Below are 113,705 nucleotides of genomic sequence, written 5' to 3'. Positions count from 1 at the left end.
CCCCTGCGCCCACCACGAGGAAGTCGGCCTTGGGAGCCGCGTCGTCGTAGTAGCCGCCGTAGGTGAGGTATAGGTAGTTAGTCTCGGCAGGCCACTCCCCCGCCAGCGTGTCTATCTTCTTCACCACGGGCCTCCTCCGCATCTTCCTAACCTCCTCCACGCCTATGCGGAGGGCCTTCGCGATCTGCTCGTCGGAGAAGCCCAGCACCTTCGCCTCCTCAAGATCCGCCTCGCCTCTCTCCATCCTCTTGTAGAACTCCACCACGCGCTGAATGGCCCTTAGGAAGAACTTGTCCACTTTGACGTATTGATAGACCCGCTCCAGGGGGACGCCGAGGTACATGGCCTTGGCGGCGCATATGGGCCAGTATGGCCTATACTCGGCGAGACACCTCTCCGCTTCCTCCAGCGTAAGCTCGTCGAACATTCTCCCGCCCACAAGCCCCGGCTCCCCAATGTCGATCATTCTCACGGCCTTTTGCCAAGCCTCCTCAAGAGTTCTCCCAATTCCCATGGCCTCGCCGATGGACATCATCTCGGGGCCAAGCCCCTCCACGACGCCGAAGCGGTCGTTCTCCCACCTGGGGTGCTTAACCACTATGTAGTCCAGCGCGGGCTCAAAGGCAGCCACTGTGCGCCTGGTCACTTGGTTTAACACTTCGTCTAGGCGGTAGCCCAGGGCCAGCTTAGCCGCTATGTAGGCCAGGGGGTAGCCAGAGGCCTTGGAGGCCAAGGCGCTTGAGCGAGACATACGCGGGTTAGTCTCAATGGCGTACTGCTCTGGCCCAGCGTAGTTGACGGCCACTTGTACGTTCCCCTCGCCCACTAGCTCAATCGCCCTCGCCACCCCAATGGAGATGTCCCTGGCCTTCTGGTACTCCTCGTCGGTCAGAGTGAGGCAGGGCGCCACCACGATGGAGTCGCCCGTGTGCACCCCCATGGGGTCCACGTTCTCCATGCAGACCACCGCCGCGACGTTGTCGTATGAGTCGCGCACCACTTCAAACTCCACCTCCTTCCACCCCTCTAAGTACTTCTCCACCAACACCTCGCCTATGGCCGACTGGGCAAAGGCCTTGTACACCCTGGCCCTAAGCGCCTCCTCGGTCTTTGCCACAAAGGCCCCCGCGCCGCCGAGGTTGAAGCTCACTCTCACCACCACGGGGTACCCGATCTCAGCCGCCACCGCGAGAGCCTCCTCGGGCGACCGCGCCGGCTTGCTGGGAGGGGTGGGGATCCCCGCCTCCCTCATCGCCCTTTGGAACAAGTCCCGCGACAAGGCCCTCCTTATCCCCCTCACAGGCGTGCCGATCACTCTCACGCCGTATTTGGCCAAGGCGCCTGATTCGTCTAACTCTACACATGCTGACAGCGCGGTCTGGCCCCCGAAGCCGCAGGCAACTGCGTCAGGCCTCTCCTTCTCTAAAACCCCCTCTAAAAACGGCCTTTGGATGGGGATGAAGTAGACCCTGTCCGCCAAAATCTTGGAGGTCTGTATCGTGGCTATGTTGGGGTTCACTAGCACTGTCTCAATCCCCTCCTCCTTAAACGCCTTAAGCGCCTGTGAGCCAGAGTAGTCGAACTCCGCCGCCTCGGCCACCTTAATGGCCCCCGAGCCTATTACCAAGACCTTTCTAATGTCCGGCATGGCGCTCGACGAGTTTTACAAACTTGTCGAAGACCCACTTAGTGTCGTTGGCCCCCGGCGAGGCCTCTGGGTGCCACTGTGTCGTTAAAATGGGCAGAGACTCGTGGTAGAGCCCTTCCACAGTCCCGTCGTCCGGCTGAATTGCCCACACCTTTAGCTCTGTGCCCCGTGGGTCCACGGCGTATCCATGGTTGTGCGTAGTGATGTAGGTCTTCCCCGTGAAGGCTAAGTCCCGCACAGGCTTATTAGAGGCGCGGTGGCCGAACTTCAACTTGTAAATCTCGGCACCCATCGCCATGGCCACCACTTGGTGTCCCAGGCATATGCCCATTAGAGGCTTCCTGTACTCCACATACTGCCTAATCTCCTCGGCGAGGAAGGTCAACAGCTTGGGGTTGCCGGGGCCGTTGCTGACGAATAGGCCGTCGCAGTCGTAGGCGAGCTCGGGGCGGCGGCACGGCACAATCCTCAGCCTAACCCCCCTCTTCAACAGCTCTCTCACAATAGACCTCTTCACTCCGCAGTCCACAAGCCCAATGCAGAGCTTGCCGTCGCCCAGCTCCACCGGCTCTTTCACAGAGACGAGGTCCACGTATGATGCCTCCTCGTACTTGGGAGAGCGGCGGAGCGCCTTGGCGAGCTCGTGCGGCTTGGCGGGGCCCATGGCGCCCATCATGACGCCGTGCTCCCGGAGCAACTGGGCCAAAGCCCGCGTGTCCACCCGCGCAAGGCCGGGGACGTTGGAGGCGGCCAGCCACTCCTCAAGAGACATGGCGGACTTGTAGTGGCTGGGCTCCGTGGCCTCGAAGACCACCACGCCCTCCACCTTTATCCCATCCGACTCCATCTGGTCCTCCGACACGCCGTAGTTGCCGATGAGGGGCATGGTGAACGCCAATATCTGGCCCTTGTAGCTGGGGTCTGTCAATGCTTGTGGATATCCAACCACGGCGGTGGTAAAAACCACCTCGCCTACCGCGACTCTCTCTGCCCCAATGTGCCTGCCTATAAACACCGTGCCGTCCTCAAGGACGAGGTAGGCCTTACTCGCCCCTTAGACATCAACGCCCACATTTACGGAGTATAAAAGCTTTTCCTACACGCAGGCCTCAGCCGCGCCTCTGTAAAACTCGTACTTCACAACGCACAAGTCTCTACACTTCACCTGGGCGCCCAGCCTTTTCGCAATAGCCAGCACCCTATAATTATCTGGAGAAACATATGCAAACGCGTATCTAAACCCCATACGCCTAAGCCTATCCGCAAAGTCGAAAACAACGGCTGTCCCAATCCCCTTGCCTTGGTGCCTATCGGCGATTACAATAGCCACCTCAGCTCCGTCGCCACACGGAGTGACGTCGACAACGCCGACGCTCTCGTTGTCTCTGTAAACTAGAAAGGTCTGACATCCCCTACTCCACAAGTACTTGTACACGTACGAGACGTCTGATACCAAGTGGAGAAACCTAAGTCGCATGCTTTCCTGAGACACTTGTTTATAGAACTCGCCTACTACTGAGTAAACTCCTGTGATTTCGACATAGTCGAGGTACACGACTTCTACTAAAACGCTTTTAAATAACACTGAACTAATGCCCCATGAAGGTAACTGTATCAATAATAAAGGCCGACGTAGGCGGCTTCCCAGGCCACGCGCATGTGCATCCAAAGATGCTCGAATACGCCGCGGCTAAGCTCAGGGAGGCCCAGAGGCGGGGGGTCATAATTGACTACTTCGTGTACAATGTAGGCGACGACATTTCGCTACTAATGACTCACACCAAGGGCGAAGATAACCCAGAGATACACGGCCTGGCGTGGGAGACGTTTAAAGAGGTGACAGAGCAGGTGGCCAAGAAGTACAAACTCTACGGCGCTGGGCAAGACTTGTTGAAAGACGCCTTCTCTGGCAACATAAGAGGCTTGGGGCCCCAGGTGGCCGAGATGGAGTTCGACGAGAGGCCCAGCGAGCCCTTGATAGCGTTTGCCGCAGACAAGACTGAGCCAGGCGCCTTTAACCTCCCACTGTACAAGATGTTCGCAGACCCGTTCAACACGGCGGGGCTGGTGATAGACCCGTCTATGCACGAGGGCTTCCTATTCGAGGTGTTAGACGTAGTGGAGCACAAAGTCTACTTGCTCAAGACCCCTGAGGATGCGTACTCCCTACTAGGGCTGATAGGGACCACGGGCAGGTACATCGTGAGGAAGGTATTTAGGCGGGCGGACGGCGCGCCGGCAGCCGCCAACAGCGTAGAGAGACTGTCGTTAATAGCCGGGAGGTACGTGGGCAAAGACGACCCAGTGATGATGGTCAGGGCCCAGTCGGGCCTCCCCGCCGTGGGCGAGATACTGGAGGCGTTTGCCCACCCACACCTAGTCCACGGCTGGATGCGCGGCAGCCACGCAGGGCCCCTAATGCCGGCCAAGTTCTACCACATAGACCCCGAGAAGAGGATAGCCATAGGCCCCAAGATGACCAGGTTCGACGGGCCTCCCAAGGTGGGCGCCCTGGGCTTCCAGCTACACGAGGGCTATCTAGAGGGCGCAGTGGACATGTTCGACGACCCAGCCTTCGACTACGTGAGACAGGTAGCCGCGCAAATCGCCGACTACATAAGGCGCATGGGCCCGTTCCAGCCCCACCGCCTGCCGCCTGAGGAGATGGAGTACACAGCCCTCCCCAAGATATTGGCCAAGATAAAGTCTTACCCAGCCGACCAGTACGAGAAGCAGCGGAGGAAGTACGTGGAAGAGGCCATCAAGGGGACCCCCGTCGAGCACTCTCAACACGACTAATTTTTAACCCACGCCCCATCTCCCACTGGGTGAAGTGGCGCGTGAGGGCTGAGCTGTGACGAAAACTCGCGTTGCAGATATTTAACCCCCCATTGCCTGAGGCGCGTGACGCCCCTGGAATTCCTAGGCCTCGTGGCTCAGCTGTACGCAATAATGAACCCCATTGGGAAATTGGCCATAGTGGGCCCTCTCGCAGTAGAGCGCCCGGCGCAGATTAGGAAAGTGACCGCTGTCGTAATTGTCGTTGTGTACCTCCTGACGGCGTTGTTTGCGCTAAGCGGCAGCTACATACTCGCCGCCTTTGGAGTGAGCCTAGACAGCTTTAGAATTGCGGGAGGCCTAATACTGATGGTAATCTCCGTCACCACTCTGACCTCAGGCTCGTACGTGGGCAAGCTGGAGATCGGCGAGGAGCAGGCGGTGGTGCCGCTGGCCACTCCGCTCATCGTCGGGCCCGGCACTATAACCGCCTTAATCATCATGTCGTCGCAGTACGGCGCTGCACTCGCGCTAGCGGCCGCCATGGCTGCGTCAACGGCCGTAGCCGCCACGTTGATTGTTGGAATTAGAGTTGTGAAATATGTAGGCGCCACGCCGCTTAGGCTACTGGGCAGATTTATGTCGCTTATCATAGCCTCCGTGGCCGTGGAAATGATGCTGGCCGGGCTGAGGAATGTGGCATGCAAATCTTGACCCACTGGGAGGCGTTAGACGCGTTGAAGAGCCTCGACGGGCCTGTCCTCTACTTGGCATGGAAGTGCGGCTTGTACAAGGCGTTGAACGCCCGCGCCGTGGTAGTGGTAAGGCAGGGGGTTGGGCTAGGTGAACTCATATCGTCGATAAAATACGGCCTCTCCTTTGCCCCCGAGCTTGTGGGATTTAAGTACACCGTCGTAGAAGGCGAAGACTTAGAAGAGGCAAGGCTTCTAGAGGCCTTGGAGTTTAGCCAGCTCGGCAAAATTATCTACATTGACTGTAGAAAATAAAATTTATAAATTCATGTATAAGAGATTTTCAGATTATGACCCGAGGCATTAGAAGATTAATCAAAGGTTAACAAGACAAAAAATATAAATATTCCATTCAATGTTGAAGTTAATGAAAATAAGATTTTTAATAGGCGGGCCGCAAGGCAGAGGAGTTGAAACCGCGTCTTTTATGTTTATATACGGCGTGGGCGCCGCTGGATACTACATATACGCGCGGCGCGAGTTCTGGAGCAACATAGCTGGGGGACGCCACAGCTATGTGGTAGGCACAATCTCCGAGAGTTGGCCAGCCCCCGCGCCCGGCAACACAGTGGACATGGCCCTCACCTTCGACGGCCACGCCGTCTTGGAACACGTGTTCCACCTGAGGCGGGGGAGCTACCTCGTGTATAACACCGAAGAGGAGACCAAGACGCCGGACAGCTACAACATGATGTCTAAGGCCCTTGCCGAACGGCTTAAGAAATTTGCAAAAGAGAGGGGCTTCGAGCCCACCGTAGGCAACTTTGTAAAATACTTGAGGGAAAACGGCGTAGAAGCCGTGGGAGTGCCCTACAACAAGTCAATTACCGAAATCGGGAGAAAGATAGGCGTCACTTCGCCCGTCATGTTGGCACGCTTCGTCAACACCTTCGTCGTGGCCCTCGGCATGAGCCTCCTGGGGCTGGGGGAGGAGTATGTGGCCAGAGGCGTGGAGTTCGCCCTAGGCAAAAAGGCCGAGGTAATTGAACAGAACAGGAGAGTCGCCGTAGAGGCCATGAGACTTGTGGACAAGAGAATTGCGACACTCCAGCCCAGGAGAGTCGAAGTGAAGAGGGTATTTTGGAACGGCAACGAGGCCGCTGCCTACGGCAAAATTGCGGGAGGCGTCAGATTTGTCTCATACTACCCCATTACCCCAGCCACCGACGACGCAATGACCTTTGAGCGACTTATCCCATTCCCAGTGAGAAAAGACGCAGGCGAGCTAGCCGCCTTGGAAAGAGTGGGCGCCGTTGCCTTCCAAGCAGAAGACGAGCTGAGCGCAATCGCGGTGACAACGGGGGCCGCCATCGCCGGCGCTAGGGCGGCCACGGCCACCTCCGGCCCCGGCTTCAGCCTCATGGCCGAGGCCCTCTCCATGGCAGGCATGATGGAAGTAGGCGTGGTGGTGACGCTCTGGATGCGGGCAGGGCCTAGCACAGGCCAGGCGACGAGGCAAGCCCAGGAGGAGTTGCTACCGGCGACTTTTATAGGCCACGGCGAGTATCCCAAGATTGTCTACGCCAGCGGGGACTTGGAGGAGGTCTTCTACGACAGCGTCAAGGTCTTTAACTGGGCCGAGAAGTACAGAGTGCCAGTGATACACCTAGTAGACAAAAACCTCTCAAACACCTTCACTGTGATGCCTCTTCCCGACTTCTCCAAAGTGCGCATAGACGCCGTTAAGCCTGTCGTATTTCCTCAAACAAAGGAGGCAGAGGCCTATCCCCTGGACTCGCTTGTGCCCCCCAGGCTTCTCCCCGGCGTCTCAAACGCGGTGTTCCACTTAAACAGCCTCGAACACGACCCCGAAGGAGACCCAGAGGAGGACCCCGTGATTGTTGCCAGAATGTTTGAGAGAAGGATGGCAAAGATGAAGTTGATAGATGAGGAGATACCCCCAGAGGATAAGCTGGCCTACTTTGGGCCCCCCGACGCAGAGGTAGTAATCGTGGGGTGGGGGTCCGTCAAGCCCGCGGTGCTCTCCGCATTGGAGGAGCTGAGAGACGCCGCCTTCCTCTACGTGAAGATGCTTTACCCCTTCCCAGCCCCCCTGGTCAAGAAGCACCTGGAGGGGAAGAAGACCCTCTTCATTGAGAACAACTACCTCGCCCAGCTTGCTTTGGCGAGCCGCATGTTTGCAGGCATAGAGCCCACAGCAGTTGCTGTTAAGTTCAACGGGAGGCCCGTAACGACAGACGACGTAGTGGATGCCTACAAGAGGTTTAAGGCTGGGGAAAAGATTATTAAAATAGAAACGGACTTGTGAACATGGCCACTGTGGTTCAAACAAGGCGTACGCCCGCCGACTACCGCTGGGTGAGGCCCCCCGAGTGGTGCCCCGGCTGTGGACACTTCGGCGTTTTACAAGCCGTCTACAACGCGTTCGCCGAGCTGGACCTAGACCCCTCCAGAGTCGTCCTAGTCTCTGGCATTGGGTGCTCCTCGAGACTCCCTCACTTTGTAAAAACCACCAGCGTCCACGCCATCCACGGCCGCGCCATCCCCTACGCCATGGGGATAAAGCTGGCCAACCCGTCGCTGGAGGTGGTGGTGGTAGGCGGCGACGGCGACTTAATGGCCATAGGCGGAAACCACCTACTCCACATGGGCAGACGCAACATAGACATGACCGTCATATTGATGGACAACTCGGTCTACGGACTCACGAGGGGTCAAGCAGGGCCGACACTGCCCGCGGGGATAAAGGTAAAGGCGATACCCAAGGCAAACCCCCAGTCGGAGATAAACCCGCTCCTCCTCGCCTTAACCGCCGGCTTCACGTTCATAGCCAGGGGCTACTCCTACGACATAAAATACACCACCAAGCTGATAGTAGAAGCCATAAGGCACAAGGGGTCAGCCTTTGTCCAAATATACAGCCCCTGCGTCACCTACAACAACGTCATGACAAGAGAGTGGTACGAGAAGAGGATATACAAGCTGGAGGAGGCCGACCCCACCTGGGACCCCGTGGTACACGACGAAAAAGAGGTAGACATAAAGATACGCAAGGCGCTGGACAAAATCGTGGAGAGAGACAGACTCCCACTCGGCATATTCTACAAAAACGAGCTCGTCCCAACCTTCGAAGAGCGGTACGAGGCCATATACGACCCACACTATAGGAAGCTACCCCCCGCCATACAGCCCATCGAAGTAGACGGACGGCCAGTAGTAGACCTAGAGAAGCTACTGGCCGACAGAATTCTATAACAGTTTTTCCAAGGTGAGCTGAGGGTAAAACCTACGTATAAAGGCGAAGCCGTTTACCACTGGGAGGAAGGGGTACTTATCCTCGTCGAGCTCCACAAGCCCCCTACGCCAAAGCTCCGACAAGACTCTCGCATAAAGCATACGCTTCTCCAAGGTGGACACAGCCACATCCACCTCCCTCGGCGCATACTTCACAGCCACTCTCACGTCGGCCATCTTAACCACATCAGAGGGGGAGAGGTCCCTCTTAACCACTGGACACAGAGTAGAAATAACAAACCGCACGTCCACCCTCACCTCCTTGGCAACTGGGTCAAGCTCGTACTTCACCACCTTCGGCAGATAGGGAAACGAGCGGCAAGTCAACGGCTTATATATGTCGTGAACCCTACACCTAGTCCCCTCGAGGAAGGGGCACTTACCCTCCTCGTCGAGGTGCATCAAGTAGCTCAACGCCACGCGCACCCCCGACCTCAAGTCAGCCACCTTGTAAGCCGGGGTAAAGACCACAGACACCCCCAGCTCCCCAGCAGCCTTCTGAAGCACATACACCTCATGCGGCAAGACAGTCACGGGGCTAGCTCTACAACAGAGTGCGCAGTCAGGCACGCACCGAAACTCCACGCCACCGCCCCCCGCATGCCATTTTTATACTTTAAGCGAAAAAGATAAAAGGCAGAAAGGGTGGAGAAACGTGCTAGAGCAAGCCGCCGCGTTGGCAGGCCCCTTCATAATAGGCCTGCTAGTGGGCATACTAGCCAAGCGCCTACTCTCAGCCGCCCTAGTCCTACTGGCCCTCTTCATCGCCCTAGCCGCCCTCGGCTACACGTCCCCCAACCAAGTGGCGGCCGTGCTACAGCAGATAGGCTACGCCGCCAAAGACGCCATAGCCCAAGCCCAGTGGCTAAAAGATGCAGTGCCATACTCCTCAGCCGCCTTCCTAATAGGCCTCGCCATAGGCCTCTGGAAAGGTTAAAAACCCACACCCACAGAGAGGCGGGGCGCCGAGGGGAACGGGGCAAGCCCGGAGACGGGCCGCCCCTGGAACCTCCCGCCCGCCCGCGGAGGTCCCCGGCGGGCCGCCGAAAGGCGGGGGTAAAAACCAGCCGGGGACGCGGCCCCCAAACAGGGCCAATGAGACCGCGGCGAGGCCCGGGTAGGGGGCAAGATCAATACCCCAACAGAAGCGGGGGTACGCGGCGCCCCCCTCTACCTCGCCAGGCGACAGCACCCTCAGCCTCCCTACCCTGAGCTCTCTACTACTGAGAAGCGCCTTGGTGAGAGGATATGAGCACAGCCGATCCGCCAGCGCATATGAGACTATCACAATACCATTAGGATCAAACTCGGCTAATTTACTAAAGCCTGTTGTAGTAATTAGATACAACACCATCTCTTCCATCGTAGGGAGGTAAACCTCGACCCCGTTCGACATAAGCGCCTCGACAGGGCGCCAGTTGCTCGTCGGCGGCTTCTCAAGCGCGTATATCTCTGCACTGCTGACAGATCCAGAGTTTAACAAAGACGCTTTGAACAAACCTCTGGCAATTGCGTTAAAGGCCTCTATCTACAACGGCACCGCCATCCAAATGCGCTCTGGGCCTCTGCATACAGCCCAAGTCTCTTCAGAAGAGAAACAGCTCTGTCCACATGCCAGTCAGAGACACAAGGCTTAATCCACTTAAGGTGACCCACCGCTCCCTCCGCATCGCCCCCATAAACTCTCAACAACTTCGAGCACGGCATATCTTTCCCCAGCCACAGCAGAAAGCGCACTGTCTATCACCGCCGCCTTATCTGGCCCCACTTGCGAAGTCAACAGGTCCAACTCCTCCTCACCAAGCCTAGAGACAACATAAGGTCACCCCAAGCTTAGGCTATTAAGGTCCCCGATTATACAACGGGGAATCTAACGTTAAATTCGCAACGCCGCCGCGGCGCCTACACCCCCGTGTAAATCTCGACTCCAAACCTCTCTGCGGCCTTCTTCGCGTCTTCTTCGGCGTAGGGGGTGATTATTATCAGCCTGTCTGGCCTTCTGCCCTCTTTTTCGGCGTATAGGTCGGCCTTCCTCCTGAAGATAGTCACGTCGGGCGCCCTGGCGTGGGACGTAATCTCGATAAGAATAACTTTGCCATCTTTAACGGCGAGATCCACCTCCACCTCGCTGGGGAAGCCGAACACCCTCCCCTCCCCGTCGTACGCCGTCCAACGCTCCACTCTGAGACCGAGCTCTCTCTCTCGTCAACGCCCCGAAGGCCCTCCCGAAACGCCGCCTCGCTCATCACCCCCCACCTAGCGCCAAGCGCGTCAAGACGGCGAAACACCCTCTCTGTCTCAGCCCTAAGCTTGGCCAACTCCTCCTCGTGTTGCGCGAACCCCTTGTTCATGTCTTCTCTCAGCCTTGCCAGCTCTTCCCAAATTTTCACCAACTCCTCCCCGTGGCGGTCCAGCCTCCTCAGAATCTCCTCCAACCCAATTAGCCCACCCACTGCGTACCTAAACTCCTCATCCTCCCTCAGCAACTTCAAAATAGCGGCCTTAAGCTGGGCAAACTCCACGACAAAATGCCCTCCGCACTATTTATGCCTTACGGCCCCCGAACTCCTCAGCCTCAAACCGGTCCCCGGGGACGTACAGCCGCCAGCAAGGCGCGCTTGTGCGAGGACAATTATAAAAAGTGGAGAGCGGGCATGGCCGTGATTCTCCGCGGCGAGGTAGACGGGGTGCCTAAGAGGGTAGTGTCGCTGAACCCCTCGGTAAACGAGTTCCTGGCCCTGCTGGGCGTCGAGCTGGCGGGCCGCGACGCCTTCACCTACCGCCCCCGGGAGCTCATGAAGGCCCCCATAGTAGGCACCTTCGTAGACATGAACTTCGACGCCGTCAAGAGGATGGGGCCCGACCTCGTCATACTCTACCACCCAGTCCAGACTCACCTCTTGGACAAAGCCGCCACGGCCGCCAATGCGGTGGTGGCAGTGCCGACCCCCACCAGCGTCGACCACGTGGCCGCAATCTTCCGATTCTTCGCCCGCCTCTTCGACAAAGACGAGCAGGGAGACTGGATAGCGGGGGTGTACAAAGACCTCCTAAGAGGCCCCCCAATCCTCGAAGGAGTAGTCGCCGTGATAAACCTCGGCGTGTACGACCTCGCCTGCAGAAACTCCTACCTCGCAGACGCCCTCACAGCCGCCGGCCTAAAATACGCGAAGACCCCACCCTGCGTCTTCAAACACAGCCAAGACCCACCCAAAGAGCTCCACGAGGCCAACTTCGTCATATACGAGGCGCGGGGCAAAGCCCTCGCCCCCGCGGAGCACCAACTCCTAAAAAGCCGCCCACACGTAGCCACGCCAAACGACACCCTAGCCCACTACGGCCCATCCCTACCCCTAGACATAAGAAATGTGGCACAAGCCGCCGTAAAAGGCCAGACCTGGGTAGGCGAAACCTCCTCCACCCAGCGCCCCTCCCTAAGAGACCCATGGTACAGGCCCTATCTGTAGAGCGGCCTTATACACGTCGCACAAGGCGGAGAGAGCTACGTCTTAGCCAAGGGGACATACTGGATAGACAAGCCCCCACACCACTCCTGTGCGGAGGAGCCACAAGACGGGACCATAGACAAATTCCTCGCACTAGGCCCCCTATCCTAAAGAACGCTTCCCAGACCCTCCAAACCCCCCACCGAGATGATACTAAGGCTAAGGAGGCTGGAATTAGCGCACAGCCGCCGCCAAGGCGACTGTAAACTAACGCTCAAAGTCGAATACTGCGTTAGCGGAGAAAAGGAGAAAATTTTTCTAAATCCGCAAATAGTATATATGGAGAGGGGGGGTCAGCTGGCCTGGTTTCGGGCAGGAACTCCTTGCCAAGTCCTTCATCGTCCCCTCCCCCGATGAGTCTTTCCGAAATGCAAGGACGTCCCCCTTTTGCAGTCAAGTTTCTTCCCCCTCCATGGCCAACTCCTCGGAGCGCAGATACGTGCCACTGCGTAGTACACGGTTTAAAACAAGTGTAGACAGGGTAGAAGTGAGGGGGTCACTGAAATACGCATCTCTTCAGACTTAACAGCCGCGTTCACTTTACCTCGTGTTCACTATTTGTACCACCTTAGAACCCCGCTTTTCAACTACGGCGCGCCGATGGGTTAAAGGCGCCGCCGCTTCGGCGGGAGAACGGCGAGAGAATCTGACCTAAAGGCGGGCCCCGCCATGTGTAGGCTAAAGAGGCCAGAGGAGAGGCACTTGCGAAGCCCACGGCACGGCGTTCACAGAAACCGTCAAGTACCAGTGGGGACGGCTCTTCTCAAGGCAGAGCTAAAGAGGGCAAGGACCGCTGTGGAGAGGGGCGACGCTATATACCACGCCACAGAAATCCAGTGGACATCCGACACGACCCCAACGGATATTCCCCGCCCAGGTAAACGGGCCGTTTCTCCAGATTGCCTAGGGCAGAGGGAGATAAACAATGTATAGGTTTGCTGATTTACTGTAAGACATCACTGGCATTAAGTTTGGCGTATATCCCGCTCCACCGCAGCCAGCCACACTTTCCTAGTAATTGCACACGTTATACAGGCCACACAGGATCAATTTTGGGCGATGATGTAGGAATCTGGACGCGTGCGGACCTGTGACCGGCCTGGCCGGACTGAGCCCTTCATCCGCTTTCAGCAAGTAAATCAGATGCACGGATTCTTAAACAATCTCTCGCCGAAGGAACAACAGTAGCGTCTTCTGAACAGCATATCTGCGTTTAGAGAGGTAGAGAAGCTTCTAAACAATGTTGGCAACTGTGGAGTAGAGGCGGGGCGACGGGCCAAGGCCGCCGCGAGGGGCGGCTGTAGGCACTTAAACCCCCCGCCCCTTGTCTACGTGCGCGTCTTCTTGGGAATCGACGACACAGACAGCCACGGCGGGGGCTGCACCACCTACGTGGCCTACGTCCTCGCAAAAGAGGTGCTGAAGAGGTGGGGCCCCCAGGCCTTCCTCGACTTCCCCCGCCTGGTTCGGCTAAACCCCAACATCCCCTTCAAGACCAGGGGCAACGCCGCGGTGGCCCTGGCGCTGGACGTGCCAGACCCCGACGAGCTCTGGAGACTCGCCGTGGAGGTAGTCACGGCGCTGGCCAGGCGGGAGGGGAAGACAGACCCCGGCATCGCCATGGCCGTTGGGGAGGTCCCCGAGAGGGCCAAAGTCCTCTACCGCATGGCCCTAACCCAGGTGGTCAGCCTAAGCGCCGCGGAGCGGGCCGGGGCAACCACGTGGGGCGGCAGGGGGAAAATAGGCGCAGTGGCCGCCATCGGCGCCGACTTACGCGAGTCCACCTTCGAGCTGTTGGCCTACCGCGAGGGAGACCGAGCCGAGATACCGCCGAGCCTAGTGAAGGCAATGGAGGCCCTCACCTACCCCTTCACCTTCCACAACCTAGACCGCCGCAGAGTCCTGATACAGCCGAGGGGCCCCGACCCAGTCTACTACGGCATCAGAGGCCTCACCCCACACCATCTCCTCTACGCCAAGGCCCTCCTAGAGGGGCAGGGGTACCGGCCGGCGGGGTGGGCCATCTTCCGCACAAACCAAGCCACAGACGCCCACCTGCGCCACGGCGTAATATACGACGAGCCCCACCCCTACTCCTACTACATCGCCAAGGGCATAATCGCCGAGGCCAGGCGCACCAAGGCCCGCCACGTCGTCGGCCGGCTAGACACCGGCCTCCCCTTCGCCGCCTACCGCCACCTAGGCCCACTAGCCACGGCGTTGGAGAAGTGCGTCGGGTGCTACGTCGAGCTCTACGGCGGCCTAAAGCCCAGACACGGGTCGCTATACCTATACGTCGAACGCGCCCACATCCACGGCCGCTACGTCAAGATCAGGCAGAGGTGCCCCCACTGCGGAGGCTCCCTAGAAAGCCTCGGCAGAGGAAAAGGCTGGAAGTGCCGCAAATGCGGAACTATATACTACGTCGCGGAGACCCTGTGGGTGCTCGACGTGACCCCCAGCGAGTATATACTCCCCCGCCCAGCCGAGTGGCGTCACCTACTAAAACCACCCAACCTAGACACCACACTACCCAACCACTACACACCCCAAAACGTCCAATGGATAGAGTAGGCGTAGTTACACATAAGTTTTAACGTACTCAGAAACGGCAAGCATTACGTAGACTTCCAGAACTTTCACCTGTAAGCACTACGAACGGAATAATCACCATTAAGGAAGACCCTCAGAAGAAAAAGATATGAAAAAATGAGTGGACTTAGCCGGGTCTAACCTTAGCTACAGACGATTTGATTGCTACCCGTATACGTGCCAGCTACTACAGTTGCTGTAAATGGCGCCACAGCGCCAGATTGCAGTACCACTCTGCCCGACAACACTTGGCCGACAGACAACGTTATACCACTTAGCGTAACATAATACTCTCCAGGACTCTGTATAATATTCCCGCTGGTGCATTTCATTTGTTTTCCCGCTATCTCTATTCTGTCTATTGCAACTTGAGCTGCTCCTTGGGGTGTTAGTCTCATGACAAGTGTGTATGTAGTTGTACTACCACTGGTTGAGGCATAGATAGTTGCTTCGGTCACTGTAATTCCGCTTTGTTGTGAGGCTGAGGAGAATGTGGTGTATAGGTACCAGCCAACCGCTATCGCGATTACTAGCACTATTGCGACTATTATTGCCACCTCTAGGGATGTCATACCTTTTGCCTTTGGCATGTGCGTTTGAAACGTGGTTTAATAAATATTTTGTGGTGTGCCTCGCTTACTCCACCGTAGGCATGGCTCGGCGGGCGGTGTGTGCGGCCTGCGCTGTGGTGTGCTTTAGCGGCGTGAGGCATCTAACGCACATTGCACTCCTCGTCTGTGGGGGTGGGGTTATTGGGGCCTTGGGCGACGATGACTAAGTCGGCTTTACACTTGTAGCACATGACGTCATCGCTGGACTGCGCCAGCGTAACGTCCATGCATATGGACTTGCCGTGGCACTCAACGGTGAAGCCGCCCTTCCCCACGGCCTCTTTGGCGACTGTGGGCAACCTACCGTCGAAGGACGCTCGGCACCCGCCGCCGTCCACATAGACCTATATATAGTCATGTGGAGCGGCCCTCTTGACGACGACTATGTACCCCTTAGTCGCGGCCTTGAGCCCCACTTTGCGCATGAGCTCATTTCTCAGCTTAGCGAGGAGGGCCTTCGCCTCCTCTCGGCCTATTTCCGCAACCTCTTTCACGGCGGTGACTGTGTCCACTCGGCCCCATGGCAGGGCGTGCTCCCCTTCTTCCTCTAACACAATTACGTCATCGTTGCATGCGGTACTACGCCGCTGTGCCTCTCGCCGTCTGCCGTCAAAGTAACGCACAGGAGGGAGCCGCGCGCCCGTTGGCAGAGCTCTCTCCTGGCCGCGAGCTCTGCGTTGAGGGCGAAGGGGACGAGGAGGAGTAGCGTCCTCAGCCTAAAGAAGGGCAACAACGCGGCTGGGAGCAGAAATGTGGCGACGACGAGTAGAAACGTCGAGGCGGCGTAGGCGATGCTGGCCAGCATATACGCTAACTCCCAGTTTGCCGCCACTACGTTCGTGAGGGGGTCAAACGCCCAGTGGACTACCCAGAACACTAGGAAGAGATCGGCGGTGTGCAAGACGCCGACCTTGTCCGCAAGGCTGAGCCTCTTGGACAAGACGTAGGCCTTGAAGAGAGCGTGTAAGAGAGGGTAGACGAGCTTTAGCCCCACGACGAGGAGGTACGCCCCCAGCGATGGACGCATTGCTTGGTAGAGGGCGAGAGCGATGGGGATTGCTGGCCCTGCCGCAAGTAGCGAGGGGAACAGCAGGTGTCTCCACGGGGCTGTGTAAAGCTCGTGGTACATTTTCGCAAGGGGCTTTTTGGCAAAGTGGCTTGAGGCGAGCGCTGATGCGATTACACCAGCCAACAGCGAGAGGGTCGCCACGGCCATGTTTGCGTCTAAGATCTGCAACGTCTCTACGTTGGCGCTCGCTGACTTGTCCGCTATTATGTACCGGGGCTTTGCAACCACGAGGGGGTGCGTGGGGTAGGGTGTTACTACTAGCGTGTTGTTGAACTCTATTGAAATAGCGGGAGCGCCGTAGGCCACTACTGCGACTGTGGCGTTGCCGCGTGTCTCTCGCGCCAGTAGCACAAGGGGGTACACGGAGGGGTTGTCCACCGCAATGTTTAGGACGTGAGGGCCCCCCATTGCGACATTGCATGAGGTCAAGCAGGAGTGTATTGAAGATGGGCGGTGTCCATCAATGGCGCTCAATACCTCAGTGATGTACTTGGTCGTGTTGTACGTCGAGGCATAGGTTGAAAACACGGTTATGGCAAACCAGAGCGAGAGCGAAAAATACAGCACTGCGACAATGGCGACAGCGACTAAGCTCTTCCCCATGGGTAACGTTGCCACGAGATTTTATAACTATGTGACGGTGGCGACATCCCGGGCATTTCCCATGGGCTACAGCTCTTTAGATCTTTTAGCGGCGCTGGGCATCGACAGGGTGGGGCGTCCGCCGTAATTATGCGAAAAACACTTAAGTAGGGTACGTTGAACGGTATATGACATCTCTTGAAGTCGCGGTAATACTGGCATTAGTGTTGGTGGTGGCAATCGCCGTAGGCGGCTACATCTATACCGCATTTGCAACAGCTAGGCAACCAAGCGGGGTATTGGTAGTGCAAGAGGCAAAGGTGTACGAGGACGGGTCGTTTGAGCTGAAGGTGGTGCCGCAGGTCGTGGGCCGAGTAGAGGTTCTCAGCGTGGAAATCGCCGGCATCCAGAAACCTTTGACAAAAGTCGTTACAGGGCCCGACACTATTAAGGGCAAGATAGACGTGGAGCTTACCCCAGGCCAAGTGGTTTCTGGCCGCGTGATCCTTGGCAACGGCGCAGTCGCCCTATTCACAGCCACTGTACAACCTAAATAATCCTGACACTATAGAGTAGTGGCTTATACCACGAGGGGGCTCATAAGCTTTAACGGTATATCGACTCCTCTGCCGCTCTACGCCTTTTCTATGACGTAGGGCGACTCCTCTGCTGGCCAGCACCCTCTTGGCTCTACGCGGGTGGGGCCAAGGGCCACCACGGCGACTTTGAATCTCGTGGGGCATGTGTAGTGGGCTGTGCCCTCCGCCGCGTCGCCTGGCGCCGCGTCTAGGCGCACCTTCTTGCCGCCGCACTTCACCACGGCGCTTCCCCGCCCCACGGCCTCTCCGCCGGCAACGGGAAGTCTCCCCTCGAAGGCTATTTCGCAGTCCCTCCCCTCGGCGCATATGTAGAGGTATGGCGCGGCGCCTCCCCTATGCACAACCACGACGCTTCCCCTCCCAGCCCTCTTCAGCAGGGCCTTGGCCTCGCCCCTCCCGAGGTCTGCCACCTCCCTGGCCTCCAGCACGTGGTCCACCTTGCTCCACGGCACCACGTACTCCCCCTCCTTGCCCTCTACGACTACCACGTCCCCGTCGCAGGCCGTCACCACGCCCCTGTAGACCCTCCCCTCTGCCTCAAGCGCCACGGCGACGAGACGGCTCCGTGTCCGCCTGCAGAACTCCTCCCTCGCCGCCAGCTCGTAGTTGAGAGCGAAGGGCATGAAGAGGAGTAGCGTCCTGAGCCTAAATAGGGGGAGCATTAATGGTAAGACAAATGGAGTGGCAGAGATTAATACTGTGAGTAATGATAAGAAATGCGAGACTTGCAGCTGGCTGTATTATTCTGTCCCATGAAGGAGAGGGCGGTTAGGGGGTCAAAGGCCCAGTGAACAATCCAGAGCACCCAAGATATATCTACAATATGGAAGACGCTAGCTTTTGCGTGTAGGGAGAGCCCACTTTTTAGTACAAAGAGCTTGCCGTATATAAACATGAGCGGGTAGAGCATTTTAATTAATAGATATGCCAGAAGTAGTCTCACGTCATGTGCTCTCGTAAAATATACTACAATGTAACCAGTGATAAAGAACAGTAGTGGCGTCATTATCAATATAATACCCCACCTTATCGGTCCCCCGTTGTAGATCTTTGCGAGAGGTTTTTTGGCTATGTGGTTGTATACAAGCGATGAAGTTAAAACGCCTATAACGGTAGAGGTCACAAGTAAGAAGGTGTTAACGCTTAAGAGGGGCACCACCTCCACTTCTGCAGTCGTGGATTCGTTTACCCCTATTTCCGTGGGATTGACGATGGTCAACGCATTTGTTGGATAAAACTCTGCCTCAAGAGACTTTGTGAAACGTATTATCAGTTTGAACCGTGCACAGCGGCGGTTGCAACGGCTCCGCCTTCCCCTCTTAGTAGTACAACCAGTGGCGACGAGGTGGGGTTCTCTACGGTGAAGTTCAGCACCTTGTCACCTGGGCCTAGGTCGATTCTACAGGGGCTTGCACTGCATGTGTAATTAAGGGCGAGGCCTTGGCCGACGAGGCGATCAAGGAAGTTGACTACATACTGCGTCACATTAAGCGTGTAGTAGTAATTGAAGAAGGCCGTTACAATAAACCAGGTAAACGCGGCGAAGAAGATAGTAACGAAGAACCACACTATGCCCCGCCTCACGTCGCCCCACGTTATCCGTCCGCTTCCTCGCCGTGCCACGTCGCTACATGGGGTAGTAATTTATGCCCTGCGTTATATGTCGCTACGAGCACCTGGCGGCTTCGCCGTAATCGGGCTTGATCTCCAGTGGCTATAAAGTTATTTTTATACCTCTCGTAAGTGTTGTGGAGGAGTTTAAGAGACTTCTCAAGCGGCTGGCGGAGGAGGATAGGGAGTTTCTCAGAGGGGTTCTGCTAGAGGCTATTGGCGATAGTGGGGCTGAGGAGCTTGTGGAGACCCTGCTGAGGAGCCCGAGGGCTAGGGCTAGGCTTGCCGCCGAGCTGGCGGCTATGATCACAATACCGCTAAACGTGGCCACGAAAGAGGACATCAAGATGTTGGAGACAAAAATGGCGACTAAAGAAGACTTAAGGGCCTTGGAAGCCCGCATGGCGACAAAAGACGACATCAAGGCCCTAGAGGCCAGAATGGCCACAAAGGAGGACTTGGAGCGTTTCGCCACTAAAGAGGATCTACAGCGATTTGCCACAAGGGAAGACGTGGCGGTGGTGAGGGAAGAGGTAAGGCGCCTGGAGGAGAGTATGGCTACTAAGGAGGATTTAAAAGCCTTAGAGGCTAGAATGGCGACGAAGGAAGACTTGCAAAAATTTGCGACGAAGGAGGACTTGGAACGCTTTGCCACTAAGGAGGATATAAGGCGGCTGGAGAATAAGATGGCTACTAAGGAGCAGGTGGAGGACATTGCTTTGTCTTTGGAGGAGGTGGCTCGTGACTATGTGGTGTGGTTTTTGAAGCAGCGGGGTGTGTTGTGCAGGGCGTCTAGGCTCCGCTTGGATGGGGAGTACGAGTTTGACGTGTACTGCGCGGCGGGGGGCGTGACCGTGGTGGGCGAGGTGAAGCTTAGGGCTAGCGCCGGGGCTGTGGAGAGGCTTGTGGCTAGGGTGGAGGAGGCTGTGAGGATGTGGCCCGAGAAGTTCCAGGGGCGGGTGGTCAAGGTGTTCTACTGCATGGACGCGTCGCCGGAGGCGGTTGAGAAGGCGAGGGAGCTGGGGGTGTGGCTAATCGAGGCGTCTAGGGAGCTCACGCCCCTCCCCCTCTAGGCGACGCGGCTCAGCTCCTCCTCTAGCTTCTTCATCGCCTTTTCTACCTCCGCCGAGCGGGGGCGGGCCTCGCCTATGCGCGCAGCCACGCGCCTCAGCAAGACCTTGACGGCCGCGGCGGCCTCCTCCCTCGTCCTGTACTTGCTCAACGCCATGTCGGGGTCGGGCCCGTGGCATTGATAGTCGTGGAGGTCTAGCGCGAGGCTTGTGTCCGACAAGACGCCTTCGTGCCCCGCCTCTTCCAACAGCTGGGAGAGGGGCACCATCTTAGTAGTGGGGACAAGGAAGACTGCCCTCTCTTCTAGCCAACGCAGCTCTTCCTCCGTCTTGGCCAGGGTCTTGAGCTTGTCCAGCTACAGCCTAAGCAAAGCGGCTAGGGCGGCTCTCCACGCTTGGAGGGCCTTACCAGCCGTGTTGCGTGTTAAGTCTCGGCGTAGGAACTCCAACGCCCGCTTGGCCTCCGCCAACCGCCTCAAGAAGGCGGGCAGAAGCATAATCTGCAGAGGAGGGCTTAGGGGATTGGGCGCCCAATTGCCAGTTCCATTGGCGTTTTTACAACTTACATTCTTAATTTGTCTTTGTCATTGGAAAAATGGGTTGAGGCCGAGAAAGAGGCTAGAAAGCGGTACGCGGATTGGGCGTTTATTGAGAGTCTGCCTCCCCGGCTTAAGGCGGCCCTCCTTTACTATATTGAGACGGGGGATATTAGGCGGGCGGCTTTTTCGCCGGGCTTGACCTCGAGGATTTTAGGGAGCTTATGAGGAGGGCTAACGTGTCTTTAGTGGTCTAGGCGGCGTTGTCCCTGGCGTTGCACACCGTAGCGTATATAAATTTGTGAGTTGGGGCTCCTATGAGACTTCTTCTTGTGGTTCTGGTCTTGGCGGCTGTGGGCCTTGCCTACGTCTTGCCCACGGAGGCGCTGGACACCTTCTACTGGGCGTCCCCCGGCGCGGTCAGAGTTCTCGGCGCAGATGGGGCTTCGCTGTTTTCTCTAGACGCGGTTTTCCCGCTCGTGGCCACCGACGCGGTGGGCAAGTGCTTCGCTGTGGCGAATAGGCCGTACGTCTACTACACGCAGACGCAGGGGGTTGCCGTCACGATATCGATACCCACAACAGCCACGCTATCAGACGACTTGATAAATGCGTTGAGGCAGTACGGCGTCTCGCTTACGTCGAAGACTGTTCCTATTATACTCAACCTCACGCTTCCGTTGCCCCCGGTGGCCTTGGCGGGGGTGTACAAGTCGACTCTTGTCTCTCTGCACACGCCCTATGGCTACCCTCTGTGGGCCACCTCCCTCGGGCCGCAGGTAAACGCCACCGCAGTGGCCACAAACTGTGTGGACGTGGCTGTGGGCACTATGGGGGGTGAGGTGTACGTGCTGAGGAATGGGAAAGTTGTCTCTAAGGCCTCTCTCCCGTCGCCGGTGACTGCGCTGGCCTATTCGCGGGACGGCGGCGCGCTGTATGCGGGCACCATGGGGGGCGAGGTGTACAAAGTGGAGGGCTCCTCCGTGTCCAAGGTCTTCTCTTGTCCGGGCTCTGTGCTTGGTCTGGCTGTGCTTTTGGACGGCTCGCCTGTGGCGGCGTGTTTTTCCAAGGTCGATGTGCCGAAGGTGTACGTGGCGCCGTATGGGCTAGAGTTTGCTCCCGCCGTCGCAGTGGAGTACGGCATTGACACGCCTCGGGTGCCCTTTGCCGTTAGTCAGAATGGGGAGTGGGTCTTCGTGGGGACCTTCGGCGAGCTTGTGGCCATTAGGAGGGGGTCCGTCGCGTGGAGGGCTCCCCTCCCCGCTCCCCCGCTCTCCGTCTACTCCTCGGGGGACGGGTCTATAGTCGCCGTGGGAACTCTCGGGGGACACGTAGTGGTGTTTAAAGAGGGGAGGGAGGTGGCGCGGATCTCCGCGGGCAGGCCGGTCACTTCTCTTGCCGCGTCGTTTAACGGGAGGGCCCTCGCCTACGAGACTTGGGACTCCGTCACGCCGGTTAGACTTGCCAGCGTTAGAATTGTCCCCGACGCGCCACAGCAATGCCTCCCGGTGGACGTTGTGGTGAGGGCAGGCGAGGCCGTCTACGCCTACTCGGTGTCTGGGGCGCAGGACGTGTTGGTGCCAGTAAGCAAGATATCGGTGGAGCCCCAGTTTAAGTACCTTGGAGACGTGAGGTGTAGGCCTCTGAGGAACGTCACGCTCGAGGTCACTGGCGACTTGGCGGAGCATGTGCCAGTGCGGTACGCCTTGGAGTACCGCATCTCTGTGGAGCCCGCGGGCCTTGTCAGAGGGCCGGCCTGGGCTAGCGGCCCTGCGGCGTTTTACGCCGAGCCTAGGGTGGAGATCCCCGTCTACAACTCGCCTGTGTCGACCGGCGTCTTGCGGCTGGTGGGCTGGGTGGTGGATGGGAGGAGGCTGGACGTGCCGACGCCCTCTCTGACGGTGAACGTGGATAAGCCGGTGTCCGTTAAGGCAGTTTACAGGGTGGAGCTACCGCCGTACGTCCAGATAAACGCCACTGCTAGGCTTAGGCTCGACCTAGTGGTGGTCTTCGACGGCTCTGGGAACGTGGTGGCCTCCGGCCCCGCGCCCGAGGTCTCCGCCTACCCGGTCTCCGCGCAGGGGGTGTACGTGCCGCAGGCCCTGGTCTCCACCTCCTGGCCTGCCTCTGTCAACGGCTCTACGCAGCTGTGGGCCGACGTGGGGTCTACCGTGGTGTTTAAGGCGCCTGAGTTCTACGACTTTAGGAATGGGACTAGGCTGGCCTTTGTGGGGTGGGCTGGGCTGGAGTTTACGCCTGAGGAGCGGGCGCTTGAGGTTGTGCGGACTGTGCAAGGCCCGCTCTCGCTTAGGCCGAAGTACGTGGTTCAGTACAGAGTGTGGACGGCGCCGCCGGCATACGTGGCCAATCCGCCTAACGCCACGTGGGTGGAGAGGGGGGCCAACGTCACTGTGTCTATCCCCACGCCCATAGAGTCCAGGGGCAACGTCCGCACAGTGCTCGCCCAGTGGGTCATAAACGGGCGACCCGCCGGCTCGCAGGTGCCGCTGGTAGTGCGGGTGGACAGACCGCTGAATATAACGTACACCACGAAGAGGCAGTACCTCGTCTACTTCACCTCGGCCTACGGCCAAGTGCCCCCACAGATGTGGGTAGACGAGGGCGGCGTGGCCGGCGTCGTGCCCACGCCCATGGACGTCTGGTCCCCGCCGCCTTTGCACTGGGTGTTCGCCGGCTGGCGGGACAAGGCCACTGGCACCGTCTACAACTATCCACAGATGCCCGTTGTCGTCGCGTCTACCACTTTTGAGGCTGTGTGGAGCCTAGACCCGGTCCCCCTGGTGGCTGTAGGGGGCGGGGCGGCCGGCGCCGCGTTTCTCGTCTGGTTTATTAGGCGGAGGAGGCTGGCTAAGCTGACGGCTGAGGTAGAGAAGCTTTAAGCACAGTCTTCAGCGTTCTGACGAGCTGGGCGTTTATCTCAGGCGTGCCCACTGTTATTCGCACGTGGCCGGGGCCCAGCCTCTGCTCCTCGTCTCTCACCCACACGCCGTACTCCCTCAGCACGGCGGCGAGGCCAGGGGGGCCCTTGACTAAGATGAAGTTGGCGTATGTGGGCCATGCCTTTATCCCCAGTCGGGCGAGCTCCTCCCGGAGGTAGGCGGCGCCCTCTTTCACAATCTTCACCACCTCCCCCACGTAGCCTCTGTTGTACAATGCGGCGCGGGCCGCGGCGAGGGAGGAGAGAGACACTCTGAACCTCACGGTGTTGTAGTGGAGCCTGTACCCCGCGCCTACGATGACTGGGCTCACCCTCATACCGGCGAGGAGGAAGGCCTTAGACATCGTCCTCACCACTGCAAGATTCGGCCACGCCTCGGCCAACTGCGCGACGGTGACGCCGGAGAACTCGAAGTATGCCTCGTCTACCACCGTGGGCTTCCCCAGGGCCAGGACCTCCTCCACTTCCTTCGGCCGTAGGAGGAGTTGCCCCGTGGGGTTGTTTGGGTTGTCTATATACACGGCGTCTGCCCTCTTGGCCGCGGAGAGAAACTCGGCGAGGTCTAGCTTGAACTCCTCCCCCCTGAGCGGGGTCTGGAGGAGCTCCACACCGTGGAACCTCGCCTGGTCTTCAAAAAGGAAGTATGTGGGCGACACAACCGCCACCTTCCTTGCCCTGTGGAGTATGTATTCGAAGAAGTCGTCTGCTCCTGGGAAGAGCCACACGTGGGCGGGGGCCACGCCGGCGTATTCGGCGTAGAGGGCTCTGACTTCGTCGTACAGCGCAGCTGGCTGATACCAGTTGGCCACTGCCAAGGCCTGCGCCGCCGCCTCTACCACATGCTGGGGCGGGGGTATTGGGACCTCGTTTTGGTCTAGCTTGATTACCCCTGCCGGGGGCGGCAGAGACACGCGTCGCCCATTTAGGGGATTTATAAGCCTCTACACCGTTATGAGCTCCTCGTCTGCATGCCCCAGCGGCTTCTCTAGGGGCTTGCACATGTAGGGCCCACACCTCTCGTAGCCAAGCTTTCTGTAGTACTCCCGCGCCCCCACGCCAGATATGACAGCCACCTTGCGCGCGCCGAATTCTCTGGCTACCTCCTCTGCCGCCGCCATGAGTCTCCGCCCAATGCCCATGTGTTGCCACCATATTCCCCTCTCCCCCACGGGCACCGCCGGGCCGTACACATGCAACTCTCTCACTAGGGCCGTCCTGCGGCTGAGCTCTGGGCGCCTGGGGGCGTGGGGCATCCTAAGCCTTAGTATGCCGTATAGAGTGTCGTCGGGCCCCACCGCTTCTAAAAACACCTCGACGCCGCCAGACGCCTCGTAGACCGCCCTCTTGATCTCAATTGGCCCGGGCTCCACCGGCGCCCCGTTGGCTAACTTGACCCCAACCTCGCGGCACCTAATCTCTACGCAGGGGAGGCCCACCTCGGCCATCTTTTTCAACACCACCTGCCGCATGTTGCCCCACCTTGGGCCATCTACCACGTGGTGTAGAGGTATGTCGCGGCCGAGTCTCATGACTCTGGCCCACCTGGGGACAGAGGCGTAGATCTTGGCCAAGAGCTCTAGCCAAGTCTCCTCGTCGTAGCTCTTGTACCCGCCGCGCCTCCACTGCTCGTAGAGCTCAGTCCCCGGCACGACGTATAGGGGGTATATCTTGACGCAGTCTGGCATGTAGGCCGGGTCGGAGAACACTGTCTTGAACATCTCGAGGTCCCGGTCTGGGTCGCTTCCGGGGAGGCCGGGCATTAGGTGGTAGCACACCTTATACGCCGCGTCCTTTAGAAGGGCAGTGGCCTCCGCGGCCTCCCTGGCCCCGTGGCCCCTCTTCACCTTAGCCAAGACGTCGTCGTAGATGGACTGCACCCCCAGCTCCACCCTGGTGACGCCCAGCTGGAGGAGGAAGTCCACCTCCCCCTCGTCGACGTAGTCCGGCCGAGTCTCCACGGCTAGCGCCACCATTCTCAGGAGGGCGGCCTCGTTGCGCAGTTGCTCAAACTCCAGCGAGGGGGACTCCGCGGCCTTGGCCGCCCAGTTGGGGTAGTCGTTGAGCGCCTTGTAGACGTTTGCCACAAACCACTCCCTGTACCCCCGGGGCAGGGCGGAGAAGGTGCCCCCCATCACCACCACCTCTACTTTGCTGGGCACGTGGCCGTTTTCAAGGTAGACTTTGACTCTGCCGGCGGTCTGGAGGTAGGGGTCGTAGCCGCTCCTCTTGGCCCTCAGCACCACTGGGCTGTCGGAGAGGTAGGACTTGGGGGCGTCTCTGGCAGTTGGGCAGAAGGTGCAACGGCCTGGGCAAGGCATGGGGTGCGTCATGACGGCCACGACGTGTACGCCGCTGGCGGCCCGAATAAATCGCAACGGCTTCTCCACGCCGGTGAGACTTTAGGGGTTTATACGCTTAAACCACCGGCGGTAGTGCGCCGCAAGCGCCACATACGCCAGGGCCGTTAACGCGAGGGAGTACGCCACGTATACCTCGGGGTCCAACAACTTTAGCGACACAGCGTCTAGCGCCGTTGCCACCGCCTCGTTGGGCTCTTTCACATGGACGCGGGCCCACCAGCTGACGGGGTAGAGGAAGGGCCAAAGGGCGACGGCCGCCAAGTGCGCCAGGGAAACCGCCTTCTCTGCTCTGCTGACGCCGGGCGCGGCTATGTGCAACGCGGCGAGGCCCGCCAGGAGGAGGAAGTATTGGTAGTTGACACGCCAGTAGGTGGCCGTGTAGGCTAAGTACGCCAAGTAGGCAGAGGCCAGCGGACCGGCCCGTCTCGCTACGAGGAGCAGGGGGGCGTAGGCCGCCGCGGCCGCGACCCACCACGCACGGATGGCCCATAAGTAGTCTCCGCCGGTCTTCTCATGCAGATACGTGGCCAGCGTAGTCACCCCATTGAAGCTGTACACCACAGGGGGGTTGTAGCCGGGCGACGCCACCGACAGCGCCGCGTGGACCCACGCCAAGAGGCTACCGGGGCACGCCGCCTCGAAGGGCATTACGGGGACGAGCGCCCCTGCCGCAAACCCCGCGGCGAGCCTCAGCGACGGCGACGCGAGTGCGGCGAAAAGCGCAGCCGGAGCCGCATTTAGCTTCGTGGCGGCGGCTAAGCCGAGAAGGGCCCCCGCCCAGAAGCCGCCCCTCAGCCTCAGAGCGGCGATGAGGAGCGCGGCTGGCAGTGGGTCCAACATGCCGTATATGGCCGAGGTGTAGATCACGGCGGGGTTTAAGTAGTAGAGGGCCATGGCGGCTGTCCTCCGCCAAGTGGGCCACCCCGCCCCGTTAGAGTAGATGAGGACTGCAACCGCGGTGTCGAAGGCTATGAACAACGCCTTGGAGGCGACTATCCAGTCCGGGGGCGCGTACACCCACTCGCCCACCTTCTCCACTGCGCCGGGCGCGAGGAGCCTGGCAACGGCTAAGAGGGCAACGGCCAGCGGGCCGTAGGGGAATGGCCACGGGTACGCCCACCCCTCTGCCTCCGCGTTTTCTCCCCCCGCGTATTTGTAGAAGCAGAGTCCGTGTCTGTGCACGCTGTCTGCAAATCCGGCGAACTGCACCACGTCGCTCCCCACGGTGAAGGGGGCAAAGTATGCCCTTATGAGGAGGCCGGCCGCGAGAACCGCCGCTGGGGGTAGGAGGCGGAGCACTCCTTGAAATGGATATAAATATATGGCTTTGCGCCACGTGTGGATTGTCCTACTGCTCGCGGCCGTCGTGGCGGCGGTGCTGTACCTAGCCTTTAGGCTCTTCAAGCCGGTGAAGGCCTCTCTGAGAGAGGAGACGGAGCTCGAGGCCAAGTTGCTCGCCGCCTTGGCCAAGGGCCCTCTGTCCGCGGAGGAGGCGGCGGCCGCGGTGGGCGCAGACGAGGGGGCTGTGGCCTATGCGCTTGGGAAACTGGCGAGAGAGGGATACGTGGAGGCGGTGGGGGAGGGGCGCTATGCGCTTAGACATGGAGTGTGCTAAGAGGGCTAAAGAAACTTGAGTCAACACATTGTAGCCAGGGGATCTATCAACTCTGGAACGGTCAGAACCGACATCAGTAGGGTGGCGGGTCAGCGGAGAAAAATTTTTCTAACAAATAGTTTATATGGAGAGGGGGAGGGGTCAGTGAGCCAGACCGCGGGCATCTGTCCCTTCAACACCCATTCATCATCCCCTCCCCCAATGAGTCCCCCGAGAAACGCAAAGACGCTTGCTTGCAATCAGTTTCATCACTTCCACTGAATAATTGACCAACTTCTTCGTGCTGAAGCACAGATACATGTCGCCGTACGGCAAACGACAGTTTAAAAACGAGTGTAGATAGTGTAGAAGTGAAGGAGAGTTCACTGAAACATATGTCTTCTTTATGCTCAACGGCCACCAGCGGGCAAGCGGCAAGCTTCAGCTGTGACGTGTTGTGTAAATTTGAACCATTCGGTGTCAGTTTGTGTACTGTCTTTGAACTCCCGCTTTTAACTAGGGCGCGCCGACAGAAAGGCGTCGCCAATTCGGCAGTATTTCGCTGTGGAGGACGGCAAGAGCCGCTACGCGTCTAGACATGGAGTGGGCCAGGAGGGCTAGAGAGGCCTACTTGGCCATTGGGGAAGAGTACGAGGCCACTAGGCGGCGCCCCCTCCCAGTGGCCGACTTTGGAGAACTTGGGCCACGGGCCCTCGACGTGGGGGCAGGCCGCGGCGCCCAGCCCTTGTACATAGAGCTCGCTCACGGCTTTGTGGTACACTGCGACTTGGATAGGAGGCTTCTGCCAGGGGGTGACTCCGTGGAGTGTGAGGCGACACGGCTCCCCTTCAGAGACGGCGCCTTTGACGTGGCCTACCTAGTGGCTGTCCTCCATCACATGCCCCGCGAGGCGGCTGGGGAGGCGCTTAAAGAGGCGAAGAGGGTCGCCCGGCGCGTCGTGGCCACTGTGTGGGCGCCGCCAAAGTGGCGGGGCCGCGAGGTGGGGCGGGGGGTGTGGGAAGTCCCCTGGGGGGATAGGGCCGTTAGAGTGTACTTCCAGTACGAGCTGGGCGACTTGGCGGAGGTGGCGCCGTCGCCGCCCCTCTCAATGGGCATCTTGAGGAGGGGAAGGCAGTACAACTTCTACATACTCCTGTAGCAGTTAAATAGTCACATCGAGTGGGGGCTATGGATCTTAAGAGGGCGAAGGAGTTGGGCGCAGAGCTGGCGGGGAAGCTACCCTGGCAAGAGATCGCCGACTCGCCCGCGGTTAGGTACTACACTGACTGGTCTAAGTTTGAGGGGTTTAAGCCGCTGGGGAGGCCCCCCGCCGTTTCGGCGCGGCTTGGGCCTTGCGAGGTAGTGGTGCAGAACGGGGTCTTCGCCGGGGCTGGCGAGTGCGAGGGAGTGGAGGTAGAGACGGCGGGGGAAGTGTTCAACCTGGCCCCCCTCGACAGCAAGATCCTTGCCCTGCACGCCGCGGCGCTTGAGGAGGCCGTGAAGGTGAGAGTCAAGAGGGCCGTCCCTCTGCTCGTGGTCAAGCTGGAGGCCCTCGGCGAGGGCCACGTGGCCAGCCACGTGGTGTTGGAGGTGGAGGGCGGCGGCTCGGTGGTGGTGTACGCGTCCAACGGGAGGGGGGCCATGCACACAGTTGTGGTGGAGGGGTGGGCCAGGGCCCCCACGGAGTACGTCCTCGTGTCTAAGGCGGAGGGTCCGCAGTACGTACATTCAGTATTCTACACGGCCTCCTCGGTGCAGGCCAGGCCGCTGGTCGTGGGGGGCGTCATGAATGCTGTGCGAGAGGAGTACCGCATTGGGGAAGAGGCGGTTGCAGAGGCCATAGGCCTCGAGCTAGGCCTTGGGGAGGCCAGGATAGACCACGTCGTATCGCTTATAAACGACGCGCCGAGGGGTGTCGGGCGGGCGAAGCTCTTCGCAGTAGCGGCTGACAAGTCCTTTGTCACTCAGAGGGCCGTGGGGAGGATCACTAAGCGAGGCGTCATGAGCGACAGCTCGGTGGAGGGTGTGGTCTTCATAGCGGGGGAAGGCGCCGTCGCCAACACCCAGCCCATCATACTCGTGGAGACGGGCGAGGTGGCTGGCGCGCGCCACTCCGCCGCCGATGCGTCGCTGGACGAGGAGAAGGAGTTCCTCCTACGCGCCCGCGGTATAAGGAGAGAGGACATCCCCAAGCTCCTCATAGCGAGCTTCGTCGACCAATACCTCGCCTCCCTCACCGACACAGCCGCCGAGTACTTGAGAAGGGCCGTCTTAGGCGAAGTGGCGGCACACCTCGCTCCCATAAGCGCCGCTTCTCAACACGCTGCACACTAGCCCCGTCACCGCTAGGCGGAGCTTAGTTTTTATCGCTAACTCTTGCCTCCGGCCGTGTTTGCTAGGCTACGCGCTTTATGTAGCCGGGCCTCGGGGTGTAGGCCTCGCCGTTGCGTATGAGCAAGTCGATTATGCGCTGCACCTCGGGGCCGGGTATGCCGAGCTTCTCTGCCTCCGCCTTTAAGAGGTCTACCTTGACTGGCCCCTTCTCGATCTCCTCCAGCTTCTTTAACAGCTCTACTACGCGTATGTAGGCCTCGCGGCGGGACGCGGGGACTCCCGTGAGTATGGCGTCTATGTCAATGGCGCCGGACTCCACGTCTATGCCCACAGACTTTAGGAAGGCTAGGTAGAGGCGTATGGCCCTCTCGGCGTCTTCGGCGGTGGCTATTGGGGAGAGACGCATCTTGGCCTCGGCGGTGGTCAAACGTATCAACGCCTCTAGCTGGCGCGCAGTTATGGCGATGGCCGTGCCCGGCCCCTGGTAGCGCCTCCTCATCTCCAGGTAGAATGCCTTTATCCTCTCCTTTGCCTCCTCGCTCAAGATGGGCCTCACGTACCTCCTGGCGTACATTATGTACTTGCGGAGGAAGTCAGGCCTGAGGACGTCTCTAAAGGCCTCGGGCGTCTTCCCCGAGTGGAGGTCTAAGATGTGGCCGGCCACTGCAGAGTCGAAGTCCTCCCGGGGCTCGTCCCTGATCACGAAGATGAGGTCGAAGCGGCTGAGGAGGGAGACGGGGAGGTCGATGTTCTCTGCCACAGTGCGGTTTGGCAAATAGCGGCCGAAGGCCGGGTTGGCCGCGGCGAGGACGGCGGCTCTCGCGTTGAGAGTGGCCACGATGCCCGCCTTGCTTATAGACACGGTGTTCTGCTCCATGGCCTCGTGGAGGGCTACCCTGTCCTTGGCGTCCATTTTGTCTATCTCGTCGATCACCGCCACGCCCTTGTCTGCGAGGACGAGGGCGCCGGCCTCTAGGTAGAACTCCCCCGTGAGCTTGTCCCGCACCACGGCCGCGGTGAGGCCAGCCGCAGAGGACCCCTTGCCCGTGGTGTAGACGGCGCGGGGGGCTATCTTGGCCACGAACTTGAGGAGCTGAGACTTGGCGGTTCCCGGGTCGCCTATCAGCAGTATGTTGATGTCGCCCCTCACCCTCACCCCGTCTGGGTACACTATCTCGTTGCCGCCGAAGAGGAGGCAGGCGATGGCCTCCTTTATCTCCTCGTAGCCGTATATAGAGGGGGCAATGGACCTCACTATGAGCTCCCTCACGTCGGGCCTCCTAGACAGCTCCAAGATCTTCTGCTCGTCCTCGCTAGTTATCTCCTCCACAAGCTCCTTGTTGGTAGTCTCCACGTGGACCCCCTGTATGTAGGAGGTGACGATGGGGGGCCTCCCCTTCCTCAGCTCGCTCAAGGTGAGGTCCACTATGCCGGTCAGCGAGACTATGTCGCCCGGCTTCACAGAGTCCACCAAGTCGTCCAGGAGGACGACCTCGACGCTCCTCGGCAGTTGGCCAGGCGGCAGATCCTCAGGCCTCTCTTGCACAATCACCTTCTGCCAATCGATGTACTGGCTCAGCTCAGTCACAAGAGTGAAGCTCTTCGACGCGCCGCACCTGGGGCACTTGGCCGGGGGCTCCACGTGCCGCTCCAGCTCTTGCACAAGCTCAATCTCGTAGCCGCACTGAGTACAACGGTAGAGGGCCTTGTAGAGGAAGTGCTTAGGCGGAGTCTGCCTAGTCACAATCCCCTCCACCCTAATCAAGCGGCCAATGTACTCAGACCTCAACTTCCTGAGCGGAACCACCAGAGGCGACCCCCTCACCCTGAAGTAGAACCTACGGAGCTTCTTAGCCGTCTCCGGGTCCTTCTCCTCCACCACCTCTTTGACCACCTTGTCCGCCTCGGGCAAGACGAGGCGAGGCCTCTCGATAAACAAGTCGGCTAGCCCCTTGTCAAACATCAAAATGTCGTGGAAGTCCACCTCAAGCGACTTCTTCTGCTGAATAATCATGTTGATGACCTCGTCCGACACCTTCTCATTCGACGTAATAAACTCCCTAATCTTATCCCTCAGAAGGTCAAGCTCAACCTCAAGCACACACCTAGACGCGCAGGAGTTAAAAACTCACCCAAGTAATACCTGCCGAGCCGCCGGCGCCTAGCCGCGCGGAATTATCCACACGCCGGACTTCACAAGCATTGCCGAGCAGCCAGGCCGCGTCAAGTTGACCACAGCAACCTTCCTCGCGCCAACGATCACTGTGGCGAAGCAGGTGGAGGGGGGACTGCCGCAGGGGCCGTACTGGCCCACGAGGTACACCACCCGGCCGTGGTCTATGGCCCACTTTGTCACATTGTACAGCCATGCCGTGGCCTTCGCCGTCGCCGAGCCCCGCCCCCTCGTCCCCGACGCCGTGACGTTTACATAGAGGAAGCCGCCTCTGTTCCCCACGCATATGGAGACGCCCGCAGTGTCAAAGCCGTAGAAGTCCCGCGGCACCAACAGAGAGCGGTTCAGCTCCACTACGCCGGGTATACTCGCCGCGGCAAGCGAGTCCCTAATCTGAGACGCGGCGAAGTCCGCCGCCGACTGGGCCAGCGACTCCACGTCCCGCTCCAACACCCACTGCGCCCTCATGTCCACAATGTAGGCCAACACGGCCACAGTCGCCGCAAATGCCACAAAGAGGATCAAGGCCGACGTGGAGATAGACCCCCTCATCTCAGCTCAATCCACACCGTCTGGTTTACAAAGTACACACGCTTCACCACATTGGGCGTCGTATAGCTCCACTGCCGCACGCCGTCGCTCACCCTTATCTCAAGCCGGCTGTTGCACGGTAACGACTCCACCGCCAGCGTCCCGCCTACCTCATACGTCAGGTAGTAGCGCCCCCTGGCGTAGAACCTGGACGAAACGAAGTAGATGTACACTTCCTCCGTGCCATTTACCACGAAGGGTCTGAAGTATAGCTTCAGCCTTCCCGGCGGAGTGGCGTTGACGGCCACCATGGTGTCCCCCACGAGCGCTATCAAGCCCCCGTCGACGCCTCTGTAGAGGCGCGGCCCGTCCACTAGGTAGGTGGAGTTGTACCACACCTCGACCACGTTCCATCTGCTGTACCCGCTAATCGGCGTGCCGCCGCAGAGGATTGCGATGGCGTAAGTGCGGTTGACGCCGCCGAAGCTCCCGTAGACGAAGTTGGGCAGGGGGAAGTACTTCCGCGACCCCGCCATCCCGAAGTCTGCCTCAAGCCCGTCGGCAAAGGCTAGCACGTAGGCCACCGCATTTCTATACTCCAGAGGCGCCATAGAGGCGTACAGCGTTGAAATGACGTACGGCAGAGCCGCGAACATTATGATCAGCGAAATTGCCGTTAGAAGCAGAACCTCAAGCGACGTCATGTCGTCTCAAACGGGCCCCTAACCGCTGTGCCAGAGTCCACGTAGAAGAACGGCCGAGGCCACGTGAAGGGTATAACCGCAACGCTGTATCTCTGCCCGCCGGCGACCCCGGCGCGCGCCCTCTGAAACGCCGTCATGGCCCTGTTTCTGAGGTCTGACGGCCCGTCGGACGGCACGACGTTGGGGTAAGACCTAAGCCACGGGTTCTGCCCCGACCCCCACGCGCCGCTCGTGAAGATCTGGTACAACACGACGGACCTGGCCACCGATATTGTGAAGTTGCGCTCGCCACTCACGGCGCCGTAGAGCTCCCATATGTGCCTGTCGTAGCAGAAGCCGTCGTAGTCCCACCACCACTTTGGACTGCCAATTTGCTGTATGCCCACCATTCTCCTGTTAGACGCACACGATAGCATTGAGTCCGACCAAGTTCCGTTGTACAGAGCCACCCAACTCGGCACACTCCTGTAGTGGCCAAACACCACGGTGAACCCGTCTTTGAACTCATTCAGCGATGCTTGTTGTAAGGTGACTTCCACAGGGCCAGTGAGCGTCCAGAAGTAGCTGGAGGGTTGTTGGGGAGGCCTAAAGAGGTCTTGAGGAGGCGTAAATGTCCCTCCTTGGCAGAAGACCGCTAAGACGGCTTTGTTAGTCAAATCCCCCTCAAGTCTGACCCAATATCCGCCAACGCCGCTTGGCCCATCTCTGTAGAGATTCACCCCCTTCCAGCTACCGCCTAAATATGCATAAGCACTACGCCTATCTACGCCGCCGTACGTGAGAAGCGGGCCCTGCGTATCGCTTGGCGGTACGTAAATAACATAGTAACCCTTACTGGCGTTGCCGGGTATGTAGAATCTGACGTATATAGGGTTAGGACAGCTTGGTAGCGGCGGTGTCGGCAAAATCGGCGGTTGCCACTGTGCTCTAAACGTGTTCAAGACGCTGAGTGACACCGAGTCTGTGAAGTCTAGCCTCACGAGCGAGCCAGGCGGTACGAGGACGACTGTCCAGCTCTCGCACGGGCCGCAGTTGGGACACTTGTACTTAACGTCGTAAACGCCTATGAACCTCGGGTCCTTGGGGCTGTAGTCGGCCAGCCAGCGCGTGCAAACCTGCTGGCCAGACTTCTTCCACGGTATGTACAAGACGCCGGTGCCGTCTCCCTCGTTTATGAGGTACCACGTCGTGCCGCCTCCCAGCGCGTAGAGCTTGGGCTGGGCCGTGGAGACAGCCACCTTAGACCCGAAGACATTGACAAATATGGCGTGGCTCGCCCTCTTGGGCACGGTGAACTCCACCTCCCACTCGGCGACATCCCTGCCGCCGGAGTAGCCGAGGTACTCAGCCAGTGTGGCTGTGCACAAGCCGTTGTCGACGCACGTGGTGTTGACGTAGGTGGAGCCCAGGCTGTAGAAGAGGGTGAACTGGGCCGCCACGGCGCCGCGGGGGATAGTGGACTCCACCCGAACTCTGTAGTGGTATCTGTCCTGGTTGGGGTTGCTCCCATCGACGCTCCACTCAACCACCTTGACGCTTAGGCCTATTGTGCGCGAAATGTTGAGCCGCTCTACGTTGGCAAGACCCACACTGCCGCTGGCGTTTATGTTTGCCTCCACCTTGGTTGCGCTCAGTGCTACCACGTCTACTCTGCCCGGCCTGGCGAGGGGGGTCTTGTCCACGGGCGCGAGGGACACGGAGGGGGGCGGGTCTACCCAGGGCCTAACTCTCACATAGGCGTAGTACGCCTCCTCAGGCGTACCGGAGGCGGGATTGTCCACTATGGCGCTTCCCAGCACTATGTAGAACCTCCAGTCGCCGCCAAACGAGTGGGTGGTCGTCTTAGTGGCCAGCCGTATGAGGGGCCTTGTCGTGTTGTAGCTGTATACGCTGTATACCACTCTGGAGGTGTCCGCCGATATGGAGAAGAGGTACCAGGATGTGCCATAAGTTAGCGAACCCGCATCATCCCAAGTCCTCCCGTTCCACACGCCGTTCCCCGCGTACCAGTTTGTCCACACGATGGCTGGCACAACGGCCTGCACTGCCAGAAGGTAGGCGCATATGGGGTGTCTGCTGGGTGGGGGTGGGTTGGTGTTCCAGGCATAGTAGAGGTCAAGCCTGGCGGGCCTTATTATGCCTTTAAGCGGCTTGACCAGCGCCTCCACTGTGAAGCCACGCCAGCCAAGATTTCTCAGATTATCATCATCATCTTCTTGTGGAGTGTTCAATTTGTAATATACATTAAAGGCCCAATTCGTGGTGCCAACGGCGTACCTGGCGTAGACTCGTGCAACGGGGCGGAAGTCTGGGACGTCTTCCACCGTAACACCATACTCATTTCTAATTACTCCGCCCGTTGGCGAATGATAACAGCCTTGCGTATTAACTACGCTTTTGCCCCATGAGGCTATCTCGTCGGCGCCCCAGTAGTATGAAACGCTGTACCCCGCTGGACGGCCGCCCCACGGATACTGCTCGTATCCTACTTGCGGTGCGAACGCAGCCTTTGGCTCATTGTTCACGGCCTTGTTCACCTTCACGATGTCTGACAGCATAGGCTGGCCGCTCGCACATGGGCCAGACTTCAGCACCGGTATCTCGTCGCCTTGCAGATTTGGAATGAAGACGAGGAGCACCTCCACCGCCTTGCCCTTCTCCAGCTTAAAGCCGGACACCTCGTCGGAGGAAGAGGAGGGCAGTCTGACGTGTAGTAGGCAGAGGGGGCAGTTCTTTATCTCGGCCCACCAGGGTAGCTGGTAGAGTTTGCACGTCTGGCTGTCTACTAGGAAGGCGAAGAGGCTGGACTTGATTTTCTCTTCTTCCAATTCGCCTAGCTTTCTCAAGAGGTCTGCTAGGGCTACGTTGTATACCTCGCCAGCGGCGCCTGGCTCAGAGACGTGGGCTCCGTATGTGACGACGTAGTAGCCGCCGTAGTCGTCGCTTTGCCAGGTGACCACAAGCCTGTAGAGCGTTGCGCCGGGTATTGTGAGAAAGCCGCTCCTAACGGGGTCTAGGTTCCACCGCGAGTATTCCACTGCCTGTGGGTAGGGGCCCAGGGTGCCGTTGAAGCCTGTGTAGAATATTCGGTATTTGAAGTCCAGCTGGGCCCCTATGGGCAACAGCGCGGTTTTTAGGAGCGAGAGCGAGCTGTTGGTGTACCACTTCGCTGCGTAGTATGGAAGGTCGCTTAGCCACGCGTAGAGCCCTGTGGTGGTTGCTGCGGTTGAGAGCTGGGCGGAGGCCTTTGCCGTGGCTTGGAGTACGTGGGAGTCGGCGAGATCCACCACCTCGGGCCACGCCTTTGCGTATATGCCGTACCCAGTCCTCGCCCCCGCGGAGTAGGAGCCCATCTGTAGGGCGATTTGCGCCGTCATTATCGCCGCCACGGCCACGGCGGCGATGAAGGCTGATAGGAGTATCAGCTGGCCCCTCATGGCCTATCCAGCGAGAGAGTCAGCCTTACCCTCGTGCCGTCGCTGAGGAGCGCCGACACGGCGGCCACGCTGGCGCCGCTCTGCGGGAGGCCTCGTGGCCTGGACGCGGTGGCAAGCCTCTGGGACCACTTGGCGCACGCGAGGCAGGAGGGCGGCCTCTCGTCGTCTAGGTACACCGTGAAGTTGTAGTAGTACCGCACGGGGATTGTGGCGTTCAACATGGCGGCCACCGCCTTCGTGTCGTTTTGGCACACGGCCCTCTCCAGGGCGCTCATGAAGTGGGGGTCTGCGGTCAGCCTGAGGAGTATGAAGTAGGCGTTGGCTGTGACCTCCCGCTCCGCGGCTATGTACGCTGGGGCCGGCGCCGCAGCGGATACTACGTAGAACACAAGGCCCACGACCATTGCCGAGAGGCCCAGCTCTATTACCCACTTCATGGCCACTTGTACAGAGTGAGCTCCGCCGCGTATGTGGCGGCTTGGCTGTCCACTACCCTAGTGGCCACTGCGCTCTGGGTCTGCGGCGGGCTTTGGAGGCCCCGGCAGCGCCACGTGTCCACTCTGACGGGGGCCTTGGGCGGCGTGGGGGCGAGGGGTATAATCACCATTGTGCCCTCTGGCGCGTTGCCCCCCTGGCTGTTTCTCTCAACCCACACCACCATGAAGAGCGAGCCGGGGGGCGGCGTTACGTAGCACGCGGCGCATCTGGCATTGCCTACGCACTTGCTACACTGGTCCACCTTCACTTGTCCCTGGCCCTGCCCCGGGTCTAGCACGGCGTCTTGGGCTAGGTTTGTAAAGCCGGCTCCCGTGTACGCGTCCAGCCTCCTTATGCCCAAGGCGGGGGTGTTCCCCGAACCGCAACTAACCGTCGCGTCGTGGGTTATCCACACGCGGCCGTCCGGCGTGTAGAAGCCGTACACCAGGGGCCTGTTGCTGACGTTGAATAGCCAGAAGTCGAAGGCCTTGGGGTAGTCCACCTTCTGGGCAAAGGCCGCCACCCCGGCGCCCTGGGGGACGTCTTGCAGATATTGCGCCAATAGGCCCGTGACGTCGTAGTAGTACAGGCGCAAGTTAGGGTCGAACTTGAAGTAGCCCTCAGCGCTGGCTATCTGGCACTCTCCGCCCACTGGGCAGTGGATTACCGTTACCACCACAGTTCCGTTGACGGCTGTCCCAGTGGCGTTTAAGGTCACCCAAATCTTGCCCAACGGCACCTTGGCGCACATGGGGTCGTTGCGTCTTATTGTGACAGAGCCGACGGGGTAGTTGGGGCATATGGTGAGGTTCACCAGGGGCTTTAGCACGAGGGTCATGTCGTACTTGTCCCAGGCGGGGCCGAAGAAGTTCTTCAGTATTGCCTCGTAGTCGCAGGCGTAGGACTGGCGTGGGGCTAAGACCCCGTAGCCCACTAAGACTCCTTGGGATATCCCTGAAGCCTCGACGAGCTTCTGTTGTCGTATTACGCATGTGGGGCCTTGGGCCGCTGGCGCGGCGAGGGCGCCTAGCTTAGCCGAATCGATCTGGGGCTGGTAGAGGGGCCTCTGGGCCGATAGCGCTAGGTCGACGATGGTCCAGCCGTCTGCGCGCCTCGTGGTGATGTTGCCCTGCATGAGGATTGCCCGGTCTAGCGCCTGTTGGGCGAGGTTCATGAGGGCTGGCTGGGCCACTGCGTAGAGCTCTGTCTGTTGGGGGGTTAGGGTGAATAGGAATAGGATGAAGCCGATGAGTATCCCCGAGACTAGGACTACTTCCACTGCCTCCACATGCCCTATATGTCGAGTTCCTAAAATGTTTTTCGGTGTGCCTTGCAGTATGCACTGTACTTCTTTTTATAGGTGTTATGTGTGGCGTGGAGGTCTCTGAGCTTCCTCTGGACGCCAGGCTCATTGCCGTGCTTAAGGAGCGTGGGGTGGGGCGGCTGTTTCCGCCTCAGGTGGAGGCGGTGAGGGCCGGGATTTTTGACGGGAGGAGCGTCTTGTTATGTACGGCGACTGCCTCGGGGAAGTCGCTTTTGGCCGAGGTGGCGGCGGTCAAGGCGGGCTTGGAGGGGCGCATGGCGCTCTACGCTGTGCCCCTCAAGGCTCTTGCCTATGAGAAGCTTGTCCACTTCTCCTACTACAGGGGGCTTGTGAAAGTGGGGGTGTCTACCGGCGACTTTGACTCGGACGACAGGCGGCTCCACGAGTTTGACGTGGTGGTGGTTACGTATGAGAAGTTGGACAGCCTCCTGCGCCATAGGCCGAACTGGCTCGGGCTCGTGGGCGTCGTGGTGGTGGACGAGATTCACTACCTGGGGGACCCGAGGAGGGGGCCCGTCCTCGAGTCTATTGTGGCTAAGCTGAGGCACCTCGGCCTAAAAACCCAGTTCATCGGCTTGAGCGCCACTGTGGGGAACGCGGGGGAGGTGGCGGCGTGGCTTGGGGCTAGGCTTGTGGAGTCTAGCTGGCGGCCAGTGCCCCTCAGAGAGGGTGTGTACCACGGCGGGGTGATCCGCTTCTCCGACGGCTCCATGCAACGCGTGAACGCGCCGGGGGACGCGGAGGTGGCCTTGGCTGTGGACGCGGTGGCAGGCGGGGGCCAGGCCCTGGTCTTCACCAACAGCAGGAGCTCCACCGTCAGACTGGCCAAGGCCGTGGCGAAGGCCATGGAGGCGGCCGGCCTTGTGCCGCGGGGGGCCAAGGCGCTGGCCGAGGAGGTCCTCAAGGCGTCCTCTAGCAAGATCATTGGCAGAGAGCTCGCCGACCTTGTGGCGAGGGGGGTGGCGTTCCACAACGCGGGGCTTGAGCTAGAGGTGAGGAGGCTTGTGGAGGATGGGTTTAGGAGGGGCTTGCTCAAGGTGGTGGTGTCTACCACGACTCTGGCGGCCGGGGTCAACCTCCCGGCGAGGCGTGTGGTGGTCGCCGACTACGAGCGCTTTGACCCAGCGCTTGGCCGGGAGGAGATCCCCGTGCTTGAGTATAGGCAGATGGCGGGGAGGGCGGGGAGGCCTGGCCTGGATCCATACGGCGAGGCTGTGCTTGTGGCGAGGAGCAAGGGGGAGGCGGAGTACCTAATGGAGCGCTATGTGAGGGGGCAAGTGGAGGGGGTCCGCTCCCACATCTTGGCTGAGCCCAACCTCAGGGCCCACGTGCTGGGCGCCGTGGGCGGGGGCTACGCCAAGTCTCTAGACGACCTTGTGGACTTCTTCTCCAACACCCTGGGCGCGGCGCAGATGAAGACCTCGCTCAAGTTGTCTATCCTCAGGTCTAAGATCGGCGGCGTGGTGGAGGAGTTAGTGGAGTGGGGCTTCCTTGAGCGAGACGGCGACTTTGTATATGCCACGGAGCTTGGGAGACAGGTGGCTAGGCTTTACCTAGATCCAGAGGTGGCCGCCGGCTACATACGGCTGATCAAGTCGCTGAGGGCGGGGAACGTGCCTGCCTACCTCTACGTGGTCTTGACAGCCCCCGACTTCCCCAGGGTGAGGAGGGGCAGGGCGGACAAGCGTGTGGTAGAGGGAATCCTCGCGGCGTTGGATGTGGAGGAGGACGAGGAGTTTGAGGACTTGGCCCGGACCGCGTCTATGCTCATGGCGTGGATTGAGGAAGTCGACGAGGACGTGATATATGAGAAGTTCGACGTGGCTCCGGGCGATTTGAGGGTGTACGTGGATTTGTTCCAGTGGCTTGGCAACGCCGCGGCCAAGCTTGCGCGTCTCGTGGGCCGCGAGGAGCACGGGAAGAGGCTTGAGGTGGTCACGGCGAGGGTGGTGTACGGGGTGAGGGAGGAGCTCTTAGGCCTAGTGACCTCTCTCAGGGGGGTGGGGCGCGTCAGGGCCCGCACGCTCTACAACTTTGGCTACAGGACGCTTGAGGACATAGCCAGGGCTACCGTTAGAGAGATTGCCTCGTTGCCGGGCTTTGGGGAAAAACTGGCGGAGTCTGTGATTGAGCAGGCTAGGCAGATGCTGGCCGAGGGGCTACGGGGGGAGGTCTAGGCCCTCTGCGAGGTCTAGTATGCCGAGTTTCTCCAGCGTGGCTCTGCGCGGCGCGCCGGTGGCCGGGTCCCACCCCATTTCCTCGTAGTATTCGCGCCTCATGAGCTCCACGTCTTCTTCCGTCATTTTTACGTCTGAGAGTGGGCCCTCTTTGGGGTACTCCAGGGCCCTCTTTGGCAGTTTCCACTGGGTGGGGTTTACGCCCTCTCTTATATTGAATAGCTTGCGCATTGTCTGTATTCTGTGGCCCACCTCTAGCAACTCCTGCGGCGTAAATTTGAGGCCGGTGAAGGCATATATCAACTCCACGTAGGGCAACGTGCGGAATACCACTTGAGATGAAAATGCGCAGAACCCCAGCGAGTTTTCCACCTGAGCCGCCTTTGCGTACACAGCCGCTATTCTGCCCTTGTCTTTGTAGGCGTACTTTTCTACTTTGCCAAAGTTTATCCCAAAGTCGAACTGTGTCCACGTAGATCTGCCACCTTCTCCCATGAAGTGTACGCCGCCGGCTGTGTGCCTCGCCGGGGTTGGGTCTGCCACATACGTCACCGCTAGGCCCGGCAGATATTTCACGTGATGCGCCGGGAGCTCTTGGCCGCCGACGTGCATGGCATACTCACACGCGCCTTTGCCAATTATTTCACAGGCCTTTTTCACCCCCTGGCCCAAGACTCTGCCTATCCCCTCGCCTTTTCCAATGAGCTCCACCAGCCTTATAACCGCCTCGGCGTCGCCCCACTTCAGTGGAAAGCCCACTTCGCGCTCGCTCAATACCCCCCTCTCGTAGAGCTCCATGGCAAAGCCCACTACGTTGGCCGTGGAGATGGTGTCAAGGCCGTAGAGGTTGCAGAGCTCGTTTATATACACCACGGAGTCGCGGTCTAGGTTTAGTAGCGCTGGGCCAAAGAGAGAGGCGGTTTCGTACTCAGCTCTGTGGCCCTCCACTTCTCCATACTTGGTGCGGCTTTTAATCAACGCGCCGCATGCCACAGTACACGAGGCGCAGGCATACGGCTTTACATTGTCCTTAATGAAGTAGTCTGCTTTGTAGACCTCTGCCAGCCTTTTCACCTCCTCGTAGCCCAGCCCCCTCCAGTTGTACAGAGGCGTGTCGCCGGAGAGTATGCTGGGCTCCAGCGTGTATAAGGTCCCATACTTGTGCCAAATTTCCGCCGCCCTGGCGCGGGGACCCTTCTGTAGCTGGACTATTTCCACAATTTTCTGTCTCAGAAGATCTCTGTCGTAGACCTCGACGCGCTTGTCTCCAACTGCTACCACGGCCTTAAGCCTCTTGCTCCCCATAACTGCTCCAAGGCCCGACCGCCCCAGAGCCCTACCGTACTCGTTTATAATAGCCGCCACCAACTGTTGCTTCTCCCCGGCGGGGCCTATGGATACCACTTGCGCCCCCCTGTGCCTCCGCCTAAGCTCGTCCTCGGTCTCCTTCGTCGTCTTCCCCCACAGATCTGCCGCAGATTCTATGTACACCTCGCCGTTCTCGATAAGTATGTAGACGGGCTTCTCAGAAACGCCGCAAATGAAAACTGCGTCAAACCCAGCCTCCTTAAGCTTGGGGCCAAACCTCCCGCCAGCGTTTGCGTCTCCCCAGCCGCCGGTGAGAGGCGACTTGCCCACCGCCATAAACCTCCCTGCGAGAGGCACGTTGGAAAGATTCAACAAGCCTGAGACAAATCCAAGCACATTGCCAGGGCCCAGGGGGTCCGTGCCCTTCGCCATTCTAGAAAGGAGGAACCAAGCGCCAAGCCCCACACCGCCCAAAAACTTTTTATAAACCTCCTCCCCCAACTTTATCTTCTCAACGCGCCCAGTTGAGAGATCAATATATACAACGGCACCAGCCACACCATACATGAAAAAGAGGGAGGCCCCCTTTATAACACTTAGCTCATAAACAAAGCCGACCATAAACCCCATGTACGAAGCCATAGAGAGACCTCTTCCAAAGCCCTCCTCCGCCGACTACGCCTCTGCCCGCCTACTCGAAGCGTTGGTGGAGACCAAGCTTGCCATTGACTTCCTCAGACGCGGCCTTACTCGCAACGCGGCTGGAAAGGCCTTCCAGGCGTGGAGGACTGTGCTGGCGGTCCTCCTCAAGCTTGAGCTAGAGCGGCTGAAGGCCTTGGCAAAGACAGAAGAGGAGAGGAGGTGGCTAGAGGAGAGGGCGGTGCCCCGAGTCCCCACTACGAAGATGATACCGCTTTCGCAGATGTTGAGAGAATTGGGGTACCGAGATGTGTCTGCGTGGACGAATTTGGCGCTAAATCTCCACGACTACCAATACCACGGACCAGACCCAGACATGGCGTTGATCAAGTACCGCACAAGGGAGGAGGCGGCGAGGGCAGTGGTAGAGCTTGTATCAGCCGTGGTTGACTATGTGCAACGCTTGAGGGAAAAGGTGCAGTTTAGTGAGGAGGTTGAGAAGGCGCTAGAAGGCGTCAGGGCTGAGTTGGCTGTATTGTGACTATGTTGTATCTGCCCGCCACTTTTAGCATTGTGGTGTAGTGGCCCATCTCCTCCAAGGCCTCTTCCAGCCCCTCGCCGCTTTGCACCTCCGCCAAGAAGTAGTAGTCCCAGGGGGAGAGCTTCGTGGGCCTGGAGTAGATCAGGGTCATGTTTATCCCGCGCCTCGCGAGGGGACCCAGCGCCTTGTGGAGCGCCCCGGGGACGTTTGGCACTGCGAATATGAGTAGCGCCCTCTCCCCCACGCCGCCTTCTCGCGAAACTACTGCGAACCTCGTGTAGCTCTCAGCGTCTTCAACGCCGCAGGTCTTCTCCACGCCCTCCAACGCCTTTGGAGAAGCTAAGACGGCGCAGTTGTCGCATTTCTCGAACTCCCTAACCGCCTCCGAGGTCGACGCGGTGTAGACCACCTCTGCGCCTAGGGCTTGTAGCGCTCTGCGCGCCTGCGCCGCCGCGTGGGGGTGCGTATAAACAACACGCGGCACGCCCTTCTTTGCCAAGCAGAGCACAATCCTAAGCTCGCCCATTGCCACAATCTTCAAGTCGTGGGTGGCTAAGGCGTCTACGGTCTCCCCCACGGGCCCCTCTAGGCTGTTTATAAATGGGACAACTCCGTACAACGCGTCGCCGGCCTCAACGGCCTTAAACACGTCGGTGATGGTTTTAGCCGGTTTATACACGCCGTGGGGAAACAGCGCGACTGCCGCCTCCCACGTGAATGAGCGCTCTGGGCCGAGGTAGGCCACAGTGGGCTTGTGCAATTTGCCGACCTCGGCAGCTATGACTGTGGCAAGGGGGCCGTCGATGAGCGGCGGGACGTTGTACTTTGCCCGCTTTTTAAGCAGTTCGTAGAGCCTCTTCTCTAGTTCTAGAACCCCTGCATTGAGGCCATAACCACTGCGGTATTTATCTTTGTTGTCGCAGTTATTTATAGCTGGCGTAGTGTTGCCGTGTTGCTTACACATGTCAAATTCGACGAGTGGCCTGCCAAGGCGTTGAGAGAAATGGGCGCGGAGGCTGTGGAAGGGGTGGGCGCCTGGGAGGACTTACTGCTTGTGCACAGCGAGATCTTTCTGCGGGCTGCCAAGAGGGCTGGCGAGCGCCCGCTCTTGGCCGTTGCCGTGGCTAACGCCGCCTTGGGCAAGAGGCAGGCGGTGTTTTACATAGGTGGCACAATGATGGCGGGGCCCCACGCGGCTAGAGGTGGCCACTTCTTCAACGCCGTTGTCTATATAGCGAGGAAGCTAGGCGCCGCTGTTGTGTCTATAGACGGCCACTTTCCGCGCGGCACGTGGGAGGCGCATATGGAGTATAAATTTCCGCTGTATTTAATATACGGCGGCGCCGACGGCCCCCCTCAGAGGTATATACATAGGCGTGGACACAAGGCAGTGGCCATTCCCATGCCGCCTGGCGCCGGGGACAGGAGCTTTTGGCTGGCCATATCCCACGTGCTAAAGGCGGAGGGACCCTTGGCAATACACCTTGGCTTTGATATACATAGGGAAGACCCCACGGGGCACTTCTTCGCTGGCGAGTACCTCTTCTACAAGCTTGGGGAAGCGCTTAGGGGGCGGCAGTTCTACATATCTATAGAGTGTACCTCTACGCCTAAGGTGTTCGCCTCGGCGTTGGGGAGCCTTTTGGCGGGCGTCGCTGGCAGAGGAGCAGAGCCGGCGCCTGGCGAGGAGAGTGAAGAGGCTTTGCGCGAGGTGAGGCGCGTTGTAAGTAGTGTTTTTAAAAAATAGGGTTACAGCTCTTCGTGGAAGATTACATAAAGAAGGCAGAGGCGGCGATAAAGATGTTGGCGGCTGAGGCCTTTGAGAAATTGGAGAAGAAGAAGAGGCTAGAGCTACAGGACGCCATAGTGCTAGCGCTTTACGTAAACATGCGGAAGGTGGATCAGCTTAGAGAAGATGTCGACGGCGTACTGCGCGCCTTCCGTAGACTAGACGAGTTAGTTGACGTAGTTAAACAACTTAAGTCGGCGGTGGAGGCGCTGCAGAAGAGCCAAACGTCTGACGACGTGGCAAAAGTCCTCAGAGAGGTCTCCACAAAGCTAGACCAAATACTGCTCGCGGTAAGCTACAAGGAGGTAGAAACGCGGCCAAACGAGGCGGAGCCCCATCACTAATCAGGCCGGGTTCTATCTTTCACGAGTCAACAAACCCGCCTAATAGGCTGGGTGAGATAATTTAAAACGTTTATCTTCCCCGAGGCCGTGGAAGTTTTCTCCCGTTGCACCTCTTTTACAGACCTGGTGGCGGGGTCGCCGGAGGAGAGGGAGTTTCTGCAGTGGCTTATTACGGCGTTAGACGCGCCAGGCGTGTGGTTTCACCTCTCGCCAGTGGAGGTGCTCTACTGGCGCGACGTGGGCACTAGGCTGGAGGTGGGGGGCGCCGAGTTGCGGGGATTGGCAATGCCATATTCAAGGGGCGCGGTGGTGGAGGGGAGGCTTGTGCCAGTGGACGGCGACGTGGAGGGCAACATAGCCGTGGCGGAGTTTCCACAAGACTTAGACGACGCCAAATACGTCGTAATAGACGCGGCGAGGAGGGGGGCGGCGGCAGTCATCTTTACGGGGTCGCCGCCTAGGCGGGTGGTGGTCACCAGCGAGCTTGGGTTTAAGCTAGACTCAGCGCCGCCGCCGGTGCCCGTCGCAAGCATAGAAGGCGTCAAAGGCCTCTTAGGCGAGAGAGGCCGCCTCGAGGTAAATGTACAGACTAGGGTCACGTATAGCTACAGCTTAATCGCCTTTAACAGTTTTGAAAATACCCCAATGGTGTCTGCCCACTGGGACCACTGGCTGTCGGGGGCAACGGACAACTGCGCCGGCGTAGAAGCCGCCGTGGTGGCCTTCAGCGAGCTAGTGGCAGAGGACGTGCCCATAGCGCTTGGCCTCTTCACCGCGGAGGAGGGGGTGGCGCCCCACGTGCCCTCCTTCTACTGGTCGTGGGGGTCCTACAACTACCTAAGGCGGTGGCGCCCCACTTTCCTCGTCAACATAGACGTAGTGGGGGTTGGCACTCCAAGGATATACGCGCCCCCCTACTTACACGGGCAGCTGGAACGGCTCGGCCCCGTGGAGAACCCGCAGGCCTACTTCGACAGTGTACACTACGAGAGGTGGGGGCTTCCCTCGGTCACCATTTCCTCTCTGTGGGACACCTGGGACGTGTACCACAGCCCCCTAGACAGCCAGGCTGACTATGAGAACGTCCTGTACGCCGCAGATTTGGCCAAGAGAATTGTAAAAATAGGTCCGGCAACTCCCAGCGTAAGAGTGGAGGAGTATGGGCTCCCCCCGGTGGAGGACCCACACGAGGCGTGGTCCCTCGTCTACAACTACTTAACTCTATTCAAGGACTTCTCTCACTCAGACGTGGCATACGTAAACGTCTTTGAGACGCTAAAGAGGGGGTCTGAGTACCGCCGTATAGACGTATTCGGCGGCCCCACCCTCTGCGTAGGAGACTGCTCCCACGCATTGGAGGTGTATAGAGAGGCGGCGGCGCTAGGACTGTTGCATTTTCTCTAAGACCTTCCTAATATACGTAGAGGAGAGGACGTGACCATATCCATCTCTCACTGTGGATATTACAATCACCTCCATCGGCCTAAGCCCCCTCTCCGACCTCAAGTCGTTGATCTGTAGAGCGCGCGGCAGAGTCTCCACACTGGCTACAATGGCCTCAAGCCTGGGGTCAGCAGCGGCGGGGCCGTAGGGATCATTTATCTCTGCGTACACCACCTCCTTCTCGGGGGCTATAAGGCTGACTAAGTTCTTCAAATTGGCAAGTCTCACGGAGAAGGGCTTGACTTTGTACTGCTTATAGGAGGAGGCAAAGGCGTCGCTAGTCAAGCCTATTAACACCCTCTCCCCAATCAACGTGGCTGTGGCCAACAGCTTTATGTGGCCGCTGTGCAGAGTGTCGAAGGTGCCCCCCAGGACTACGTTCTTGAATTTAAGTTGCACGCATTATTTAACTCGTGTATATTAATGTGGCCCACGTCGTCTCTACCCTGGTAAGACTAAACCCAAAGGCCCTCGAAGCCTCGTACCGAGAACGCGAGGCCGTATGCGAGCCCGCGGCGCCCCCCTTCGCCGTTAGACTAGACGGAGTTGGATTTGGCAAACGTCTAAGGGACTTCCCACACCCCCGGAGCAGGGTTGTACACGAGGCTCTGGTAGATACTGCAAAAACGCTTGCGGCTACGTACGGCGCAGAGCTTGTACACGTGGTAAGCGACGAGATAAACCTAATTTTCCTGGGGCAAGCCCCCTATGGGGGGAGGACGTTCAAGATAGTGAGCGTGCTGGCGGCACACGCGGCCTCTGAGCTCACCGCCAGACTCGCCAGGCCGTTGCACTTCGACGGGAGAGTGATAAGGCTAAGAGATAGGTGCGATGCCGCGACATATGTCTTGTACAGGGCGAGAGTCGGGCTAAACAACTACGTGGTCCAGTTGGCCAGAGGAGCTGGGCTAATCAATTCACATACGCCGCATATAGAGGAACTCCTCCCCAAGGTCGAAATTGCGGACTTTGAGCTGGCGTGGGGGTCGACCATGAAAAAGGAGGGAGGTTATAGGCGAGAGGGGCTATGCGAGGCGTTGGTTGCCCTATGCGATGTATGTACTAGCGGTACTTCTCCTCGAGGTATTTAACCAAATACTCCGCGTTGTAGGCCTCGCCGAAGCTCCTCGTCAAAAGCTCCTTGGGCGGGTAGACGGCGCCCCACCTGTGGATCTTCTCCCTCAAGTACTCCTTTATGGAGGCGAAGTCGCCGTCGGCGATGTGCTGTTTTACTCTGCCGTGCTTGTAGTAAATCATCGCCGCCACAACGTTGCCGAGCGTGTACGTGGGGAAGTAGCCTATGCTGCCGTGGGCCCAGTGGATGTCTTGCAACACCCCCTCTGCGTCGTTTCTCGGCCTTACGCCGAGGAGGCGGTCTATCTCGTTGTTCCAAAGCTCTGGCAGATCGGCTACCTTAACCTCTCCAGCGATCATCAGACGCTCCAACCTATACCTCAGCAGTATGTGGAGGTTGTACGTCACCTCGTCGGCCTCAGTCCTTATAAGGCTGGGCCTAACCACGTTGAAGTAGTAGTAGAGGTCTTCGTCGCTGTACTGCTCTAGGGGGAGGTGGCGCCTTAGGATAGGCGCGATTTTTCCAGTAAACTCTCTACTTCTCCCAACAATGTTTTCCATGAAGCGCGACTGGCTCTCGTGTACTCCAAGCGAGACGCCTGTTCCAACAGGCGTAAACGCCAGAGACTCGTCAATGTTCAGCTCGTAGAGGGCGTGGCCATACTCGTGAAGCGCCGAGAAGAGGGGCTCTCTAAAGTCCACCCCTCTAAATCTGACGGTGATTCTCACGTCGTAGGGGGCCCCGATACCCACGGTGAAGGGGTGCGGCGACACGTCTACTCTAAACCTAGCCTTGGGATAGCCCAAGAGCTCCAAGACCTCGAATATAGCCGCCTCTACGCGGGGCCTCTCATACGGCATTTCCTCCAGCGGGTGGCGCCTAGGCCACCCCCTAGCCTCCAGCTTAGACAAAAGCCTCCTTACGCCTGGCTCCAGCGTTGAGAAGACCTCTTCCACGTCCCTTGAAGTCAGCTCTTCCTCATACAAGTCCAACAAGGCGTCGTAGGGATGCTCCTTGTACCCCAACTTCTCCGCAATCACCCTAGACAACTCCACAATCTTCTCCAAGTACGGAGCGAAGAGGCCAAACCTAGCCTTCTCCTTGGCGTTGCGCCACGCCACAAAGGCCTCGGAGGTGACTTTAGCAAACTCCTTGACAACCTCCGGCGGCACTCTCTGGTAGTACTTTAGATCTCGCTTTAACACCCTCACAATCCCCCTCTCCACGTCTGTTAAATCCTTCTCCTCCTCAGCCTTTTCAATCAGCTTGACAAATTTCTCGTCAAGCATAAACTTTTGAATAAGTTGCGAAATTTCGGCCCTCGCGATCGCCCTCGCCTTTATCCCCTCCTCTGGCATATAAGTCTCGCTGTCCCATCCCATGACTCCTTGGGCGTGCGAAAGCGCCCAAATCACCCTATAGTGTTCTAGGATTTGTTTCACGGTCTCGGACTTTATCATTAAAACAAAGAAATCTCTACTTTTAATCGTTTATGTTACCTACGTCTACTATACTGGCGTCAACTCCACAAATCGCCGCGAAGGTAAGTTGTTGAGTTCTAGGAGCAACTCTCTCACGGTTATATCGGGCTTCTCTTGCAAAATCTTCTTGGCTAACTCGGCTTTCTCTGGACAAAATGATGAGACCAAGTCCTCTACCTCCTCCTCGGGAATGACGTCAGGCAGTTGAACGGTGACGTGTAGAAATAGGTTGCCCAACGGCGGTATTCTCTCTACGATCTTCTCGTAGACCTCTGGCAACATGGTAACCAAGAAGGAGGCGTTGGGCAAGTTCATGTTCCTAATCCTGTGGAGGATGTACGCTGCTTCAAAGAACTTGGGGTCCTCGGCGGAGGGCAACAGCTCGTCTATGACTACAACCACTCTCGTGTCGGCCAACTCCAATGCGGCTTTTAGAGTCCAGGTGGGGTCCCCCCTAGCCAGAGAAAGGAGACCCTCGTAGCCGAACTTCCTATACGCCTCGACTATTCTGCTCTTAGCCTCCCTCCCCCCGTGGCGGGAGAGCAGCCGCCACGCCACTACCGCGGCTATATTCGCCATAGACCTCTCCCCCATCTCCGTAAAATCTATGTAGATGCAGTTGGTCCTCTTACACACCTCCAACGCCACCTGGCTCTTCCCCATGCCGGCTCTGCCCAACAACACGGCCATGGGATACGCCGAGGTGAGCTTTATCAGCGACTCCACGGCCCTTATCCACGACTTACCGCCGAGGGCGATTTTGTCGCTGGCCACAGGCCAAGTGGGAATGTGGCAAGTCACGTACTATTGCGGGTCTATTAATTAATCAACGCGAGGTATGATGTTAGTAGTACACCACCTCGGCCACCTTTCTCTCTACTCGTTTGACGTAGCCATACTTCTTTGGGCCCACTTGCACTTTCACGTCGCCGCCCTCCAACAAGATGTAGGCGCCGCGCTTGGCTTGCACAAGCTCGGCCAGCCTCCTCGAAAACTCTTCCTCTGATATGCCGAGCTCTCTACACACAGCCTCTCTAACCTCGGCCAGCTTCGCATAGCCGCTGGCCCCCGCCAAGGCGTCCACAGCCCTGTTGAACGCCTCCTCAAAGCTACGCCCATCTACCTGCGCCCCGCCGCTGGACTTCTGCTGGCCGTGGAGCTTGGCAATGACATAGAAGAAGAAGTGTTCCATGTCTATGACGTACCTAAACCCAGGCCCTACTTTTACGACCTCCGCCTTTAGATGCGAGAGGAGCTCCTCTGGGTTAAGCCCCAGCCTCTCCGCAAACTTGTCAAAGTCTGACTTGCGCACTGAAAACTTGGCCTCCACGTTAAGGGTAGGGGGTGGAATATAAACACGGGATTTAAGATGACGCTATGGACCTTGGGGAGTTCATAGACGCCGTAGACAAGACCGTGGAGTTGAGACTAAACGAATTCATAGCGCCGGTGGTTTGGCGCAGGGGCGGCAATCTTTTCGAAATGGCTGTGGCAGTGGTGTTGAGCCAAAATACATCGGACCGCAACGCCTTTAAAGCGTATGACCAACTGAAAAGGCGGCTCGGGGAAATTACACCAGAGGCGGTCCTACAGCTCTCGGAGGACGAGCTCGCCGAGTTGATCAAGCCAGCTGGCATGTACCGCATAAGGGCCAGGAACATTAGAGCCTTGGCAGATGCGTTTATACGCCACAAGGTGACGCCCGAGAAGCTCAGGGAGATGGGCCCTGTCGAGGCTAGGAAGTTCCTCCTCTCTCTGCCGGGCGTTGGAGAAAAGACGGCCGACGTAATCTTGGTGAATCTGGGTCTTCCCGCGTTCCCCGTTGATACACATATAAGGCGGATAGCTAAGAGGTGGGGCATTGTGGGCAACCACGGCGAAATAAGCCGTAGGTTTATGGAGGCTGTGCCACCCGAGAAATACCTCGAAGTACACCTAAAGCTAATTCAATTCGGCCGCGACATATGCACAGCAAGGGCCCCCAAATGCCATATATGTCCTATTGGAAGCAAGTGCCCGTCTTACACACGTCGCTAGTCCGCAGTGGGTAGCAACGGTGTGTATGTTACACGGCGGAGTTTGCGTAAAAGCCACGGCACTCCCTGAAGCACAGGACAGGGCAATCGTGCTGTCGGCGAATAAACCAAAATCACTGGCTTGGCGTGCCGGGTCAGTCGGCAGGTCAACGGTCACAGAGTCGCCGCCTGCATTGGATCATCACCATTTAAATACACGACCTCTCATTTTTATGTCTAAGGTCGTCATTATGCTCGCCGACAACGACATAGCGCGTGCCTATCATGCATTGGTGGTGGCAACGTCGGCGAGGGCCATGGGCTACGAGGTCCACCTCTTTGCCACAGGCCTTGGGGCCCTCATATTTAGCAAGAGGCCAAGGACTAGGCTGTTGGGCCTCCCGGCCTTGGCCATGTGGCTCATTAAGCGCAGGCTTAAGAGACTGGGGGCTGCCAGCGTGAAGGAGCTGGCGAGGCAGTGCCTCTCTCTGGGGGTTAAGGTCTATGTCGACGAGCCGGTGTTGAAGATGCTTGGCGTAGAGCCGCTGGAGGGGGTGGAGGTCGCGGGGTCTCTCACCTTTCTAGCTCTTGCAAAAGAGGCCGACCTCGTGCTGACTTTTTAACCACAACCTCCACCACGTCGCCTAAGGCGCGGGCGCTCACTACCTCAAGCCCTATGATCTTGGCCGATTTTTCTACGTCGTTTAACACGTAGCGCCACTTGCTCACAATCTTCACCTCTTCCCCCTCGGCGGCCTCAGCCGCTATTCTCGCAAGCACAATGCTAAGCTCGGGGCAGGGGCCTTTCACCTCGTAGACCTTCATATCAACGAGAGGGCCTTGTCTGCGTGCTCGTCCGCGCTACGCAGGCCCTTTAACACGTGGATTATTTCTCCTTTGACGAGAATGTAGGTCACTCTCTCGGCTGTGCCAGTCGGCCTCAGTATGCCCAGCTGAGAGGCCAGCGCGCCTCCTCTGTCGCTTAGTAGCTTAAATCTGACCCCATACTTTTCTGCGAATTTTCTCAGGGTCTCCACGCTGTCTGTGGACACTCCAAATACTTCAAAGCCCTTGGCTTTGAACTTGTCGTAGAGCTCGTTGAACCGTATTGTCTCTCTGGTGCATCCCTGTGTAAACGCCTTGGGGAAGAAGTATACTACGGCCTTTTCCACTCTCGCCGGTGACACTTTTTCGCCGGTGTGGGCCTCCAGTTCCACGTCTGGGAACCTCATGTGTAAACACGGATGTGTGTATATAAGGTGTGCGGCTCTTATCTCAATGCTCTGGCTTCTGCCAATCGGCGTCTTGGCGGTGGCCTCCGCCTCTATCCTAATTAGACTCACGCCGGCGGACCCAGTGGCCATAGCGTTTTGGAGACTGGCGCTGGCCACTCTCATTGTGGCGCCTTTCGCCGCGGCGAGGGGTCTGCCCAGGGGGAGAGAGCTGGCATATTCTGTTGCGTCTGGCGTCTTGCTGGCAGTGCACTTCTTGAGCTGGATACCGTCGCTCTTTTTAACCACGGTGGCCGCCAGCACGACGCTGGTAAATATACACCCGGTGGTAATGCTCTTGTTTACCAGGGCGCTTAGGGAGCGCGTGGGGAAGTGGGCCGTGGCCGGGGTCCTTGTGGCAACCGCCGGGGCCTTGTTGACCACGTTTGCGCCAGGGGGGCTTCTGGGGAATGCGCTGGCCATTTTAGGCGCAGTGTCTTTCGCCGGGTATCTAGCCCTCGGCAGGGTGGTGCGTAGCGCGGTTAATACCTGGGGATATGTGGCAGTGGCGTATGGAAGCGCCGCGGCAGTTAGCCTACTGGCCGGAGCAGTCCTGGGGTCCAACCTCTTTAATTACAGCTGGCAGGTATTCGCAATGTTTCTCCTAATAGCGTCAATTCCCATGATGGCTGGGCATACTGTGTTTAACTACCTCCTGGGGAAGTACAGGGCGATTACTGTTGCCACAAGCGTCTTGGGGGAGCCCGTCGGCGCCACTCTACTTGCGGCTCTTCTACTGGGTGAGACTCCTGCGGGCTATGTGGAGACCCCCGTCGGCGCCTTGCCTCTACAGGCGGTGGGTATTGCGGCGACGTTGGTGGGTATCTTGCTCGTGGTCTGGGAAGAGATAAAAACGGGGAGGTAGGTGTAGACGTGCCTACGGCCTACATAATTACTGTTGGCAACGAGCTGTTGATTGGGCGCGTGGTTAACACTAATGCCGCGTGGCTGGCGTCAAAGCTTACGTATTTGGGCTACAGCGTTAGAAGGATTGTGGTAGTTCCAGACGTGGAGGAGGACATAGTCGAGGCTTTTAGAGAGGCGATGGCTAAGGCTGACGTGGTCATATCCACGGGCGGGTTGGGCCCCACTCCTGACGATATAACGAATCTCGCCTTTTGTAAGGCCCTGGGGGCAGAGCCGGTGGTCAACGAGGAGGCGCTTAAGATGGTCAGGGAGAAGTACGCCAGCCGCGGGTACCCCATGACTGAGGAGAGGGTAAAGATGGCCATGATGCCCCCAGGCGCAGTCCCCCTCCCCAACCCAGTGGGCACGGCGCCTGGCATTTTATACGAGACGGGGGGCAAGATCGTGGTCCTTCTGCCCGGCGTGCCGAGGGAGATGGAGGCCATTTTCGAGGGCTATGTAGAGCCCTTGCTTAAGTCGAGGGGGCCCCCGGCGCATTTCTCCGAGCGAGTTGTGACAGTGAGGGGGGTCCCAGAGGCCGACGTCGCGCCTATAATACGCGAGGTCATGCGGCAAAACCCCAGGGTATACGTCAAAAGCCACCCCAAGGGACTCGAAGTAGACGCCCCCCTCCTCCAAATCCACATATATGCAAGCGCCCCCACTCCCCAAGAAGCCGAAGGCGCCGTAGATGCGGCCTTGAAAAAACTGGTCGAGTTGATTAAGTCGAAGTTCAGCAACGCGGCTATATACTGAGGGCGCCGAGCATCCTGAGGTAGGTGTGGCCTATTGAGGGCACTCCGCCTATGTACACCGCACGGTCTCTCACCTCCACCGCTACGCGGCCCACCAACACCTCTCCCCACCCGCCGAATTTTTTACCAATGACGTTTTCCACATGCGTCTTTATCTCCCACTCGGGGCCCAGCGCCGGCGGCTCAATTCTCGCGGGCAGGAGGAATCTCAGCGGCCACGCCCTAGACGCCGATTTTACAAACTCCCTCCTGGCCGATGCGAGGGCCTCTGAGGCCTCTTTATATATCTGCGCCACCTCGTTTATGTACCTAGATAGGTCAAACACTGCTACAGAGAGCCCGGCCGGGTGTCCTGGGTTTACCAGGAAGGGCTTGTGAAACCTATCTACACTGTCCCAGTGAGTTATGTCGATGAAAAACCGCCTCTTGCCTATTGTCGACGCCGCCACGGCGATTTCCACATTTTAATTAAGCCGTACTTAAACATATGCGCACGGCTGTAGTGGCGCTGTTGCCTCCCTTGGCGCTAATGGCGGGAGGCGTCGCGGCCATGTATACGCCCAAGTGCGGCCTCGCCGCCGCGATAACTGTTGCGTATCTAGTAATGACGCCGCTGGCCTACTACGCAAGGCCGTACGTGGCGAGAAATTTAAGGCATGTGGCAGTGGCGGCGTTTTCCATGGCCGCTTTGTGGGCGCTACAGTACGCACTAGCACCTCTCCTCAGCCAGTACGACGTGACCAATCTCATAGTGTCAATGCTTTCCACATGCGACAAGTGGAAAATATACCTCACGCTTTCGGCCATTGTCTTAGCCCCAGCGGCGGAGGAGGCGCTGTTTAGAGGCATCCTTTTCCAAGAACTAGAGAAGAGGGCGGGGCTAGCCGTGGCGTATGTGGGAAGCGCGCTTGCATTCGCCGCGGCACACGGCTTTCCAGCACTAATCCCGTTGTACTTCGCCTACGGCCTCGTCTTAACACACGCGTTCAGAGGTGGCGGCTTCCTCTTCGCAACCTTGCTACACGGGGTAAACAACCTCTTGGCCCTCTACCCTATATTACAATAATTTCCGCAGACTTGTTCAGAAAGGCGAACCCAAACGGTGACTTCGCCACAGGGGCCTCTGCAGGCTCTCCCTTTAGATATATCACAAAACCGTCGCCGAACAAGAGAGCCGCGGCGTCCATATCAATTTCCCTAAAAGCCGCAACAATCTGGCGGCCTCTTAAGTCTCTCAGCAGGTTCTTGTACGCGGAGCCGTATCCCCACACCAGTTCCCCGTCGTCGAGCAGTATCAAGTCGGCGTCAACGCCTCCGTCGAGACCCGTGAGCTCTCTACTCCTTGCGCCGTATCGGCTCACGTAGTCAGAGAGACCCCAACCATACTTCACCCACTCGAGTTTTACATATACTCCACGCCGCCCCGCCCTCGAGAGGTAGAGCCCCAGCTTCCTAAGCATTAGGGTCTTCCCACTACCCGCCGGCCCCACAATAAACACGTTGGCGCCATCAGACGCCCTAGATAGGGCCAACTTGAACTCTTCCCCAAGCTCCGCCCTCTCCACGTCGTACAGTGAAAAATCCTCTCCCTTCATGCACTCTGCCCCACTTGTTAAAAAACCGCCACGTGTAAAATAACGCCAGTATACGTAGAGACTGGCGCCGCCTAAACTTTCGTCTACAGCCGTTCCGCCTTAAGTCCAACGGTCTTGAGCCCTCGTCGGTGATATATGTATGACACGTCTCTTGTGCCTCGCCTCCACTCTCCTGTCTATAACTCTTTCGCGGTATAGGCGGTTGTGGCTTGGGCAATGGCCTTGGCGGCTTGGCCCTAGGTCGCCGCTTTTCCGCTACCCAACCACCCGGCCCCTTAAAAGCCCTCTACCCTATACTTCGTCTAAGCCCACTAACTTGCCTGTCTTAATAGAGACAACGGCCGCCTCGCACAATTTCAATGTATAGACGATGTCCTCTACTGCGACGACCTCTCCGCCTTTGCCAGAGGCTGCCAGCAGAAATTCTCTGTCTTGCAGTAGGAGGGGCTCGGCGACCTCAAGCCTGGGCCTATATACGCCGTCTTCGCCGTAGAAGTAGACCTCGTCTGTGACAAAGTCTATTACAAATATGCCCTGATCCCCCGTCAGTTCAATCCGCCTAAACTTGTACGGCGTAAGCCAGTTGGCCTCAAATATCGCCGAGGAGCCGCCGTATTGTCCAAATATCTGGGCGTGGTCCTCGTATTGCCCCCTCGTGGAGCCCCCCGCGGCGTATACCGCCCTCGCCCTCTCCCCCGTGATGTACGTCACGAGGTCTATGTCGTGGATTGCTAGGTCTTTTATTACGCCGACGTCGCCTGGCCTTATTGGCCAACGAGACGTCCTTTTCCCATACGCAGAGAGGAAGCGGCCCAGCTTAGACAAATTCGCCTTGACGTAGCGAACTCCCTGGTGAAATCTGAGGAGGTACCCCGTGGTGACTAAGGTCCTCTTGCCCAAGTCCAGTAGCTCGTAGGCCTCGCCTAACGTCGCAGTGAATGGCTTTTCCACCAGCGTGGGCACGCCCCTTGAGAGAAAGAGTGCGGCGTGGCGCGCGTGCAGCGTCGTGGGAGTTGCCACTATGGCGGCGTCTACGTCGAGGTCGGCGGCCTTCTCCACACCTCTTACAGCCTGTGCGCCGTAGACTTTCTCGGCCCACCGTAGCCTGGTCTCGTCTATGTCCACGGCGTATACGGTGTCGACAAGCCCCTCGCCCCTGAGCTGTGCTACGACTCTGAGGTGGTTCTTCCCCCAACCCCCTATTCCCACCACAGCGACTCTCATAAGTACGCCACGTATCTCACCAGAGCCGGGTGAGGCGGCCTTCTGTACACCACTACTTCTTTAAACGAGGGCCGCTGTCTGACGTAGATTCGTACCAGCTCCCTTAGAGAGCCCACGTGTATCTTCAACACCTTGAAGTCCTCGTATTCCTCCACCTCTCCGTCTACGGGGTTGCTCGCCAAGTCGGGCAACAACACCTTCTTACTCTCTCTGATCATGTCGCCGTCGAGCCTATACGCCCAGAGCTTCTCCACCGCCACGCGGCCGTACTTCATGTCTGAAATCATGTTCTCAAGCTTCCTCAAATCTACGTCAAGCGCGGTGGCGAGGTAGGGCACCTCGCCCCTGGAGAAGTACTTGTGGGTAGGCACCTCGAAGGATATGATTTCGACATCGCCGGCCTTCTCCCTAAAGAGCCTAGTTGTGCGGAGGTATTCTACTGGAAGCGTAGCCACGGCTCTACCTAGGGCCAGTATTTAAGCAATTACTGGGAAGGCGAGCCCCACTGCCACTCCCACAGCCACCGCCAAGGCGATCATCCCCACCACCCAGGCGAAGTCTCCCCACGACTCCGCTAGAAAAGCGCCCACGACCAACACAGCCAGGGCAAGGGCGAGGGGGGCCGCTGGCGGAAAGACGGCAGCGGGCGCTAAGACGGCCAGCGCCCCAGCCAGAGAGGAGACGAAGGCGAACGCGGACGACTTGGCCGTGGCGTACAGCGCACGGGTGTGCAAAAGAGACCACCTAAGCCACTCCTCCCTCAGAGAGACCTTGTAGGCGACCTCTTTGACCTCTTGCATCTGTTGAACAAACTCCGCTACGAAGACCGTAAGCGCGTTTATCGAAGCCACTACCACAGCCAGCGACACCAAGAGGTCTAGGCCTATGCCGCCTCCCCTAAAAATTAGCGTGGCAGAGAGAGTGCCCGCAGTAATTAGGCCGTCCACTACGCCTAGGACTAAGTATCTCACGTGGTCGCACCGGCCTGCGGTATATACTCGCCGACTACTACCTCATCGATAGAATGGACAACGCCGCCGACTCTCTCAAGAGCCTCTTCCACCTCTCTGTAGTCTATGTTCTCCCCCTCGACCACTATTGCGAGCCCCAACACGTCTACATCCACATCGTCTACGGTAATTCTAACCGCCTTCACGCCCTCCACTTTATAGAGCTCTCTGGCGACGTCCACTATTGTCACACCCTTGGTAGGTATCGCCGCGTCTATCACCATGCGACGTATTGGAGGACGATCCCCCACAACCCTATCTAGGTGCCACTTTTAAAGCTTTTACCGCCTCGCCTCCACATGGGCGGATAGGTGCCGCGGGGCATGACCACCCGGTCGGTCCGCGCCACAAGCCCCTTCTCCATTTTCTTAACCTCCTCACTGTCGACAAGCGCTCTTCCAATGCCTATGAGCTCGCCCTTAAGCGTAAAATAGGCCACTAAGTCGCCGCGGCTAAACGGGTGTTCAAACTTGGCCACGCCGGGTGCAGCGAGGGGGGCGCCGTTGCAGAGGGCGTCAACGGCGCTGTCGCGGACCCAGATCTTGGGCAGAGGTCTCGCTATCTCCTCTATTGGGAGCAACACCCTCCTGAGATATGTATCATCGCCGTACTTCTTCCAAATGTAGTACGCGTCTGCCAAGTCCTGCAGAGTCACGGCCTCGTCCTCTGTAAAACACGAGACCGCCACGCGGCGGAGCTCCCTCATATTTGCCCCAACCCCCAAGATTTCCCCCAAGTCGTGGATAAGCTTTCTAGCATAGGTGCCGGCCTCCACGTGCATTTTCAGCACTGCGTACCTCCCGTCAAGCTCCAAAAGCTCCAGGGAGTAAACCCGGCGCGTTCTAAGTTGCCTCTTCACCGCGGAGCGGAGCGGGGGCTTCTGGTAGATCTCCCCCTGAAGCTCCTGCAACACCCTCCGCAGATTTTCTACGTCTACATCGCCGTGGAACTTGGCCACGGCTATGTAGACCTTGTCCGCCCTAGACAAAGCCATAAGCACCTTAGTCCCCTCAGCCACGGCCACTGGAAGGACACCGGACACCTTCGGGTCCAGAGTGCCCGAGTGCCCAGCCCTCTCCACTCCCAAAATCTTCTTCACCCACGCCGCAACCTCGTGGCTAGTCGGCCCCCTGGGCTTGTCTAAAATGAGAAAAGAGTACCGTATGTGCTCCTCTGCGCTTCTACTCGACGGCGGTTTGCCCCACTGCGGATTCGTCCCCTCCTCCAGTTTTACAAAAACCTCCCTACTGCCGCACTTCACTTGACGTCGGCTGGAGTAATTTCAAACAGCTTCGGCTTTACTCTCTCCTTCATGTACTCCACAAGCCCTGCCGCCTCTAACGCCTTAAGCACCTCCTCGTCAGAGGCGCCCTTCTTAATCTCAATCTTCTTGTCTGTGGGCTCGATGTGGTTTATGTTCACTCTCCTGCGCCTTACGCCGCTCAGCGACTTGGGGCCGGTAATTACCACGTAATTCTCGTCGACTATGTCCACTACCACCGCCTTTCTGCCAGCCTCTCTGCCCAACACTTTGACTACGACCCTGCCCACATCTATAACCTTGACCATCGAAAGGGGAAAAAGGGTGGGGTTTTAAATCTTAACAAAAGGGGGTTACTTCTTTTTCTCCTCTTTCTTCTCCTCCTTCTTCTCCTTCTTCATGTGCGAAGACTTGTGGCACATATTTAATTCTTTCTTTAATTATTCGTATGCCTCTCTTTAATAATTTGAAAAGAGATAGGGCCATATTTAAAATTTATTCAAGAGGTGTTAGAGGCAATTTAGTTTACAAAAGTACAAGGATAGTTATTTCTAAGTCTATGAGATAACGTCGAAAATACATTATACAAAGTATTTAACCATGAGGCTACAGCCCCACGTGTTTACATGCCCCATTGGGTGCCCCGCCGACTGTTGCAAATTTGAGGCATACGAAGATATGCCAGTGGTGCTGGAGGAGGAGATAGAGGTGCTCAAACGCGAGGCAGAGAAGATAGGCGTCAAGCTGGAGTTTGAGCCAATAGGCTCCTACAACGGCGTCAAGTTGTACAAGTGGATTATCAGAGGGTGGTGCCCCTTCTACAAGGGCAAGTGCACTATCCACGAGAAGAAGCCTCTCGCCTGTAGAATATACCCGCTCGTCCTAAACCTCAAGACGGGCGAAATATACCTCTCAGAGAAGTGCCTATGGGTAAAGGTAAATGGCCCAAAGCCCCTCGACCACTTCCCCGCAGAGAAGGAGGCAACGAAGAAACTATTGATAAAGCTAAGGATTAAGTAGGCCGTGGTGGAGTTCATAGTGGAGGGGCCCTGGGACGACGACGAGAAGTTGGCCATTGGAGTTGGCTTGTCCATGACCTTTAGACGCGCCCTAGTCCACGCAGAGCCCAGCCCCAATGCGCTAAAAGCCGCCGAGGGGGCCGTCTGGGGCGCTCTACTCATAAAGCCTTGCCCGCCCGGCCTCCCCTGCCACAGAGACATAAAAGAGGCCGTGGCCGTGTCCGAGGCAGAGCTCGCGCTTGTGGGCTACGAGGGCCCCGACCCGCCGACGACAACGCGCCGAGTGTCCACATTCAACAAGCACTACATGAGGCCCTGGAGGTGGGCCAGAGGCGGCGAAGAGGCGAAAGTGGGCCACCCGCTCCTCCCCCTAATGTCCTGCCTCTACACCCTCTTGAAGATGAGAGACGACGTGCCGATAGTAATCTCCGACGTGAGACTAAAGCCCACAGCCCCCGCGGGGCCCGACTACATGGTTACGCCGACATGGCACCTCCCAAGAGAGGTAGCAGAAGTCGTAGACGTGCATCTGCCCCCGCTCAAGGCCGGGGCAATAGCGCTGGGCGTCTTAATGGGAGGCTACAGGGCGGGCCCCGTCATAGCCATAGTCAAGCAAAGAGACGAGCTGGCGGAGACCGTCGTGAAGATGGGGGGCTACGTAGTGGCACTAAACGAGGAGGGAGACCCCTGCCAACTCTTCGAAAGGCGGGCAGTGGGCTACAGCCCCAAGGTCAGCAAATACACAGTGGACCCAGCGCTCTGCGACCGATGCGGAGAATGCCTAAAAACCGCCTGCCCCGCCATTACGCCGTCGCCGGCAGGCCACCCACAGATACTCCCCACTTGCACGGGCTGTAGCGCCTGCGCGCTGGTATGCACAAGAGGGGCCATACGCTGAAGGTACAATTCACAGGAGACAAGGTGGTAGTGGGAGACAGAGAAATCGACATACGCGGGGCAAGACCCATAGACCTCATGCTCGCGGCTCTGGCATATGGAATTGGGGCCCGGTACATAGACGCCACAGGCGAGCCATTTGAAATGGAATGCCACATAGAAGGCTACCAAATAACTTGTACCACAAAATGCACAGGCCAGGAAGAAAAATGCTTGGTATACCAAACCTTGACAAAAGGCCTGTTAAAACTCCTATGCGTCAAAGAACCTCCATCTTTACAACAGTGATGTAAGTCTCGTACCTCTTCACAACTTTCAAACCTTTCTTTTCATGCTCTTTCTTCTCCTTACTCTCCTCCGACATGAGTCCTACATTCAATCTGCTTAAATAATGTACTTTACACTCCTCTTTATATACTAGAAGAACTAACTTGACACAAGCCGACGTCGGCCACGTACAATTTGAGAGAATGACGCTGGCGGGCCCGATGGGATTTTTGGGCGGCTTTGCCTGAACCCACGACCTACGGCTCCGCAGGCCGCCGCTCTATCCAGGCTGAGCTACGGGCCCTACCGATGTTTGAACTCGTTGTTTATAAGTTTAGCAACGGTTAACAAAGAGCGAACGTATGAAGTGACGAGCGGCCGCACACGGCTAAAAACTTATAAAGCGGGATGTACAGGAGATGTAGCCCCGGTAGTCTAGCCCGGTCAAAGGGAGGCCCGACTAGGGATGTGGGCCTTATGTACGCTACAGGCCAATCGAGCCCATGACCCGGGTTCAAAAGGGGAGCCCCTGAGAGTCCCGGCCGGGGCACCACGTCTTTATATTACAAGATACAGTAGAGAAAGTAGGGGGCGTATGCGGTTCGAGTTAAGGATACATCTCCGTGGTGTAGAGAGGGGGTTGAGGAATAAAAGATGTGAGGATGTACTGCGAATTATCTTACTGCGCATGTCCTGCCTTATTTGCATTGAGTACGCGAATAGCACCTTTCTGAGCTTGGCCGCGGCTTCTGTGAGCTTTTCCACGTCCCATTTGTCTAAGTGCCCTTCGTAGAAGTTTATGTGGAGTTGTTCTATTGCAGCGAAGAGGGTGATAGTCTCGGGGTCGTGTTCCATGGCTATTTTCCTAACGGTGGCCCACACGAGTCTGTGGGTGTGGTGTTTAAGGCCCTTCTTTTCGGCGGCCGCTTTGACTAATTGGACCACTGAGTTCCAAATTTTCTCGCTTCCCTGTCTCAACTCGCCTTTTTCCACTAGCTCGAGCCCCTCACGCCAGAAGTGTTCGGAGGACTCTACGTAGAAGTCGACGCGCTCGCTGGGGTCTAGGGTCTCCTCGACCAGTCTATAGAGATACGCCACTGGGTCTTCGTCGGGTTTTTTCCTCTTGATAAAGTCGACGAGGTGTTGAAGTGCGTCCATGGGCCAAAATGGGTGTGCAGTTATAAGCTAAGTCGGCACGTTTTGCTTGGCTGAGCGTATTTTGGCGTAGGCGGCGTATAGGGCTAGTGAGGTGAGAGCCCAAGCGGCTATGCCCAGGGCGCCGATACCGAGGTACAGCTCTCTAGCCTCTGGGGGCAGATAGCTCGCGGCCACTGTAAGGGGCCAGAGGGCATTCACCGCGCCGTGTAGCGACGCGGCGGGAAGGACGCTGTTCTTGGCGAAGAGGAGGAGGGGGTAGGTGAGGGCGGTGGTAAACGCGGTGAAGAGGGGCACTCCCAGCCACCTATTGTAGTAGTAGTTGTAGCCTAGGAGCAGTATGGCCGACGCGTGCCACAGCCCCCAAACCACGCCTATTATCACTACGTTGCGCAAATTGGCCTCGCCGCCTAGTCTGCGGAAGAGGTAGCCCCTCCAACCTATTTCCTCTCCCAGCGCCACTACGGCGTTTATTGTAACCGCGGCTATGTAGGCCCCAGCGATTTGGGCATACGCAACGATTCTAGCCAAGGCCTCGGCGTCTTGGACTGGGTATTGCCTAATCGCGTTGGCTATTGCGTCTATGTACGCCTGGAATTGGAAGAGGCCTAGGGGGGCCGCCAGCGCGATGTATATCCCCAAGGCCCCGTAGACGACGAGGGGAGCGAAGAAATAGGGCAAGAGGACCCTCCCCGAGAGGCCGACTATCTCCTTCAGCTCTCTCAGCCTCCCCTCGGCCCACAGAGCAACGACTACTGCGAGTGCCACGCTCCACATTCTTGTAATCCCCCACACGGCGAGCCCCGTGGGCGAGCTGGCCGCCGGGGTGACAAGTTCTAGAGCGGCGACGTCGAGGACGAGGGCTGTGAGATACGCCGTGGCTAAGAAGAGCGGCACTGCGGAGGCGGGCTTGCTCATGTACACAAGTGGCCGGCGTTATTTAAGCGTTCAGGGGAGTGGGTCGAGCTCCTCTAGGGTGTGGGGGTCTATCCTAATTTTGCCTATCCAAACCTCGTCGAAGTCCTCCGTCGATGCGTAAAGGGTTGGCTTGGGCTCAAACTTCTCTACTACGCCGTAGCCCACAAGCTTCTTGCCCTTGTACAAGGCGGCGAATATGTGGCGTAGGTAGTGCGAGGGCACTGCGTATTCCCTGCCTTTTTTCTCCGGCTCTTCCACGTCGGCGGCCACGTATCTGCCCCAGAGGCAGGTCAGGCCTTTGTCCCACGCGCAGTTTCTAAGCTTGTCGAGCTCTACGGCGACCTTTCCCCTCAGCGATACGTGGCGTCTGTAGGAGTAGACGCGTAGCTCTTTCCTCTCTTGGGGGCCGCGGGGCAGGGCGTACTTCGGCCGTGACACCACGGCGCCGGGCAATACCCTCTCGCCTATGTTTACAACCTCGGCGGCTGTGGCGTCGGCCAAAGCCTTGAGCAACTGCAAGCCCCTCCCAGTGGTCCACCCAGGGGTGTTTATTAAGACGAGGTGGGGGTACGTGGACATGGCCTCCTTCAACGCCCACACTACCCCCGCCACGAGGAGGTCTTCAAGCCCCTGTAGATTCGCGGCGCCTACGTAGTAGGCGTTTAAGGGGCTGAGCTCTGAGATGTGTGGAACTTGCGCCGAGGTGCAACTATATGCCACAAAGCCTGGGGGCCCTATGTCGGACTGGCCCACGTCTGCGTCTACTACGCACACCCTCTTCCCCCTGGCCACGTGCACGTTGAGGAGGAATGTGGCCAAGCTACTCTTCCCAGCGTCTGTGGGCCCCACGAGGGCCACCACATCCACCGCCTCGAGGGCCCAGTCGGGCGGAATGGCCGGCTCGGCCACTAGCGCGACTTCGCCGCCTTTTAACTTGAGCGTGGCGGGGCCCTCCACTGGGTACCGCTTGTGGGGAGGTACTGTGAAGCTCTCGAAGTGGCCTCCGAACACGGCGCATTTGCCCGCGCAGAGGACCTCTGCGGGGCCTTTTACAAGCGCCGCGTGGCCTGGGGGCACTTCGATGGTAAACATATAAGCACGGGGGCTTGGGTATATATGCGATTGCTCCTATTACTTGCCTTGTTGGACGACCTCCTGCTATTGGCGGCTCCCGCGGTGGTTGCTCTGGCGCTGTACGCCCTCGGCGTAATTCCGTTGTGGGCCGCCGCAGCGGTGGCGGCGCCCTTTGCCGCCTTGGCCGCCTACGTGGGGGCTAAGGTGGTCAAAGAGAGGCCTAGGGGGTTTGCCTACGTGGGCGGGAGGGGGGTAGCCGTGGAGGATTTGGGGCCTAGGGGCGTGGTGAAGATAGGGGGAGAGTACTGGAGGGCCGTATGCGTGGGCGGTTGCACCGTGTCTGCCGGCTCGTGTGTAGAGCTTGTGGAAGTGCGCGACGGCGTGGCCTACGTCACGCCTTGTTAGAGGAGGTTTAGAAACTCCCAAGCACTTTTCATCACGGCGAGCTCTTGCTTCATCTTTGCGTAAGTCTCATCGTCGATTTTCCCCGCGGCCTTTGCATCCTCTATCCTCTTTTCAAGTTCCACCAGGTCAAATTTGCTTAAATACTCCCGCGTCAAGGCCCTGGCCCAGAGGTATCTCACTCTGCCCTCGACCTCGGCGATTTTCTCTGTGAACTCCCCTAGCCGCTTCTCCAGCTCGTCTATCTTCTTCTGCAACTCCTCGGAGAGGGTTGCGTAGTCCCTTTCCGAGATTAAGCCCAGCTCCTTCTTGGCCAAGAGGACTTCCATCTCCTTCTTTAAGCTGTCTACCACGTTGCGGAGCTGGTCGACGCGTATTTTGACCTTGGGCAAGTCGGCGTCCCAACTGGCCTTGGCCTTTGTGGCAGAGTCCACGAACGCCCTCCACGCCTCTTCAATGGCCTTGAGCTTCTCGTCGTACTGCTTCAACAAGTTCTCCAACTCGCCTAGGGCTAGGTATGCGACGTCGAGGCTCATTTCATCAACTCCTCAAGCTCCTTCTTAAGTCTTTCATAGGTTTCTCTGCTTATCTTCCCCTCTTGCAGAAGCTCCTCCAGCTTGGAGAGAGACAGCTTAAGCGATATGACCTCTGCGCTTGTCGAAGTGGAGAGAACCCGCCTGAAGTGGACGCCTAGGCTCTCCTCTAGGGCGTCGTACTTGGCTTTCACCTCGTCGAGGAGGGCGCGGAGAGAGGCCAACTTCTCCTCGAGGTCTCTCCTCAGCTGGTCGTAGGCCTCTGGGGGTAGGAAGTCCCTCTTTAGCTCGAGCTCCGCCAACCTCTTCTCGTACTCCGCGATTGTCCTACTGAGGAGTTCCTGCGACCTGAGCAGAGACATCTTCTCCACCTCCCACTGCCTCCTGATGTTCACCACGTTTTCCTCGTACTCCTTCCACGCGCCGTCTAGTTTTTTGACGAGGTCGTCGAATTTCAAAATCACGTTGTCAATGACAGGCTTTATGGCTCTTTCAAATTCTCCACTGGGCCGCTCGGCGGCTAGGGGGAGCACATCGGCCAGCGGCTTGGGCGCCGCCTCTGGAGGAGCCGCGGGCTTGGTGACTTCGCGAGAAAACCTAATAAAGATGGGGCACTCGGTGTAGTTGCCTATACAATACCAGCTGAAGGGGTCTATGGGCTTGTTGTTATAGCTACACACAAAGCCGCCTTCTACACGCCTAAGCGCCGGACAAACGCTCATGCCCCCCAACTATTGGAAAATATATATTTGTTACGGACTGCGCATTAGGGCTTAAGCGGAGATAGGGGCAAGGCGGCGGCTTTTCTCAAGTCCTCAAGGGTCCCCACGTCAACGAACTGCGCCTCCTTTGCCACATACACAGCCACGTGGGGGATGAGGGACTGGGCTAGGGCGTCCATGTCTAAGTATTCCTCGCCTAGCTTGACGCCGGATATTATATAAATCCCGGCGGCTGTTACGTACTCAGAGACAGGCTTCTCTCTCCACGCCGCCAGCCTCTCCCCCTCTACGTGGAGGGCGCCAAAGCGCATCTGTTGCCTCAGCCTATACGCCACAATCGTCAACTTAGCCCCAGAGGACTTGTGAAGAGAGAAGGGAGCACTCAGTTCTAGGTTGGTCAACACGTCGGTGTTTACCACCACGGCGTCGTCTCCCCCAACCCACTCCATGACGTAGTAGAGCTGGCCAGCCGTCCCCAGCAATCTTCTAGACCTTATAAAAGCTATGTCGGGGTGTCTCTCGGCTAAGTACCGCGCCAACACGTCTTGCATATAGTACCCCACCACAGCCACGTCCTTAACCCCGTTTAGCCTAAGCCACTCCAACACATAGTCCACGAGGGGCTTGCCCCCCACCGAGACGAGGGCCTTAGGCACAAAATATGTAAGCGGCCTAAGCCTTGTGCCAAGACCCGCAGCTAGTACAACACCTTTCACGAAATGCGCCACGCAGTTACCATATATATCTTAGCCTCAGTTAAACCACACTAAGAAACGCAAAAAGGCGAAAACTCCGAGCCTCTTTTGTCGATAGCGCACCTATAAGTAATCTCCAAGGCCCCGTCTCTTCAGATGAACTTGTATTCTTTCTACCTCCTTCTCTATCTTCTTTACCTCGGCCAAGATGTCCTTCTTGGGCTCCTCCTCTCCTCCGGCCTTGTAGGTGCAATACCCCTCTGGGGTCATGGCCCTTGCCTCACAGTAGGCGTATTGACATTTTGCGCCAATGCACTCGTCGTTTAGCCAGGTACACCAGAATACGATTTTGTTCCCCTTTACTGTAGGTTTCAACGCCTTTTTTCCGCATCTGAAGAGCGAGGAGCTGTTGGGGCCGTAGACGCAGCGGGGACCTAGGCACAAAGTCCTCTGCACTGTTTAAACTACTCTTGTATATTTAAATCTTGTAGCCAAGCGATTCTAAAAACGCCACCACCTCCCAGCGGCGCGGTGAGGAGCGGGCGCCTGGCCTCGTCACCTTGATGGCGGCCGCGGCGTTGGCAAAGAGCAGTCTCTCGTAGATGTCTCTCCCCTGTAGAAACATGGCGATGTAGGCGGCGGCAAAGGCGTCGCCAGCGCCCGTGGTGTCCACGGCGTCTACTCTAAACGCGTCGACTTGCAAAAGCCTAGCTCCGTCGTAGGCAACGGCGCCCTCTGGGCCCAGCGTTACCACCAGCTCCCTCGCCTTTAGCTCCTCGGCGAGCTTCTTGACGGCGCTCTTGTCCGAGGAGCCGGTCAACAGCCGGGCCTCTGCCCTGTTCATAAAAATCACGTCTACTCCCTCGGCCACGGATTTGACCACGTCAAGCCCCTTCTTAGCCAAGGCCGTCCCTCCGTCTATGGACACGGTGGCCCCCACCTCCCTGGCTATTTCCCTAGCCCGGGCAATTATCTCTACTCTGCCAGTAGCCAAGTGGATGTGTCTAACCCCGGCGAATTTCTCCACAGTGAGGTCGCTCGGCGAGAGGCCGAGGTTGGCCCCCCTGTAGGACAACATGCGCTTAGACCCGTCTAAGTGCACTAGCACCACCACGACGCCGGACCTGGCGCTGGGCACCCTCTTCACGTGGGAGATGTCTACTCCCTCCTCTCTGAGCTCGCGGAGAGCCATCTCCCCCAGCGGGTCCTCCCCCACTGCGCCGATGAACCTAGCCCCAAGTCCCAGCCTCGCCACGGCCACGGCGAAGTTGGCCGCGGAGCCCCCGCCCCCGGTGTAGAGGTCAAAGGCCTCCACGTTTTCGTCTACGCCGGGCAGTTCGCCCACCTTTAAATACACGTCGAAGTTCAGGTTGCCGACAGAGGCCACTAACACAGTGCTCCAAAGCTATAAAAATATATATGTTGCAAGAGGCGTGGAAGTGCAGAAGTTGCTAGAGGTGAGAAAGGTCATAGAGGAGAAAATCGCCAAGCTCCAAGAGGAGTTGAAGTTCTACACCTCCCTCCTCGAGGTCATCGACAAGGCCATAGGCGAGAAGTCCTTCTCCACGGCGGCGCAAGCCGCGCGGCAGGAGACAGAGAGACCGGAGGCGGTGGAGGAGGTGAAGGGGAGGAGCGGCGAAGTCTACGCCACAGTCGAAGTGTACAGAGACAAGCTCAGGATAAAGTTCAAAGAGCCGGTAAAAGTGGACGGCCTCTTCAAACGCTTCTACTTGGACAAATTCCTGCAGAAGTACAGAGAGGAAGACGCGAGAGAGGTTAGGCAGGGGGCTCTGAGGCAGGAGGAAGCGCTGAGGTACGAGCTAGAGGAGCAAGAGGGCGAGGCCACGGCGATGACTATCTACAACTATAGGACAGAGGAGAGAAAGAGGGAGATTCTGAGAGTGCTCAGGTGGACCCTTGAAAAAGTGTACGGCGGCTAGGGGGCGGCAATCTTATTAAGAGGGGCGCCATTTTCCACATGCAATTCGGCGAGTTGGCCAAGGTCTTAGCTGCCGTGGAGAGCACGACGCAGCGGACCACCATGGTGAAGCTACTCACCTCGCTCTTTAAAAAGGCCAAACCGGAGGAGATCGATAAAATTGTATACTTCATCCTGGGCGATTTGAGACCCCCCTGGGAGGGGGTAGAGCTGGGTGTGGCCGAGAAGCTCTGCATCCGCGCCATCTCAAAGGCCACCGGCCTCTCGGCCGCGGAGCTCGAGGGGTGGTACAAGAAGAGCGGAGACGTGGGCGAAGTCGCGAGGAGAGCCCTGGCGGCGGGCAAGAGGCCCACTCTCCTGGCCTTCGCCCAGCAGAAGCCGCTGGAGGTGGCCGAGGTTTACGACACCTTGCTCAAGGTGGCCAAGGCCGCGGGAGAGGGGGCCCAGGACTTGAAGGTGTCTCTCCTCTCCTCGCTCTTCTCCCGCGCCTCGCCCGAGGAGGCCAAGTACATCGCCCGATTTGTAGTTGGGAAGCTCAGGCTGGGAGTAGCCGACATGACTCTCATAGAGGCCCTCTCCGAGGCCTTCGGCGTGTCTAAGGAGGGGCTTGAGAGAGCTTACCACGTCTACCCCGACCTAGGCCGCCTGGCGAGACATGTGGCAGAGGGGAGGCCGCTGGAGGAGATAAAAATCACGCCGGGGGTCCCTGTTCTCCCCATGCTAGCCCAGCGCCTCTCCTCGGCGTCGGAGATCTTGGCGAAGCTAGGCGGCACGGCCATCTGCGAGTACAAATACGACGGGGAGAGGGCCCAGATACACCTAAGAGAGGGCTCGGTGAAAATATTCAGCAGGAGGCTTGAGGACATTACCCACGCATACCCCGACGTGGCCAAGGCCGTGAAAGAGGCGGTCAAGGCGAGGGAGGCCATACTGGAGGGCGAAATTGTGGCAGTGGACCCAGACACCGGGGAGATGTTGCCATTCCAAGAGCTTATGCACCGGAAGCGGAAACACGACGTGGCTGAGGCAATGGAGGCCTACCCCGCAGTCCTCTACCTCTTCGACCTCTTGTACGTAGACGGGGAGGATTTAACCACCCAGCCCCTCATCTACAGGAGGCTACGCCTATCCGAGGTAGTAGAGGAGGGGGGAGACGTCTACATAGCCAAGTGGGGAATGTTCGACGGCGCGGAGGATGTGGACTTGTTCTTCCACGAGGCCGTCTCCCTGGGCACAGAGGGCCTCATCTGCAAATCCCCCACTTCCACATACGAGATGGGGGCCAGGGGCTGGAACTGGATTAAGTACAAGAGAGACTACAGAAGCGAAATGATAGACACAGTAGACCTAGTGGTAGTGGGCGCTTTCCACGGCAGAGGAAAAAGGGCAGGCCTCTACGGGGCGTTTCTGCTGGCGGCCTACGACCCCTCAACCGACATGTTTTACACAGTGTGCAAAGTCGGTAGCGGATTCACAGACGCAGACCTCCGCAGGATGTACGACATGCTCCAGCCCCTCAAAATACCCCACAGACATCCAAGAGTAGTCTCCAAAATGCAGCCAGACGTCTGGTTCGTGCCCCAGGTGGTGATAGAGGTGATAGGCGCAGAGATCACCCTCTCACCCCTCCACACGTGTTGTATAGGCGCGGTGAAGCCCGGCGTGGGGCTCGCCATTAGATTCCCACGATTCACCGGCCGCTACAGGACAGACAAAAGGCCAGAAGACGCCACAACCACAAAAGAGCTCGTGGAAATGTACCAACGCCAAAAGAAAGTACCAACCACCTAAAGTTATTTTTATAGCTCTCGTAAGTGTTGTGGAGGAGTTTAAGAGACTTCTCAAGCGGCTGGCGGAGGAGGATAGGGAGTTTCTCAGAGGGGTTCTGCTAGAGGCTATTGGCGATAGTGGGGCTGAGGAGCTTGTGGAGACCCTGCTGAGGAGCCCGAGGGCTAGGGCTAGGCTTGCCGCCGAGCTGGCGGCTATGATCACAATACCGCTCAACGTAGCCACAAAAGACGACATCAAGGCCCTAGAGGCGAAAATGGCGACAAAGGAGGATTTACAGCGCTTTGCCACTAAAGAGGACTTAGAAAGATTTGCAACCAAGGAGGACATCAAACGCTTGGAAGAGAGAATGGCGACTAAGGACGACCTTAAGGCCTTGGAGACCAGAATGGCCACAAAGGAGGACTTGGAACGCTTTGCGACTAAAGAGGATATAAGGCGGCTGGAGAATAGGATGGCTACTAAGGAGCAGTTTGAGTCTTTGGCAATCTCCGTCGAGGAGATGGCTAGGGAGTTTGTAGAGTGGTTTTTAAAACAGAGGGGCATTGTGTGCTCCGCCCAACGCCTCCTCTTGGACGAAGAATACGAATTCGACGTCTACTGCGCCGCCGGGGATGTGGCAGTCTTGGGAGAAGCCAAGGTGAGATGCGGCCCCAACGACGTAGAAAGAGTCGTGGCCAGGGTCGAGGAGGCTGTGAGAAGGTGGCCCGACAAGTTCCCGGGGCGGGTGGCCAAAGTTTTGTACTGCCAACTCGCGGCGCCTAAGGCAGTAGAAAAGGCGCGAGAGCTCGGGGTGTGGTTAATAGAGACAAGGAGAGAGCTGACGCCGTTACAATTATAAGTCAACTTACCTGCTTTGGCGAGCGGCAGAGATCGAACTGAGCGTGGAGCTAAATGAGGCGCTTGAATATTCTAGGATTGAAAGCACATCTATGTACGAAACGCGGAGAGTGATACCGCGAATAGTGGGGCATAAGCCGTGCGCGGCTCGGGGTCTTGGCAAAGCGGCTTGAGCCATTAGCGTTACGGCCTGGCGACGTAGAAACAACGAGCTACTGCCTATTCGCAGTGTGCTTCAACACCAGCTCTAGGTATGTCTCTTTGACCTCTTCCACGAGGCCTAGGAGGGAGGCTATGCGCCTCAGCTCCTCCACCGCGCCCAGTATGTCCTCCTCTCTGGCAACCACCTTCTCAATCTCCACGAACTCCCCCAGCCCCTCCACCTCGTCCAGAGAGACCAAGACCCCAAGCCCCTCGTAGTACTCTCGCCGCTTCTTAACCACGGCCACTTTTGCAAAGCCAAGCTTCTCCAACAGCTCGACAACTGAGGGCTCCGCTGACGTGGAAACTTCAACGCGGGTCTTGGCGCCGGCGCCTACTCTAGGCCCCTTATATGTCAAAACAGCAGAGCGCCCCGACACTCTGACCCGGAGGGCCTCGTCCGTGGCGGCGAAGTCTCTACAAGGGTGCTGGAAGTATGTGTCCACCTCCTCAGAGACGCCCCAAGGAGAAAAGCCCAAAGCCAAAACCCTTCCCCTAACTTCGCCAAGGCGGGCGCGGTACTTAACCTCCACCTCTAGCATACTGTTTACACGGCGGCCGCGACGGGTCGACGACGGCGAATCCGAAGAGGAAGCATCTGCCCGTCACTGGGCCATAGTAGGCACACTCAGAGCAGTTGTCCGGGCGGCCCAAGACAACTTTTACAACCGCCGTGACCCTCCCGCGAGCAGGCATCACAGGCGATACCTCGGCAACAGGCGGCCTCGACGGCGGCGGAAGCTCGACAGGCCTAGGCGGCTCTGGCCTAGGCACCTCAGCCGGAACAACTGGCGGAGGTGGAGGTGACGGAGGTGGCGGCGGCGGGGGCGGTGGAGGAGGCGGCGCTACGGGCACGACCTCGCTTGGCTGCGGCCTCGCAGGCGGGGGAGCCTCGACGGGCTTTGCCTCTACCGGCGGCAGAGGCTTGGGCGCCTCGGCGGCGGCCGGCCTCGGCGGGGCCAGCTCGACGCCTGCGAGCTCTGGGAACTCGGCCCTCGCCCTCTCCTGGACCACGCGGAGGACCTCGTCAACAGAGACGTCACCCTCGCCCACCTTGACGCCGTCTATGACCACAGCTGGGAACTTCGACACGCCGTACTTCTTCAACATATTCACCAACGAGCGGTAATGCGGAGGAACCTTATCGGGCGGTTCGCCGAGAAGCTTCAACACTTGGTCCACAGCGTCCGGCCTAATTTTCACAGTGGCAAGCCTCACTTTATCAGGCCTCTGCACCTTCCCCCTAATCTCCTCTACAGCCTTCTTAAGAGCCCCCTCAAGATCGCCGCTCTGCCCAGACACTACGAACAACTCAATATACATAGGAACGACAAGGCCCACCAATATAAAGTTAACGCACAAATTGCTTTATTACACGCGACTTCCACAGCTCTCGCTCAATTACCTCCCCCTCGGGCCTAACCTCGTAGAAAATTCTGGTAGAGAACTTGTAAAGGGTGCCCCCCGCCCCGCCCATGGACTCCACGTAGCGGAGGAGCGCCTCGCCGAACAGCCTCCGCTCAATGATAGTCTGGGGGAGGACGACAAAGCGCCGCTCCCCAGCCTCCACATACACGCCTTCCCGACCCCAGGCGAAGTTAGACAGGTCGCCGTCCCACTCCGAGAGGCCCTCTACGAGAGTTACCTCGACGACAGAGCGGCGCAGGTCGAACTCGGTGAAGCGTGGGATAGATACGGCGAGCCTAGCCGCTATGCGGGCGACGTCGTGCCCCAAGTCTTGCATTGGGAAGACAGTGCCAAGCGAGCCCCGCACCTCCCGCCTCTCGTAGCCGCCGGACCTCACAATCCCCTCCACAGTGACAAACACACCGTACTTAAGGCCTAGGAGGGCCTCAGGCGGCTCGGGAAGTGCGAGGCCCCGGAGCTTGTGAACCATGGAGAGACGGGCGTGTGAGACCAAGAGCTGTCCAAGCATGAGTAAAATGAGAGAGGGGGTTAAAAAGGTGGGTGGTAATATGGGAAAAAGAGGGGTTTTACTTCGGCGGGGCCAAAATCTGCATTAAGCGTCTCCTCCTCCAGTTGTTGTACTCAATGATTATAATCGCCAGAATCACCACGATCACCAACAGCAACAGCGCGTAGAGCACCAGCGTTGGAAGCGGAATCCTCGTGCCCAAGAAGTCTAGCCCAGCAGTGCCCGGCACAACAACTTCTACATTCGCAGTCTGGCCAGGCTGTAGTGTCACTTGCGTCGAGGCCTGCTTGTTCAAGGCAGAGACTGTCACCGTGTACTGCCCAGCAAGCACCTCGAGGTTCTTAGGCGACGTGGAGAAGCTCTGCGACACTGGGCCACTGATCTGAACAGCGGTCACATATCTATCAATTGGCTTCCTATCGTCGTCCACAGCAGTGACGCTCAACACGGCCGTGGGCACTTGCACAACAACTGTCTGCGACTGCCCAGGCTGCAGTGTGACAGTCTGCGTAAAGTCTTTGCCGAAGACAGACGTCTTCACAGTGTACTGCCCAGCAAGCACCTCCACTGGCCCAACAGTGCCCTGCCCAGCCGCCACGCCAACAATTTCGACTGGCCAATCGCTCCTCACTTTACCAAAGCCGTCCTTCGCCTGGGCAGTGATCTTGGCAGTGGGTATCTTAATTGCGACAACCATCTGCGGACCCCTCGCCGTGAAGGCGGTAGTGTTAGTAAAGCCTAAGCCAGTGGCTCTAGCCACATAGCGCTGACCCTCCACCACCTCTGCAGATACTTGGCCCATGCCAGAGGCAACATTCTCGAGCACAACTGGCCAGTCTTGTCTAACGTTCCCAAAGCCATCCACCGCCTGCACCACAACGCGGACAGTGGATATGGGTATCTGCACAGCGAGGGCCTTCTGCGTTACCTCAAGCGCCTGCTCCTTCACAAGAGCCTTGCCCTCCGGCGTAATGACATTAGTCACCACTCTCACCGTGTACGGCTGGCCTAGCACGTCGGTGCGCGGCAGGACGACGTTGACAGAGCCCTTGCCCTCCGCCGCAGTTATGTTGCCGTAGAGCACTTGCACAGTCCAGTCGGACCTCGGCGCGCCGGTTGTATCAACGGCGGAGATCGACACCACGCCAGTCAGGCCAAGCTCTGCGAAGTCTAGGCCAGCGGCGAGGTCGGTGGTAGTGCCCCTATACACGAGGAACCTTCCGCCCTTCACAGGCACCTCCTGGCCGCCAAGTGTCACGTGAGTTACGTAGATCTCCACCGGGTACGAGTAGCTCAGCGGCAACTTGCCACTTATAGTCATCACACCGCCAGACACTGTGAACGGATACACGACGTCCTTGACTGTGCCGTTGACAAACTGCACGCCCTTTACAACTATGTAGCCGCGAGTCGCCGAGTTCTTCACAGGCACCTGCGAGTACGTAATCACTTTGCCCTGGACGTTGTAACCAGTCGATGGAACAGATGCGCCACGCTCTATGTCAAACTTGCCAGCCGCCACCAAGGCGCCGCTCTGGTCATACACGTAGTAGTAATACGACGTGGCAGGTATCTGCGACATCACGCCACTGGCGTACTTCGAAATTCTCAAGTCAACAATCTGCGCACCGCCATCGGAGGCAGTACTGTTCAGCGATGTAACTAGGTTGCCAGAGGTGCCAGCGTCTATCACCCGCACCCACATGTTGTTCAACGGCCTCCCAGCCTCGTCGTACACAGACACAGTCACCGGATAGACGTACGTCCTAATTTTGTCAACAACGCGGGCGTCGCCTAACTCAGTGACGTCGCGGCTAATGGTCTGGTCGTAGATCCATATGGTAAACTCCGGCAAGCCCTTAATCAGCGTTACAAGGTAGCCATTGTACCAAGCCACGCGCACCACTGGGCTGGCGATGGCGGGCAACGGGTAGATCAACTGGCCGTTAGCGCCGGTGTACACGACGGCGTATAAGGCGCCGCTTCCGTCAAATAGAGCCACAGTCTGGTTGGCAAGCGGCCTGTCGTTCCAGTCGCGTATCTCCTTAAGCGGCAGAGTCGGGTAGTTGAAGACGTACTTGTAGTCGTAGTCGCTGGCGTCTGTCCTCAAGTCGCCCCAAGTACCTCTCGTGATCTCAGTGATCTTGCCGTTTAATATGCCGAACGTCCAGTCGGAGGTCTCGGCGTGGCTGGCGTACAGCACGTTCTGCACATAGTAGGCAGAGGTCAGCGGCTTCAAGTAGGCTGACAGCGGCTTGTCAGTGGATATGCCAAAGTGCTTCAACGCGTCTAGCAACCCGGCATGGTAGACGTTGAGACCGTACTCGTAGTTGGGCTGTACAAGCTTAAACGCCCACACGTCGCTTATGTTGAACATGTAGGTTCTGCCGAAGCCGTAGCTGTTCAGCAACACGGTCCTAGTCTCGCTGGCGTTGACGCGGACAGGCGCCATGGGTATGCTGTACTTGTAGTCGCGGTATTTCACGTTCAGCGAGTCAACGACGATTGGGAACTTGGCGTTGTTCTGCACAGTCAAGGCGTCGAGCGCGACGGTGGGCAGCTTAAACACGCCGCCGGCTAGCCACATGGCAGTGGAGTTCCACATCTGTACACGCGTGTAGTTGCTCAACACCAGAGCGCTGGTGCCGCCTGTGCCAAAGCCTAGGCCAGTGATGCGGCCAGAGCCGTCGAACTCGTCTAAGAACGTCTGACTCACATAGCCGGCCGGGCAGACGTTGGGCACGAAGTTCACCACTAAGTACTTCTCAAACTTGTACACGTTGATCGTCACCTTGTCGTCTTTCACAGTGTAGCTGTAGTACTTAGTGCCAAGCGCCGGGCCCTTGCTCGGGTCGTCGCTAGCCGCAATTATCCAGACTCTAGCAATGCGGGAGCCACCCACAGCGGTCTTGTAGTACCACGACGGCAGTAGAGCAACCTCGCCAGACTTCACCACATAGGTAATCGGCGTGCCAAAGCCGCCGTAGGCATCGAACGTTTCATCAAAACCGTTGGCGCTCGACAGCATCGGATCAATGGCATATACCACAGTGGCTGGGTCTATGCGCTCCGGCACGCCCGGTGCAGTTGGCACAGTGCACTCATACTCGGAGACGCTGGTGTAGTTGGCGGCGAGAGGCACCAGCTTCACTGCGCAGACGCTGTATGGACCAGTCTTCGGGTCGTACATCATGAACGTAATGTCAAAGCGGACGGTGGCCTTGCTTACAGCTATGTCGTAGGCCTTTGCGCCAACTTTGCCGAAGTTCAACGGCAACAACACCTTAACCCTTGTGCCCCTCGCGTCTTTCAGCATGTCAGTCAAGTTGTACACAATACTGTCAATCTTAGTGCCATTGGCGAAGTACGCAGTGATATTCACCAAGGCCTTGCCGCCGCCACCAGCCTTCCAAGGCAACTCCACAGCCAGCGTGCGGTAGTTTGCCACATTAACGCCTGTCAGTGTCAACTTGTACTTATACTCATCGTCCTCGCCCGCTGCTACTTGTCCAGCGGGTTGTGCGCATATCTGTGTAGCGCCCGGATATGCCAACACTTGTAGCACGTCGTTGCGCTCCACTACGTTGGTTGCATGGTATAGCACATTGTACTGTGCAAACAGCCAGTCGTACGGCACTAGGAACCACCTGTCAAAGCTCACCACATACTCGGTCGAAGGCGCCGCAGAAGATGTTAACGCCTTCCACGTGTAGCTGGCGTTAGTGGCGGCATAGGTGATGGTAGCGGGGCATGAGCCAGCACTCACAGTAATTTGCAATGTTAAATCGCCCCCACCGAGCGCAACCACTATATTACCACACTTTGCTATAGCCGTCAAGTCAATTGTGTAGTTGGCATCGACGGTAGCTACATAGTTCTTTACATACGAACCACCTACTATCGCTAACTCTGCAGTTATTATTAACTGTGGCTGAACGATATTGCTATTTTCAGTGCCATTGTACGAAGTCACCTTGAAGTACGTCGCGTTGTTATTCGGATCTGGCACTATCTTTGCGCCAACAATGGTGATGCTCGCGGAGCCGCCAGCCGGTATGGTGACAGTGCCGCTACCAGCCGGTATGGTGTTCAACTGGCGTATTGGTATAGTGGTGGAGATGTAACTGTTAAGCACAGTAGACAGGTACTTGGGCGCGGTGGCGTTTCTCAGAATTGCCAGGTTGGGCAGGTATACGAAGTCGCCGCCAAACTGTGCAGGCTTGTAGGCACCATAATATACGGAAGCTGGCGGAGTAACAAACGCTGTAACATTGTCATTGTACAACGTGGCCGTGCCCTTGGCTAACTCGTCCCTTATCAAGTAGTAGAGGTTGTAAGTCTTGTACATTGTATCAAACGGCGCAATTAACTGCGGCACTAGCGACTTGTTGGCGAACATGCCGTCGGTCTTATTGAGGGCTAGCCCTAGGTAGACGTCTGTGATTGTGAAGCCCACGAAGGTGTCAACGGGTAGCCTCATGCTCTTGGTGTAGGTGGTGACGTTCACTGGGTATACGTCGGCCTTTATGTCGACCAGTGGACCAGTTATTGTGACATAGTCGTCGAAGACCTTCTGGCCCATGTACCACACCACGAACCTAAACCTCTGGCCCTTCATGAAGAGCCTGGCTATCTCCGCGGTACCAGCCTGCGACGGCTTCATGTCACAGAGGTTGATAATGTCCTTGGGCTGCTGCGACGTCAAGAGATAGACCGCTGCGTATCTGTCGGTCGAGGCGTTGGCGACGTATCCAGCCATGGCCGCAAGGGCGTACGCGTTAATCGCGGCGGAGTAGTTGGCAGTGGTATACTGCGGGCATCCAAGCGCCTTCTTAGCCGCGTCCAAATACTTGCTGGCCAAGTTCAAGTAGATGGAGCGCATACCAGTGATGCCTATGGCGCGGAAGTCGGTTAAGATCTTGAAGTCGCCGTTGCCGAAGTCTCTCCAGATCGAGGCGTAGGCGTATGGGCTATAATCGTCGGCAAGCAACAGCGTCACGTTCAACAAGACGGGTCTCGTGGCCTGTGGGTACGGGCCTAGGAAGACGGGCTGGCTCCTCAGCAAGTACTTGCCGGTCTTGTCAAACACTCTCACCACCAAGTCGAACACCTCCACGGGCAAGTCTATGGCGTTCTTGGCACAGATATACCGAGTAGCATTCTCAGCCGTCAACGCCATCGTCTTGGAGTAGACCACTAAGCCGCTGTCAATCGCGCCTCTTGTGCCCAGCGTATAGACATTGTCAGCCGGCGTGAAGCCAAGCGCCTTGGCGTATGAGGCATAGTCGTTCTTTCTTGTAATCTGGTCGTAGGTGTAGCTCCACCTCTTGTCGCTTGTAGGTACTATTGTGCGGACTTGCACTCTAAACGGCACGCCTATGGGCACATTTGGCTCATAGGCGTAGCCGTCCTTATTTGAGATACTGCGGGCAATCTCGTCGCCCGTGGCTGTGCTGAATACTCTAACGACGAAGCCCATCAGTGGCTCCTTCAACGGGTCGTAGTCCACAGAAACCGCCTGACTCCACACTCTGAACTGCAATGGCGCTATGGGCAAGTAGAGGACTGGCTTTTTGACAACGCCGAATTTGATGGGTATGTTGAACCACGTGGGCTGCGACGACGGTATCTTTGTTATATTATCCACGGGGTATAGTGTGTAGCCGTAGTAGTTCAATACGGCGTAGGCTTGTACATACCCGCCGGTGAGGTCGATCTGCGGATTGCCCCACTCGTCGATGGGTATGAACAAGTCAACTGGCACCTCGCTACCAAGCGGCAACTTGGCAATGGTGTAGTTTCTCCCGCCCACTGTTATTACCAGCGATAGGCTAGCTCCAGACAAGCCGGCGCCAACACCGTACACCGGGTTGCCACAAGCGTCCTTGAGCAAGATATTCTGGAACACCCTGACGATTGCGATGTGTAACACATGCTCTCTATCGTAGAAGCGGCCAGGTTGCAATATTTGCAGGGCATACATGTCTTTGCGTTCGTCATCGCCATATTTCTCCTGTAATGCGTCGCCTGCCCTTGCGTGTATCAATAAGCCGTACTTGTCTATCACTGGGTAATAGGCCTCTAGGTTGGCTGTACCGACGAGAACTTGCCCGCTGTAAATCCTAAACTTGTATCCGTACTTCTGTACTAAGCCTATTCCAAACTTGGCGAAGAAGTCTCCATTTGCAAGAGCGTCTGAGTAGTTGTAGTACTCGAGTGTCACTCTGCCGCCTACGTTTGTGAGATTGGCGACTAGGGTGGGCAGTGGGAGATAGCCGCTTGTGTTGAATAGCGAGAGCAAGTGGGCTTTAACGTTGCCCACTAGACCGGGCACCACTTGGTATGGCGGAAGTGCCCATATCACCTGGCCCAGCCACGGGTCATAGGTTACAGCTCCGTCGTACGCCATTCTGTCTAGGTACATTGTGTCGCCAGTAACTACAAACCTCAGCGATGCCAAGTCGAGTGGATCGGTGTAGTAGAACTCTCTCGATGCCAGAGGCAGAGAGTCGTTGCCCCACCTCCATAGCCTTATCTGAATGGGGAGCACAGACACGTTTAACACGCCCTGGAAATTGGCCGGCTCTAGCAACGCCGCCTCGAGGACTATTGCCTTAACGCTGTCGTTGCCCGCCGTGTATGAGTACTCTACTACAAGCTTGGAGATTAAGTCTTGGGTAGATATTTCGGCATTTGTGTTTGTCAACTTGAGCAGCCCCCCTAGTCTTGCAAGCGTGACTGGTTCATATAGGCGTAGAACTGCGCTTCTAAAGCCGTCGGGTCCCAACGACCTATAGCAGTTCATGATATCGCTGAAGGAGCTAATGGTACCGCAGACCTCGTTTAATACGGCCTTGGCATCGCCTAGGGTGAGCTTCCACGATGCTTGTGCTCTGCTAAATGTCACCCAGCTGTCGCCTACCTTCATCTGGATCTTGTACCTAAAGTTCTCTGGGTTGAATATGGGGTTACCCTTGAGGTCTAGGAGGCCAGTGACTGTGACTGTGTAGAGGGTCATGTTCCACACTACCAAACCGCAGGACAGCGGCACGGGTTCGCCGGTACCAGGCCCAGCTGTCCTATTCAAAGTGAACGCTACGAAACCTAGGGGCTCTACGAATGCATCATTTTTACTCTGAATCACTAGCCCGCGCATTCCCTCAATTGTTATGTAAACATAGTGATTGTAAGCTACTTTACCTGGGGCTATTGTTACCAGGTATGTTTCTGGACTTGTGCCAGCTTTCCCCAGTGATACAACGTATGTTGCTAAATATGTGAAAGGTCCGAATACTGCCGTAATTTTTCCATCTATACTTTTTACATAGTTTGTTGGGCCAGAAGCCGGTCCTATCGAGTCCTCAAGCGTTATGGTGGTACCATTTATTGTTACTTGTCTTGTGAAGGTGAGGTCATAGGGGTTCCCTAAGGTGTTAATGCCAACATAGAATGTGTGGATATAGCTGGAGGACAAGACGCCATATCTGTTATCGCCATGGTATACACGTAGTACACCCCCTGGCGTTACGTATGTGTCGAAGCCCGTCTTATCGGGTCTCCCGCTGAGGTTGCCTATAACATCTACCAGAGTTGCACCATCAAGCACCCGGCCGTAGACGAAGAAGTAATAGCCTTTTCTAGGCCATTCGACTATTATTGCCACATACCACTTAGATCTCTTTGTTACATCTACGCCAGCTGGCACGTTTATGTTAAACGTAACGAAGCCTGTCTCATTGGCAACTGAGGAAACTCTGTAGTCCTGGAACTGCGGCGGGTAGACGGGGTTTTGGGCTACCTCACGTATTATTAGGGTGAAGTTTTTACCCGCTGCGAATTTATAGGGAGGGTAGTGAGCCAAGCCCTTTTCCCAAGGAGCGCACAACGGATATCCGAGGGCCGCAGCCGCCCTAGCATCATTTATTTGCATCACCACATTGAAGGCTGAGGGCAGTGCTTGGCCAGGCCCATACTGGGCGTATGCCATTATTCCCAGGGCGGTTATTATTAGGAGTGCTAGTACTAACTTTACTTGGTTATGCATGAACCACAAATTGGTCGTCTTTTTAAAATTTTCTCTCCTGCTAAGATATCACCAGCCTGGCCGAGAGGGGCCCCTCTATGACCACTTCTCCCTGTCCAAAGTAGACCCTCAGCACGTTGCCTCCCTTGTCTACTACCTCTACGTATTCTCCATTCCACTCGACCCGCTGAGGCACGTCGCTGTCCCCCTTCTTAAAAGCAGACACTAGCCTAAAGGCGTACTGCGTCGCCAATTCATTGTCAGCCGCGGGTTTTCCGCTGAGGAATATGCTAGGTATCAGCTGAGTTGGTATATCGCATTTCCCGGGGACACCGTCTATTAGGACCTCAGTTATTTCAAACGGAGACGTCCGGAACTTTGTAGTAATTACGTGGTGTCCTCCCATGAAGTCCACATCGATGTCTACTCGTCCGCTTGTGCCAGTGATGATACCTCTGTAGCTACCTGTGTATACGTCGACGCTTCTGATCTTTACAGTACCCTCTATGGTCTTGCCGTCTGTGGTATAAGCCAACACTCCAGAAACTTCCACTATGTCTATTGTACGCTGTATTGTACCCACTATCGGTATTCCGCTACACTTTATCCCTAGACCAAGAATTTCTCTGGAGTCTCTAAACTCTATTTTTGAGACATCTCTTATAGTGACCTTAGGCGGGACAAGTTGTGTACTTATGACGTATGTGTACTTAGTGCCGTTCACGATTACCCAGACGGCTATGCTCCCCGGCGCTTGGACTGTGGCAGTTAGATTTCTGCCTACGGAGCCTTTGGGCGGTATTGTGAAATAGTCGCGGCCTTGAACGTCCTCAACATATACTACGACAGTTCGCTTGCTGGCGTTTGAAGTTATTATGTACCCCCACTGCACTTCGGCAGTCTTGGATTCAAGCAACAGTGACGTTCTATCCTCCCCGTTGGGCGGCGGCCAGCCCCTCCTGAGCTCGGGCTTCCACAACACCATCTCCACTTTCACGGCCACTATCTTGGCGGACAGCTGGTGCACGGCCGTCGTGTTTAAGTCGCCCTCCACCTTAAACACAGCTTTGTAGATGCCTACCTTGTCTACTTGTATCCACTTTGTGATATTGACAGCGTCGCCTGGCCCTAGCTCTCTTTCTTCGCCGTCTATGGAGAGTTTGGCTGTGGCGTTGCCCACGTTTTTTATCCACAGCCAGGCGGGGTACTTCTCCCCGGGGAGGGCCTCCGTCTCCGTGGGGCCGCCCGTCTTTATTTCAAAGCTCGGCGCCTTGTACACGACGGTTATGGGCACCTCTACGCCGCCTATTTGCAGAGAGTAGGTGCCTGTGGCGTTGACCGCCGCTGTTATATTTATTGCGGCTGTGCCTCCGGGCGGTATCTCTATGGGGCCGAGCCTCCCGGTCCAGTTGCCCACGTTTTTTACCACCACGCTTAGGGTGACGTTTGTGGGTAACTTTCTCACTTCGACGTAGGCGGGTTCTGCCGCCAAGATCGGTGTGTAGTAGTAGATGTAGACCTCCCTTGCGTACTCTGTGCCGTTTACTTCGACTGCTATTTTGAGTATGCCCGCCGCCTGTGCCGTGGCTGTGGCGTTTAACTTAACCACCTCGCCCGGCTTGACTTCCACGTATTTTCCAAAGACGTACACCACCGCCGTGCCGTTTCCAACGTTTCTCAACGTCACGGTGTAATTCACCGCCGTGGGCAACTTCGTGGTGTTCACCGCCTGGGGCGCCGACAGCTCTACCTCGAGGCGTGGGATATACACGGGCGCGGCGCTGGGCTTGGGTGCCGTCGTCGTAGTAGCAGTGGCTGTGGGCTTCGGCGTCTCAGTGGGCGTGGCCGTCAGCGTAGTGGAGGTGGTCGGGCTTGGGGTCACCGTTGCAGTAGTTGTCGGTGTCGGCGTAGGCACCGTGGGAGTCTGTGATGTATTCATCAAGTAGAATATTACAACTAACGCGGCTGCTAACGCTAGTAGTAGCCAGGGTTTGGTGTCCATAAGGGATATATTGGGGGTATTTTAATTCGTCGTGCGTGTTTTGCTCTTCGCGCTCTTCCTCGCCGTTGCCGTGGCCGCTCTTGAGACTGAGCACTTTGTAATTACGCCGGACGACCCCACCCTGGCCAAGTACTTGGAGGATGCCTACAGCTTCTATGTTTCTAAGGGCCTCTCCCCGGCGCCCCCATGCCAGGGGGACAAGTACCGGGTGTACTATAATCAGTCTCTTGGGGATGTGTCCTACACGAAGCTTGGAGGGCGCTGCGTGTTAGAGGTCGACTTTGGCCGCTACACGAGGAGGCTTGTGTTTCACGAAGTGGGGCACGTCTTTTTGGCCAACTACGACCCTGACATATACGACTACTTCTGGGCGAAGGAGGCGGCGCCGGAGGGCATGGCGTCTGTGGCCACTGGGGTGTACTACTTCCCCGCCATGTACTTCTCGGACAAGCTGTATTCCGTCAACCCCTTCTCCCTTGGCGAGGATAGGGTGTACGATTGGTATAAGTACAGCGCCGCCGTCGCTTGGCACCTCCAGCAGGCGTCTTCGTGGGAGTCTGTGCTCAAGGCCTTTCTCACGAGGAGTGGGGCGGCCAGGCTCTACGTCCAGTTCCTCTTGGCGCTTGCCAAGAGCGTGGAGCTTGGCGGCGTTAGGTACGAGCCCGAGCGGAAGGCCGTCACACTCTCGCCTGGGCCCTACTACCTCTACCTGGACATCCCGGGCTACTCGGCGGTGTACTACGAGTTTACTGCGCCGACGGGCTTGGTGAAGATTTCGGTGGACGACCCGCGCGTTGTGTCTAACCTATTGCTCAACAGAGAGTTCGAAGTGAGAAACGGCACTCTCCTAGCCGCCTTTGTCAACAACTACAGCGACACTGTACACGTGGCTGTGACTGTGTTTTTCACCCAGTTGCGCACCTACTTGGCTGGCGGACGGTATGAGGATGGGAAAATCTCTGTCAACTTGTGCGCCGAGCTCAACGGGGTCAAAATCAATGGAGTCGTAAAAGTAAACGGCTCGGAAGTCCGGCTCGCGGATGGGTGCGGCGTCTACAACTTTACGGGCGTCTTAAGGCCTTATACCTTGGCGGTGGAGTACGGCGGCTACGCGGCCTATGTAAGACTTAACTTGTCCCCACCCGCCCTCGCGGCCTCTCCTTCCCGCCTCTTCCTCGGCGCGGGAGGCCGCGGCTACGTCAATGTGACTTTGTCAAATCCCAACCCCTTGTCTCTTGTCTGTTTTCTCAACGCGGCGGCCTCCGGCGTCCAGTTCAACTCGTCTAAGGTGGCTGTGCCTCCCAATTCGACGACTGTGTTTAAGCTGGGGTTTAAGGTGGTGGACAAGGTGGGCGGCAACGCCACGGTGAGTTGCGGCGTCGCCAACGCTACAGTCCCCATATACGGGCTGTCATATAGCCTAAGCTACGACTTAGACAGCGAGAGGGGGGTCTTGACGGCGTATTTCGGCTCTGAGCAGCGTAGCTACTCTGTTGGCAAGCTGCCCACCGACGTGGAGCTTGTTTACGGCGGCTACGTGGCGGCTGTTGTCCACGTGGAGGCCCGCCTCTCTGTCTCTGTCTCGTCTCCCAAATTGGAGGGGGGCCTCCTCCGCTACGTCCTCTCAGTCGCCGTTGTTGGGCCGCCTTGGGCCAAGTTCAGCGGCGCCGCCTCCGTGGATGGAGTTACGCGCGGCGTCTATACAGGCGGCGTCTTGAACCTCACCGTGGCGTTGCGGCCAGGGGAGAGAAAGAGAGTCCTCGTGGGGGTGGGCAGGCTTGCTGAGTGGGTCAGCCTCGAGGCGCCGGAGGTGGTGGTGAAGGTGGAGCCCTTGGGGGCCGTGGTAGAGGGCGGCGTGGCTCGCATACTGGTGGGGCTTAGGTACAACGTAGAGGTCTCCTCTCCTCCGCCGCCGAACTTCGATGGCGCGCTCAGCGTTGAGCCTCTCCAGGGGGGCTTGGCTGTGGTCTCCTACCGCTACGGCGAAAACGTCACTGTCGTGTACGAGGGCCGCGCCGCGGCGGCGGTGTATTTGCCGAGGCCCAACGTGTCTCTGCTCCTCGTGGAGGGCACAGTGCGGCCCAACAACTTCTCCGCGGTCTTTAAGGCCGTGGTCTCCGTGTGTAAGCCCTCGGTGGACGCCAGATATGTGGTAGAGGTTGGGGGCAGGCGGCTTGTGGTAAATGTGCCCAGGGGCGGATGCGGCTTTAACTTCACCGAGCTAACGTGGCATAGCGCCTACGGCCCCGTGTTAAACGTCTCCGTACCCACCTCCTTTGGCCCCGCAACGGCACACCTCTACGTGCCTCCGCCTAGGGTGGAGGCCCGCCTGCTCAACTGGACTATCGACAAGGGGGGCGAGTCTGCCTTTGTAGAACTGAGGGTGGAGACGCCCGGCAACTACACCTACGTCGTGGCAGGGAGGGGGGTCCGCGGCTCTGCGTCGTTCGTCGTGGGGGTGCGGCCCAGCGGGGGCGTCGCAACGGTGGACTACGGGTTCGGCGCCTTGAGCTTTACCCGGCCGCTGGCCGTGGTGGCCGCCCAGCCCATCTTGGCGGAGGTAGGCTCCTCGGCGCATATGCAGATTAGGGTCGAGGTACCCCAGGGGCTCTACATAAGGGGCGTCTTGGCCACCCCCTGGCTCAGCCGGGAGGTCTCCCTGGGGCCGGGCGTTTATACTGAGAGTGTGCCTGTGGACACGTCGGGGCGCCCCGGGGCTTATGAGGTGGAGGTCAAGCTGGGCCCCTATGTGAACCGCACAACAGTCGTCTTGTACAAGGTGGAGCTCTCCCTCTCGGCGCCCCGCCTCCTCCCCGTTGGCGCAACTGCCGAGGTGCAAGTGGTGGGCCGCGTGGAGCCGGCCGCTCCTGCAAGAGTGGCGGTTAGAGTCGAGGGGTGTGGTCTCTCTAGGGCCGACGTGGTGCCCCTCAACGCCACTCTCCGCCTGTCCTCAAACGCCACATGCGCCGCGCGGATAGCCGCTGCCTCGAACTCCACCTCGGCCGAGGCAACGGTGGAGTGGGCCTCTTTGACCGCTGGGCTGAATTACACTCGGCTGGGCTCCCTCCGCGGCTTGCCCATTTTCCCCGTAGGGGGCCTCCTCGCCGTACCTCTCCTCGGGGGGAGACAAGTGGATGGACGAGTGGAGGTGGTGGGGGACTTCCGCAGGCTCGGCCTCGTCAACTACACCATACGCGTGACGTATATGGGGGTGTCCAACGTCACTGAGTTCGTGGGCTTCGCAGTGCCGCCCGACGCCTATACGGCGGCGAATAGGACGTACGGCCTACTGCCCCCCGAGGCAAGGCCCTACTACCGCTACCTCCTCGAGAGAGCGGTGGCCACTGGGGATTGGCGCCTCGTGGAGGACTTAGCCAAGCTGTACTCAGAACCCCCAACTCCCCTCACTCTGGCGGCTAGGGCCCTTGTTGAGATGAGCTTGGCCTCGGGGAGAGAGCCAAACATGGGTGTAGTCGAGACTCTGCGCAAGGTGGAGCCGCTCCTCTTAGGCGTCGCTGGCGGATTTCTCCTGGCCCTCCTAAGGAGGCTTTAATCTTATATTCGAGGGTAAAGGCGGCTAGGCGCTACGACTTGCTGAACTACTACATGCCAATTACGAGGGGTACCTCTTGGCTGAGGGAAGGGAGCCGCCGGACATGGCGTACGTCTTTACGAGGTCTCTCCCGCTTGACCCGTAGTTTTTTATTAGCTAATTTTTCTGACCTATGCGCATCTACAATACGGCGACTAGGCAGGTGGAGGAGTTTACGACTTATACGCCGGGCCTTGCCAGAGGCTATGTCTGTGGCATTACTCCATATGACCACGTCCACGTGGGGCATGGGAGAGTGTATGTCTTCTTTGACATGTTTAGGCGGTACCTCGAGTCTTTGGGGTACGAGGTCCGCCTCGTGGTAAATTTCACGGACATAGATGACAAGATCATCGCAAAGGCTAGGGAGGAGTTTGGCCCTGAGGCTTATAAAAGGTGGAGGGAGGTGCCTGAGCGGTACATCGCGGAGTTCTTCGAGGTGTCTAAGCGCCTTTTCATAAAGCCCGCCTACGCCTACCCCAGAGTCACGGAGAACGTAGACGACATGGTGAAGTGGATATCTGCGCTAGTGGAGAAGGGCTTTGCCTACGTGGCCCCAGACGGCTCTGTCTACTTCGAGGTGGGGAAGGTGCCCAACTACGGGGTTCTCTCTAGGCAGAGGATAGAGGAGCTGATTGCAGGCGCGAGAGTCGAGCCTGAGCCTGGGAAGAGGAACCCCCTCGACTTCGCCTTGTGGAAGAGCTGGAGTCCGGGGGAGCCTTGGTGGAATTCGCCTTGGTGCCCCGGGAGGCCTGGGTGGCACCTCGAGTGCGTGGTGATGTCCACTAAGCACTTGGGCGTCCCCTTCGACTTCCACGGGGGCGGCGCCGACCTCATCTTCCCCCACCACGAGAACGAGATCGCCATTGCAAAGGCCTACTTTGGGGTAGACAACTTTGCCAAATATTGGATACACGTGGGGTATCTCACCGTTAGGGGGGAGAAGATGTCGAAGTCCCTCGGCAATGTGATTACACTTAGGGAGGTGTTGTCTAAGTACAGCGGGGAGGCCCTCCGCCTGGCCTACGCCATGAGCCACTACAGGAAGCCCATGGAGTTTAGCTTCGAGCTCCTCGACCAGGCGGAGGACATAGTCAAGACTTTATACACTGCGTATGACGAGCTGAGCCAGGCGGTGGCCGATGCGGGAGACGCCGACAGAGAGCGGGTGGACATCGGCAACTTCAAGGCGGCGTTTTACAGCGCCTTGGAGGACGACTTCTCTACCCCAGAGGCGGTGCAACAGCTCTACGCTGCGGCTAAGTACATCATATCCACGGTGTTACACAAGGTGGACAAGTTGTCGAAGAACACCGTGCTGGCCATCCTCGCCGACTATGTGAAAATGGCCGACGTAATAGGCGTGCTTGAGAGGAGGGAGGTGGCTAAGGAGGTGGAGGAGGCGGTGAAGGCCCTTGTAGAAGTGCGGGCCAGGTTGCGTAGCGAGAGGCTTTACCAACTGGCCGACTACGTGAGAGAGCGGGCCAAGGCGCTGGGGGCGGAGCTCCACGACTTTGGCCCAAGGACGTATTACACCATTCGCCGCCGGGGCTAAAGGATGAACATTTTATCGTCGACCTACTTATAACTAGGTAGGTCGGTGAATTAGTCTACGGCGTACGTCGTGCCGCTCGCCTCTCTGCACGGGGAGACCTCGCCCACAGGCGTCGCTACAAGCTCACCTCGGGGGCCTTCCGTGGGTCGTGCAACTGCCAGGAGGCTCGCTAAGGCCGGGACGTGTAACACTTCCAGAAAGCATATTCCACTTGTCGAGGGGTGTGTTGAGCGTATCTCGGCGGAGTGGCCAAAATTAATATACCAGTGGAACTTATCCCCTGTGTCTTATCTTGAGGTTGAGAGTAAGGTAAAGTCTATTCTCTCAGGGGTGGAGGTGGCCAAGGTGAGTTTTGAAGGCCCAAACCTCTGTATCTATGTCAGAAGGCCGTTGGACGTGGCTTTTGACTTAGTCGGAGAAGTGGCTAAGGCGTTGAAAAAGAGGGTGGTTCTGAGGGCCGACGAGTCTAGCCGCCTGCCTGAGAAGAGGGCTAGGCAAGTGATTTCGGAGGTGTTGGACGGGGTTGAGGAGGTGGTGTTTGAGAAAAGTGGCGATGTGTATGTCTATCTCTCAAAGCCGGCGAGGGGGGCCGAGCTTAGGGAGGCGGCCCGTGAAATTTTTGTAAAAACGGGATGGAGGGCAGTTATCGAGAGCGGCGTGCCGAGGGGCGGCGAGAAAATACCTGCGCACGAGGTGCTTGCCGTGAGACAGATCTTCCACGGCGCTTATGAGCAGAGGAGGGAGCTCATGGAGAGACTTGCCAGGTTTATTCACCAAGAACCCGTGGTTAAAGAGGGGCCTATCACCGTGACCTTCCTCGGCGGAGCCATGGAGGTGGGGCGGAGCGCCGTGCTTGTCAGCACCGGCGAAAGCAACGTCTTGCTCGACTGCGGCCTCAAGCCTGTCCAAGACGATGAGGACTTCCCTCTGTTGGACATGCTGGACTTAGACCGCCTAGACGCCGTCGTTTTAACGCACGCCCACATGGACCACGTGGGCTGTCTGCCCCTGTTGTATAAGTACGGCTACCGCGGCCCAGTATACGCGACTGACCCGACCAAGTACCAGGCCTACATCCTCTTGATGGACTATGTGGAGTTGAAGGAGAGGGAGGGGGGCTTGCCCAGCTTTTCGAGAGCCGACGTGGAGGCTGTGATATATCACACAATTACGTTGGACTACGAGGAGGTGACGGACATCACGCCTGACATCAAGCTCACTTTCTACGACGCCGGCCACGAGATAGGCTCAGCGATGGCGCACTTACACATTGGAAATGGGAGGTACAACATACTCTACACTGGGGATTTCAAGTACGGTAAGACCAGGCTTTTGAACAGGGCTGTGAACAAGTTTAAGCGGGTGGAGATGTTGATCATGGAGTCCACCTACGGGGGTAGAGACGACGTCCAGCCGCCGAGGGTGGAGGCAGAGAACGCCTTGGCTAAACACGTCGCAGAGACTGTGGCTAAGGGCGGGAAGGTCCTCATTCCCGCCTTTAGCACTGGGAGAGGGCAGGAGATACTCTACATACTGAATAAGATGATGGAGGGAGGCCTCATTCCCAGGGTCCCCATCTACGTAGACGGCATGATTGTGGAGACGTTGAACGTCTACCTCATGTACCCGCACTACCTAAACCCAGAGGTGGCCGAAGAAATATACAGTGGGGTGAATCCATTTACCACGTCGGGCGCCGTGGTTATTGTAGATAGGGCTAAGCGGGTTGAGGATAGGATAAACCAGGTGGCTAAGATAGCCCAGAGCGAGGAGCCAGCCGTCATAATAGCGCCTCATGGCATGTTAAACGGCGGACCTATCCTGGACTACTTCGCCCAGCTCGCACCGGACGAGAGAAACAAGCTCATCTTTGTCTCATACCAAGCGGAGGGGACCTTGGGGAGGAGGATACTAAACGGGGAGAGGGAATTCACTGTGCGTAGCTTGACTGCGGGCGAGATCAAGGTACAGATGAGGATGGAGGCGGCGTCGATACCGGGGTTCTCGGGCCACAGCGATAGGAGAGAGCTTATGAAGTACGTCGAACACATAGAGCCAAAGCCAAAGAAAATTGTGCTTATACACGGCGAGCCGTCGAAGATCATCAGCCTAGCCACCTCCATCGAGCTCAAGTACAAGATCACGACTGTTGTGCCAAAGGTCGGCGAGAGGATCAGGGCTCTATAACATGGGCAAGGCCTCTGCAAAGCCGCTTACGAAGAGAGTTTTGACGCTGGGCCCGGCGACCGACGCCTTGTCGATAGGCGAGGTGTTCCGCTTCTTAGACTTGGCAGACGGCGTTAGGATAAACTTGGCACATGCCACCCCCGGCGAGGTAGAGGCGCGGGTGCGGACGGTTAGGACCTATGAGGCAGAGAGGGGGCGCCCCCTGGCCCTCGTCGTAGACTTGAGGGGGCCAAGCGTCCGAGTTGGAAAAACGCCTCCAATAAGCGTGGAGAGGGGGCAAGAGGTGGTATTTAAGCCTGGACGCGAGTCCGACGGCAGTTTTATACCAGTGCCAGAGCTCTTCTTCGCGGTTGTAGAGCCTGGCGATGTGGTCTTAATGCTTGACGGCAAGTTGAGGATGAGGGTCGTCTCGGCGGGGCCCGGCGCCGCTAGGGCGTTGGCTGAGTCGAGCGGCGTTGTTGAAAGCGGCAAGGCTGTGGTGATTGAGGGCAAGGACTTCGATCTGCCCTCGCCCACCGACGACGACATAGAGACACTACGGGGGATTGCCCACCTCGCCCGCGAAGTGGATTACGTGTCTGTGAGCTTGGCCAGGGGCTGTGGAGATGTAGAAAAGGCGAGGGCTATCTTGAGGGAGCTTGGGTTTGAGAGCCAGGTGGCGGTCAAAATTGAGACAAGGCGGGCCGTCGAGGCGTTAGAGGAGTTGGCCCAATGTGGCGACTACTTGGTCGTGGCCAGGGGCGACTTAGGCCTCCACTACGGGCTTGAGTCTCTGCCCGTTGTACAACGCAGAGTTGTCTACACCGCGCTGAGGCTGGGGAAGCCAGTCGCCGTGGCCACACAACTGTTAGATTCCCTCCAGAGTTACCCAACGCCCACAAGGGCCGAGGTCAACGACGTGTTCACGACTGCCTCCATGGGAGTTGACAGCGTTTGGCTTACCAACGAGACCGCCAGCGGGAGATACCCCATTGAGGCTGCCAGCTGGCTTACAAAAATTCTCAACGCGGTGGAGTACCACGTGCCTCAGCGCCCTCTCCCCAATGGCGTGAGAGATAGATTCGCAAAAGCGCTTGTAGAACTGGCAGAAGATCTTGGGGCAGACATCCTCATATACAGCATGAGCGGGGCGCTGGCAAGGCGAGTGGCCAAGTTTAGGCCTCTGCAGCTTGTCTACGTGGGCACTCCAAGCATGAAGACTGCACGTGCGCTGTCGGTGGTGTGGGCTTTAGAGCCCCACCACATACCCGCCCCCAGCTACGAGGAGGGGCTCGCGAAGCTTATAGCCATGAGGGGGAAGGCGCCTTATGTGGCCACATATGGGATAAGAGGGGGCGAGCACGTCATTAAGTTATTTATAGAAGAGGATTGAGGCGTAGCCAACCGTCTCATCGCGATAGCCGCTCGTGTCGCCAGAAGTCGCATGCTTGAGCAAGGCCGCGTTGGAGAACCCCAGCTCTTTCGCCGCAACTATCACCGACGCTATGGGCCCTATTCCACATATCGATATGTCGAATCTAGACGCCACATCGAAGAGCCCAGCCTCGTCTAACTCCAAGATTTTGCCTATCGCCATGTCGTCTTTTTTAACGGTGACGTCGTGGGGCTCGTAGTGGTTGAAGTCGCTACTCGCCAATAAGTACACTCGCCTCTTGTACTCTCTCAGGGCTTTGGCAATTGCCTTTCCCAACTCGCGCGACGTAGACAGCGTCTGTCTCCACACCGCTATGGGCACAAACTTGACGTTTTTGAAGTAGTACTGGATAAACGGCAACTGTACCTCGATTGAGTGCTCCTTAGAAAAGGCGTGGGCATCGTCTTCAATCTCCCTATAGTTCGACGCTATCAGCGAGGCGAGCTCTTCGTCTATCTCCACACGGCCGAAGGGGGTTTCCCAAGCCCCAGACTTCATAATTGCCACGGGGGCGCCTATGCCGTAGTGGTTTGGGCCAATGATAACGAAGGTTGTGGGCGCGCCGTAACCTGCCAGGGCCGAGTACAGCCACGCGGCCACAGGCCCTGAGTACATATATCCGGCGTGTGGAACCACGCCGCCTAGGGCCTCGGTCCCGAGTTTAGGCAAGACGGGGGCCTTGGGCCCAATCTCGTGTTTAATAGACCACTCAATCCGCGCCTGCAACTCGTCGGCCCTCGACTCGTAGAAGTAACCGGCTACGGCGGGCTTTCTAATACGCATTGCTTGTCTATACGTCTATAATTTTAAAAAGTTTAAGTTTGTACAAGTCTCGTCTCAAACTCCTCGGGCGGGACAGGGAGGTCTTGGTCAGGCTTAAGCTCGCCTCTCTCTCTAAGAACCTGCCTAGCCAAAACCCAGAAGATGAGCGCCAGGCTCTTCCTCCCCTTGTTGTTGCAGGGGATCATGAAGTCGATGTATTGATGCGGCGTGTCTGTATCTACAAGCGCCACCACGGGTATCCCCATCTTGGCCGCCTCGGCGACGGCTTGGGAGTCTAGTCTCGGGTCTACTACGAATAGCAAGTCTACCTCAAGGTAGTTTGAGAGATTGGGGTTAGTCAACATGCCTGGTATAAATCTGCCTGTGAGAGCTTTGCATCCGACAAATTTGCAGAACATTTGCACTGGCTTGAAGCCGTAGGGCCTTGTGGTATGTACTAACACTCTGTCGGGCGGATACCTCGCGATGAGTTTGGCCGCAATTCTCAGCCGCTCGTCGATTTTCTTAATGTCGAAGATCCTCAAACCGTCTGGCCTAACCGCGTATATGAAGCCCCTCTCCTCTAGGTACTTATTGGAGAGCCGCGTTCCCAATCTCACGCCTGCGCTTAAGTATTTCTCCAGCGGCACGAGATACTCATACTGCGCCTCCTCGGCCATGTGGATGTGGCGACAGAGGTAGTATATATACTTTCAAGCAACGATTCTAAGCTTGGTCCTCCCTATGCGTAACACGGCGCTTTTTCCAACGTTCTCCACCTTTACTAGCCGCTCTCCCCCCTCCGTCAATAGATATGTGCCGTTGCTGCTGCCCAAGTCCTCTACTACTATGCCGTTCTGCGTCACTATGAGCCTTAAGTGTCTTCTCGAGACCAGGGGGTCTGGCACCACCACTTGGTTTTCCACAGACCTCCCCACGGTGATAATCGTGCCGGGCGAGTTGACTCTAAACTCAAACTTTTTCCCCACGAGGGGCTCCACGGGGCTTTCCAACACCTCTATTACAACTACGCCGCTGACCTCCTCCCTCGGCGGCTGGCCCATCCTCTTTGTAGTTGCCTCGGGCTTATAGGCTCCGCACACTCTACATGTCAACGCGTCGTCGCGGTTCTCAGTGCCGCAGATGGGACATCTCCAGGGCACGCCCTTGTTAAACCTCTTTGGTAATAAAGGTAACGCCTCAGCGCCCCTCCAACGCTTTCAGAACCTCAGCTGCGCTAGGTCTCCGGGCTGGGTCCGGCGCCAGCATCTTTAACAACAGCTCGTCCAGCCAAGGGGGCACCTCTTTGTTGTAAGAGCTGGGCGGAGGCACCGGGTATCCGTTTTCCACGAAGACGTTTGGGTTTATCCCCGTTAAAGCCTCGTAGATGACGCAAGCAAGCGAGTATACGTCTGAGGCAAAGGAGGCCACGCCTCTCTTAAGCTCCGGAGCCGCGTATGCAGGAGACATATAGCTACTATGCACATACCCCCCGGCCACAACCTTCGCTATCCCCATGTCGCCTATTTTGACTACTCCGCCCTCTCCAAACATGATGTTCTCCGGCTTTATGTCTAAGTGGACGACGTTGTGCCTATGTATGTCGTATAGGCCGGCGGCGAGCTGTTTAAACATCTCCACCACCTGCGGCACTGGCAGAGTTTTCTTAATCCTAAGCACGTCTCTCAAGGTTCCCCTCATGTACTCAAGCAAGATGTAGGGCGGGTCTCTCATGTAGTGGCGCAAGTCTTTGTACCCAACCGCTGGCAGATACACCTCATACGCCTTGACTATTCTCTCCGACTTTATCTCAAGATACCTATTCATCTCTTGGCCAAAGAAGGCGAGCACCTTCTCGTCTCCGGCCAGGGGAACTCCGTAGTCGTCCGTATAGCGAAGTATCTTAGCTGCATAGATTTTGCCACCGCGTTTAACCGCGAGCACGTAGCTGAACCCGCCCACGCCGAGCAGTTTAACCACCTTGTACCTACCCCCAAGCCACGAGTAGAGCCAGCCCGCCGGCGGCTTCTCCGCTATAAACAACACCCTCTTGTACGCTATAACATATGCCACTGTGAACAGCAACGGTGGGAGAAAGAGCGCGGTGTCCCCCACGACGTATAGATATGCGGCATTAGCCGCCGCCAGCGCCGCGGCGACATACGGAGGCGTGTCCAATAGGGCTACCAGTATTCCTAAAACGACAGACTCTGGCAATGTAAGAAGAGAAGAGAGGGCAGAGGCAGGGAAAGCTAGAACTTGGGCATACTTAAGGCGAGGCGGCTTAAAACTGTAGGCAGACAACATAAACGCAGAAGTTGCTGTGAATACTCCATCTAAGAGGTAGTACACAAGCGGGAGCCTTTCGTCTAAATAAAGTTCAGTTATAAAAACAATTTTTACAATTAGTAAACTAATAAATAGAGTAAGTATTTCTCTTCTATATCTATCAAAAATTCCCCTAAGTACTACCAACCCGATCAACGCCGTGTTCAACGACGCCAAAAGCCCGCTGGAGATGAGAAGCAACGTAGCCGATATGACGACCCAGAAGAGTGAAACATATCTGCTGTAGAGAGCCCACGCCAAGACTGCAAGAAGCACAGCCGACATTTGCCACAACACCACAAGGCACTACTAGTAGAGGTTTAAGTACACGTATACTACACGTGCACGGTATATATTTAATCTGCCATTCGTGTTAGACTGTGCTTAGTGATAGGGTTGGCAGGCCGTTTTTGAAAATGAGATATGTCGTCGATGACGAGTGCAACTACAACTGTCTCTTTTGTCATTTTGAGGGCCAGCAGAGGCGGCAGGGTTCGACGCTTACGGCTGAGGACTACGAATTTGCCTCATACGTGTTTTCAAAGCTCGGCGTCTACGATTTTAAGTTGACAGGAGGTGAGCCGTTGCTCAGGCGAGACATAGATAAAATAGTTGAAGCAATAGCGAGGGTCGCCGCCGTGTCAATAACCACTAATGGGCTTCTCCTGAGGAGGTGGGTGGACAGGCTGTATAAGGCTGGGCTTAGGAAGATAAACGTCTCTATACACACGGCGGATCCTGAGAAATATTCCAAGGTCGTGGGAGCTCCTACGTGGGCTTTTAAAGAGGTCCTACGCGGGCTTCAGGAGAGCAGAAATAGAGGTCTGGCAATTAAGCTAAATGCCGTTGTATTAAGGGGCATTAACACTGATGATAAAAGCGTTAAGGAGCTGGTGAAATTAGCCGCATCGCTTGACGCATCGCTGCAGTTCATAGAGCTCATGCCCTCCGGAAGTGGGCTAAAGGTGTTTGGCGACTATTACGAGCCAATAGAGACGATAGCAGAGATAGTGACGAGACTGGGCGGCAGGCCTCTCTCCCTGAGAAAAGAGTTGCACAATAGGCCGTTGTACAAACTCGGCGGCGTCACCATAGAGCTCATAAAGAACTACAACAACCCCACGTTCTGTAGCGGCTGTACTACCATGAGACTCACAAGCGATGGCAAGCTTAAGACCTGTATATACGCCGAGCCTGCGGTGGACTTAGCTCCGTACATCAAGAACAGAGACGTCGAGGGCATGGTGTACGCGGTAAAGACAGCTCTTGCGAGTAGAGAGCCTAGATTCCACATATACGCTTCTAAATGACTGAGGCGCGAAGAATCTAGTCGTCAAATGTAGATTCGAGGCCAGGAGAGACGTGTAGCCCTCAGCGCAGAGAGAAGAGCCCGCGAGATTTAGCATGCCCATTTCCCCCACCGGCCTTGAAGCCTATTCAATCTATTATCTGTTCTTACATGGGTTATTGTCTAGAGCTCGCCCACGGGGCGACATGAGGGGGGGATTAATGATCCGCTAGGGGCGACCCAGGGCGGCAAAGTAGGTCGGATGCCCCTACTCCTCCTCGTAATACGGGATCTCTTCCTCTTTTTCCACTTCTGCCACTGCCGTTTGTAGAGTCTCTACCAAGTTTGAAAACTTCTGTTCCCACCGCTTTAACACCTCCTCCACTTCTCTACTCATGGACTCGTAGTAGTTTAACAAGATTTTTCCCACCTCCGTCAACTCGGTTACGCCCCTCTCCTTGCCCCCCCTCTTAGACTCCACGAGGGGGACGCCTAAGACGTCCTCAAGCCGCTTTATATACGTCCACACGAATTTATATGAGTAGCCCAGCTTCCTCGCCGCCGATGCTATTGAGCCCGTCTCCTCAATTGCCTTTAATATGCTGTAGATGCCGGGCCCTATCAACTCTTGCCCATCTTTATCAACCCATATGCGGCTCTTTATTCTAACAACCACGGCAAATATTCGACTCCTTTATATGTAGTATCTTAGGTCGCTCAGGCTGTTACCTAATTCGCGATATGTTCCCCCACCTGCCTAAGTACTCCCCTATTCTAATGAGCTCGTTCAATTTGGCCGTCCTCTCGCCGCCCATAATCCCAGTTTTTATGACCTCGGCTCCAAAACCAACGGCGACGTGTGCAAGTGTCTTGTACTCAGTGTCGCCAGATCTGTGCGATACCACGATCTTCAGCCCGTACTCCCTGGCTGTTGACACGGCTGTATGGGCGCGGAGTAGCGTGCCTATTTGGTCAGGCTTAATAATTACGCCAGTCGCGGCCTTAAGTCTGCCGCCGTGCCTTATCCTGTCGGGGTTTGTTACAAACAGGTCATCGCCGACTATGAGCCTGTCTCTAAAACGGTCGGTGAGCTCTGCAAAGGATTGAAAGTCCTCTTCATGGAACGGGTCCTCTACATATACCAAGTCGAACTCCTCGATCAGCTTCGCGATAAACTCCAACTGCTCCCTAGGCCCCCTCTCAACCCCCTCGTTTTTGTAGACGTACCTTTCGCCGTTCCAGAGACTAGAGGCGGCTACATCTACGCCGATCCCCACCTCAACGCCCACCTCCTTACCCACCTCCTCTGCCGTCTCTTTTAATATCCTCAAGGCGGTGCGAGAGGATATGCGAGGCGTCCAAGCCCCCTCGTCGTTTTTCCCACCGGTGAAACTCGCGTCCACCTTCAAGATCCCCTTGAGAGCCCTCTTGTGAATTTCTACGTTTGTGTAAATAGCTGTGAAGATGTCGGGGGGATTCAGCGGTATCGCCAAGAACTCTTGTATATCTGGGCCGAGGCCTCTGCTGTGCTTCCCCCCTCCTATCACGTTGCCCAGGGGGAGCGGGAGCCTCCTGGCATAAGCCCCGCCAATGAAGGAGAAGAGGGGAAGCCCAAGAGACGCGGCACCAGCCTCAGCCGAGGCAAACGAGGTAGCTATGGCAACGGCGCCCCCTATACGCTCGAACCTCGCAGTGCCGTCCACCTCCTCCAACTTCCCATCTACCACATATGGCTCGCTCACGTCTAGCCCCACCACCTCTGGCGCCACCAGCCGCTCAAACGCCGCAATTGCCGCATCGATGCCCTCCTCAGGGAAGTACACAACTTCGTTGGCCCCCCTAGACGCCCCGGCCGGCGCCGCGGCCTTGGCCACAAAGTCCTCAGTGGCCACCTCCACCTCAACCGTTAAGTCGCCCCTCCCCGTGAAAATCTTCCTTATCGCAACATCTTTGATCTCCATGGCTACTCTGGAATTATGATTTTCTGCTGTGTTGTAAACACCCGCCTAAAGCCGTCGCTCTTGGTTATGGTAACTACGTCTATGCCCTCGCCAGAGCCTGGGTCGTTTCTAATGGCCGCCTTTACTGCCCTGATGGCCAACTCCACAGCCTCGTCGATTGTAAGATCCTCTCTATACGCCACCTCCAAAGCGCCTTTGGCATAGGGAGACCCACTGCCAGTCGCTATGTACTTCTCCTTGGTCACAGTGCCAAGCCAATCCACCATGTAGAGGACAGGGCCCTCTTCCGCGTCTACGCCGCCTACTATTGAGTGTACAAGGTAGATATATGGGCGAGAGTAGAACAGGAGTAGAGAGACGTAGTTTACCAACGCGCGTATTGGTATAGGCCTCTTGTGCTCAACGCGGTATTCCCGCGCGCGTAGCGAGAGAAAGGATAAGACGGACTGCAGGTCTGCCACGCCCCCCGACATCGTGGCCGCCACGTGGTCGTCGATTTTCCAGATCTTTTCGCCGGCCTTGTGTGCAATGTAGTAGCCGGCGGTGACCCGCTTGTCGGTGGCAAGAACTACGCCGTCTTTAGCCACTATGCCAACAGTGGTGGTCATGTAAGCGCCGCTGAGCCACCTTTAAAAATTAACTCCTTACTTCAACCTCCTCTATAAACCTAACACGCCTCACCTCTGGAAAACGAGTAGAAACTTCTGAGACGTACTGGAGAAGAATACCACCAATCCGCTCGTAGAGCAATACCTCGGCTGGCAGTTGCAGTGTTATTACATCGCCTTCAACAGCCACCTTGACCTTCTCCTCAGAAATCCTAGGCAAATACAGCTTTAACAGAGCCAACGCCTTCTCTTCCACTGTAGTTAGCTTCTTTACTACACGTCCTCTGACAATAAACGCCTTGCCGGCCAGCGGGTGGTTGAAGTCTAACACCACGCGTCCTCCCGAGATCGACACCACCCGCGCCCGTTGCCCCTCGTACTCCACAACATCGTCTACCTGTGGAACAATGCCGTGGCGGTGGAATTCCCTAATAGAGACAACCTTGACCTTGTTCGGGTCTCTTACTCCATAGGCCTTCTCAGGCGGCACCTCTACCTCGAAGTCTTGCCCCTCGTCTATGGACAGCAAGGCGTTCTCCACCGGCTCCCAAAGTTGCGTCTCGCCCAGGACGATGAGGCGGGGTCCGTACACGTTCTCGGGCCTGTAGATGCCGGCCTCCTTGGCCACGGCCTCCACCGTCGTCTCAACTACTTTGTTGTCATCTTTAGACACCACCGTGTAGTCCAGAAGTATGTAGTCGCCCTTGGACAGAGGCATAGCTACGCGGCTTGCTCAGCCTTTTCCTTTGCCTTCTGCCGTTTCACAAGTCTAGTAATGTATCCAGCCACTTTGTTGCGCACAGTCTTGCTGGGTATATCTGCGAGCTCGGCCACCGCCTTCTTGTTTTCTTTAAAGCTCTCGGTAAACCTGTCGGGGTACGCCTCTAAAAGCTTCTCCGCAAGCGACTTTATAAACTTCGGCTTCACGCGACCCATGGCGCACCACCCACGACCCGGTATATAAAGTTTAACCCTCAGCGTACCGTGAGCTCGCCACCTCTCGGGTTAGGTGCATTTCATCACTACGCCTAGAGGCACCTCTGCATATAACTCTTCGCGCCTTGTGCCTCTGCTGGCTTCAAAGGTTACAGCAGAGCCATACGCGCTCCGCGACTATGTGGGCGGTCCTAGCGGTGATTGCGAAGCGATGTGTAGGTACACGGGCAGGCGTGGCGATTGTGAAGCTGGGGTCTACTTTGTCGATTTGCCTATCCCTAGGTTGGGGCATCAAATTTATAAACGATGTGCATTACCGCGCGTATATGGGTAAGCGCATTTTGGTACAGCGGCGCGGAAGAGGCGGCTCGCAGTTTAGGTCGCCCAGTTGGAAGCGGGACGGCCCTGTCCGTTACCCTCCTAACATCTCGGGGAGGGGCATTGTCGTAGAGATATTACATGAGCCAGGCCTCAATGCGCCTGTGGCGAAAATCAGAATGGAGAATGGGGTCGAGTTTTTCAACTACGCTGCTGAGGGCCTCTACGTAGGGCAGGTAATACAGGTGGGCCCCGACGCGCCGCCCGCCGTGGGGAACGTGTTGCCGCTTGGTAAAATTCCGGAGGGTACCATGGTGTTTAACGTTGAGAAGCGGTTTGGGGACGGGGGGAAGTTTGCCAGGTCTGGAGGTACGTATGCCCTGGTAATTGGTCAGAGGCCTGAGGAGAATAAGACAATTGTCCGTCTTCCCAGTGGCAGAGTGATTGAGGTTGACGCAAGGGGTAGAGCTACGATTGGCATTGTGGCTGGCGGAGGGAGGGTTGAGAAGCCGTTTGTAAAAGCTGGCAAGAAGTACCACAGGGCTAGGGCTAAGTCTTGGAAGTATCCGACTGTGAGAGGCAAGGCGATGTCGCCTTATGCCCACCCGCATGGCGGTGGGTCTCACCAGAAGGGCGGCACGCCGGTTCCAAAGACCGCGCCGCCTGGCCAGAAGGTCGGGTTTATTGGCTCGCGTTGTACTGGCAGAGGCTGTGTAAGAGCTAGGGCTCAGCAGAAACAGTAATGGAGAAGAGAAAGGACGACCACATCCACTTAGCTTATTCTGACGTTTCTCAAGTAGGCTCGCCTTGGTTTGACGAGGTTCTCCTCATCCACAACGCTCTGCCCGAGCTTGACTTGGCGGATGTAGACCTCTCGGCGGATTTCCTGGGGGCTAAGGTGAGCGCGCCTTTTGGCATCGGTGCAATGACTGGAGGCACAGAGCTCGCCGGTAAAATTAACGCAGAGCTCGCCAAGGCAGCTGAGGAGTTTGGCATCCCGATGTATGTCGGCTCTCAACGTGTTGCGTTGCAAAATCCCTCAGTTAGGTGGACTTTTGAGGTGGTAAAACAACACGCCCCCACTATCCCCAAGGTGGCCAACTTGGGCGCTCCCCAGCTTTCTGCGTTGCCTGAGGAGAAGGTGGTGGAGTGGGTTGTGGAGGCTGTGGAGATGATTGACGCCTATGCTGTAGCGATTCATCTAAACGCCGCGCAGGAGGTGGTTCAGCCCGAGGGGGAGCCGCGGTTCCGCGGCGTGTTGGAGAAAATCAAGCTTGTCAAGAGGGCGGTGGGGAAGCCCGTTATTGTGAAAGAGGTGGGCAATGGAATATCTAAAGAAGTGGCGGAGCGCCTCGCTGGAGTTGTAGATGCCATAGACGTGGGCGGGCTGGGCGGCACCTCGTTTGTGTCTATTGAGGGGGCTAGGGCGCTGGGGGCTGGCCTAGAGCTGTATAGGCGTATTTCCGAGGTTTTTAAGACGTGGGGTATACCCACTGCGGCCTCTATATGTGAGGTTAGGTCTGTCTTTGGGGGGTATGTGATAGCCTCTGGCGGAGTTAGAAGCGGACTTGATGGGGCAAGGGCTCTGGCTCTTGGGGCGAACTTTTTTACAATGTCTCAGCCTCTGCTAAGAGCTGTCTTAGATGGGAGAATTAGGGAGGAGATCAGCGCCGTCTTGACGGAGCTCAAGGTTGCTATGTTTTTGGTGGGCGCTAGGCGGGTCTCCGACTTGGCCAAGGTCCCCAGGGTGTATGGCCCTAGGCTGAGGGAGTGGATTGAGCAGAGAGGCCTCCGTTGTTAGCTTTATTAACTGCCACATAGTGATTTTTGGTGTCGTGTCCAAGATGTGGCTCTAGGGAGATAATGTTGGCGCCCAGCGGTGAGTTTGTGTGTAAAAAATGTGGGCATAGGTGGCCTCTGCCTCAAGCGGACTTGACGTGGGCTGAGCTGGAGATAAAGAAGGCGAAGCTCTTTGAGAAATATATAGATGAGCCCATTGAAGAGTGTAGCGAATTGCTCTCTAAGCTTAGGCAAGAGCTCGATGAAAAGAGCGCCAGGTTGCTGGCGGGGAAGATACTGATACAACGTGCGGAGAGGAGGAAACTGGCGCCGGCGGAGTTAGAGAAGTTGTATGCAGAGGTGGAGAAGTGTTGGGGATGATAGTCGACGTTTCAAAGAAGCTCGACGTGTATAGATATGCGAAGGCTTCAGTGGAACTCGGGCTCAGCAGGTGTAATACGGTAGTTGCGGCTAAGGGCGCGGCGGAGGCCTACCGCCATTTGCCGTTCTTACATCCAGTGCCACTCCGTGCCGGCGCAACGTGTAGAGGGGGTAGGCTGTACGTGGAGGGCGTCGCGGAGTGGCAAACCGGTGTTGAAATGGACGTGCTTTTCGGCGCCTTAGTTGGGGCAGTGGCTTCGGGGGCCGTGGAGATGAGGAACATGTTAGTTGAGGCAAAGGTGAAGGGATCTCCCGTGGAGATACAAGGCGAGTTGCAAGAGGCCCCATTTGAGCGCCGTGGAGATCTGTCGGCGAGGGCGTTTGGGAGACTTATGTTGAAGAGCCTTGAGCTCGTGAAAAGGCCTGTCGAGAAGGGGCACCCGCTTTACGCGGCACAGACTGCGGCATCTCTAAGTTCTAAGAGGTTCTGCGAAATTGTCGGTGGCGTTTGTCCAAAAATTCAACACTATAAGATCGATATAGAGGTAGTCGACGCGGTGGAGGTGCGCGTGGAGGTGAAGGCTAGAGACGTGTCGCCGGCTCCAGAGGCCCTCTTCTCGGCGGGGGTTGCCCTTTTGACTATATGGGACATGTTGAAGAAGTATGAGAAAGACGAAGCGGGGCAGTATCCGCATACTAGAATTACGTCGATATCTCTAGACTAACCGATTTATATTGGTAAGATCTACGTCTTAATGATCCCAAGGGAGATTAAAGAGGTTTTAGACGTCGTCTTGCGCCACAATAGGTGGAGGAGGTGGGAGACTATAAACCTCATCGCGTCAGAGAACGTGATGTCGCCTCTTGCAGAGATTTTTTACATAAATGACTTCGGCGGCAGATACGCCGAGGGGACAATTGGCAGTAGGTACTACCAAGGGACGAAGTATGTTGACGTGGTTGAGGAGGCGTTGGTGAAGGAATTCGCCGAGGTCCTTGGCGCAAAATTTGTGGATGTGAGGCCAATTTCTGGCACAGTGGCCAACCTGGCTACGTACTTTGCCCTAGTGCCAGAAGGGGGATCTGTGGCGTCGCTTCCCATTAGATGCGGCGGCCACATTAGCCATAGCAACGTGGGCGGGCTAAAGGCGTTGAGGATAAAGACTGTGGAATTGCCCTGGGACTTGGAGAACTTCAACGTCGATGTAGACGCCGCGCGTAAAGTTCTTGAGGATAAGCGGCCAAATCTCGTAATACTTGGCGGCTCTCTCTACTTATTTCCACACCCCATCAAAGAGGTTGCCGAAATAGCCAAAGGTATTGGGGCCTACGTGCTACACGACTCAGCCCACGTCCTGGGGCTAATAGTGGGGGGCGTCTTCCCAAATCCCCTCAGAGAGGGGGCCGACGTAATTACGTCGTCTACTCATAAGACTTTCCCAGGGCCTCAGGGAGGTCTCATAGCGACCAATCTAGGTGATGATGCAAACGGCCAAATTCAGAAGGCTGTATTTCCAACATTTACATCGAATTACCATCTTCACCGCTACGTGGCCACATATATAACTCTCGTCGAGATGAAGCTGTTTGGACACGAATATGCGAGCAGAGTTGTGGAAAACGCCAAAGCCTTGGCTGAGGCCTTGGCCGAGGAGGGCGTCACGCCCGTGGCCGAGAGACTCGGCTTCACGAAGACGCACCAGGTGGCAGTTGACGTGTCAAAGTACGGCGGAGGCGACAAAGTTGCAGCGCTGTTGGAGGAGGCTAATATCATAGTGAACAAAAATGCCCTCCCCTGGGACAGAAGCGTGGTAAAGCCAAGCGGCATTAGGATTGGGGTCCAGGAGATGACTAGGTTTGGCATGGGGAAAGACGAGATGAGGGAAATAGCCAAGTTTATTGCGAGAGTTTTACGCGGCGAGGACCCAGCCTCGGTTAGACGCGACGTAGTAGATTTCAGGAGGGGGTTCGTGGAGGTGAAATACGGCTTTAAGGCGAGCAGAGAAGTGATAGAAGAGGTATTTGCATCGCTTAATCTGCTGGCTTAAATACACAGAGTCCGCCCGCCGTCAATTAGTATGAGCGACCCACTTATATAGCTCGCTTTATCAGAGGCTAGAAACGCCACTAATTCGCCTATCTCCTCCGGCTTGCCTAGGCGGCCCAGCGGAATTTCCGCTGCTATTTCCCTCAGCACATCTTCCACAGACCTCCCCTCACGCTGGGCTCTGGTGGACGCCACTTCTCTTACGCGCTCCGTGTCTATGTATCCTTGCATAATACCGTTGACTAATATATTGTATTGCCCCAGTTGATATGCCAAGGTTTTGACCAGACCTGCTAAAGAGATGCGGATTACGTTGGAGAGTGTAAGCGTGGGTATCGGGTGTTTTAGAGTGCTGGAGGTTATATATATGAGCCTTCCTCCACCCCTCTGTATCATGTGCGGCACTACGTCTCTGGTAAGCCAGATGGCGCTCATTAGGAGGAGTCTCACCCCGTATTCCCAATCCTCTTCGCTTAGCTCTAAGAACGTCCCCGGCTTGGGGGGGCCTGTGTTGTACACCAACACGTCTATTTTGCCAAAGTTGCGGAGGGCCTCCACCGAGATGCGCCTCACCTCCTCTCTTACAGTCAAGTCGGCTTTCACTGGGACTACGGTGACGCCGTATTGAGACGAGAGTCTTTTTGCAAGGTCTTCAAGCCTTGCCTTGTCTCTGGAGGCTATTACTAAGTCGGATCCCTCGCGTGCTAACACGGACGCAACGCCTGCGCCAATTCCCCTACTTGCCGCTGTGACTATGCTTACCTTTCCTTTTAGTAACATATGGAGATTGAGGTGGGACTATTTAACTCTGACGAAGGTATATCGCTTACACACATCTCTAATTGGGCATATGTCACACTTCAATTCTTTACAGTACTTAATTCCTATGTCATAGGCGCCCCTCTCAAATAACACCGGGTCTCCACTTACCTTTCCCACATATCTCACGAGGCCTCTTATGCTTCCCAGTCTGAGGACTACGTCGTTGCATTTTCCTCCCCGTTCTTGGCAGAGGATTCTCTTTGCTATTCTGGCTTTCACTCTCTCCGCCGTTATACTCTTGACATCTTCAAAGGCGCCTGATCTTATTGTGACAAGTGTTGTGTAAATATCTCCATGGAGTAGATATTTACGATGCTCCTGGGTATATGCTATACGTATTGCTAGGGGTATATTTGTCTCATGTATGAAAGTTCTTAAGAACAGTTTTACACCTCTCCCCACTCTGTTCCCCCCTTCATCTCTAAAAATAATTTTTCTAATATCTTTTTCAAAGTTTAAAATTTTTTTCTGTTTAATTATCCATAAATTAAGTGATTTATATTTATTCAATATTATATTAATGGCCCTTATGGTGCCTGATACCACCTCATTTGCGACTTCTCTGTCTACAACTTCTTCTAACGCTCTTCGAAGCTTGGATGCGGAAAACACGTCGTATACATATCTTTCATAGGCGTTTGAAAACGTGGAAAGCTCAGCCGCAGTCAAATTTTTGTATTTGTTTAAAATTGATAATGATATTATATAGATGATCAATAAGTCAAGATTCTTTATGTTTGAAATATTTGCAATAAATGTGTCTAAGTCGTTTTTATATGTGCTTGCTATAGACCTTATTTGTTCCACCATCATGGAGTAGGTGTGCGGCAAAGTTTCAACCACTGTGTCGCGTATCGATGCGCCATGTTTTACAATTCTTCCACGTATCTCCTCTGCTGTAGCCACTGGCTTATTAAGTTCCATTTATAAAGGCGCATGGACGAGTTAGTAGAGGCGGCGAAGGCTGTTTTAAACAACGCCTATGCGCCCTACTCCAAGTTTAAGGTGGCTGCGGCCGTGAAGACTAGGAGTGGGAAAGTTTATACAGGCGTAAATGTAGAAAATGCATCGTACGGCCTCACCGTGTGTGCAGAGCGTGTCGCAATATTTAAGGCAGTCTCTGAGGGCGATAGAGACATAGAAGTTGTGGCGGTGTATGTAGACGCAGACGAGCCCGTGGCCCCTTGTGGCGCGTGTAGGCAGGTAATAGCCGAATTTAATCCAAACGCCCTAGTGGTAATGGCCAGCCGCAACAAGGTCAAAACAGCGAGACTTAGCGAATTACTGCCAATGGCGTTCACAGGAGAACGCCTGCGGTAGCGCGTAAGAGAAGAGTATTTATAATGTAGCCATGGAGAAGCTGTGGAAGGGCACTTATACTATGAGACAGTGCCCACAGGCATAGAGGGTCTTGACACAGTGCTCGGAGGGGGGTTTATCAGGGGGAGGACATACCTCATATCTGGCGAAACAGGTACTGCAAAGACTTTGACCGCGCTTACGTTTTTAATACAAGGCGCCCTTAAATATGGGGAACCCGGCATATACATCTCCGTAGATGAGACATATGAACAATTTGTAGAAGGCGCGAGGAGATTTGGCTGGGATATAGAGGAGCTTAGGGCCAAGGGCCTCTTGGAGGTGCTTGTGCCAGAGATGGACATTGTAGAGAGAATTAGAGAAAAGGACCCCACGGCAATTGCGAAATCGCTTGTGGCCTCGATACGGGACTATGTGGCGGCATTGGGGGCTCAGCGGCTGGTCATAGACCCAATAGCTCCTCTGGTTTCGCTTGACAAAGACGTGCAAGTGCTTAGGGAGTATATCAGGGTGCTGGTGATGAGCATAGAGAGGGAGATAGCGACTACTAACATCATAACTACCGAGATTCCCTCCGGCTCAGGAGCCATCAGTAGATATGGCGTAGAGGAGTTCTTAGCCACGGGGGTATTCATCATGGGCATAGCTAAGACGCGAGATGGAGCCTTTAAACGTGTCATGTTTATTAGAAAAATGCGCTGGAGCCCCGTACATCCGGGGATTTATGAGGTAGAAATAGTGCCGAAGGTAGGGGTGGTTGTCAAAGGCCAAGTCCGAGAGCCCATGGTACCTGTGACGTATTTACCGACTATTTGACGTATAAAAATCGGTGGGTTCTACCTCGTCACATCTCAGCACATCCCGTCTTCGTCATATTACTCACATCTTCTATATTTTGTCTGCACGACTTTATTTTTGCTTTTTCACGTATACGTGGCTGAGGAGCTCTCTCTTTATATTAGAAAGGGCGGTTTAGTAATAAAGAAGGAGATCATCAAGAGTGGGGGCAAAGTGGCTGGAGAATATCTATACGTTAGGCATGGGCTATTCGAGGCTGAGGCTGAGTACGACGTAGAGGACGGCGTATTGTACTACCTGCAGATATGTTGGTTTAAGCGGTGTTTTATATGGTACGATGGAGAGCCAGACGCAGCTCCCCCCATGCAACTGTTGAAGAAGACAATCGCCGTGTTTAAAGAGCTATCTGGGTTTTCCAATGTGGCGGCCGTCGTGGTTAAAACCATCGCCTCATATATCCGCCGATCTTCACGACTCAGATCCTCTGACCCCGCTCATCTAGGCTCATGTGGTGCCGGCTTTAAAAAGATATAAAGCTAGCAACGACTTTGGCATATGCGTAGTGGAAGTGACGTGAGGGCCATCGCCGAGGCCATCATTAGATTATTACAGGAGCGGGGGGAGCTGAGTAGCGCCGACATAGCCAGAATTCTTGGAATTAAAAGGCACACTGTGACTGCAGTGCTCACGCGTCTAAGAAAAGAGGGGGTTGTCGAATATATAGGACAGTGCTACGGGGGCAGGCGGTGTAACACCAAGTGGAAACTTAGAATTAATTAGTTTCAGTGCACTCTCCCCCGACTTATTTATACATGGCAGAAATTTAACTTCTCGCTCGTCAACCAGTCGTGAAAGGCCTATGTGTAGTGGCTTGGGGGAACAGTAGGTATGTGGTAGATTGTTCTCCCTCATTTCTCCTGAGCTTGGCAACCAAAATTGCAGAAGCGGAGAGCGCCTCGTACATAGATGTGTATCGACGTATTTTACACAGCCTCAACGCCGAATATGACAAAGCGAGAATCGCCGTGGAGGATATACTGTCAGAGAAGGTGGAAAATATTTAAAACTTGACTGTAGGTGCGGCGATGGCATCGATCTTCGGCGAGCAGCTGCCTAAGACTAGTCGAGTGGAGTACATAGGCGACGTCCCAATAATTGAGGAATGTCCCAGAGAATTAAAGACGCTCGACGGGAACCCAATTCTGTTGTTTGGCAAGTGGAGCTTTGAGGACGTCGTCGTTAGAGACCCTGGGCTGAGGAGGTACATATGCCTAAAGCCCGTAGTTCTTCCACATACCGAGGGGCGCTACCAAAAGCGTAGGTTTGGAAAGGCGCACATTCCGATTGTCGAGCGTCTGGTGAATTTATTAATGCGGCCTGGGAGAAATACGGGGAAGAAACATAAGGCGTACAATATAGTTAAGAGGGCATTTGAGATAATATATTATAAGACTGGAAGAAATCCTATACAAGTATTTATTGATGCTATTATAAATACTGCGCCGCGGGAGGAGATAACAAGGATTATCATGGGCGGCATAGCCTACTCAGTGTCTGTGGACGTGTCGCCTCAGAGGCGTCTAGATCTTTCGCTGAGGTGGATCACAGAGGGGGCTAGACAGTGCTCCTTCAACAACCCTAAGCCAATTGAGGAGTGTCTAGCGGACGAGATCATGGCCGCCGCCGCCAACGATCCCAAGAGCTATGCAGTTAGGAAGCGCGAAGAGCTTGAACGTATAGCTGCAGCATCTCGTTAAACTGTTTTTAACTCAAGTAGTTCTACTGCCATGAGTGAGCTTTTTTGGTTTGAGAAGTATAGGCCGCGTAGTTTTGAGGAGGTGGTGGATCTTGAGGAGGTTAAGGCTAGGCTTAGGGAGTTTGTCAAGGCGGGGAATTTGCCGCATCTCCTCTTCTACGGGCCTCCTGGCACTGGGAAGACGACGATGGCCCTGGTCTTGGCGAGAGAGCTGTATGGGGAGTACTGGCGTGAGAACACCCTCGAGCTAAACGCCTCAGACGAGAGAGGAATCGGAGTAATAAGAGAGCGAGTAAAAGAGTTCGCCAGAACGGCGCCCGTGGGAAAGGCCCCCTTCAAACTCGTAATACTCGACGAAGCAGACAACATGACCTCAGACGCCCAACAAGCACTACGCAGAATAATGGAAATATACGCACAAAACACCAGATTCATACTACTAGCAAACTACGTAAGCAGGATCATTGACCCAATTATTTCACGTTGCGCCGTCTTCCGCTTTTCTCCCATGCCGCGCCACTTAATGGCAGAGAGGTTACGGGAAATTGCGAGGTCCGAGGGCGTTGAGCTTAAGGACGACGCCATAGACCTAATCTACGAGATCTCTGAGGGGGATATGAGGAAGGCTATAAACCTGCTTCAAGTCGCCGCGGCTGTAAGTAAGGTGGTTGACGCAAACGCGGTGGCCTCTGCGGCCGCGGCTGTTAGACCCTCTGATGTGCTTGAGCTGTTTAACTTGGCCATGGGCGGCGATTTGGCTAAGGCGCGGGATAAGTTGAGAGAGCTTATGTACATAAAAGGCGTAGCTGGCGTCGACTTAATAAGGGTATTTCAGAGAGAGTTAATAAGGATGCAACTAGACGACGACGTTAAGGCCGAGGTTGCCGAGTTGCTATCTGAAGTAGATTATAGATTGACGCAGGGTGCCGATGAAGAAATTCAATTGATGTACTTTCTCATGAAACTTGGATCCATTGGCAAAAAGATAAGGGTTGCGCCAAAGAAGAGATAATGCCAATACCTTGGGTGGAGAAATACCGCCCCAAGAGTTTTTCAGAGATTGTAAACCAAGAGGAAGCCAAGCAGATTTTGGCCTCGTGGATTTGTACACGGTTTAAAGCTCCGCAGGAGTTTTGCGCCCGTTGGGCAAAGCGGAGAGACAAAGAGATAAAAGAGGCTAGGGCTGTGCTCCTATGGGGCCCCCCGGGCATTGGAAAAACAACGCTTGTGCACGCCTTGGCTAAGGAGATCGGATATGAGCTCGTGGAGCTTAACGCAAGTGACGTAAGAACAGGCGAGCGGATTAGGCAGGTGGTGGGCCGCGGACTTAGAGAGGCATCTCTCTTCGGATACGCGGGTAAAATCGTCTTATTTGACGAAGTGGATGGACTACATGTAAAAGAAGACTTAGGGGGACTTGAGGCCATACTTAACCTAATAGAGACGGCCAAAGTGCCAATAGTGCTAACTGCCAACAACCCATTTGACCCCAAGCTACGGCCGCTCCGCGACATCTCCCTAGTGGTTGGGCTAAAGAGGCTCTCCGAGGACGAAGTAGTTGAAGTGCTCAAGAGAATTTGTGCCAGCGAAGGTGCCAAGTGTGAAGAAGAGGCTCTTAGAAGCTTGGCCAAATCCTCCTACGGCGATTTGCGGGCCGCAATAAACGACCTACAGCTGTACTTGGCGGGGCGCAAAGTTTTAACAGTTGACGACATAAAGAGGGCGGGGGAGAGAAACCCCCAGCTTTCTATGTTTGAAATCTTAGATAGAGTATATAAGGCGCGTTGGTTTGACGAAGCACGCGCCGTCTCGTTTAACCCATCTTTTGACTGGGAACAATACTTCGTGTGGGCTCTCGAGACAATTCCCATAGTTTATAAAGACCTAGAGGTCATGTCTGAGGCTTTTGACAGATTAAGCAAAGCAGACATGTTTATAGGAATAGTTAAACGAACACAAGAGTGGGAACTCCTGTCATATGCAATGGAGCTTGCACTAGGCGGAGTTTCTCAAGTCAAAAATAAGCCTCGCCTACCGCCGTTTATTAGATACGGGTTTCCCCAGCGACTACTTCTCTTGGCCAAGAGTAAGGAGGCCCGCAGACGCAGAGAAATGGTTGTAGAATATCTCGCTAGAAATTTACATGTGTCAAAGGGACTGGTAAATGCTGAAATATTTTATGTACTATCTGCTCTGGCTAAGAAGGACGATCATGTAGTTGAGAGACTTGCAAGAGCGTTGGGGATAAGCCCCATTGACATAAAAAATCTACTATAGAGTTGTATCTTTATAAGTAGCCTCTAGGTATTCTTCCATTTTGGCAAGCGCTTTAGCAAGCTCTATCACATGTGTTTTATTACTAAGCTTCACCAACCTCAACCGTCCTATACGCCGCTCTTCTACTATTCCATATCTCGAGAGAACCCCTATATGTCGCATGAGAAGTCGGTAGTTTGTACCTAGTCTGTGGGCCAGCTCTGTAGTGTGTAATTCCCCATATTTCCACAAGGCTAATATTACTCTAACACGCAACCCAGATCCCAGCACAATCTCTATCATTGTAGCTCCTCTCTAATAAGCTTCGTAACAACGGCCTCTAACGTATCCAGGGGTTCCGATCCTATGGAGATAAGAGTAGTACGCCCCCGCACCCCCTCCCCTCTTTTGTTTAACCGCGTCTCTACGATCCCCTTATCTCTCAAATCGCTTAGATATGTCCATAGCTGTGTATGCACTCTCGGCTTCTCATCAAATTCTTCACATATCATCTTATACATATCTTCAACATCGCCAAAGGTAACATACGGGCTGTTTGTGCTTTTCAAAGCTCTTACTATCGCCAGTAGGAACAACTTCTCATGTAGAGAAAGACCTCTAAGCACCTCCTCCGAGACTCCAAAGAGAACCTCCTTGGTTGCCCTCCTGACGTCCTCAGGCGTTATTTGCCTTCTCCCAGATTGCTGGGCGATATATGCCGAGCGGTATAGTATATCTATGGCAAGTCTCGCATCCCCCTTGCTTGAGTCTAGGGGGCTTTGTGCGCCAGTTAAGTCTGCTATCATTTGTAGAACCTCGTCGCTGTAAGCGCCAGGGGCAAGCCCCATCTGCGCCCTCTCCAGTATTATGTCAAATATCTGGTCCCTGGTGTAGGGAGGAAAGCGTATTACAAACTTGCCCATAATCCCACGCGTTGAAGGGTCTAAGTTATTGATCATACTGTCGCTGTGGCCAACAACTGCCAGCGCAATTCTAAATGCGCCAAGCCTGTCGGACTCTTGGCCTAGTCTTATAAATGTCGACAAGACGTCTGCGGAGAGATTAAAGGCATCATCCAATGCCAGGAATATGTAGAGGTCTCTCTCGCGTAGATGTTCTATGAGTAGTGAGAGAAATTCGTCTTTACTGAGACCCCTCCTCGGAAACGGGATATTTAACGACTTTGCAATTTCTCCTATAATAGTGCTAAAATTTCTATATATAAAGCAGTTTATATGAACAAATTTTACATTTGTCTCATTTTTTATAGTAGACCAAAATCTACGTAATGTGGCAGTTTTGCCTGTGCCTGGTCTTCCTAGAAGTACCACACGCGGATAGTGACGGCCAGGATTACGGAGCCACCCACCGAACAAGGCGTCTAGTTGCTGGATCTGTTCTTCTCTGTGCGGAAGTCTCTCTGGGACATAGCTGGGGGAGAAGACTGCCTCATCAATTATGACCATGTGCATATGGACAATCCGGCTTAAAAACTTTCAGTCTACTATAGTTTAAGAGGACCACTGAAAACTGAAAGTTTTACTAAACTCTACTTTTGACAAAGTAGAGATCTCCTATCTGAATTACGCGACACTCAGTACAACTAGGCTTACTAGTACTTACAAAATCAAATATTTCTATATTTTTAATTAATTTCTCAAAGTATTTTAATTTTAAACATTCATGCAAATAATCAATGCTTGTTCGAATATACACCCTGCTTGGAGAGAGAACACGGCACTCAACCGCTTGGTCGTAGTAGTAAAGGCAGTCGCATAAGTCTCTAGCAACAATCCGCTCCTTCTTTGGCACAGTTATAACGAGGACATGTGCGACGCCCACGTATATTA

General features: G+C 56.5%; 115 protein-coding genes, 2 tRNA genes and 4 pseudogenes (1 of these 121 running past the window's edge). 53 read left to right on the top strand and 68 right to left on the bottom strand.

From position 1 onward, the window contains the following. From carB to PCAL_RS00590, 3 genes and pseudogenes are all read right to left on the bottom strand, one after another. On the bottom strand, positions 1-1,648 hold the 5' portion of the coding sequence (gene carB, locus PCAL_RS00600) for a carbamoyl-phosphate synthase (glutamine-hydrolyzing) large subunit (RefSeq protein ID WP_011848809.1). The gene continues 1,430 nt to the left of window position 1, outside the view; only the first 1,648 of its 3,078 coding nucleotides appear in the window; its start codon is at positions 1,646-1,648; its stop codon lies beyond the left edge, outside the window. After that, positions 1,635-2,693, bottom strand: a pseudogene (gene carA, locus PCAL_RS00595) (glutamine-hydrolyzing carbamoyl-phosphate synthase small subunit); the annotation flags it as partial. The gene carB and the pseudogene carA, both read right to left, overlap by 14 nt. A gap of 51 nt (positions 2,694-2,744) precedes the next feature. Beyond that, entirely contained in the window at positions 2,745-3,203 is a 459-nt protein-coding gene (locus PCAL_RS00590) for a GNAT family N-acetyltransferase (protein WP_193322760.1), read from the bottom strand. A 44-nt stretch (positions 3,204-3,247) separates the two neighbouring features. On the opposite strand from PCAL_RS00590, the gene fbp reads away from it, so the two are divergent. The 5 genes from fbp to PCAL_RS00565 all read left to right on the top strand — a co-directional run bounded on the left by fbp (position 3,248) and on the right by PCAL_RS00565 (position 8,394). Further along, positions 3,248-4,447: a fructose-1,6-bisphosphate aldolase/phosphatase gene (fbp, locus tag PCAL_RS00585; protein ID WP_011848806.1), complete on the top strand. Its 1,200-nt coding sequence runs from the start codon at positions 3,248-3,250 to the stop codon at positions 4,445-4,447. 105 nt (positions 4,448-4,552) lie between these two features. Further along, a complete protein-coding gene (locus PCAL_RS00580) occupies positions 4,553-5,140 on the top strand; it encodes a MarC family protein (protein ID WP_011848805.1) in 588 nt (195 codons plus the stop codon). Continuing rightward, entirely contained in the window at positions 5,128-5,433 is a 306-nt protein-coding gene (locus PCAL_RS00575) for a hypothetical protein (protein WP_011848804.1), read from the top strand. The genes PCAL_RS00580 and PCAL_RS00575 overlap by 13 nt, the downstream gene beginning before the upstream one ends. Before the next feature lie 112 nt (positions 5,434-5,545). After that, complete coding sequence (locus tag PCAL_RS00570; protein ID WP_193322759.1) at positions 5,546-7,447, top strand: 2-oxoacid:acceptor oxidoreductase family protein; 1,902 nt, start codon at positions 5,546-5,548, stop codon at positions 7,445-7,447. Positions 7,448-7,449: 2 nt separating this feature from the next. Continuing rightward, positions 7,450-8,394: a 2-oxoacid:ferredoxin oxidoreductase subunit beta gene (locus tag PCAL_RS00565; RefSeq protein WP_193322758.1), complete on the top strand. Its 945-nt coding sequence runs from the start codon at positions 7,450-7,452 to the stop codon at positions 8,392-8,394. On the opposite strand, the gene PCAL_RS00560 is transcribed toward PCAL_RS00565, so the two are convergent. Further along, positions 8,389-9,018: a YkgJ family cysteine cluster protein gene (locus tag PCAL_RS00560; RefSeq protein WP_011848801.1), complete on the bottom strand. Its 630-nt coding sequence runs from the start codon at positions 9,016-9,018 to the stop codon at positions 8,389-8,391. The two genes, PCAL_RS00565 and PCAL_RS00560, sit on opposite strands and share 6 nt — an antisense overlap. A 70-nt stretch (positions 9,019-9,088) precedes the next feature. Here PCAL_RS00560 and PCAL_RS00555 point away from each other — a divergent pair, with 70 nt between their 5' ends. Beyond that, positions 9,089-9,370 (top strand): hypothetical protein, encoded by a 282-nt coding sequence (locus PCAL_RS00555; RefSeq protein ID WP_011848800.1) that lies wholly within the window; start codon positions 9,089-9,091, stop codon positions 9,368-9,370. Here PCAL_RS00555 and PCAL_RS00550 read toward each other — a convergent pair. Then, positions 9,335-9,916, bottom strand: a complete 582-nt coding sequence (locus PCAL_RS00550; RefSeq protein ID WP_193322757.1) for a hypothetical protein — start codon at positions 9,914-9,916, stop codon at positions 9,335-9,337. The two genes, PCAL_RS00555 and PCAL_RS00550, sit on opposite strands and share 36 nt — an antisense overlap. A gap of 419 nt (positions 9,917-10,335) precedes the next feature. Beyond that, a pseudogene (locus PCAL_RS00545) lies at positions 10,336-10,955 on the bottom strand (PD-(D/E)XK nuclease family protein). Between the two features lie 132 nt (positions 10,956-11,087). Between PCAL_RS00545 and PCAL_RS00540 the strand changes: the two are divergent. Both PCAL_RS00540 and PCAL_RS00535 read left to right on the top strand, forming a co-directional pair. Further along, positions 11,088-11,900 (top strand): TroA family protein, encoded by an 813-nt coding sequence (locus PCAL_RS00540; RefSeq protein ID WP_011848798.1) that lies wholly within the window; start codon positions 11,088-11,090, stop codon positions 11,898-11,900. Between the two features lie 1,371 nt (positions 11,901-13,271). After that, positions 13,272-14,513, top strand: coding sequence for a tRNA(Ile)(2)-agmatinylcytidine synthase (locus PCAL_RS00535; RefSeq protein WP_011848796.1), 1,242 nt, complete (start codon positions 13,272-13,274; stop codon positions 14,511-14,513). 161 nt (positions 14,514-14,674) lie between these two features. Here the strand turns inward: PCAL_RS00535 and PCAL_RS00530 are convergent, their stop codons facing one another. The 4 genes from PCAL_RS00530 to PCAL_RS00515 all read right to left on the bottom strand — a co-directional run bounded on the left by PCAL_RS00530 (position 14,675) and on the right by PCAL_RS00515 (position 16,814). Next, complete coding sequence (locus PCAL_RS00530; protein ID WP_011848795.1) at positions 14,675-15,121, bottom strand: hypothetical protein; 447 nt, start codon at positions 15,119-15,121, stop codon at positions 14,675-14,677. Between the two features lie 122 nt (positions 15,122-15,243). After that, positions 15,244-15,480, bottom strand: coding sequence for a hypothetical protein (locus PCAL_RS00525; protein WP_193322755.1), 237 nt, complete (start codon positions 15,478-15,480; stop codon positions 15,244-15,246). A gap of 6 nt (positions 15,481-15,486) precedes the next feature. Further along, positions 15,487-15,696 (bottom strand): hypothetical protein, encoded by a 210-nt coding sequence (locus tag PCAL_RS00520; protein WP_193322754.1) that lies wholly within the window; start codon positions 15,694-15,696, stop codon positions 15,487-15,489. A 2-nt stretch (positions 15,697-15,698) separates the two neighbouring features. Further along, on the bottom strand, positions 15,699-16,814 hold the full coding sequence (locus PCAL_RS00515; RefSeq protein ID WP_011848794.1) for a hypothetical protein: 1,116 nt from the start codon (positions 16,812-16,814) through the stop codon (positions 15,699-15,701). A gap of 167 nt (positions 16,815-16,981) precedes the next feature. On the opposite strand from PCAL_RS00515, the gene PCAL_RS00510 reads away from it, so the two are divergent. Beyond that, positions 16,982-17,350, top strand: coding sequence for a hypothetical protein (locus PCAL_RS00510; protein ID WP_011848793.1), 369 nt, complete (start codon positions 16,982-16,984; stop codon positions 17,348-17,350). 77 nt (positions 17,351-17,427) lie between these two features. On the opposite strand, the gene PCAL_RS00505 is transcribed toward PCAL_RS00510, so the two are convergent. Genes PCAL_RS00505 through PCAL_RS00495 form a run of 3 tightly spaced genes read right to left on the bottom strand, consistent with a single transcriptional unit; the run spans position 17,428 to position 19,015 of the window. Further along, on the bottom strand, positions 17,428-18,054 hold the full coding sequence (locus PCAL_RS00505) for a hypothetical protein (protein WP_011848792.1): 627 nt from the start codon (positions 18,052-18,054) through the stop codon (positions 17,428-17,430). 29 nt (positions 18,055-18,083) lie between these two features. Next, positions 18,084-18,611 carry a hypothetical protein gene (locus PCAL_RS00500; RefSeq protein WP_011848791.1) on the bottom strand — a complete coding sequence of 176 codons (528 nt, stop codon included), beginning with the start codon at positions 18,609-18,611 and terminating at the stop codon, positions 18,084-18,086. Between the two features lie 50 nt (positions 18,612-18,661). Beyond that, a complete protein-coding gene (locus PCAL_RS00495; protein WP_011848790.1) occupies positions 18,662-19,015 on the bottom strand; it encodes a hypothetical protein in 354 nt (117 codons plus the stop codon). Positions 19,016-19,140: 125 nt separating this feature from the next. Between PCAL_RS00495 and PCAL_RS00490 the strand changes: the two genes are divergently transcribed. Beyond that, entirely contained in the window at positions 19,141-20,076 is a 936-nt protein-coding gene (locus PCAL_RS00490; RefSeq protein WP_011848789.1) for a hypothetical protein, read from the top strand. Here the strand turns inward: PCAL_RS00490 and PCAL_RS00485 are convergent. Beyond that, positions 20,073-20,607, bottom strand: a pseudogene (locus tag PCAL_RS00485) (PaREP1 family protein). The gene PCAL_RS00490 and the pseudogene PCAL_RS00485 overlap by 4 nt on opposite strands. Before the next feature lie 53 nt (positions 20,608-20,660). On the opposite strand from PCAL_RS00485, the pseudogene PCAL_RS11525 reads away from it, so the two are divergent. Together PCAL_RS11525 and PCAL_RS00480 are read left to right on the top strand one after the other, a co-directional pair. Beyond that, positions 20,661-20,866: pseudogene (locus PCAL_RS11525) on the top strand (hypothetical protein). Between the two features lie 60 nt (positions 20,867-20,926). Next, positions 20,927-23,509, top strand: a complete 2,583-nt coding sequence (locus PCAL_RS00480; RefSeq protein WP_011848787.1) for a WD40 repeat domain-containing protein — start codon at positions 20,927-20,929, stop codon at positions 23,507-23,509. Here the strand turns inward: PCAL_RS00480 and PCAL_RS00475 are convergent. Genes PCAL_RS00475 through PCAL_RS00465 form a run of 3 tightly spaced genes read right to left on the bottom strand, consistent with a single transcriptional unit; the run spans position 23,478 to position 27,227 of the window. Then, on the bottom strand, positions 23,478-24,479 hold the full coding sequence (locus tag PCAL_RS00475; protein ID WP_011848786.1) for a pyridoxal phosphate-dependent aminotransferase: 1,002 nt from the start codon (positions 24,477-24,479) through the stop codon (positions 23,478-23,480). The two genes, PCAL_RS00480 and PCAL_RS00475, sit on opposite strands and share 32 nt — an antisense overlap. Positions 24,480-24,509: 30 nt before the next feature. After that, positions 24,510-25,955, bottom strand: a complete 1,446-nt coding sequence (locus PCAL_RS00470; protein WP_193322752.1) for an elongator complex protein 3 — start codon at positions 25,953-25,955, stop codon at positions 24,510-24,512. A gap of 12 nt (positions 25,956-25,967) precedes the next feature. Beyond that, the gene (locus PCAL_RS00465) at positions 25,968-27,227 is read right to left on the bottom strand and encodes a glycosyltransferase 87 family protein (protein ID WP_193322751.1); all 1,260 of its coding nucleotides are present in this window, start codon (positions 27,225-27,227) and stop codon (positions 25,968-25,970) included. A 22-nt stretch (positions 27,228-27,249) separates the two neighbouring features. On the opposite strand from PCAL_RS00465, the gene PCAL_RS00460 reads away from it, so the two are divergent. From PCAL_RS00460 to PCAL_RS00450, 3 genes are all read left to right on the top strand, one after another. Next, positions 27,250-27,543: a TrmB family transcriptional regulator gene (locus PCAL_RS00460; RefSeq protein ID WP_226951971.1), complete on the top strand. Its 294-nt coding sequence runs from the start codon at positions 27,250-27,252 to the stop codon at positions 27,541-27,543. A 577-nt stretch (positions 27,544-28,120) separates the two neighbouring features. Next, on the top strand, positions 28,121-28,681 hold the full coding sequence (locus PCAL_RS00455) for a class I SAM-dependent methyltransferase (protein ID WP_011848783.1): 561 nt from the start codon (positions 28,121-28,123) through the stop codon (positions 28,679-28,681). A 29-nt stretch (positions 28,682-28,710) separates the two neighbouring features. Next, positions 28,711-29,856 (top strand): SufD family Fe-S cluster assembly protein, encoded by a 1,146-nt coding sequence (locus PCAL_RS00450; protein WP_011848782.1) that lies wholly within the window; start codon positions 28,711-28,713, stop codon positions 29,854-29,856. Positions 29,857-29,917: 61 nt separating this feature from the next. On the opposite strand, the gene mcm is transcribed toward PCAL_RS00450, so the two are convergent. The 6 genes from mcm to PCAL_RS00420 are packed head-to-tail and all read right to left on the bottom strand — an operon-like array spanning position 29,918 to position 38,466. Next, positions 29,918-31,957 (bottom strand): minichromosome maintenance protein MCM, encoded by a 2,040-nt coding sequence (gene mcm / locus PCAL_RS00445; protein WP_011848781.1) that lies wholly within the window; start codon positions 31,955-31,957, stop codon positions 29,918-29,920. A 60-nt stretch (positions 31,958-32,017) separates the two neighbouring features. After that, positions 32,018-32,554 carry a hypothetical protein gene (locus PCAL_RS00440; RefSeq protein ID WP_226951970.1) on the bottom strand — a complete coding sequence of 179 codons (537 nt, stop codon included), beginning with the start codon at positions 32,552-32,554 and terminating at the stop codon, positions 32,018-32,020. Positions 32,555-32,577: 23 nt separating this feature from the next. Then, positions 32,578-33,264, bottom strand: coding sequence for a hypothetical protein (locus tag PCAL_RS00435; RefSeq protein ID WP_011848779.1), 687 nt, complete (start codon positions 33,262-33,264; stop codon positions 32,578-32,580). Beyond that, the gene (locus PCAL_RS00430) at positions 33,261-36,701 is read right to left on the bottom strand and encodes a hypothetical protein (RefSeq protein WP_011848778.1); all 3,441 of its coding nucleotides are present in this window, start codon (positions 36,699-36,701) and stop codon (positions 33,261-33,263) included. The genes PCAL_RS00435 and PCAL_RS00430 overlap by 4 nt, the downstream gene beginning before the upstream one ends. After that, positions 36,698-37,138 (bottom strand): hypothetical protein, encoded by a 441-nt coding sequence (locus tag PCAL_RS00425; protein WP_011848777.1) that lies wholly within the window; start codon positions 37,136-37,138, stop codon positions 36,698-36,700. Before PCAL_RS00425 ends, PCAL_RS00430 begins: the two co-directional genes overlap by 4 nt. Then, on the bottom strand, positions 37,135-38,466 hold the full coding sequence (locus PCAL_RS00420) for a hypothetical protein (protein WP_226951969.1): 1,332 nt from the start codon (positions 38,464-38,466) through the stop codon (positions 37,135-37,137). The genes PCAL_RS00425 and PCAL_RS00420 overlap by 4 nt, the downstream gene beginning before the upstream one ends. A gap of 86 nt (positions 38,467-38,552) precedes the next feature. On the opposite strand from PCAL_RS00420, the gene PCAL_RS00415 reads away from it, so the two are divergent. Beyond that, entirely contained in the window at positions 38,553-40,679 is a 2,127-nt protein-coding gene (locus tag PCAL_RS00415; RefSeq protein WP_011848775.1) for a DEAD/DEAH box helicase, read from the top strand. Here PCAL_RS00415 and PCAL_RS00410 read toward each other — a convergent pair. Further along, positions 40,662-42,554 carry an aldehyde ferredoxin oxidoreductase family protein gene (locus PCAL_RS00410; protein ID WP_011848774.1) on the bottom strand — a complete coding sequence of 631 codons (1,893 nt, stop codon included), beginning with the start codon at positions 42,552-42,554 and terminating at the stop codon, positions 40,662-40,664. The genes PCAL_RS00415 and PCAL_RS00410 overlap by 18 nt on opposite strands. Positions 42,555-42,615: 61 nt before the next feature. Here PCAL_RS00410 and PCAL_RS00405 point away from each other — a divergent pair, with 61 nt between their 5' ends. After that, positions 42,616-43,167 carry a PaREP1 family protein gene (locus PCAL_RS00405; RefSeq protein ID WP_011848773.1) on the top strand — a complete coding sequence of 184 codons (552 nt, stop codon included), beginning with the start codon at positions 42,616-42,618 and terminating at the stop codon, positions 43,165-43,167. On the opposite strand, the gene PCAL_RS00400 is transcribed toward PCAL_RS00405, so the two are convergent. After that, on the bottom strand, positions 43,142-44,011 hold the full coding sequence (locus PCAL_RS00400; protein WP_406626764.1) for a prephenate dehydratase: 870 nt from the start codon (positions 44,009-44,011) through the stop codon (positions 43,142-43,144). The two genes, PCAL_RS00405 and PCAL_RS00400, sit on opposite strands and share 26 nt — an antisense overlap. 105 nt (positions 44,012-44,116) lie before the next feature. On the opposite strand from PCAL_RS00400, the gene PCAL_RS00395 reads away from it, so the two are divergent. The 3 genes from PCAL_RS00395 (at position 44,117) to PCAL_RS00385 (ending at position 46,704) form a co-directional block, all read left to right on the top strand. Beyond that, positions 44,117-44,914 (top strand): arginase family protein, encoded by a 798-nt coding sequence (locus PCAL_RS00395; protein WP_011848771.1) that lies wholly within the window; start codon positions 44,117-44,119, stop codon positions 44,912-44,914. 14 nt (positions 44,915-44,928) lie between these two features. Next, on the top strand, positions 44,929-45,300 hold the full coding sequence (locus tag PCAL_RS00390) for a hypothetical protein (RefSeq protein ID WP_011848770.1): 372 nt from the start codon (positions 44,929-44,931) through the stop codon (positions 45,298-45,300). An 87-nt stretch (positions 45,301-45,387) separates the two neighbouring features. After that, positions 45,388-46,704, top strand: coding sequence for a M28 family peptidase (locus PCAL_RS00385; protein WP_011848769.1), 1,317 nt, complete (start codon positions 45,388-45,390; stop codon positions 46,702-46,704). On the opposite strand, the gene PCAL_RS00380 is transcribed toward PCAL_RS00385, so the two are convergent. Further along, on the bottom strand, positions 46,681-47,142 hold the full coding sequence (locus PCAL_RS00380) for a phosphopantetheine adenylyltransferase (protein WP_011848768.1): 462 nt from the start codon (positions 47,140-47,142) through the stop codon (positions 46,681-46,683). The genes PCAL_RS00385 and PCAL_RS00380 overlap by 24 nt on opposite strands. Positions 47,143-47,156: 14 nt before the next feature. Between PCAL_RS00380 and PCAL_RS00375 the strand changes: the two genes are divergently transcribed. Then, a complete protein-coding gene (locus PCAL_RS00375; RefSeq protein WP_011848767.1) occupies positions 47,157-47,834 on the top strand; it encodes a tRNA(His) guanylyltransferase Thg1 family protein in 678 nt (225 codons plus the stop codon). Here the strand turns inward: PCAL_RS00375 and PCAL_RS00370 are convergent. The 3 genes from PCAL_RS00370 to PCAL_RS00360 are packed head-to-tail and all read right to left on the bottom strand — an operon-like array spanning position 47,806 to position 50,629. Beyond that, positions 47,806-49,278 (bottom strand): carboxypeptidase M32, encoded by a 1,473-nt coding sequence (locus PCAL_RS00370; protein WP_011848766.1) that lies wholly within the window; start codon positions 49,276-49,278, stop codon positions 47,806-47,808. The genes PCAL_RS00375 and PCAL_RS00370 overlap by 29 nt on opposite strands. 48 nt (positions 49,279-49,326) lie before the next feature. Continuing rightward, on the bottom strand, positions 49,327-50,100 hold the full coding sequence (locus PCAL_RS00365; RefSeq protein WP_011848765.1) for an ATP-binding protein: 774 nt from the start codon (positions 50,098-50,100) through the stop codon (positions 49,327-49,329). Positions 50,101-50,143: 43 nt separating this feature from the next. After that, positions 50,144-50,629: a hypothetical protein gene (locus PCAL_RS00360; protein WP_011848764.1), complete on the bottom strand. Its 486-nt coding sequence runs from the start codon at positions 50,627-50,629 to the stop codon at positions 50,144-50,146. A 47-nt stretch (positions 50,630-50,676) separates the two neighbouring features. Between PCAL_RS00360 and PCAL_RS00355 the strand changes: the two genes are divergently transcribed. After that, on the top strand, positions 50,677-51,336 hold the full coding sequence (locus PCAL_RS00355) for an endonuclease III domain-containing protein (RefSeq protein WP_011848763.1): 660 nt from the start codon (positions 50,677-50,679) through the stop codon (positions 51,334-51,336). A gap of 211 nt (positions 51,337-51,547) precedes the next feature. Then, positions 51,548-51,937 carry a DsrE/DsrF/DrsH-like family protein gene (locus PCAL_RS00350; RefSeq protein WP_193322749.1) on the top strand — a complete coding sequence of 130 codons (390 nt, stop codon included), beginning with the start codon at positions 51,548-51,550 and terminating at the stop codon, positions 51,935-51,937. On the opposite strand, the gene PCAL_RS00345 is transcribed toward PCAL_RS00350, so the two are convergent. Both PCAL_RS00345 and PCAL_RS00340 read right to left on the bottom strand, forming a co-directional pair. Next, positions 51,888-52,139 (bottom strand): sulfurtransferase TusA family protein, encoded by a 252-nt coding sequence (locus tag PCAL_RS00345; RefSeq protein WP_193322748.1) that lies wholly within the window; start codon positions 52,137-52,139, stop codon positions 51,888-51,890. The genes PCAL_RS00350 and PCAL_RS00345 overlap by 50 nt on opposite strands. Beyond that, entirely contained in the window at positions 52,136-52,546 is a 411-nt protein-coding gene (locus PCAL_RS00340; protein WP_011848761.1) for a peroxiredoxin, read from the bottom strand. Before PCAL_RS00340 ends, PCAL_RS00345 begins: the two co-directional genes overlap by 4 nt. Before the next feature lie 46 nt (positions 52,547-52,592). Here PCAL_RS00340 and PCAL_RS00335 point away from each other — a divergent pair, with 46 nt between their 5' ends. Then, complete coding sequence (locus tag PCAL_RS00335; RefSeq protein ID WP_011848760.1) at positions 52,593-53,450, top strand: DMT family transporter; 858 nt, start codon at positions 52,593-52,595, stop codon at positions 53,448-53,450. Positions 53,451-53,458: 8 nt separating this feature from the next. Beyond that, entirely contained in the window at positions 53,459-54,247 is a 789-nt protein-coding gene (locus tag PCAL_RS00330; RefSeq protein WP_011848759.1) for a nicotinamide mononucleotide deamidase-related protein, read from the top strand. Here PCAL_RS00330 and PCAL_RS00325 read toward each other — a convergent pair. After that, complete coding sequence (locus tag PCAL_RS00325) at positions 54,237-54,707, bottom strand: hypothetical protein (RefSeq protein WP_011848758.1); 471 nt, start codon at positions 54,705-54,707, stop codon at positions 54,237-54,239. The genes PCAL_RS00330 and PCAL_RS00325 overlap by 11 nt on opposite strands. 26 nt (positions 54,708-54,733) lie before the next feature. Here PCAL_RS00325 and PCAL_RS00320 point away from each other — a divergent pair, with 26 nt between their 5' ends. After that, positions 54,734-55,312 (top strand): CPBP family intramembrane glutamic endopeptidase, encoded by a 579-nt coding sequence (locus PCAL_RS00320; RefSeq protein ID WP_011848757.1) that lies wholly within the window; start codon positions 54,734-54,736, stop codon positions 55,310-55,312. Here the strand turns inward: PCAL_RS00320 and PCAL_RS00315 are convergent. From PCAL_RS00315 to PCAL_RS00280, 8 genes are all read right to left on the bottom strand, one after another. Continuing rightward, positions 55,299-55,841 (bottom strand): ATP-binding protein, encoded by a 543-nt coding sequence (locus tag PCAL_RS00315; protein WP_011848756.1) that lies wholly within the window; start codon positions 55,839-55,841, stop codon positions 55,299-55,301. The two genes, PCAL_RS00320 and PCAL_RS00315, sit on opposite strands and share 14 nt — an antisense overlap. A gap of 291 nt (positions 55,842-56,132) precedes the next feature. Then, the gene (locus tag PCAL_RS00310) at positions 56,133-57,065 is read right to left on the bottom strand and encodes a Gfo/Idh/MocA family protein (protein ID WP_011848755.1); all 933 of its coding nucleotides are present in this window, start codon (positions 57,063-57,065) and stop codon (positions 56,133-56,135) included. Then, a complete protein-coding gene (locus PCAL_RS00305) occupies positions 57,062-57,520 on the bottom strand; it encodes a hypothetical protein (RefSeq protein WP_011848754.1) in 459 nt (152 codons plus the stop codon). Before PCAL_RS00305 ends, PCAL_RS00310 begins: the two co-directional genes overlap by 4 nt. Positions 57,521-57,541: 21 nt before the next feature. Next, positions 57,542-58,036 (bottom strand): hypothetical protein, encoded by a 495-nt coding sequence (locus tag PCAL_RS00300; protein WP_011848753.1) that lies wholly within the window; start codon positions 58,034-58,036, stop codon positions 57,542-57,544. Beyond that, positions 58,033-58,326, bottom strand: coding sequence for a DUF211 domain-containing protein (locus tag PCAL_RS00295; protein ID WP_193322747.1), 294 nt, complete (start codon positions 58,324-58,326; stop codon positions 58,033-58,035). Before PCAL_RS00295 ends, PCAL_RS00300 begins: the two co-directional genes overlap by 4 nt. An 8-nt stretch (positions 58,327-58,334) precedes the next feature. After that, a complete protein-coding gene (locus tag PCAL_RS00290) occupies positions 58,335-59,336 on the bottom strand; it encodes an RNA-guided pseudouridylation complex pseudouridine synthase subunit Cbf5 (RefSeq protein ID WP_011848751.1) in 1,002 nt (333 codons plus the stop codon). Then, positions 59,333-59,644 (bottom strand): 50S ribosomal protein L14e, encoded by a 312-nt coding sequence (locus PCAL_RS00285; RefSeq protein ID WP_011848750.1) that lies wholly within the window; start codon positions 59,642-59,644, stop codon positions 59,333-59,335. The genes PCAL_RS00290 and PCAL_RS00285 overlap by 4 nt, the downstream gene beginning before the upstream one ends. 31 nt (positions 59,645-59,675) lie before the next feature. Next, positions 59,676-59,822 (bottom strand): hypothetical protein, encoded by a 147-nt coding sequence (locus PCAL_RS00280; protein ID WP_193322746.1) that lies wholly within the window; start codon positions 59,820-59,822, stop codon positions 59,676-59,678. 132 nt (positions 59,823-59,954) lie between these two features. On the opposite strand from PCAL_RS00280, the gene PCAL_RS00275 reads away from it, so the two are divergent. Genes PCAL_RS00275 through PCAL_RS00265 form a run of 3 tightly spaced genes read left to right on the top strand, consistent with a single transcriptional unit; the run spans position 59,955 to position 61,540 of the window. Continuing rightward, positions 59,955-60,356 carry a YkgJ family cysteine cluster protein gene (locus tag PCAL_RS00275; RefSeq protein WP_193322951.1) on the top strand — a complete coding sequence of 134 codons (402 nt, stop codon included), beginning with the start codon at positions 59,955-59,957 and terminating at the stop codon, positions 60,354-60,356. Positions 60,357-60,359: 3 nt separating this feature from the next. Beyond that, the gene (locus PCAL_RS00270; RefSeq protein WP_011848748.1) at positions 60,360-61,253 is read left to right on the top strand and encodes a 4Fe-4S ferredoxin; all 894 of its coding nucleotides are present in this window, start codon (positions 60,360-60,362) and stop codon (positions 61,251-61,253) included. Beyond that, on the top strand, positions 61,229-61,540 hold the full coding sequence (locus tag PCAL_RS00265) for a hypothetical protein (protein ID WP_011848747.1): 312 nt from the start codon (positions 61,229-61,231) through the stop codon (positions 61,538-61,540). The genes PCAL_RS00270 and PCAL_RS00265 overlap by 25 nt, the downstream gene beginning before the upstream one ends. Before the next feature lie 189 nt (positions 61,541-61,729). Here the strand turns inward: PCAL_RS00265 and PCAL_RS00260 are convergent. Beyond that, a tRNA-Arg gene (locus tag PCAL_RS00260) sits at positions 61,730-61,823 on the bottom strand. 120 nt (positions 61,824-61,943) lie between these two features. Here PCAL_RS00260 and PCAL_RS00255 point away from each other — a divergent pair. Further along, a tRNA-Glu gene (locus tag PCAL_RS00255) sits at positions 61,944-62,072 on the top strand. Positions 62,073-62,077: 5 nt separating this feature from the next. Here the strand turns inward: PCAL_RS00255 and PCAL_RS00250 are convergent. Genes PCAL_RS00250 through PCAL_RS00240 form a run of 3 tightly spaced genes read right to left on the bottom strand, consistent with a single transcriptional unit; the run spans position 62,078 to position 64,684 of the window. Then, entirely contained in the window at positions 62,078-62,677 is a 600-nt protein-coding gene (locus PCAL_RS00250; protein ID WP_011848746.1) for a PaREP1 family protein, read from the bottom strand. Between the two features lie 27 nt (positions 62,678-62,704). After that, positions 62,705-63,592: a CPBP family intramembrane glutamic endopeptidase gene (locus PCAL_RS00245; protein WP_011848745.1), complete on the bottom strand. Its 888-nt coding sequence runs from the start codon at positions 63,590-63,592 to the stop codon at positions 62,705-62,707. 30 nt (positions 63,593-63,622) lie between these two features. Beyond that, positions 63,623-64,684, bottom strand: coding sequence for a Clp1/GlmU family protein (locus PCAL_RS00240; protein ID WP_011848744.1), 1,062 nt, complete (start codon positions 64,682-64,684; stop codon positions 63,623-63,625). A gap of 24 nt (positions 64,685-64,708) precedes the next feature. On the opposite strand from PCAL_RS00240, the gene PCAL_RS00235 reads away from it, so the two are divergent. Further along, a complete protein-coding gene (locus PCAL_RS00235; RefSeq protein WP_011848743.1) occupies positions 64,709-65,071 on the top strand; it encodes an NfeD family protein in 363 nt (120 codons plus the stop codon). On the opposite strand, the gene PCAL_RS00230 is transcribed toward PCAL_RS00235, so the two are convergent. The 5 genes from PCAL_RS00230 to PCAL_RS00210 form a co-directional block, all read right to left on the bottom strand. After that, positions 65,068-65,604, bottom strand: coding sequence for a hypothetical protein (locus PCAL_RS00230; protein ID WP_011848742.1), 537 nt, complete (start codon positions 65,602-65,604; stop codon positions 65,068-65,070). The genes PCAL_RS00235 and PCAL_RS00230 overlap by 4 nt on opposite strands. Further along, positions 65,601-66,323, bottom strand: a complete 723-nt coding sequence (locus PCAL_RS00225; RefSeq protein WP_011848741.1) for a hypothetical protein — start codon at positions 66,321-66,323, stop codon at positions 65,601-65,603. Before PCAL_RS00225 ends, PCAL_RS00230 begins: the two co-directional genes overlap by 4 nt. A gap of 44 nt (positions 66,324-66,367) precedes the next feature. Further along, the gene (locus tag PCAL_RS00220) at positions 66,368-67,039 is read right to left on the bottom strand and encodes a nucleotidyltransferase family protein (RefSeq protein WP_193322745.1); all 672 of its coding nucleotides are present in this window, start codon (positions 67,037-67,039) and stop codon (positions 66,368-66,370) included. Positions 67,040-67,141: 102 nt separating this feature from the next. Beyond that, positions 67,142-67,474, bottom strand: a complete 333-nt coding sequence (locus tag PCAL_RS00215; protein ID WP_011848739.1) for a hypothetical protein — start codon at positions 67,472-67,474, stop codon at positions 67,142-67,144. Between the two features lie 22 nt (positions 67,475-67,496). Then, positions 67,497-68,411, bottom strand: a complete 915-nt coding sequence (locus tag PCAL_RS00210; RefSeq protein ID WP_011848738.1) for a carbohydrate kinase family protein — start codon at positions 68,409-68,411, stop codon at positions 67,497-67,499. 40 nt (positions 68,412-68,451) lie between these two features. On the opposite strand from PCAL_RS00210, the gene PCAL_RS00205 reads away from it, so the two are divergent. From PCAL_RS00205 to PCAL_RS00195, 3 genes are read left to right on the top strand one after another with little or no spacing between them, the layout of a single operon-like run. Then, positions 68,452-68,958, top strand: a complete 507-nt coding sequence (locus tag PCAL_RS00205) for a hypothetical protein (RefSeq protein WP_193322744.1) — start codon at positions 68,452-68,454, stop codon at positions 68,956-68,958. Between the two features lie 38 nt (positions 68,959-68,996). Further along, positions 68,997-70,748, top strand: coding sequence for an ATP-dependent DNA ligase (locus PCAL_RS00200; RefSeq protein ID WP_011848736.1), 1,752 nt, complete (start codon positions 68,997-68,999; stop codon positions 70,746-70,748). A gap of 28 nt (positions 70,749-70,776) precedes the next feature. Next, complete coding sequence (locus tag PCAL_RS00195) at positions 70,777-71,586, top strand: hypothetical protein (RefSeq protein WP_011848735.1); 810 nt, start codon at positions 70,777-70,779, stop codon at positions 71,584-71,586. A 211-nt stretch (positions 71,587-71,797) separates the two neighbouring features. Here PCAL_RS00195 and cyaB read toward each other — a convergent pair whose 3' ends face one another. Genes cyaB through PCAL_RS00170 form a run of 5 tightly spaced genes read right to left on the bottom strand, consistent with a single transcriptional unit; the run spans position 71,798 to position 83,432 of the window. Further along, positions 71,798-72,328 carry a class IV adenylate cyclase gene (gene cyaB, locus PCAL_RS00190; protein WP_011848734.1) on the bottom strand — a complete coding sequence of 177 codons (531 nt, stop codon included), beginning with the start codon at positions 72,326-72,328 and terminating at the stop codon, positions 71,798-71,800. Beyond that, positions 72,309-73,109 carry a hypothetical protein gene (locus PCAL_RS00185; RefSeq protein WP_011848733.1) on the bottom strand — a complete coding sequence of 267 codons (801 nt, stop codon included), beginning with the start codon at positions 73,107-73,109 and terminating at the stop codon, positions 72,309-72,311. Before PCAL_RS00185 ends, cyaB begins: the two co-directional genes overlap by 20 nt. Positions 73,110-73,137: 28 nt before the next feature. Further along, a complete protein-coding gene (locus PCAL_RS00180; protein ID WP_011848732.1) occupies positions 73,138-73,722 on the bottom strand; it encodes an AMMECR1 domain-containing protein in 585 nt (194 codons plus the stop codon). Positions 73,723-73,780: 58 nt separating this feature from the next. After that, complete coding sequence (locus PCAL_RS00175; protein ID WP_011848731.1) at positions 73,781-81,766, bottom strand: hypothetical protein; 7,986 nt, start codon at positions 81,764-81,766, stop codon at positions 73,781-73,783. 40 nt (positions 81,767-81,806) lie between these two features. After that, a complete protein-coding gene (locus PCAL_RS00170) occupies positions 81,807-83,432 on the bottom strand; it encodes a hypothetical protein (protein WP_193322743.1) in 1,626 nt (541 codons plus the stop codon). A 16-nt stretch (positions 83,433-83,448) separates the two neighbouring features. Between PCAL_RS00170 and PCAL_RS00165 the strand changes: the two genes are divergently transcribed. The 5 genes from PCAL_RS00165 to PCAL_RS00145 all read left to right on the top strand — a co-directional run bounded on the left by PCAL_RS00165 (position 83,449) and on the right by PCAL_RS00145 (position 92,453). Continuing rightward, on the top strand, positions 83,449-83,691 hold the full coding sequence (locus PCAL_RS00165) for a hypothetical protein (protein ID WP_193322742.1): 243 nt from the start codon (positions 83,449-83,451) through the stop codon (positions 83,689-83,691). 87 nt (positions 83,692-83,778) lie between these two features. Further along, positions 83,779-87,300, top strand: a complete 3,522-nt coding sequence (locus tag PCAL_RS00160) for a hypothetical protein (RefSeq protein WP_011848729.1) — start codon at positions 83,779-83,781, stop codon at positions 87,298-87,300. Positions 87,301-87,472: 172 nt separating this feature from the next. After that, on the top strand, positions 87,473-88,894 hold the full coding sequence (cysS, locus tag PCAL_RS00155) for a cysteine--tRNA ligase (protein ID WP_011848728.1): 1,422 nt from the start codon (positions 87,473-87,475) through the stop codon (positions 88,892-88,894). 282 nt (positions 88,895-89,176) lie between these two features. Beyond that, the gene (locus tag PCAL_RS00150) at positions 89,177-91,081 is read left to right on the top strand and encodes a beta-CASP ribonuclease aCPSF1 (RefSeq protein ID WP_011848727.1); all 1,905 of its coding nucleotides are present in this window, start codon (positions 89,177-89,179) and stop codon (positions 91,079-91,081) included. A 1-nt stretch (position 91,082) separates the two neighbouring features. Further along, a complete protein-coding gene (locus PCAL_RS00145) occupies positions 91,083-92,453 on the top strand; it encodes a pyruvate kinase (RefSeq protein ID WP_011848726.1) in 1,371 nt (456 codons plus the stop codon). Here the strand turns inward: PCAL_RS00145 and amrB are convergent. The 4 genes from amrB to PCAL_RS00125 are packed head-to-tail and all read right to left on the bottom strand — an operon-like array spanning position 92,433 to position 95,885. Next, positions 92,433-93,278, bottom strand: a complete 846-nt coding sequence (gene amrB, locus PCAL_RS00140; protein ID WP_011848725.1) for an AmmeMemoRadiSam system protein B — start codon at positions 93,276-93,278, stop codon at positions 92,433-92,435. The genes PCAL_RS00145 and amrB overlap by 21 nt on opposite strands. 32 nt (positions 93,279-93,310) lie before the next feature. Then, the gene (gene rpsB, locus PCAL_RS00135) at positions 93,311-93,937 is read right to left on the bottom strand and encodes a 30S ribosomal protein S2 (RefSeq protein ID WP_011848724.1); all 627 of its coding nucleotides are present in this window, start codon (positions 93,935-93,937) and stop codon (positions 93,311-93,313) included. 33 nt (positions 93,938-93,970) lie between these two features. Continuing rightward, positions 93,971-94,420, bottom strand: a complete 450-nt coding sequence (locus PCAL_RS00130) for an FHA domain-containing protein (RefSeq protein ID WP_011848723.1) — start codon at positions 94,418-94,420, stop codon at positions 93,971-93,973. A 37-nt stretch (positions 94,421-94,457) separates the two neighbouring features. Continuing rightward, positions 94,458-95,885: a serine/threonine-protein kinase gene (locus tag PCAL_RS00125; protein ID WP_226951967.1), complete on the bottom strand. Its 1,428-nt coding sequence runs from the start codon at positions 95,883-95,885 to the stop codon at positions 94,458-94,460. Between the two features lie 80 nt (positions 95,886-95,965). Between PCAL_RS00125 and moaA the strand changes: the two genes are divergently transcribed. Further along, positions 95,966-96,895: a GTP 3',8-cyclase MoaA gene (moaA, locus tag PCAL_RS00120; RefSeq protein WP_011848721.1), complete on the top strand. Its 930-nt coding sequence runs from the start codon at positions 95,966-95,968 to the stop codon at positions 96,893-96,895. Positions 96,896-97,141: 246 nt separating this feature from the next. Here moaA and PCAL_RS00115 read toward each other — a convergent pair whose 3' ends face one another. Genes PCAL_RS00115 through PCAL_RS00095 form a run of 5 tightly spaced genes read right to left on the bottom strand, consistent with a single transcriptional unit; the run spans position 97,142 to position 100,378 of the window. Beyond that, the gene (locus tag PCAL_RS00115) at positions 97,142-97,549 is read right to left on the bottom strand and encodes a winged helix-turn-helix domain-containing protein (protein WP_011848720.1); all 408 of its coding nucleotides are present in this window, start codon (positions 97,547-97,549) and stop codon (positions 97,142-97,144) included. A gap of 49 nt (positions 97,550-97,598) precedes the next feature. Next, positions 97,599-98,834: a phosphopyruvate hydratase gene (gene eno / locus PCAL_RS00110; protein WP_011848719.1), complete on the bottom strand. Its 1,236-nt coding sequence runs from the start codon at positions 98,832-98,834 to the stop codon at positions 97,599-97,601. Positions 98,835-98,836: 2 nt separating this feature from the next. Next, entirely contained in the window at positions 98,837-99,442 is a 606-nt protein-coding gene (locus PCAL_RS00105) for an Ntn hydrolase family protein (protein WP_011848718.1), read from the bottom strand. Between the two features lie 28 nt (positions 99,443-99,470). Then, the gene (locus PCAL_RS00100; RefSeq protein WP_011848717.1) at positions 99,471-100,160 is read right to left on the bottom strand and encodes a peptidylprolyl isomerase; all 690 of its coding nucleotides are present in this window, start codon (positions 100,158-100,160) and stop codon (positions 99,471-99,473) included. Between the two features lie 2 nt (positions 100,161-100,162). Continuing rightward, on the bottom strand, positions 100,163-100,378 hold the full coding sequence (locus PCAL_RS00095; protein ID WP_011848716.1) for a 30S ribosomal protein S17e: 216 nt from the start codon (positions 100,376-100,378) through the stop codon (positions 100,163-100,165). A gap of 326 nt (positions 100,379-100,704) precedes the next feature. Here PCAL_RS00095 and PCAL_RS00090 point away from each other — a divergent pair, with 326 nt between their 5' ends. From PCAL_RS00090 to glyA, 5 genes are read left to right on the top strand one after another with little or no spacing between them, the layout of a single operon-like run. Continuing rightward, complete coding sequence (locus tag PCAL_RS00090) at positions 100,705-101,439, top strand: 50S ribosomal protein L2 (protein ID WP_011848715.1); 735 nt, start codon at positions 100,705-100,707, stop codon at positions 101,437-101,439. Then, positions 101,439-102,497 (top strand): type 2 isopentenyl-diphosphate Delta-isomerase, encoded by a 1,059-nt coding sequence (gene fni / locus PCAL_RS00085; RefSeq protein WP_011848714.1) that lies wholly within the window; start codon positions 101,439-101,441, stop codon positions 102,495-102,497. The genes PCAL_RS00090 and fni overlap by 1 nt, the downstream gene beginning before the upstream one ends. Before the next feature lie 29 nt (positions 102,498-102,526). Next, positions 102,527-102,856, top strand: coding sequence for a TFIIB-type zinc ribbon-containing protein (locus PCAL_RS00080; RefSeq protein ID WP_193322741.1), 330 nt, complete (start codon positions 102,527-102,529; stop codon positions 102,854-102,856). Beyond that, complete coding sequence (locus PCAL_RS00075) at positions 102,853-103,581, top strand: cyclic pyranopterin monophosphate synthase MoaC (protein ID WP_011848712.1); 729 nt, start codon at positions 102,853-102,855, stop codon at positions 103,579-103,581. Before PCAL_RS00080 ends, PCAL_RS00075 begins: the two co-directional genes overlap by 4 nt. 30 nt (positions 103,582-103,611) lie before the next feature. Beyond that, complete coding sequence (gene glyA / locus PCAL_RS00070; protein WP_011848711.1) at positions 103,612-104,904, top strand: serine hydroxymethyltransferase; 1,293 nt, start codon at positions 103,612-103,614, stop codon at positions 104,902-104,904. On the opposite strand, the gene PCAL_RS00065 is transcribed toward glyA, so the two are convergent. Both PCAL_RS00065 and PCAL_RS00060 read right to left on the bottom strand, forming a co-directional pair. Continuing rightward, a complete protein-coding gene (locus PCAL_RS00065; protein WP_011848710.1) occupies positions 104,901-105,683 on the bottom strand; it encodes an SDR family oxidoreductase in 783 nt (260 codons plus the stop codon). The genes glyA and PCAL_RS00065 overlap by 4 nt on opposite strands. A gap of 18 nt (positions 105,684-105,701) precedes the next feature. Continuing rightward, a complete protein-coding gene (locus PCAL_RS00060) occupies positions 105,702-106,631 on the bottom strand; it encodes a hypothetical protein (RefSeq protein WP_193322740.1) in 930 nt (309 codons plus the stop codon). Positions 106,632-106,661: 30 nt separating this feature from the next. Here PCAL_RS00060 and PCAL_RS00055 point away from each other — a divergent pair, with 30 nt between their 5' ends. The 8 genes from PCAL_RS00055 to PCAL_RS00020 all read left to right on the top strand — a co-directional run bounded on the left by PCAL_RS00055 (position 106,662) and on the right by PCAL_RS00020 (position 111,876). Then, the gene (locus tag PCAL_RS00055) at positions 106,662-107,045 is read left to right on the top strand and encodes a cytidine deaminase (protein ID WP_011848708.1); all 384 of its coding nucleotides are present in this window, start codon (positions 106,662-106,664) and stop codon (positions 107,043-107,045) included. Between the two features lie 42 nt (positions 107,046-107,087). Beyond that, positions 107,088-107,861, top strand: coding sequence for an ATPase domain-containing protein (locus PCAL_RS00050; RefSeq protein ID WP_011848707.1), 774 nt, complete (start codon positions 107,088-107,090; stop codon positions 107,859-107,861). A gap of 117 nt (positions 107,862-107,978) precedes the next feature. Next, a complete protein-coding gene (locus tag PCAL_RS00045) occupies positions 107,979-108,377 on the top strand; it encodes a hypothetical protein (RefSeq protein ID WP_011848706.1) in 399 nt (132 codons plus the stop codon). 21 nt (positions 108,378-108,398) lie between these two features. Next, complete coding sequence (locus PCAL_RS00040) at positions 108,399-108,623, top strand: winged helix-turn-helix transcriptional regulator (RefSeq protein WP_011848705.1); 225 nt, start codon at positions 108,399-108,401, stop codon at positions 108,621-108,623. Positions 108,624-108,691: 68 nt separating this feature from the next. Beyond that, positions 108,692-108,907 carry a hypothetical protein gene (locus PCAL_RS00035; RefSeq protein ID WP_011848704.1) on the top strand — a complete coding sequence of 72 codons (216 nt, stop codon included), beginning with the start codon at positions 108,692-108,694 and terminating at the stop codon, positions 108,905-108,907. 21 nt (positions 108,908-108,928) lie between these two features. Continuing rightward, on the top strand, positions 108,929-109,600 hold the full coding sequence (locus PCAL_RS00030; RefSeq protein WP_011848703.1) for a 30S ribosomal protein S7: 672 nt from the start codon (positions 108,929-108,931) through the stop codon (positions 109,598-109,600). Between the two features lie 30 nt (positions 109,601-109,630). Beyond that, the gene (locus PCAL_RS00025; protein ID WP_011848702.1) at positions 109,631-110,611 is read left to right on the top strand and encodes a replication factor C small subunit; all 981 of its coding nucleotides are present in this window, start codon (positions 109,631-109,633) and stop codon (positions 110,609-110,611) included. Beyond that, entirely contained in the window at positions 110,611-111,876 is a 1,266-nt protein-coding gene (locus tag PCAL_RS00020; protein ID WP_011848701.1) for a replication factor C large subunit, read from the top strand. The genes PCAL_RS00025 and PCAL_RS00020 overlap by 1 nt, the downstream gene beginning before the upstream one ends. Here the strand turns inward: PCAL_RS00020 and PCAL_RS00015 are convergent. The 3 genes from PCAL_RS00015 to PCAL_RS11760 all read right to left on the bottom strand — a co-directional run bounded on the left by PCAL_RS00015 (position 111,871) and on the right by PCAL_RS11760 (position 113,697). After that, complete coding sequence (locus tag PCAL_RS00015; protein WP_011848700.1) at positions 111,871-112,158, bottom strand: winged helix-turn-helix domain-containing protein; 288 nt, start codon at positions 112,156-112,158, stop codon at positions 111,871-111,873. The two genes, PCAL_RS00020 and PCAL_RS00015, sit on opposite strands and share 6 nt — an antisense overlap. After that, a complete protein-coding gene (locus tag PCAL_RS00010; protein WP_011848699.1) occupies positions 112,155-113,327 on the bottom strand; it encodes an ORC1-type DNA replication protein in 1,173 nt (390 codons plus the stop codon). Before PCAL_RS00010 ends, PCAL_RS00015 begins: the two co-directional genes overlap by 4 nt. A gap of 70 nt (positions 113,328-113,397) precedes the next feature. Further along, complete coding sequence (locus tag PCAL_RS11760; RefSeq protein WP_011848698.1) at positions 113,398-113,697, bottom strand: DUF3195 domain-containing protein; 300 nt, start codon at positions 113,695-113,697, stop codon at positions 113,398-113,400. Positions 113,698-113,705 lie beyond the last annotated feature (8 nt).

Origin of the sequence: Pyrobaculum calidifontis JCM 11548, from assembly GCF_000015805.1 — an archaeon.
Lineage (GTDB): Archaea > Thermoproteota > Thermoprotei > Thermoproteales > Thermoproteaceae > Pyrobaculum > Pyrobaculum calidifontis.
This window is presented reverse-complemented; position numbering and strand designations above follow the sequence as displayed.

Bases quoted from the DNA above. Each gene is read 5' to 3' on its own strand.
- PCAL_RS00540 (WP_011848798.1), top strand. From the start codon at position 11,088: ATGGCCGTGATTCTCCGCGGCGAGGTAGACGGGGTGCCTAAGAGGGTA.
- PCAL_RS00345 (WP_193322748.1), bottom strand. From the start codon at position 52,139: ATGAAGGTCTACGAGGTGAAAGGCCCCTGCCCCGAGCTTAGCATTGTG.
- PCAL_RS00200 (WP_011848736.1), top strand. From the start codon at position 68,997: ATGCAATTCGGCGAGTTGGCCAAGGTCTTAGCTGCCGTGGAGAGCACG.
- PCAL_RS00425 (WP_011848777.1), bottom strand. From the start codon at position 37,138: ATGAAGTGGGTAATAGAGCTGGGCCTCTCGGCAATGGTCGTGGGCCTT.
- PCAL_RS00030 (WP_011848703.1), top strand. From the start codon at position 108,929: ATGGCATCGATCTTCGGCGAGCAGCTGCCTAAGACTAGTCGAGTGGAG.
- PCAL_RS00285 (WP_011848750.1), bottom strand. From the start codon at position 59,644: ATGGTCAAGGTTATAGATGTGGGCAGGGTCGTAGTCAAAGTGTTGGGC.
- PCAL_RS00065 (WP_011848710.1), bottom strand. From the start codon at position 105,683: ATGTTACTAAAAGGAAAGGTAAGCATAGTCACAGCGGCAAGTAGGGGA.
- PCAL_RS00240 (WP_011848744.1), bottom strand. From the start codon at position 64,684: ATGTTTACCATCGAAGTGCCCCCAGGCCACGCGGCGCTTGTAAAAGGC.
- cyaB (WP_011848734.1), bottom strand. From the start codon at position 72,328: ATGCTAGAGGTGGAGGTTAAGTACCGCGCCCGCCTTGGCGAAGTTAGG.
- PCAL_RS00105 (WP_011848718.1), bottom strand. From the start codon at position 99,442: ATGACCACCACTGTTGGCATAGTGGCTAAAGACGGCGTAGTTCTTGCC.
- PCAL_RS00450 (WP_011848782.1), top strand. From the start codon at position 28,711: ATGGATCTTAAGAGGGCGAAGGAGTTGGGCGCAGAGCTGGCGGGGAAG.
- PCAL_RS00225 (WP_011848741.1), bottom strand. From the start codon at position 66,323: ATGAGCGTTTGTCCGGCGCTTAGGCGTGTAGAAGGCGGCTTTGTGTGT.
- cysS (WP_011848728.1), top strand. From the start codon at position 87,473: ATGCGCATCTACAATACGGCGACTAGGCAGGTGGAGGAGTTTACGACT.
- PCAL_RS00185 (WP_011848733.1), bottom strand. From the start codon at position 73,109: ATGTATATTGAGTTGTTCGTAGTGTCTGGGCAGAGCGGCGATCTTGAG.
- PCAL_RS00235 (WP_011848743.1), top strand. From the start codon at position 64,709: ATGCGATTGCTCCTATTACTTGCCTTGTTGGACGACCTCCTGCTATTG.
- PCAL_RS00565 (WP_193322758.1), top strand. From the start codon at position 7,450: ATGGCCACTGTGGTTCAAACAAGGCGTACGCCCGCCGACTACCGCTGG.
- PCAL_RS00265 (WP_011848747.1), top strand. From the start codon at position 61,229: ATGCACAAGAGGGGCCATACGCTGAAGGTACAATTCACAGGAGACAAG.
- PCAL_RS00010 (WP_011848699.1), bottom strand. From the start codon at position 113,327: ATGCACATGGTCATAATTGATGAGGCAGTCTTCTCCCCCAGCTATGTC.
- PCAL_RS00245 (WP_011848745.1), bottom strand. From the start codon at position 63,592: ATGAGCAAGCCCGCCTCCGCAGTGCCGCTCTTCTTAGCCACGGCGTAT.
- fbp (WP_011848806.1), top strand. From the start codon at position 3,248: ATGAAGGTAACTGTATCAATAATAAAGGCCGACGTAGGCGGCTTCCCA.
- PCAL_RS00435 (WP_011848779.1), bottom strand. From the start codon at position 33,264: ATGACGTCGCTTGAGGTTCTGCTTCTAACGGCAATTTCGCTGATCATA.
- PCAL_RS00530 (WP_011848795.1), bottom strand. From the start codon at position 15,121: ATGCCAAAGGCAAAAGGTATGACATCCCTAGAGGTGGCAATAATAGTC.
- PCAL_RS00575 (WP_011848804.1), top strand. From the start codon at position 5,128: ATGCAAATCTTGACCCACTGGGAGGCGTTAGACGCGTTGAAGAGCCTC.
- PCAL_RS00355 (WP_011848763.1), top strand. From the start codon at position 50,677: ATGGACCTTGGGGAGTTCATAGACGCCGTAGACAAGACCGTGGAGTTG.
- PCAL_RS00350 (WP_193322749.1), top strand. From the start codon at position 51,548: ATGTCTAAGGTCGTCATTATGCTCGCCGACAACGACATAGCGCGTGCC.
- PCAL_RS00175 (WP_011848731.1), bottom strand. From the start codon at position 81,766: ATGCATAACCAAGTAAAGTTAGTACTAGCACTCCTAATAATAACCGCC.
- fni (WP_011848714.1), top strand. From the start codon at position 101,439: ATGGAGAAGAGAAAGGACGACCACATCCACTTAGCTTATTCTGACGTT.
- PCAL_RS00040 (WP_011848705.1), top strand. From the start codon at position 108,399: ATGCGTAGTGGAAGTGACGTGAGGGCCATCGCCGAGGCCATCATTAGA.
- PCAL_RS00320 (WP_011848757.1), top strand. From the start codon at position 54,734: ATGCGCACGGCTGTAGTGGCGCTGTTGCCTCCCTTGGCGCTAATGGCG.
- PCAL_RS00310 (WP_011848755.1), bottom strand. From the start codon at position 57,065: ATGAGAGTCGCTGTGGTGGGAATAGGGGGTTGGGGGAAGAACCACCTC.
- eno (WP_011848719.1), bottom strand. From the start codon at position 98,834: ATGGAGATCAAAGATGTTGCGATAAGGAAGATTTTCACGGGGAGGGGC.
- PCAL_RS00505 (WP_011848792.1), bottom strand. From the start codon at position 18,054: ATGCTCCCCCTATTTAGGCTCAGGACGCTACTCCTCTTCATGCCCTTC.
- glyA (WP_011848711.1), top strand. From the start codon at position 103,612: ATGATCCCAAGGGAGATTAAAGAGGTTTTAGACGTCGTCTTGCGCCAC.
- PCAL_RS00510 (WP_011848793.1), top strand. From the start codon at position 16,982: ATGACATCTCTTGAAGTCGCGGTAATACTGGCATTAGTGTTGGTGGTG.
- amrB (WP_011848725.1), bottom strand. From the start codon at position 93,278: ATGCGTATTAGAAAGCCCGCCGTAGCCGGTTACTTCTACGAGTCGAGG.
- PCAL_RS00100 (WP_011848717.1), bottom strand. From the start codon at position 100,160: ATGCCTCTGTCCAAGGGCGACTACATACTTCTGGACTACACGGTGGTG.
- PCAL_RS00315 (WP_011848756.1), bottom strand. From the start codon at position 55,841: ATGAAGGGAGAGGATTTTTCACTGTACGACGTGGAGAGGGCGGAGCTT.
- PCAL_RS00020 (WP_011848701.1), top strand. From the start codon at position 110,611: ATGCCAATACCTTGGGTGGAGAAATACCGCCCCAAGAGTTTTTCAGAG.
- PCAL_RS00370 (WP_011848766.1), bottom strand. From the start codon at position 49,278: ATGATAAAGTCCGAGACCGTGAAACAAATCCTAGAACACTATAGGGTG.
- PCAL_RS00280 (WP_193322746.1), bottom strand. From the start codon at position 59,822: ATGGCCCTATCTCTTTTCAAATTATTAAAGAGAGGCATACGAATAATT.
- rpsB (WP_011848724.1), bottom strand. From the start codon at position 93,937: ATGGCCGAGGAGGCGCAGTATGAGTATCTCGTGCCGCTGGAGAAATAC.
- PCAL_RS00570 (WP_193322759.1), top strand. From the start codon at position 5,546: ATGAAAATAAGATTTTTAATAGGCGGGCCGCAAGGCAGAGGAGTTGAA.
- PCAL_RS00015 (WP_011848700.1), bottom strand. From the start codon at position 112,158: ATGATAGAGATTGTGCTGGGATCTGGGTTGCGTGTTAGAGTAATATTA.
- PCAL_RS00180 (WP_011848732.1), bottom strand. From the start codon at position 73,722: ATGCTTGGACAGCTCTTGGTCTCACACGCCCGTCTCTCCATGGTTCAC.
- PCAL_RS00515 (WP_011848794.1), bottom strand. From the start codon at position 16,814: ATGGGGAAGAGCTTAGTCGCTGTCGCCATTGTCGCAGTGCTGTATTTT.
- PCAL_RS00095 (WP_011848716.1), bottom strand. From the start codon at position 100,378: ATGGGTCGCGTGAAGCCGAAGTTTATAAAGTCGCTTGCGGAGAAGCTT.
- PCAL_RS00075 (WP_011848712.1), top strand. From the start codon at position 102,853: ATGATAGTCGACGTTTCAAAGAAGCTCGACGTGTATAGATATGCGAAG.
- PCAL_RS00340 (WP_011848761.1), bottom strand. From the start codon at position 52,546: ATGAGGTTCCCAGACGTGGAACTGGAGGCCCACACCGGCGAAAAAGTG.
- PCAL_RS00055 (WP_011848708.1), top strand. From the start codon at position 106,662: ATGGACGAGTTAGTAGAGGCGGCGAAGGCTGTTTTAAACAACGCCTAT.
- PCAL_RS00335 (WP_011848760.1), top strand. From the start codon at position 52,593: ATGCTCTGGCTTCTGCCAATCGGCGTCTTGGCGGTGGCCTCCGCCTCT.
- PCAL_RS00455 (WP_011848783.1), top strand. From the start codon at position 28,121: ATGGAGTGGGCCAGGAGGGCTAGAGAGGCCTACTTGGCCATTGGGGAA.
- PCAL_RS00460 (WP_226951971.1), top strand. From the start codon at position 27,250: ATGGCTTTGCGCCACGTGTGGATTGTCCTACTGCTCGCGGCCGTCGTG.
- PCAL_RS00405 (WP_011848773.1), top strand. From the start codon at position 42,616: ATGTACGAAGCCATAGAGAGACCTCTTCCAAAGCCCTCCTCCGCCGAC.
- PCAL_RS00090 (WP_011848715.1), top strand. From the start codon at position 100,705: ATGGGTAAGCGCATTTTGGTACAGCGGCGCGGAAGAGGCGGCTCGCAG.
- PCAL_RS00430 (WP_011848778.1), bottom strand. From the start codon at position 36,701: ATGAGGGGCCAGCTGATACTCCTATCAGCCTTCATCGCCGCCGTGGCC.
- PCAL_RS00025 (WP_011848702.1), top strand. From the start codon at position 109,631: ATGAGTGAGCTTTTTTGGTTTGAGAAGTATAGGCCGCGTAGTTTTGAG.
- PCAL_RS00410 (WP_011848774.1), bottom strand. From the start codon at position 42,554: ATGTATGGTGTGGCTGGTGCCGTTGTATATATTGATCTCTCAACTGGG.
- PCAL_RS00250 (WP_011848746.1), bottom strand. From the start codon at position 62,677: ATGGACGCACTTCAACACCTCGTCGACTTTATCAAGAGGAAAAAACCC.
- PCAL_RS00145 (WP_011848726.1), top strand. From the start codon at position 91,083: ATGGGCAAGGCCTCTGCAAAGCCGCTTACGAAGAGAGTTTTGACGCTG.
- PCAL_RS00230 (WP_011848742.1), bottom strand. From the start codon at position 65,604: ATGAGCCTCGACGTCGCATACCTAGCCCTAGGCGAGTTGGAGAACTTG.
- PCAL_RS00480 (WP_011848787.1), top strand. From the start codon at position 20,927: ATGAGACTTCTTCTTGTGGTTCTGGTCTTGGCGGCTGTGGGCCTTGCC.